A 115,343-nucleotide genomic window follows, 5' to 3' on the forward strand; every position below is an offset into this window, starting at 1 on the left:
AGGCCCCGTTTCCTACAACTGGGAGACCGGACTCATGGGCGAGCTGACGACCCCGGATATTATTCAAGCACTTGAAAAAGAGGGCTACATGGACGAAGCGAATGATGTCCGGGCCAAGATGCTCCGCAAATATAACAATTTCAAGAACAACAAATATCCTTACGGCTCGGAATACAGCTATGATAACACCGGGGAAGAAGCCGTCTATACCTTAGCCAAAATTCAAAGCACAAACGACGCGGAAAAGGCCAAAGCGCTGGAGATGATGGGTAAAATCAATTCCAAAACAAGGGCCTCCAGGGGGCATATGCCTGTATGGTACTACTACGCCGATCCGGTGACCATTACGGGAGAGAACTGGTGGAACTTCCAGTACAGCGTATCGCTAGCCGGCTATGCGATGGATGACTGGATTCAGAACGGGAACGCCACCGGCCGTGAGGAACAGCAGCGGTTGTCCTACGCGGCGAAGCTGGCAAATCTCAGTGCAATCAACTCCGGGCAGATCAGCGATGATCCCGCGAATTATGGGGCCGCAGCCTGGACGTACCAGTCGGAGAAGGGCAATAACGGGACCAATGGAACCGGCGGCGGCCGGAACGTTCCACTGCTGAACGGCTGGAAGGGCATGACCGGCGAAGCCGATTTGGGGCTGTTCGGTGCGCTGCAGATTCTCAGCGCAGACATTGCCGTGGACCCTATCTTCGGGGTAACAGGCTATGGAGCAGATGTCTCCGTAACGGATGCTGTATATTACGATATTACGCCTAAGGACGGCCTCTTCAAGCGGATCAATCTCATTACCGAGAAGCTCTACACGGAGTTGGATAAGGATCAGTTTACTGCGGCCAGATTGTCCAAGAGTAAGGATTATGCTAAATTTAGCCTGCGCAATTTGACGCCGGGCTACGCACATGAAACGACGCTTACCCTGAACGGCCTGGCCAAAGGAGCCTACCTCATCCGAATCGACGGTGCTCCTGTAGGCAAATTGAATGCGTTCGGCGGTGAAGCGAAGCTGACGGTTGAAGCCGGACCGGCTGTTGCCTACACGGTAGAGCTGAGCGCGACGGAGCCGGATGTCAATAAGGCCCCTGCTGTTAACGCGGGAGCGGATTTCACCTATACGCTGCAGGTAGATGATGCCATCCTGCGCGGCACAGCGAAGGACGATGGCCTGCCGCAGGGAACGCTGACCTCGGAATGGTCCCTCGTATCCGGGCCGGCAGGCGGCGAGGTTGTATTCGGCAGCAGTAAGTCGCTGCAAACCTCATTCAAGGCAACGAAGCCGGGAACTTATGTATTCAAGCTGACTGCAAGCGATTCGGAGCTTGAGAACAGCGATACGGTTACGGTGGTCGCTGTGGCTCCGCCGTCGCTGCCGGAGCTGCTTGTGCATTACAACTTCGATGAGACTTCAGGCAAGGTGGCGGCCGATCATTCGGGAAGCGGCAATGACGGCAATGTGCTTGGGGCAGCCTCCTGGCTTCCGGGCAAGCTCAACCATGCGCTTGAGCTGAGCGGCCAGGATGCCTATGTGAAAATGCCCGAAGGCCTGCTGAGCCGTGCGGATGAGATTACGGTGTCAGCCTGGGTGAAGATGGACAGCATCGGCACGTATTCGCGGATCTTCGATTTCGGCACCGGCACAAGCACCTATATGTTCTTGTCGCCGAAGGCAGGCTCCATCACCCGGTTTGGTATTTCAATAGGCGGAAATGCCCCTGGCCAGGAGCAGACCATCGACGCTCCGGCCCTTCCTGCCGGTGAGTGGAAGCATGTGGCTGTGACGTTGTCCGGCTCCCTCGGGATTTTGTACATTGACGGGGTGGAAGCAGGCAGAAACGATCATATGACCCTGAAGCCTTCCAGTCTCGGCAAGACCAAAAACAACTACATCGGCAAATCACAGTTTGCAGACCCGTATTTTGACGGATTGATCGACGATTTCCGCATTTACAGCAAAGCGCTTAGTCAAAGCGAAATCACGGCGCTTCTTGCACCTTCAGGCAACATTGTCTCTGTAGAGAAGCTGGAGCTTACGACACCGGCCCGCCAGGCGCCGAAGCTTCCTTCTACGGTTAGTGCAACCTTGGAGGATGGAACCCAGACGGTTGTGTCCGTGCAGTGGAGCACGGTTGATCCTGCACTGTACGACAAGGAAGGCTCCACGTTCACCGTGAACGGCGTGGTCACCGGAACGCAAACGGTGGTTCAGGCAAAAGTTACCGTGACCAAGCGGGTTATCGCCCCTTTCCCAGAGCTTGCGCTTCGCTATAACTTCGAAGAAGGACAGGGAACCACGGTTGCTGATGCTTCGGGAAGCGGACGTAACGGAACGATTCAAGGCGATCTGAAATGGGACATGGAAGGACACAAGAACGGATCGCTTACCTTTAGCGGAACAAGCGGTAATTATATATCCGCCGGTATTGATAAGGCTCTCCAGCCAGGCAGCATGACGTTGTCCTACTGGATCAAACGCACCGGAGCCATGAATGACAAGGAGAATGTGCTGCTCTGGTTCAAGCCGGAGGGCAACTATGCCGGCAACGGATTTTTTGTCACCTACAACGGGAACTCCAGCATCGTGTACGTGGACGGAGCGAACGGCTTCTATGTGAAGCAGTCGCCGGAGGACTTCCTGCCGCTGAATGAATGGACGAATGTCGTCTTTACGTTTGATGCGGCAACCAAGACCGGTGTGATCTACAGAAACGGTGTCGCCCAGCAGGTTGACATGGATGGCACTCCGGGGTCCATTACAGCTACGAATGATGTGAAGAGAATTGGGGTCTCCGGCTATGGCAACGGGGCGCAGCTCAATGCCGGCCTGGATGACTTCCGGATCTATAGCGGTGTAATGAGCGCTGCGCAGGTAAAAGCGTTGTATGAGGATAAGGATATCCAAAGTGTTCAGCCGGTCAGCGTGAAGACGGCTGCGAAAGTGGCCCCTGTCCTGCCGGACTCGGTACGGGTAGTGTACGAGAACGGAAGCGAAGGAACAGCCGAAGTGAGCTGGAACAGCATACCGGCGGATGCCTACGCACAGCCTGGAGAGTTTACGGTACACGGGCAAGTAGAGGGTACAGATTTGCCTGCCACAGCATCGGTAACCGTAACCAAAGCCGGGGAACGGACGATCGTGGCGCTGCAGGAGGTGCACGTCAGCACCCCTGCGGGAACTCCTCCTGATCTTCCTACGGTAGTGCAGGCAACGTACTCCGACAATACGCTTGGCGAGACCTCTGTTATCTGGCAAGAGATCGACCCTAAGCTGTACGCAGTGCCGGGAGCATTCACCGTAACCGGCGCGGCTGGCGGTACGGAGCTGCCCGCAGTAGCGAAGGTATCCGTATTTGATTCAGAGGCGCCTGTAATTGTCAGCCTTCAGGAAGTGAAGGTTACAACAACTGCCGGTAAAGCGCCGCTCTTGCCGTCGGTGGTAACGGCGGTGTACAGTGACGCGTCAACGCTCGCAGTTCCGGTCGTCTGGCAGACGATTGCACCGCAGCAGTATGTGAACGCCGGAAGCTTCACCGTGACCGGCATGGCGGAAGGTACGGATTTGCCGGCCAAGGCAATTGTGACCGTAACCGGCACAACGCCGACACCGACACCGACGCCAGTACCGACACCAACGCCGGTGCCTACAGCAGTATCAACACCAACAGCCACTCCCGTTACCGGGTTGAAGGCGGTTGGCGCAGATGCCTTCACTGCACAGCCGCAGGCAACATCCGTAGAGATTACGCTGGGTGAAGGGCAGACCGGGGCCTCGCTGCCGGTGAACGCCGGAGCGCTGCTGGGAACAAGAACGCTTGTGATCCGGGATAAAGGGGCTTCCCTGACGATTCCGGCATCCGTTCTGGGCGAGCTTGGACTTAAACTGACAGAGGCAGAGCGCAGCGGAGCAGCCCTTATCGTTAAGCTGGCTCCTGCCGCAAGCGGGACGATTCCGGCCGGGAATAGCGGCGGTATCTACCGGCAACAAGGCACGGCCTATGAATTCGGGCTGGTGATGCGCAAAGCAGACGGGACGGAAATAGCCCTGTCCGCCTTTACGCAGGCGGTCCGCGCTGAGCTTCCATACTCCGGTTCGGTGGTTAATGAAGAACTGCTCGGCGTATATCTGAAGAACGAGATGACCTCACAGTGGAGCTATGTGGGAGGCAAGCTGGATAAGGCGGGCAAGAAGGCTGTCATTATGCTGAATCATTTCAGCACCTATGGCGTGTTGTCCTATGAGAAGACATTTACGGATATCCCTGCGGGCCACTGGGCATTTGCCGCACTGCAATCACTGAGCGCAAAACATGTGGTAACAGGCAAGACGGACAGCTTGTTTGCCCCTGCCGAAACCACAACGCGGGCGGAATTTACCGCTATGCTGGTCAGAGCGCTTGATCTGAAGAGCACAGGCGCCAAGCTCCCGTTCCAGGATGTAAAGGACGGAAGCTGGTACGCCGAATCCGTGGCAGCGGCCTACAATGCCGGGCTGATTCAAGGGGTAACAGAAACATCGTTCGCCCCAAGCGCCAAGATCACCCGCGAGCAGATGGCGGTGCTGCTCGTCAAGGCATACCAATACAAGCAGGGGCACAGTGCCGTTGCTGGTGACTTACAGGGCATAAGCGATGCGGGCCAAATCTCTGCCTGGGCTAAAGTGCAGGTGGAGCAAGCACTGGCTTCCGGCATTATGCAAGGACTGGGCAACGGGCGGTTCGATCCGCAGGGACTGGTGTCCCGGGCCCAGACCACTCAGGCCATTTATAATTTTTTACATGCTGTAGACTAGATCAGTTGAACTAAAAAACATAAAACGGGTAAAGTGACGGAGGGGAAGTTTGGAACCGGAGGAGCGGTAGCGTCCGCCTGAGAGCTTTCCGTAGGAAAGCTGCATCGTAAGCATAGGCTGTCAGCGGATTTCAACCGCGAACAGCGGTACAATTGAAGAAATCTGCAGACAACAGCGGCCGGAAGTCCAAACATTCCCCGCAGTGACGACCAGACCCTAATATGAAAAACTAAAGTTCAACTTATATAGACTCAGGATTGTAGATTTAACGTAATGAAGGAAGATGCGGGTCTTTAGGATCGGGCATCTTCCTTTTTTCTTAAGATCAAGAAGACAGGAATTATTAAGATGACGCCACAGAGCAATAAAATTACTGAAAGCTTGTTGCTAGAGGCATCCTCAGATTTAGTGAAATCAACTTGACCCGACCCCATTTGCAGGAGGCCATCTTTAGTGGGTGAAGCAGCCCGGTTTTCCTTAATGCTTTTTATTTTTTCATCAAAAACTGATTTAGATATTGTATTCTCTGCGCGGAGGCTGCTTGATTTAGCGTTGCTGCTGTTCAGATCTAGTATTCGTTCCCCTGTTATCCCACTAATGTACAAAGCATTTATACCATATCTAATATCACTAACTAGTTTCACATCTTCTCCGTCTTTAAGGGATGATTGTGCGGCTAACAATGGCTGCTCATAATTCACATTATTCGAAATATTGAATATCTCCCACGAACCTGAATCATTGTTTGAAAAAATTGTTCCAACAGCTACGTTATTCAGTTTTATTGAAAAAATATAACCTGCAAAAACTAACTCGCTGCTATTAGCAGCATCAGATATTTTGTAATAAGCCGTTCCTGAACTTATTTGGGCATTCTCAAAATTTTCTGTGTCTCCGAGCCCGTATTCTGATTTCAGAACATTCAGCGAACCCATATACTTTAATTTGAATTCATTTTGTATATTTGACTTAATCTGCTCACCTGGAGCCGGCGCAAACGAATCAGCAAAGATGAAGCTGCTAGAGGTAAATAATAACAAACTAAATATGAGGAAAAAAGAAAAATAACATTTCTTTTTCATTTAAGGAAGCCTCCTTGCTTTAATTTCAACATAAAATAAGTTCCCCATCTTCAAGTGTAACCCTTTATTTATATACAATAAAATAATCCACCATTATTAAAAATTTGGAATTTATGTTTGTAAGCGCATTCCCTATGATGAAAGCAGGAACCGAATACTACAAACCTTTTAGGGAGGGTTATGATGAAGCGCAAAGCAAAAGGGCAGGGAAAAGCACGATATTGGCTGTTAACAGGCATTTTGCTGGTGGGAACCCTGTTGGCGGGGTGTTCAAGCTCCGGCGGCAATAAAGAGGCTGATCCGGCAAAAACGGGAAACGATCAAGGAAACGCAGAGCAGTCACAGGAGCCTGTAACGCTGAAATTTACGTTCTGGGGCAGTCCGCAGGAAAAAGCGGCCATTGAAAAGGCAACCCAGGCTTTTACAGACAAATACCCGAATATTAAAGTGGATGCCATCCATATCCCTGAAGCGGATTATGATGCGAAGATTACAGCAATGGTGGCTGGCAATGAAGCGCCGGATCTGGGATATATGCATGGCGAGCTAGCAGACCCTTGGCAGAAGGACGGCAAATTCGTCAATATGTTCGAGCTGCTGGATAACGACAAAGAGCTGAAGCGCAGTGATTTTCTGGATTATATCTGGTTCAAGTCCTCGGAGGATTTTGCCTATGGAATCAGTACGGCGGGTGAGACGTTCGGATTGTTCTATAATAAGGACCTCTTCGATGCGGCTAAGGTGGATTATCCCCCCGCCAAACCGGAACAGGCCTGGAGCTGGGATGAATTTGTTGAAGTGGCGAAGAAGCTGACCCTCGACAAAAATGGGAAAAACGCCAGCGATCCCGATTTTGACCCGAATAATATCAAGCAGTTTGGAGTTTCCTTCGAGACCTGGCATGGACCTGTCCATGCGACAGTCATTAACAATGAAGGCGAATGGGTGACCAAGGACGGCAAATTCGGATTCAGCCAGCCGGAAGCAGCGGAAGCGATCCAGCGCCTGGCGGATTTAATCAATGTGCATCATGTTGCGCCATCGCCGGTGCAAATGAAATCCATCCCTTCCCAGGCGGTTGCGCTGCAATCGAAGCTGGCAGCTATGTCGATGCACGGGCAGTGGATCAATCTCGATCTCGGTGCGGCAAAAGTCAACTATGACATAGGTGTGCTTCCCAAGATGAAACGCAGCGTTCCTATGGGCATCAGCGGGGCTTCCGTCATTTATAAATCAAGCAAACATCTGAAGGAAGCCTGGCTGCTGACGAAATTTCTGGAGAACCCGGAAGGTGCCATTGATCTGTATAAAGACGGATTGTGGATGCCTACAATGACCAAATGGTACACCGATCCTGCGCTTGTGGCGAAGTGGGCAGAGAATAATCCGGCTCACCCCTCCGGCTTCAAGGATGCGATGATGAACAATCTGCTGAAGAACGGAGTTCCAAATGGCTCTTACTACATTAAAAACTTCTCCAAAGTCAATGCGATTACTTTTTCAGGCATGGATGAGGTGTGGCTCGGCCGGAAAACCGCCCTGGAAGCGATGAAGGAGCTGGAGCCGAAGATCCAGCCGGAAATCAAAGGACGTTATGATGTCACTCCTTGATCCAATAACAAATGCGGCGCAAACCCGCAAGCCTCTTAAGAGCTCCGGCAGCAGGCAGCGTGCTGTCAAGGAGCTGCGTTACGGCCTGTTGTTTGCTTCGCCGGTACTGGCGGGATACCTGCTGTTCGTGCTTGTTCCGATTGCTGCAAGCATATATCTCAGCTTTACCAACTATAGTGTAGGGATGGTGCCGAAATGGATTGGCATCGACAATTATAAGACACTCTTTACCGGTGCTGATCCTTTCTTTTATCCTGCGGTCAAAGCCACCTTCTACTATGTTTTTGTCAGTGTGCCGCTGGGCATTGTGATCTCCTTTTTTGCTGCGGTGCTGCTGAATCAGAAAATTGTGGGCAGAGCCTTTTTCCGCGGAGTGTTCTATTTGCCGGTCATTATCCCGCTAGCCGCTTCATCAATGGTGTGGATGTGGCTGCTGCAGCCGGATTTTGGCATCGTCAATTACTTGCTGGAGCGGCTGCACCTGCCCACTTCACAATGGCTGGGAGATACAGGCTCAGTTGTTCCGACCTTGATCCTGTTCAGCTTCTGGACACTGGGCAATACCATCGTGATTTTTCTGGCCGGGCTGCAGGGAATCCCTTCCCAGTTGTATGAAGCGATCGAGATCGACGGCGGAAACCGTCTGCATAAGCTGATTTATATTACTATTCCAATGACTTCTTCGATTATCTTTTTTAACACGGTTATTGCGTTTATCAACGGGTTTCAGGCTTTCGTCCAGCCTTCGGTAATGACTCAGGGCGGGCCGAATAATAAAAGCCTTTTCTATGTGCTGTACCTGTTCAATGAAGGGTTCAAGTCCTCCCGGATGGGCAGTGCCAGTGCGATTTCCGTGCTGCTGTTTGTCGTGATTGCGCTGTTTACAGCTTTGATCTTCTTCTTCTCCAAATCGTTGGTTTATTACGAAGGGAAGGGGGAACGGCAGTGAAACGGCAATCGTTGATTAGCAAAATCGTCATATATCTGCTGCTTGTTTTGGGAAGCTTGTTTTGTCTGTTTCCTATCTTTTGGATGGTTCGTACGTCACTGATTGACATGGGGGAGCTGTATCAGATTCCGCCGGGACTGATTCCGAAGGTATTCAATTGGGATAATTTCCGCACGGCGCTGGACGCCTATCCGTTTGGCCGCTTCTTTGTCAACAGCGTAGTGATTACTTCATTAGCTATCGTGGGTGTGCTGCTCTCCAGCTCATTATGTGCCTACAGCTTTTCACGTATCGACTGGAAAGGGCGAGACAAGGTGTTCGGGGTTATTTTAACCGGACTAATGATTCCCTTCTTCGTGGTCATGATTCCGCAATATGTGTTCTGGAACGCGCTCCACTTGACGGATACCTTCGTTCCGCTGGTGGCTCCCGCATGGTTCGGTGGAGGGGTGTTCAATATTTTTCTGCTGCGGCAGTTCTTCCTGGGCATTCCGCGTGAGCTTGACGAAGCAGCCAAGGTGGACGGAGCGGGACATATTCGGATTTATTGGAGGATTATAGTTCCACTTGCAAAACAGGCGATGATTGTGATCGGCCTGCTGACTTTTTTGGCCAATTGGAATGATTATCTGGGTCCGCTGGCGTTTATTACTTCCGAGAAAAATTACACGTTAATGCAGGGACTGACGTTATTCCAAGGCTCCTATTCGGCCCAGTGGAATCTGATGATGGCGGCAACGACGGTAATTGTTATCCCTTCGCTGGTAATTTTTCTGATCGCGCAGCGGCATTTCATTGAAGGCATTGCGATGACCGGGATCAAAGGCTGATAAGGGGTGAGTAGCTTGTACGATATTTTGCTGGTAGATGATGAACCGGCGCACCTGTCCGGGCTGTCCGGTATGCTGCGCCGCTTGCGCCCGGAATACGGCATTGTCACAGCAAGGAATGGCCGGGAGGCTGCCGATAAATGCAGCGCCCGCAGCTTCCAGATCATCATCACCGACATCAGGATGCCGCTTATGGACGGACTGCATTTCCTGGAGCAGCTTGCTCCCCAGTCCTCTCCGCGCAGGATCATTTATTTAAGCGGATACAGTCATTTTGAATATGCGCAAAAAGCGATGAGTCTCGGGTCCTTCGAATATATGCTGAAGCCGCTTGATCCGCTCAAGTTCATTTCGGTGCTGGAGAAGACGGAAAAAAGTCTGGAGCAAGAGTACGCCACCCTGCACAAATATGAGCGGCTTGCAGTCAGGCTGGATGCTGCGGAACCGGCATACCGCGATCGGCTGCTGAACAGATGGCTTGAAGGAGATCAGCTTGCGGCAGAAGACAAAGAGGAAATCCAGAGCATGCTTGGATTCAGCGGCAGCGGCAGCCTGCTAGTGGTCTGTACGGAAGGGGGAATTTCACCCGATGAGGTTGTGGAATTATTGCGCCCGTATGGTCCGCCTGCGGGCCTTGCCTCCCGTCTTGAACCGGGCCTGCTGGTTATGGCGAGCGGCGTACAGCCTGACGGAGCTATGCTTCAGAGGCTTGTGCAACTCGGGCTGACCGTGGGGATCAGCACCCCTTCAGAGCATTTGATTGATGATGCCGCGAGAGCTTATGCCGAAGCCAGGTATGCGGCCAAGCGCCGCTTCTATGCACAGCCGGGGGAGCAGCGGGTATATTGGGCTGCGGAAGGCGGGCTGGATACCGGGCGGCGGCTGGCCTCCGACTCGCGGCTTGCAAGCATGTTATGCGAGGCGGTCACTTGCTGGGATGGGACTGCCCGGCTTGAATCCGCAGCAGAGGGAGCGGTCTCCCGAATGCTTGGAGAAACAGCCCCGCCAATGCCGGAGGAGCTGCTGCGGGAAGTTAGGCAGCTACTGTTCCAGGTGATCTATGACCTGGAAGGCTTACGGGAGGATGTGAGGGGAAGTCTGCTGCAGCAGGCTTCCTGCTTCACGGATGACATTAGCAGCTACCCGGAGCTGATTGCGTCCGCAGCCGGGCTTATGGAGAAGATCGCCCGCAGTTTGGCGGATGCGAAGCGGGAACGGAAGGATGGAGTCATGTCCCGGTGTCTTGATTATATCGACAGCCATTACATGGAAGACCTGTCCCAGGAAACGGTCGCGGCCATGTTTCATTTTAGCTCCAGCTATTTCTGCCAGTATTTCAAAAGCCGGCTCCATATGACCTTCAATCAATATGTGACCAGACTCAGGCTGCTGAAAGCCAAAGAATTGCTGAAAGGTTCAAATGTGAAGGTGTACCGGGTCGCTGAACAGCTTGGGTATCACGATGTGAAGTATTTCAACCGTGTATTCAAGAAGGAAACAGGCCTCACGCCGGAAGAATACCGCTCCTTGACCCGCAGGCCGGATACCGATTTATGAACAGTGCAGTGCGTAATTCATGGAAAAACATGAAGCTGAGAACAAAGCTGATTCTCTGTTTTGTCCTGCTGATTTCGATTCCTTCGGTGACTAACGCCGTTATCAACTATAAGACAAGCTTAAATATCATTGTCAGCAACGCCAAAGACAGCATCCTGGAGATCGTAAGGAAGAAAGCCGAGATCAGCGACCTGATGCTGAACAATATCGAATCCAGAACCATCGACCTTATCTCCGACCCGGATTTGTTCACTCTGTTTAACCGGCAGCGGCCGCAAAGTGATTATGATTTGTTGAAAATGGACCGCAAGGCCACGGAAATTCTGAACAAGTATTTCCGCAACGAGCAGGATTTCTATACGGTACAGCTCGTTACCAGCTACTATAGCTTCGGAGGAGGGGCTCCGGCGTACACTACCAATTCTCTCTTTGTATCTGTCCCCCCGCTCGGGTTCGCACATTCTTATATTTACCAAAAGATTGTGGAGGCAAATGGAAGCCTGCTGTGGTTCCCCACATATGACTGGACAAGAATATTCGGCCAGCCGGAGCTTGGCGGAATGGACGCCAGATTCCGTATGGTCTTTTCTACAGGACGGCTGCTCAATATCTCTCCGATCATAGACGGCATGAGCCGAAGCTGGCCTCAGGAGGTGGAGCGGCCTGTATTGCTGATTAATTTTAACGAGGAATATTACCGGCAATTTATGGCCCCAACGGCTGCGGTGCAGGGGTCCTATTTCTATGTCGTATCCAGGGATGGGCAGATCGTGACCCACCCGGACAACTCACTGCTTGGCATGACGGATGAGAACATGTGGCATCAGCATCAATTTAAGTCTGCTTCCGGCACTTCACTCGTCAAGGCGGGCAAGGAGGACGTATTGATTGGTTATGCTTCTTCCGCCATTACCGGCTGGGTAACCGTATACGTTGTCCCATACCGCCAGTTGCTCCGCAACCTGCCCACCGTCAGCTATACGGATCTGTTGGTTACGCTGGTGCTGCTTCTGTTGTCGGTCGCCATTTCTTATGTGATTTCCAGCCACCTGACGAGGCCGATCAAAAAGATCATGGCGGCGATTCAATTAACCGGGGCCGGAGACTTTTCCACCAAGCTTCCCGACCAGTCGCAATTGGAATTTCGCATTCTCGTCAAGCGGTACAATCAGATGAATGAGCGGATTCTTGAGCTGATAGAGGAAAATTATAAAAGCACCAGACGTGAGAAAGAAGCAGAGATGCTCGCGCTCAACCTCCAGCTAAATCCCCACTTCCTCTACAATACGCTTAATATCATCAATTGGATGGCTCTGGAGCGGGACGATAATGAAATCAGTCAAATGATTGTCAGCCTCTCCACCATGCTCCAGTACACCGTCAACAACGAACAGGAGGATGTGCTGCTGGAGGATGATCTGAACTGGCTGAAGAGCTACACTCATATTATGGAGAAACGTTATGTTGGAGTTTTGCAGATTCAATATGATGTGGAGGATATGCCTCCCGGGACCGTTGTTCCAAAGCTGTTCCTGCAGCCTATTGTTGAGAATGCAATTATCCATAGCATGGAGGCGGTTGAGAGTGACGGACAGATTATGATTTCCGGGCGAAAAGCCGGGGAGCGGCTATATTTCTCGGTCTCGGATAACGGAGGCGGGATGTCCAAAGCCCACATCGAAGCTCTGCTGATCCATGACGCCGGAGGCATTGGGCTGAGAAATGTCAAAAAACGCCTGAAATTGATGTACGGCGAGATGGCGGAGCTGCAGATTCAATCGGAGATCGGGGCGGGAACGGTCGTGACTGTTGTGATTCCTTTTTAAGCCCGTATGACCTGGAGCTACCCCCTCCTCAAGATCATCGTCGTATGCTTCAGCATCCGGTTCAGGTGAATTTGCCGCCCAGATTTTCTATCAGAGCCGCTCTTCTTTAGCGCATCATGGATGGGGATGATCTCTGTAACTCCGCGGCCGTTTGCCATTCTTCGCTCTACGCAGGTCGGGATGTAGTCGATGTTGGTTATACTGGTGTTTCCCTTTTGATCCTTTTTAATTTTCAGAGTCAGGATGATTCCGTTTTGTGTATGGGGATTATTCTTAAGTTTCGTCGAAACAAAATTACCGAGCGAGTAAATAACGAATTGTTTTTTTCCCCGAACCTCTAGCGGCTGAAGAACATGCGGGTGAGAGCCCAGGATGATGTTGGCGCCATTTTTAAAAAAGAGGTTAACCAGCTGCTTTTGCCACTTGTTAGGAGTGTACTGGTATTCGTTTCCGAAATGCGCATATACCAGCACCAGATCGACTTTCTTTTTCAAAGCCTGAATCTCCCGAAGGATTTTGCCGGTTTGTATCCGGTTGACCAGCCATGGCCGGTTCGCCGGTACGGGAATCCTGTTGGTTCCTGACGTATAGGAGAGAATTCCGAGCGTAATCCCTTTTACGGTTTTGATCAGCGCCTTCTGGGCTTCCTGTAAAGTTCTGGATGTACCGGTGTGGCTGATTCCATTACGGTCCAGTACTTGCAGCGTCCGAATCAGACCTGGGGCACCATAATCCATACAGTGGTTGTTCGCAGTGACCAATACGTCGAATCCGGCTTCCTTCAGCGCAGGGGCCAGTTCGTCCGGGCACTTGAAGATCGGGCCGCCAGACCGTGGACTTTTCCTGCTTTCCCGCCCGTTTCCGGCAAATGTGGTTTCGAGATTTCCAATCGTCAGATCCGCCTGTCGCAGATAAGGAGCCACTTTGGCGAACAGGGGATGGAACGAATAGGTTCCGCCGGATTGTTTGGCATCCGAAATAATATACCGCTTGACCATAAGGTCTCCCACAGCAGCTAGTTGTATTTCCGTCATCGTTATCCACCTTTTTTGTTATTTAGGAGACCACTGCAGGGCGGTAATCCGGCCACCGATGAGGACATTTACCGGCAACTTCTCCCTGATATCGGCAATCCATAGCTGACTTGCGTTTTCTGCACCTGCGCATCCTGATAAATACGCAATTTTGCCACCGTCCGGTGACCAGGAGACGGGGGTGGAGAAACAGTCGGAGACTGCGTGCGTCCTTTCATTCTGAGCGGTACGGCTGGCGGTTTGAATGAGTGAATAATAATTTGGTGTTTTATAGTCGGTTGCGCTGTAGGCGATGCTCTGGGAGTCCGGGGACCATGCCGGAAAATAGTTTTTCGCGAGCGGTCCGCCTTCCAGCGTATAGAGGGTGCCCGTCGCCAGATCCACCGCTCTTATGATGGAGATGCTGGCACCGGGGAACGTATAAAGCGCGAAGGTGCCGTCCGGGGAAAGGCGAACGTTGTGGAGGGGTCCGTCTGTATTGTGTGTGATTTGTCTCCGGTCTGTACCATCGGTCTTGATGCGGAAGAGCTGGGTGTTACCGGTGGAATCCGCAGCCGCGAACAGAAGCTCTGTGCCCGAAGGGAACCATTGGACGTCGCTGGCGCCCGGTTCGGGGATGACATAGCTGATATGCGAGAAAGTATTATAAATGACAATTCGTCCGTTTTTGACATACGTGAGAAACCGGCTGTCCGGGGACCAGTCCAGCAGCGTGTACGATTCGATTTGGTCAATCCGGGCAACGGTGAACGTGACGGTATCCATCAGGTAGACCACATTGCGGGTGCCGATAAAAGCAATTCTCCTGTTGTCCGGGGACCAGTAGGGAACGGAAAACTCCAAGCCAAGTCCCTGTGTAAGTTGAAAATTATAACCGTCCCGCGGCCGGTACAGCCAGATGTCGAACGTTCCACCACAGTCCGACGTGTAGGCGATCCATCCTTGAACGTGATCATGAGGAACAGCTTGCACAGCCAACATCCTCTCCTGAAGCATCTTATATTTCAAATGTATTCAGCGGGAGGCGATTAGGCGACAGACTATGTCATTTTTTTGAAAATTATGGACGGCGAAGCTATTTCTACTTAGTAGGTTGAAATGATTAAAAATAAGGTTGGAATTTATGATTTTCTTTTACGGCATAGCATGTATTATTGTAGATGAATTGCTATATTTTTGAAATATCGCAATTTGGGGCAAAAATACCAGGGGAGGAGGATTAGCAGCTAGATTCATAGAAGGCTTCGAGCAAAGTAGAGGAAGAGGAAACGTACTGTACATTCCGATTTCCAAGGAGGTTCAATCTATGCTGGAGAAGATTCAAGTCCCATTCGTAAAAAGGACATCTTTGAGTGTAGTCTTCATTGCTGCAGCCTTAAGTTTTCTATGGTTTGCCCAACCTGCTTTTGCATATGATTTGTCAAACAGCACCTTCCAGGTCAGCACCGGATCAAATGGCGACATATCCAGCCTGAAGCTGACCGGAGACAATTTCCCCACCAACTATGTTATGAATGCAAGCAATGCCCCCAACCAGAATACAGCGGATCATCAATGGCTTGGCGAGCTGATGTTCACCTACCGGCTGAATAACGGCGCCTGGACCAAAGCCTGGACCAGCAAGTCGGCCGATGCCCGCACGCAAAGCCAATCAGGCAACTCAGTCAACATCGTCTATCAGAACTCCAGCAATGCCGAAGGCATCCGCAATTTCCGGGTGAATGAAAGCTATTCTCTTGTAAACGATTATTTGCTCTGGCAGATTCAAGTGACCAACACCAGCTCGCAGACACTTGAAATCGGCGATTTTGGCCTGCCGCTTCCTTTCAATGAATTCTGGACCGGAGGAAGCAATGAGCAGATTTATGAAACAAGGGTCGTTACGCAATCTTTCATCGGCAATAACAGCTCTTATGTCACTGCACAGCGGCCAAGCGGCATCGGTCCGTCCCTGCTGCTAGTCCCGGATGCCACAACCGGAGCCGGCTTTGAGTATATGGACAACTGGCGTATTGAGGATCATCCCGGCAGCAAATGGGCGGGCGATCAGGGAGGCTGGGTGGAAGGCCTCTCGGTCTATTACATCCACTCCAATGTAATCAAAAGCACCGGCAGAGGCTACCTGCCAAACAGCAGCCTGACACTGGCGCCGGGAGCAAGCAAGACCTATGCCTTCAAATTTTTCAAATCGGCCAGTGAGCAGGCCACCAAGGACCGACTGTATTCCGAAGGGCTGATTGACACCACCGTAGTTCCCGGTATGATTGTGCCAACTAACCAGACCGCCAAATTCGATCTCCGCACTTCCAAGACGATCACTTCCGTTACCGCGCAATATCCGTCTGAAACAACCGTGACCTCGCTTGGCACAACATCCGGCGACCACAAGCTGTATTCACTGCAGATGAATCACCTGGGCCAGAATAACATCACTGTCAATTACGGCAGCGGGGAAAAGACGACCCTGCAGTTCTACGCCATTGAAGCGGTGGATGCGGCACTCCAGCGTCATGCGACCTTCATGGTGAACAATCAGCAGTGGAATGTGCCGGGAGATATCAGGGACAAGGTATTTGACGACTGGATGATGCAGACGAACTCGAAACGCAACAACTTTGCAGGATACTGGGGCTGGGGCGACGATTGGGGCTACACCCATGCACAGTTCCTTGCCGAGAAAAATGTCCAGAAGCCAATCGCCTCCGAAATCACCGCTCTGGATCAGTATCTGGATACAGCGATTTGGAAGAATCTGATGGCTGACCATCATACCGATTATCTGGTGCCCGACTTCCTCATGGCGCCGCCGAATACTACCCCAACCTACCGGGGGTATGCTTACCCGCATATTTACAACACCTATTTCAGCATGTATAAGATTTCCAAGCTTTATCCCAGCCTGATCACCTACAAAGAGCCGAGAACCACTTATCTGCTGCGGGCCTACAACATTATGAAAGCGCTCTATGACGGGCCTGTCGCCTACAACTGGAACACCGGTCTGATGGGAGAGGTAACCACGCCGGAGATAATTAAAGCCTTGCAGGATGAAGGCTATAACACCCAGGCCAATGACATCATCGCGAAAATGAACACCAAATACAATAATTTTGCGGGTACAACCTATCCGTACGGCTCGGAATACAACTATGATAATACGGGCGAAGAAGCCGTTTATATGCTTGCCAAGATGAAGAACAACACTAGCATCAAGAGTAAAATCAATACCAAAACCCGCGCCGTCCGTGGAAAAATGCCTGTCTGGTATTTCTATACCGATCCGGTGACCATCAACGGGGAGCCCTGGTGGCAATTCCAGTACACGGCATCTCTGGCCGGTACAGCAATGGATGATTGGGTGCGCAACAATTCCTTGACTCCAGAGGTTGAGCAGCGGCTCAGCTACGCAGCCAAGCTTGCCAATCTGAATGCCATTAACTCTGGCCAGATCAGCAGCGATCCGGCGGATATCGGGGCTGTATCCTGGACGTATCAAGCCATGAAAGGCAATACTGGTGCGCTCGGCCTTGACGGCGGCCCATTGTTCAACGGCTGGCGGGGAATGTCCGGTGAAGCGGACCTCGGCTTGTTCGGCGCAATCAAGCTTCTAAGCTCCGATGTGGCTGTTGACCCGATTTTCGGCCTCTACGGATATGGCTGCGAAGTAACCGAAAGCGGCGGCAATTATATTGTGATTCCTAAAGACGGAGTGTTTCAGCGTCTGAATCTGATTTCGGAAAAATGGGGCATGACCCTGGAACGCGACAGATACAGCCTGGCGACGGTCGCCAAAGCGAAGAATGCCGTCAGCTTCACGCTCAGCAATGTAACGCCGGGGACAGCCCACACCACAAAGGTGGCATTTAACGGGCTTGTCGCGGGAACCTATAATGTAACCATCAACAATGTAGCCTCCGGCAGCTTCACGGCGGCAGCCGGCCAAACGGCAACAGCCAGCCTGAATATTGGTACGGCTGCAAGCTATGATGTGAAGATTGAGCAGGGAACGGTTACTCCGGTGTCAAACATCATCGTCAAATACAACATGAATCAGTCTTCGGGAACAACGGTTACGGATTCCTCGTATGGCGGAAACCATGCAACGCTGACGGGAACGACTTCCTGGGTTGCCGGCCGCACCGGAGCAGGCAATGCGCTGAGTCTTAGCGGCACTAGTGGTTACGCCACTCTGCCTGCCGGAGTCGTCAGCCAGCTTGGTGACTTTACGATCTCGGCCTGGGTACGGATTACGGCCAATAGCGACTGGGCGAGAATCTTTGATTTCGGCAGCGATACGACGACTAACATGTTCCTGGCTCCCCAGACCGGGGGAGGAGGCCTGCGCTTTGCCATTACAACCGGAGGCAATGGTGCCGAAGAGCAGCTCACGGCATCCGCTCCGCTTGCTGTAGGGCAATGGAAGCATGTGGCTGTGACACTGTCGGGTACGACGGGCCGCCTGTATGTTGATGGCGTGCAGGTTGCCGTCAATACCAGCATGACGCTGAAGCCCGCAAGTCTCGGCAATACGACTCAGAACTATATTGGCAAATCCCAATATGGCGATCCCAACCTGAACGGCGCAGTCGATGATTTCATCATCTACAGCCGTGCGCTCAGCGCATCCGAAATCGCCTCCTTGTTCAGCGGAGCGGTGATTCAGAACGCTACCTCCGAGAGCGCTGATGTGCTGCCATCCCAACCGCCTGTTGAAGAAACGAACGGAGCGCAGCCTGCAGACCATTAAGTCGTCTACAAACAGACAGAGCCCTTCTGCAGTGTGAAAAACTGTAAAAGTCAGCAAAGCAGCGGTTCTCCCGTTATTGGAGGGTCGCTGCTTTTCATATTTTTATAGATTGCCTAGCTGTCCCCGCTCAATCCAGCATTACAGAAATGAACGCTGATCTTAACCAATTTGCAACTTGTTTCAGTTTTCAGATACTTATAATTAACTAGACAGACTGATAGTTTGAATTCAGACAAGGGCAGGTAAGAGCAGCATGGAAGAGCCAAGGGCATCAAGGGCCGTACGGATACATAACCGGAAAACAGCAGACGGTAGAGCATATATATCAGGTTTGGATGGAATTAGAGCGCTAGCGGTATCTGCAGTTATTCTATATCATCTTAATTCCGACTGGTTGCCTGGAGGGCTTCTCGGGGTCGGTATTTTTTTTGTGCTGTCAGGCTATCTCATTACTAATATTCTATTGAACGGCTGGGAGCGCAGTGGAAGACTGAATCTTAAGGATTTCTGGATAAGGCGCGTAAGACGTCTTGTTCCTGCGATGCTGGTTATGGTTGCCGGGACCGGGGCCTGGATTGTGCTGGCTGCGCCTAGATTCTGGTCTCCCTACAGCAAGGATTTGCCCGGGGCTTTACTATACTTAAGCAACTGGGAGTTCATTATGCGTAAAGTATCCTATTTCGACAGCTTCGGGCCGCAATCACCGCTTGGGCATCTCTGGTCGCTGGCGGTGGAGGAGCAGTTCTATCTGCTGTGGCCGCTGCTGCTTGCTGCCGGACTCCGGTATATGCGCAAGCTGAACTCTCTGGCTCTATTTGTTATTATTCTTGCGTCTATATCAGCTTTGGAGATGCTGCTTTTGTATGATCCGGGCGCAGATCCAAGCCGCATCTATTATGGAACGGATACCCGATTATTCTCACTGCTGACCGGTTCAGCACTGGCGCTGGTATGGCCTTATCAAAAGCTGAAAAAAAAGGTATCGAATCAAGCGACCCTGATTCTGGATTATGCAGGGGGAGGCGGCCTGCTGCTGCTGGGCTTGGCTTGCTGGTATACGAACCAGTATCAGCCTTTTTTGTACAAGGGAGGTCTGTTCCTCCTGTCGTTTATCTCCGCAGTGATGATTGCCGCCGTCGCCCATCCGGCCAGCCGGATTGGATATCTTCTGGAATATAAGCCTCTGAAGTGGATCGGAGTGCGCTCCTATGGAATGTATCTGTGGCACTATCCTGTCATTATATTGACAACCCCGGCTGCGGCATCAGGGGAGACCAGTGTCCTGCGTGTGCTGTTTCAGGTATCGCTTACCGTGCTGCTTGCCGCTTTATCGTGGCGGTATGTGGAAGAACCCGTCCGGCGCATGGGAATGAGAAGATCCTTGCTCAAGCTGTGGAGACTTCTGACAGAGAGAAGGTTCAAGGGGGATGGCGCGGTCAAGGCTAGTCTGATCCTGCTTGCAGCTGTTATTATCGTAATCAATTTCAGAACCTTGGATGCGAGAAAAGAAAGCAGTCTGGCAGCGTCTGCCGGGCAGCCAGCACTCCAGCAGTCGGCTCCCCAGCTCCCTGCGAAGGTTCCCGCCAATAGCGGCGGCAGCGCCGATAACGCCCCCTCCATCACCGCGATTGGAGATTCTGTCCTGCTGGATATCCAGCCTTATCTCGAAGATGAGCTCAAGGATCGTTTCTCGAATGTGGTCATTGACGGTAAAATCGGGCGCCAATTATGGGATGCTGCTGATCTGGTAAACCAATTGCGCAAGGACGGAAAATTAGGCAGCTATGTGATTATCGAAATGGGAACCAACGGGGCATTTACGAAGAAGCAAATGCATTCCCTGCTCGCTGCTCTTGAGGACAGCAAGCAAATTCTGCTGGTGAATACACGTGTACCCAAGCCTTGGGAGCATGTTGTCAATGAAGCGCTGGCAGATGCCGCAGCCGAAAATCCGAAAATCACATTGGTTGACTGGTATGCTGCCAGCAAAGGGAAAACATCATATTTTATCGAGGATGGCGTTCATTTGAACAAGCAGGGAGCCCAGGCGCTTGCTTCACTTATCGAGAAAAGCATCAAATTATAATCTGACCGCATAAACCGTTCAATTTGTCCGCTATATCTCACTGATCGTTGTCGAATAACAACTTATTTTGTTGTATTATGATCTTAACGAGTTGCAGGAACCAGGGAGGGTTATAGTGTGCTGACATTGAGAAGGGCAGGGCCGCGCCGGAGTAAAAAGCTTAGCTTCACTTCGCTGCTTACAGGCCTAGTAACGCTCGTGGTTCTGCTAACCTCAAGTATTCTTCTGATCGGCTCTTACGAGTCCAAGAAACAATCATTGATGGAGACGACGCTCCATCTGAACTACGCCAGTGCTAACCGCATGTCTAAGACGATGGATTCCTTGTTTAAGTCTATGCGCGCCAGCCTGGAGTATAATGCTGCTGAACTCTCCGGTATTGATGCCATGACGCCGAAGCAAGTGGATAATAGCTTAGAATTGATGCGCAAAAGCAGCAATTTCTTCAACTCCATCTCAGTAGTCGGCAGCAGCGGGTTCGTCCGCAACGTAGAACCGGGCTCAATCGGAACGGCAGGCAAGTATATCACTTCCAAAGCTGCTGAGGAAGCATTGACGCTGAAGCAGCCTTACCTTTCCGCTCCCTACACGACACATAACACTAAGAGGCTGATTGTGTTCATGAGTCAGCCAATTTTCAGCAAGACAGGTACATATCTTGGTATTTTGAGCGGTACGCTGTATCTGCAGGAGAATAATGTTCTGTCGCAAATTTTTGGCAACAACAGCCTGGACAATTCCGGTTCTTATTACTATATAGTGGACTCCTCCGGACATGTGGTATATCACCCGGACAAGCAGTTTATTGGAAGGGATGTCAGCAGCAATAAGGTTGTCCAGAAGCTGATGAAGAGGGAGAGCGGGGAGCAGCAAGTGCGCAACCTCCGTGGTATTGAGGTACTCGCAGGGTATTCCAGTGTCCCGGCCAACGGCTGGGGAATTGTGGTTGTCTCGCCGATTAGCATTATCCATAACCAGTTAATTGGGCATATTCGGACCATTCTTGCCTATTCGATATTACCGTTTGTTATCCTGCTGATGGGCGTTATTCTTGTAGCGCGCAGACTGGCCCGGCCTTTTGTCTCTCTGGCCGATCTGGTAAGCAAGGTGGGCAAGGAGAAGGTAGTACTGCCGGAAGCAAAGCCGCATTGGAGCCGGGAGGCCGATTTGCTGACCAAGGCTGTCTATCTTGCCGTGGCGGATATTCAGAAGCAGACGGATACATTAACTCAGGAAGCCGCGACGGATGCTCTGACCGGCTTGAAGAACCGGAGATCGCTTGAGTATACGATGAATCAATGGATAGCGGCCGGGAAGCCGTTTTCGCTCATTGTGCTCGATGTGGACAAATTCAAATTCGTTAACGACACCTATGGCCATCTCACCGGCGACGAAGTGCTGAAGCATGTGGCCGGAGTTATTGTCTCCTCATTGCGGCCGGACGATGTCTGTCACCGCTACGGCGGCGAAGAGTTCGTCATTCTGCTGGCCCGCACCAAACCGGAAGAAGCCTTCAATGTAGCTGAGCGGGTCCGCCGGGCACTGGAGCAAAGCAAGATGCCCATTCCGACACGGGTTACAGTCTCTCAAGGCATCGCCCATTATCCGCAGCATGCGTCAGATCCGGGGCTGCTGCTGGAGAAAGCGGACCGGGCGTTGTATTCGGCTAAAAGCAACGGCAGAAACAAGACGATGGTTGCTGAGGATGCAACAATTAGCCGAAATGCATAACTGGCTACCTGAAAATTGAAACTATTCCCATTCCATGAAGCCCCTCACTAATGCTTATCCAACCATAGGCACTGGTGAGGGGCTTTTTTATGCTGTTCACCTGAGGTGTTAATTAGAGTATTGACAGTTAGAGTTCTATCTATTATCATAAACTTTGTTACTTAGAGTTCTAACTAAATGACGAAAGTGAAGACAAATCAACGAGCGATTGGAGGATTTAACGTGGCAAAACAATTTTCGAACGAGTATTATCTGGAATCTGCGCCTATGAAGAAGGCCATTGCCCACTTATCCATTCCGATGATGATCGGGATGTCTGTCGGTACGGTCTACAATGTCATCAATGCTTATTTCATCGGTCTGCTGCACAATACAAGCATGCTGACAGCTATTACGCTGGGGCTGCCGATCTTCACAGTGCTGATGGCCTTCGGGAATGTGCTGGGGGTTGGCGGAGGAACCTTTGTCACCAGGCTTGCAGGTCAGAAGGAGACGGAGAAGGGCAAGCGGATTGCCGGATACACCTTTTATGCCAGCATTATTGCCGGGATAGTGATTGCGCTGCTTGCGTTTCTGGCGATCAATCCGATTACAAGGCTGCTGGGTGCGGATGCAGGGACATTTGATTTTACCAAAACCTATACCCTGACCCTGTTTGCGGGCGGTTTTACCATTGTGCTTAATTTTGCGCTGGAGCAGCTGGTGCGCTCTGAAGGGGCCTCGAAGGAATCAATGTACGGCATATTTGTCAGCACGGCGCTCAGCCTGATTTTTGATCCGCTGTTTATCCTGATTCTGAACTGGCATGTGGCGGGAGCGGCGCTGGCGATGTGCTTGGCTAATCTGGGCTCTGCGGTTTATTACATCTACTATCTGGACAAGAAAAGCGAGAATCTGAGAGGTTTCTTGAAGTACTGGAGAATCTCCCTGAAGGATTGGCTTGAAATCTATAAAATCGGAATCTCCGAGCTGCTGCTCGCCGCATTTATGATTGTGACTACGCTGCTGCTGAATAACTACTCCATCCAATATGGAGACAGCGTAGTGGCCGGCTTCGGGGTGGCGCTCAGAATTGTGCAGGTTCCCGAATTTTTGGCGATGGGCTTGTTTCTGGGGCTGATTCCGCTATTCGCCTATACCTATTCCAGTAAAAATATCTCCAGACTCAAATCGGGCATCCGGCATGCTTTTGTCTACATCGGCAGTATGGCTGCTCTGTTCGTGGGCTTGGTCTATCTTTTCAGAGATTCGGTTATCGGCTGGTTCTCAAGCGATCCTTCAGTGCTGGAAATAGGCGCTTATATCATTGGCGCTATGCTGGTTTCAGCCTTGTTCAATGGCTTCACCGGTTTGTTCACAAGCATCTTTCAGGCTGCCGGCCAGGGCGTTCCGACTGCGATTATGTCCATCACCCAAGGTGTGCTGTTTATTCCAATGATCATCGTATTGCACAGGTTCTTCGGGCTGCATGGCGTAATCTGGTCGATGACCGTGACAGAAGTGACCACCAGCGTCATAGGGCTAATCTTGTTTGTGATTTTTAACCGGAAGCTGAAAAATACGGATCAGAGAAACTTTAGTTGAGTGTTCTGGTCATTATAAAATCTGTTTGTTCTTCATCACCCATATAGAAAGAGTGGGCTCCTGTTTGAACAAACTCCATTTTGTTATAAAAGGCAATTGCGCGCTCATTTTTTTCCCATACACCGAGCCAGATTTTCTCTTTATTCCGTGTTACCGCTATTTCTATAGCTTTATTGATTAGATAGCTGCCAAGCCCCTGTTTATGAAATTGTTTCCTGATGTAAATCCGCTCAATCTCAAGTGAATTGTTGCCCATCATTTCAGATTGAGCATCATCAGTGTTTACTTTTAAATACCCCGCAATCTCCCCGCTAGAATAAATAAAATAGAATTCCGAAGAGCTATTTGATAATTCTTTTTCTAATTGGCTTAAGTTATATGCCCTTTCCAAGTAGGCTTTCATATTTTCGGGTGAATTTTGATTCTTAAATGTCTCGTTAAATGTTTCGATACTAATTGTTTGAAGTAATCCCAGATCGTCATAGGTGCACTTTTTTATATTTATAGTCTCGATATTTTTAGTCATCTAACTTGCCTCCGTTAACTAAATCAATAATTTCTCTTGTTTCCCTTTTTTACAAACTCCCAGTCTTTTTCTACATTTTTTCTGACTCTTTGCAGCAGGTTAAAAACCGTTTCTATTTCACTTTCAGAGAATCCGGATAGTGCAACCCTATTGGAATAATCGTTCTCTCTTTTTATAAAAGGGTAAACAGTTTTCCCTTTCTCTGTAGGAAATAGCTTTTTGATTTTTTGATTATTGGGATCATCTTTTTTTTCGATAAATCCATTAATCTCCAGTTTCTTGATAGCACGAGCAGCTGTTGTTCGGTCTACCTTTATCATTTCAGCTAACTTTTCTTGAATAATTCCTGGATGTTCACATATTCGCACGAGGTACAAGTACTGTCCTTTGGTAAGGTCATATTCTTTAAATTCTATATTGCTTACAGAATCCAATGCCCTGGCAATCATCCCAACCTCACGCAAAATCTCCTTCATACACTGCAACTCCATTAGTTTTGTATTTTTCAAACATGGTAAAAAAATAGTACATTATTTTTGTTGTATTTACAACATAATTCATTAATGGCTTTAGCCAGGTGAGTACGCGAAGCGTGCGAAACAAAAAACCACCTGCTATGCGGGTGGTGTAGTGATTTCAGCGGTGCATAATCAGCTCCGTACCTCAATCAGCAGCTTTTGGAGCCAGGCAATATCATTTTGGAGGGTTTGATAGCTGTGCTCTGCGATTAGCTGAACAGCTTTTTTCCGGGCATCTGGAACATCAGAAAGCTTAAAATCAGCCTTTTCAATTAGCTGCAGCTTTTTGTTCAAGCGGTTGATGCTTTCTTCTATGATAAATCCAAGCTTTTGGCGGTCCACCTTATCAAGAAACAGGAGTGAGGAATACAAGGAAGTGATGTGAGTGAAGTTTTGGAAAATCGCGTAGATCTCCTCAGCCAGTGCCTCTCGCCCCTTATCCGTTATCCCGTAGGTTGTTTTTTCCGGGCGGTTGTCAGTCTGAATCACCTTGATTTTTTGGATAAGCCCTTTTTTCGTGAGCACTTCGAAATTATAATACAACGTTCCGTCGTTTATGGAAATGTAGTGTTCCAGCGGTTTGAACACCTGCTTCTTCAAATCGTAAGGGTGGTGCTCCCCCTCGCTCAAAATCCCCAGAATAAATATCTGCAGCGTCATGTAAATCCTCCTTCAATGTATATCAAGAAGCCGGCAGGCCTTATTGCGGATGCCGGCTCTTTCTATTTTACATGAATAGAGGTTGGGGTGCAGCATCCCTGCTCACTGCCGTATAAGCTTTAAAATAATGGATTACTGCGTTTACCAGAAGTGCTGAGAGGGTGATCAAGCCAAGTCCGAGCAGCAGTCCAGCCGTTTGGCCCCCTCCGAACAGCGTATTATAGTCCAGTTGGACGGTATAGTACATCAGCGAAGCATGGCTGACGGCTCTGAAGAATCCCGGCATCATGACCTGTGGCAGGACTGCGCCGCTGGCGATGGTCTGAACCAGCATGAGCGGGAGATTCAGCAGCATGCCTCCTTGACCCAGCAGCAGGCAGGGAATACTTGTGAATTGAATCGCGGTGAACAATTCCAGAGCGTGCAACAGCCACATGTGCGTGAATGTTCCGGCACTATAGCTGTGAATGGAGAAATAGATGCCAAGTCCGAACAGCGGAGCTGTCAGGGAGAGAATCACATTGACTCCTTGGAGAGAGAGGAAGGCCTTCCATTTGCCGAGCTTGCCTTTAAGCTGGTTCAATGCGCCGATGGACATCATCGAGTAGATCATCGCCCCCACGTAGCTGGCCATCGTCAAGAACATTGGAGCCATTTGATTATGCATGCCGGCAGGCTGCGGATTTGTGATCACCACGTTCGAGCTAACTTTGTCTACAATGCCTGCGGCAACCTCCTTGGATTGCGCCGCGGGCATTTTCATATTTTGCAGTACGCCCTCAATGCTGCTGGTTTGCAGCTCAGCACTGATTTTGGCGGTAAGCTGTGACGCTACATTTTGCACAGTACTGTTAGTAGCGGCCGGATTGGACTGGTTGATGTAATAATCCAACTTTACTTGCTGGCCCTGCGCGGAAAGCTTCTGTGTGAAATCCTGAGGGATGTGCATAATCAGGTAAATATCCCGGTCTTCAAGCTTCTTCTGGGCGGTCTCCAAATTATTATACGTCAGCACATGAAAAGGAAGCTCCTGTCCAAGCTGTTGTACAAATTTCTCCCCGTACTGCTGATCCTCGTTCACAATAGCTACGGAAAGCTTATCAATGTTCTTTGGAACCGCACTATACCCTGACATGAAAATTCCAATCATCATGATCTGGTAAAAAACCATCATGAAGAGTCCGCTTGCGATCGCTTTATTCTTGAAAAAAGACTTCATTCTCCAACACCACCTCATTACTTTATTTATATTACTTTAATTAAAGTATTACTTTTCATGAAAACTGTCAACTGCTTCGAAAATAATCACAAATAGACAGTCAAAAAGCTCATTGACAGAACTATATCATCTTGATAATGTGAATCTATATCATCATGATACACTTATCGGTTGATTTGGCATTTTAAATTTATGCAGAATGGAATGTGATAAGCATGAGACGACAAACCCTTAGAAAGACGGTTATGCTATTTTCGATGCTGCTATTTCCAATTACCTTGAACTACTTTTCCCCGTATCTGATTGTTCAAGGAAGCTTTGCCGGCATTGCCACCGGAAGCTTCCTGCTCTTTGCCGCGTTGTTCGGTTTCTCGCTATTTTTCGGCAGAGCTTTTTGCAGCTATGTATGTCCCGCCGGGGCTTTGCAGGATACTTGCAGCCAGGTGGAGAACAAACCGGCAAGCCCCAAACAGAATAAAATCAAATATATGATTTGGCTGCCGTGGCTGCTCTCGATTGGGGCCGGATTCGTGAGCGCCGGCGGCGTAAAGGAGCTTAATCCGCTTTATTTTACAGAGAACGGAATTTCGGTTTCGAGACCTGCGGCTTTCATTACGTACTTTACCGTCGTATTATTAATAGTGAGTGTGTCGCTGCTGTTCGGAAGACGTTCTTTCTGCCATTCGCTCTGCTGGATGGCCCCATTCATGGTCTTGGGCAATGCCCTGAAGAACAAATTAGGCTACCCTTCACTGCGTCTTATGGCCAGAACCGAGGATTGCATCAGCTGCAAGAAGTGCGACAAGGTCTGCCCGATGAGCCTGAAGGTTAATGAGATGGTGCAAAGCAGAAATATGGACAGCCCGGAATGCATTCTGTGCGGCAGCTGCGAAAGCGCATGTCCGAAGCAGGTGCTGCGGGTGGGCTTCGGCACTCCGAACGAACCTGTTGCACAACGCAGCTTTACGGAGGGAGTATAAGCAAAGAGATGCCCAAGGAAAATACGACGGTCTACATCATATTGGGACTGCTCAACCATGAGGACCTTAGCGGATATGATATCAAGAAGAGGATAGATGTGATGATCAGCGGCTTCTGGGAGGTGGGGTACGGGCAAATTTACCCTACCTTGGCGAAGCTTGTCACGGAAGAGCTGGTTGTGAAGCAGAAGGGCTCCGGCTCCAAAGGACCTGATAAATACATCTATGCCATTACTGATAAGGGGCGGGAGGTGCTGCGGGAATGGGTGCAGCTGCCCGGGCAGAAGGAGTATACCAAATATGAGATCATGCTCAAGCTGTTCTTCGGAAGTCTGGTCCCGGATGAGAGCAATCTGGCGCGGATTGATGAATTCAAAGAACGGCATACGCAGAGCTTGCAGATGATTCAGAGGTTCAAAAGCAACCTTGAGCCTATCCTCTATACGGAGAAGGATCATTTGTACTATTACCTGACGGTTCTCTTCGGGGAACATGTTTACAAGGCCTATCTGGACTGGGCAGACGAGGCCAAGAAATTGCTGGCCGGCAAACCCGACGAGGAACTGAAAAAAATGAATTTGAAAAGATAAATGAAAAGGGCAGAAGTGACGGAGGGGAAGTTTGGAACTGGAGGAGCGGAGCGTCCGCCTTTATGTTTGGATTTCTACCGCAGCTAGTGGTTTAAATCAGAACCAGTCCGGGATTACAGGCTGGATGATCAGCTTCATCACCAAGAAGTGCAAGGACCCGGCCAAAGCGATACAGCTCTTCACCTACCTGCTCAGTGACGAAGGCCAGAAGCTGATGAACTACGGTATTGAAGGTGAAACCTATCAGATCAATGCGGACGGCAAGGTGGAGCTGCTGCCTGCAGTGAAGGACATGCAATTAAATAACGCCGACAAATTCAAAAAGGATTACCGGATGGGTGAATTCATGTTCTTCGGGCATGACCGTGATAAAGCCTTGAGTGGAGATGCATTCCCGGAATCCATCAAGCAGATGCAGGAATGGGGCAAAGGCAAGCTTAAGCCGCACTTCATTCTGGAGAATATCAACCCGGACCAGGGGACGCCGGAAGCACGGGCGCTGACCGCTATCAATACCCAGTGGAACACAAGCCTGGTCAGCATGCTTCGCTCCAAGGACGATGCAGCCTTTGACAGTATCCTGGCTGACTACAAAGCCTTCCTGGATAAAAACAACTGGGAAAAGATCGTAGAGATCCGTACCGAAAAGATGAAGAAAAACAAGGAGAAGCTGGGACTGAAGTAGTTTATTTTATTCATTTGGAGGAAAGCCACATTGCAGCAGCTAATTATTTACAGGTCTACAGGTGAAGACGAGTTATTCATAGAGCAGCCGCCAGAGCTGCTGAACCCGGTGGCTTCAGGGCAAACGGGCGTCACCGTTTCCATTGATCAGAGTCAGACCTATCAGGAGATAGATGGCTTCGGGGCTTCCTTTACCGATTCGGCGGCTTATCTGATCAACCAGGTGCTTAGCCCTGAGCAAAGAACGGAGCTGATGGCGAAGCTGTTCGATCCTGAGGTCGGGATTGGCCTATCCGTGTTGCGGAATCCAATGGGCGCTTCGGATTATGCCAGAACGGTATACAGCTATAATGATGTGCCTGAAGGTCAGACCGACACAGAGCTGAGCCGGTTCTCCATCGCCCATGATGAAGAGGATATCATTCCGCTGCTTCAGCAGGCTGTGGCTCTTAATCCGCAAGTCAGGCTAATGGCTTCTCCATGGAGTGCGCCGGGCTGGATGAAGAGCAGCGGCTCAATGATCTCCGGAGAGCTGAAGCCGGAATATTACGGAGTGTATGCCGACTATTTTGTGCAGTTCATTCAGGCTTACGCGAAGCATGGGCTTCCTATTTATGCGATCACCCCGCAGAATGAGCCGCTGTTTGAGCCCCATCATTATCCCAGCATGCTTATGCTGCCGGAGGCGCAGGCCGTTTTTGTGCGGGATTATTTGAAGCCTGCGCTTGTGAAGCATAAGCTTCCCGTCAAAATTCTCTGCTATGACCACAACTGGGACCGGCCGGATTATCCGCTGTCTGTGCTGGAGGCTGCCGGAGATGCAGTCGATGGGGTGGCCTGGCATTGGTATGGCGGAGAAGCCGCAGCGCAGTCGCAGGTGAAGATGGCTTTTGACAGCAAAGAAGTGCACTTCACCGAAGGCTCGGGTGGAGAATGGATTCCGCCTTTTGAGCAGGCCTTCTCTAATGTGATCCGCACAGGGATTGAGATTCTGCGCAACCACAGCAAGTCGTTCGTGCTCTGGAATATGGCGCTGGATGAAAATAACGGGCCTACGGTGCCGGGCTTCGGCAGAAGCACCTGCCGCGGCATTGTCCGGATCGACCAGCAAACTGGAGAGCTTGCCTACACCCTGGACTACTATGCGCTGGCGCATTTCAGCAAAGTGATCCGGCCCGGAGCGCTGCGGATTGATTCCGCCCCAAGTCATGAGTCCATCCGTTCTGTCGCTTTTCTCAATCTGGACGGATCGATTGCGGTAGTCCTGTTCAACGATGGGGAAGCGGAAGCGGCTGTGGCTGTGAAGTTACCGGAGACCGGTGAGGTCAGTCTGCACATGCCGCCAAAAAGTGCCGTTTCGATAAAACTCAATGGATAACAGATATCCGTGAATTACACGTACAGCCCATGCCATCCGGCATGGGCTGTATGCATAGTCATCAACCATCGTAAAATGGTAAACTAGGAAGTATAGTATTTTACGGGGAGTGAATGTCATATGAAAAAGCTTGCTGCCGGATTCCTGGCCGGGGCGGTACTTATGGTAAGCACACAGGCAATTGGTGCCTCAGTGAGTCTAGTAGGCAAGAAAATTCAGGCGGAATACACCGTAAAGGTATACGGCAAAAATTTGGCCGTTCCGGCTATTGTGATCGACGGGAAAAGCTATGCGCCGGTACGGGCGATTGGAGAGCTTGCAGGTTTTAAAGTTACGCTCTCAGACAAGACTATCAGTTTCGATGAGAAAACGGGCAAGTCCTCATCTTTGCTAGCCGACAGGAACAGGGGCATCACTATAGGCCCGGTGCCGACGCCGACACCAGATTCTGAAGCAGCGGCGGTCAAAAGTGCGATCAGGGAGATTGACAGCAAGATTGATATTGTAGTGGATAACATCCTGACCACGAGCAGCAAGCTGAAGCTGGATTCCGGCAACGCTGACTTGAAGGACAAGCTGGAGCAATTCAAGGCGGAATATGCCGACCTGCTGAAGCAGAAGGCTCAGGAGCTGGAGAAGTAACAGGCGAAAATGACAAGCAAAGGGCATTTCTTCAGCGGCAGCAGACGGTGAAAGCCCCTTGTTTGCTTTTCACCTGATTAAGAGTTATTATAGATAAATAAAGTCTGTAATAGAGGTGGCATATGAAATACTCAAAGGCAACCGATTATGCGCTGCATACGATGCTTTTTTTGGTGGCTGCCGCACCTGACAAGCCAATAGGGGTTCAGACATTGGCGGAACGGCAGGGGGTATCGCCCACCTATCTGTCCAAGATATTAACCAAGCTGGTCAAGGCAGGATTAATTGAATCCGCATCCGGAGCTAACGGCGGGTACCGGCTGGGGCGCAAGCGGGAAGAGATTTCTTTTCTGGACATTATTCATGCCATTGAAGGCACGGCGTCACTGTTTGATTGCACGCTTAACCACTCCAGTGAATGTCTGATCCAGAGGGAAATGGTTGAAGCAGAACAGCAGATGGAGCGGTATTTGCAGAACAGGAAGATATCCGAGCTTGCCGGGAAAATAACGGTGGACTGACCCTCCACTTTTATTTTGGAACAATTATAGATATAGATAGTCTTTAAAGTCTTTGAATCTGAGGGACATATGACCAGGAAAGGGATGAGCCGAAATGACAAACGGATTATTTAATGCAGCCGTATGGGAAAAGGCCTGGAAGGAGGACCCGGCAGCGATGGGCAACGTCTTTAAGAAGTCCGGGATGGACCCGACGCATGGGTTTGACCACAAGGCGAAAGCTTTTAACGAAGAGGTGTTCAGTGAAGAGGGAAGACGCAGAAGCGAGCGGATCATCGGCTGGCTTGAGGGCCAGGGGGTGGATTTTGCCGGGTTGTCTGTCCTTGATGTGGGCGCGGCCTCGGGCGGATTCACGGTTCCTTTTGCCGAGCGGGGAGCGCGGGTTACAGCCGTTGAGCCTAACATCCCGTTATCCGAGCTGTTTCTGGAGAATACATCCAGGTTCAGGCAGGGCCAGGTGGAGCTGGTGCGTGAAGCGTTCGAGCATGTGGATATTGCCGCCAGAGGCTGGAAGGGAGCCTTCGACCTCGTCTTTGTGTCCATGTGTCCGGTAATTGTCGATTGGGAGAGTGTCGAGAGGGTGCTCAGCTGTGCGCGTCAATATTGCTATATTAGTCTGATGGCGGGGCGCAGGGAGCATAGTCTGATGAATGAGGTTGTTCCTTTGCTGACAGGAGATAAGCTGGCTATAGACAGCTCAGATATGGCTTACCTGAACCATCTGCTGTATCTGAAGGGCTATTCCTTCGAGTCGCTGACGACCCGTGAGATGAAGACCGGCGAAGCTGCCCATGAAGAAGCCATAGAGGAAGCGGTGCAAATGTTGAAGCATCACGGGCTGCCCGCAGATGATAACTCCCGCAAAATTGTTACAGAGTATGTTCACAGCACTTATCCTGACGGCAAGGTCGCCATCCGCCAGGGAGGACGCTTTGGCAAAGTGCTGATCCGGCTGCAGGATCTGAATATGTACAGCAGGGAGGAGGGCGGCAAGCGCCTTTAACTCGGCCCGACCTTGTATTTCTGACAAAAGATGATATGTTATAGATAGATCCCCATCGCGGGATCTATTTTACTATTTAGGAAGGAATGATGGAAATGAGAGGGCAAGTGCAGATTTTCGAGCAGGACCGGATGAAGAAGGCAGGTGAAATATACTATGAGCCATAGTCTGATTACGCATCCCATGCGTGAGGAGCTTGTGCGCCAGCTGGTATATTTCGATGAGCATATGTTCGCCATACTTGACCGGATGGCGCTGGAATCGGCTGCGGAAAGAGCGGAAACCCGGGCAATGATTAAGACCTATCAAGAGCGTGTGCAGCGGATTCTGTCCGGCGCCGGCGATGATCTGGAGCGCTCTGTAGTGCTAATCGGCTCCCGGATTTCTCTGAAGATTGGCCCGGAGACGCTGAAGGAATCTTACACCATCGTAATTCCGGAGGACACCGGACTGGATGAGCACTGCATTTCACTGTGGTCTCCGATGGGCAGGGCGCTGCTCCTCGCTGAACCTGGTGAGACGGTAACGGTTCATACGCCCTTTGGCAGTGATCAGGTGCTAGTGCTGAATAATGTGTACGTGTAGGAAAAAAATAGGTTTACGCTAAAACGGCTGCGCCGTCCATTCAGGGACGGCGCAGCCGTTGCTGCATGTTATAGAAGAACCTCCGGCTGCCTGCTGCCAAGCCGCTTGCTTACAAATCCTCCACTTCGCGCAGCCAGAGGGCGGCGGAGGCGTCGCTTGGCATACGCCAGTCACCGCGCGGCGAGAGGCTGACGGTCCCGACCTTAGGACCGTCCGGCAGACATGAACGCTTGAACTGCTGGGTGAAGAAGCGTTTGATGAATACCCGCAGCCAGTCTGCCAGCTGCTCTTTGGAATAGGTGTCGCCAAAGGCGTGACGCGCTAGATAGAATATCTTCGCAGGCGAAGCGCCGGTCCGCAGCATGTAATACAGGAAGAAATCGTGTACAACATAAGGTCCGAGTATATCCTCTGTGAGCTGAACGATCTCTCCAGTGGCCGAAGGCGGTAGAAGCTCCGGGCTGATTCCCGTGTCGATGATGCTGTACAGCAGCTTGTTCACTGTATCGTCCGCTTCGTTGTCAGCGTACCAGGCGACGACATATTGAATCAGCGTCTTCGGAATCCCCGAATTGACAGCGTACATGGACATATGGTCTCCGTTATAGGTGCACCATCCGAGCGCAAGCTCCGACAGATCGCCGGTGCCAACGACGATGCCGCCATTCTTGTTGGCCAGATCCATCAGAATCTGTGTGCGTTCCCGGGCCTGGACATTCTCATAGGTCAGGTCGTGAACGTCCTTGTCATGGCCGATGTCCTCGAAATGCTGCAGACAGGCAGATTTGATGTCCACAACCTTGAGCGAGGCCCCGAGTGTGTTGATGAGCCCTACGGCATTGTCGTAGGTGCGGTTCGTCGTGCCGAAGCCGGGCATGGTCACGGCCAGCACATCGCTGGCCGGACGGCCCAGCAGCTCCATTGCCCGTACGGCGACGAGCAGCGCAAGCGTTGAATCCAGACCGCCGGAGATGCCGATCACGGCCTGCTTGGTGCCGATGTGGCGGATACGCTTCATTAGGCCGGAGGTCTGAATCGAGAGAATCTCCCGGCAGCGCTCGTCGCGCTGCTGCGGGTTCCCGGGAACGAACGGGTTCACCGCCATGCTGCGGATCAGTTCCCGGTCTTTGTGCTTGCCGGCGGGAGGGGCATACAGCACCTCACGGTAATTCCGGCCGCCCTTGCCGGCCCGGAATGTGCCCATCACTGTGCGGGAATACTGGATTCTCGGCACATCAATGTCGGCGATGATGATCCGGCTCTCATGGGTGAAGCGCTCGGATTCGGCGAGCATCTGCCCGTTCTCGGCGATCAGCGAGTGGCCGCCGAACACGACATCCGTCGTTGATTCGCCGGTATTGCAGCCGGCGTAGACATAGCCGGCCACGCAGGAAGCGGATTGGCTGGAGACGAGCTGGCGGCGGTAATCCGCTTTTCCTACCAGCTCATTGCTGGCAGAGGGATTGAACAGCAGCGTGGCTCCGGCCTGGGCCAGCAGGCTGCTCGGAGGAACCGGCACCCAGAGATCCTCGCAGATTTCCACGCCGAAGGACAAATTGCCGTCTCCTTCACTGGTGAAGATCAGATCATTGCCGATAGGAACGGCAGCTCCGTCAATACGCAGCTCCGTTACTTCCAGCTCCTCAGCTCCGGCAAACCAGCGGGGCTCATAGAATTCGCTGTAGCCAGGGATGCAGGTCTTCACCACAAGGCCCAGGATATTTCCGTGCTGCATCACGGCCGCGCAGTTGAATAGCCGGCTCTTGATCGAGACCGGCAGCCCGGCGATGACGATCAGGTCCCGCCCTTTTGTCGCTGCGGAGATTTTCAGGAGAGCCTCCATTGCAGCAGCCTGCAGCGCTGGCTGAAGGAATAAATCGGCGCACGTATAGCCGGTTATGCAGAGCTCAGGCAGGACCAGATATTCGACCTGCTGCTTGTCCGCTTGTGTGATGACCTCAATGATTTGTTCTGCATTAAATGCGCAGTCGGCAACCCGCAGTTCAGGGGAAGCGGCGGCAACTCTCGCAAATCCGAAATTTTGCATTTGTTTCACCTATCCTTTGTATGAATGACACGTACTATTAATTGTACCCATGATCTGGTACCCGTAACAAGTACATATCAGCCAAAACTCCAAGGAGATTGCTTACGGATTGAACTGAAAAAAAGGAGAGCACTACCGAACGCCGCCAGGATTAAGTGGAAAAAGGAAACCTAAATCGTTGATTTTGCTGATTATTTGGTCATTAGGTGGAAATAGGAGACTTAATCCTCCCCATATCCATCCATATAGAGATTTTGGGAGGGAATAGCTGGAGTTTTTCCCACTAACGATCCTCAGAGGAGGTCGCTCAGCAGTTTGAAGTGGAGAAATTCCATCTCAGCATCTCAGTTACCTGACAAATAGAGCAATCGCTTTAACCCTCTTCAGGATTGCATCAATCGGAATACAGATAGCTGAAGTTACACTATACACATGAAATAACACGTGTTATACTCTTGCCGAGGTGCTGATATGAGCAAAAAAAGAGTAACCAGCCACGATGTAGCCAGGCTTGCGGGCGTGTCCCGCAGCGTGGTATCTGCCGTGCTGAATGATACGCCGGGTATCGGTGTAAGCGCGGAGACCCGCGAGAACGTGCTGGCGGCGATCCGGGAGCTGAACTATCATGTGGATGCCCAGGCGCGCAGCATGAAGACCGGCCGCAGCATGAGCCTGGCGGCGTTCGGGGATACCTGGCATCCGCTGTTCATGCGGCTGCTGGAGGGCATGCAGAGCGAATGTGAGGCGCATGGCTATCACATTCTGCTCTGCTCGCCGGGCCACAGGCCGGACGGCGAGGCCAGAGAGGAGCTGGTGGATCTGTACCACCAGCGGAAGATCGACGGAATCGTGACGCTGGACAGCACCAGCTATCACGATGAAGCATGGGCCGCCAAGGTCAGCGAGGCGGGCGTTCCTTATGTCTCCGTCGAAGGTTATGCCGAGACGGAGGGGGTCTGCTCGGTGCTGGCCGATTACAAAGGCAGCGTGCAGCTTGCACTTGATTATTTGATGCGCGATAGCGCTCTGCAACTGCAGGCTCCTCTGTATGCCGAGGTGTATCATGACGGCGTCCGCAGCTGGGCGGAGCGGACGCGCCGGGATGCCTACACCGGCTGGTGCAGCGAACGGGGCATGAGCCCGTTCTCATTCCGTCTTCCCGAACGGGAAGGGCGGGTGAGATGGGAGGAGTGGCTCATGAAGCTGATGGATATCAGCAAGCCCGCGCCGCCGCTCTTGGTGAACTGGTCCAGCGGCATCCCCGATTTGTACCGGGCCGCACACAAACTGGGCCTGCGCATCGGAGAAGACCTGCGGGTGATGACGGCTGACAATACGATTCAGGGCCACCGGCTGAGCCTGCCGTCGCTAAGCTGTGTAGAGATCCCCTATGTGGGCATGGGAGAAGAGGCGGTCCGCCGCGTATTGAAGCAGATAGACGGCAGCAAGGCGGAAGAGGCTGCCGGGAAAATCTGGCTGCCCGCCGTCCTAAGAGCGGGAGAAAGCGCGTAAGCGCATTCTGAGGACGGCAGCCTACATAGGCGGGAATATGTTTTACGCCTGATATCATATATTTCTGACAGAAGCGGCTCCGTCTATAGAATGGACGGAAGAGCCCTTTTGCCAGTGTATATAACACGTGTTATATAAGGAGGACGAAGGAATGTTCTGGACTGAGGAGAAGCTGGCTGCAAGGCTTCGTGAGCTGGAAGGATACCGTTACCGCGAGCTGACCAAGCTGAATGATTGGCTGATGGCGGAGGACAAGGAGGGAGCGAACGGGATGTATCCGCCGCCTCTCGCCGGAGACAACAGGCTGCGGCTGGGGGATTACTGGACCGGAAGGGATGTCTACCTCTGGTTCCAGAGAACTGTTGAAGTGCCTGCTGAATGGAAGGGAAAACGCGTGGTGGGGCTTTTTGATTTTGGCCGGACCGGCGGGGGCAACAACAGCGGGTTCGAGTCGCTGCTGTTTGTGGATGGCAAGCCTTATCAGGGGGTGGATTCCAACCACCAGGAGGTTTTTCTGGAGGAGGATGCGGCTGGCCGGGTGCTGGATTTCACCTTCCGCTTATGGTCGGGGCTGGAGGGCGGCGGCCTGCCTGTCCCCCAGGAGCACCGGATAATCCGGGCGGAGCTGGCCTGGCTGGATGAGGCGGCGGATAATTTGTATTTTACGGGCGGTGCTGCACTGGGTACTTATAAGCAGCTTGCAGACAATCAGCCGGAGAAGCAGGAGCTGCTGCTAGCGCTCAACCGGGCGTTTAACAGGCTGGACTGGTCGAAGCCGGGCAGCGGGGATTTTTACATCTCGGTTCAAGAGGCGGAGACGCTGCTGCTTGAGCAGCTTGCCCTGCTGGAGTCTAAGCATCCTGTAACTGTAACCGCTATCGGTCACACGCATATCGACGTTGCCTGGCTGTGGCGCCTTGCCCATACCCGGGAAAAAGCGGCGCGTTCCTTCTCCACAGTGCTCCGGCTGATGAAGCAGTTCCCGGAGTACGTCTTTTTGCAAACCCAGCCGCAGCTATATGCCTACATCAAGGAAGATTACCCGGACATCTATGACGAAATCCGCAAGCGGGTCCAGGAAGGGCGCTGGGAAGCCGGTGGTGCGATGTGGCTGGAGGCGGACTGCAATCTGACGAGCGGGGAGTCGCTGGTGCGTCAGATTCTGTACGGGACGAAGTTTTTCCGGGAGGAGTTCGGCGTGGAGTGCAGCTATTTGTGGCTGCCGGATGTGTTCGGATACAGCTGGGCGCTGCCGCAGATTTTGCGCAAATCGGGAATTGATACGTTTATGACGACAAAGATCAGCTGGAACCAGTACAACCGCATGCCTCATGATACGTTCCGCTGGAGAGGCATTGACGGCAGCGAAGTGCTCACCCACTTCATCACCACGCCTGATGCGCCTGACTACACTGCCTGGTGTTATACCTACAACGGACTGATTGAACCCTTCTCTGTAAAGGGTATCTGGGATCAGTATCGGGACAAAAATTTGAACCGCGAGCTGCTGCTCTCTTATGGATATGGCGACGGAGGCGGCGGGGTCAACCGGGAAATGCTTGAAATGCGCCGCAGGCTGGACCGGATGCCAGGAATTCCGGCTGTGCAGACAGGGCGGGCAGATGAATATTTCGATCGTCTGAAGGAAACCGTCAGAACTACTGACCAGTATGTCCATACTTGGGACGGGGAGCTGTACCTGGAATACCACCGTGGTACCTATACCAGCCAGGCTTACAATAAACGGATGAACCGGAAGCTGGAGCTGCTGTACCGTGAAGCGGAATGGCTGCAGGTGCTGTTGGCAGTGGAAACGGGCAGCTTCGGCAATTATCCTGTGAAATCGCTGCAGGAGGGCTGGCAAATCATTCTGCGCAATCAGTTCCACGATATTATCCCCGGCTCCTCGATCCGTGAGGTGTATGAGGATTCGCGGCTGGAGTATGCGGAAGCGGAGCAGTTCGGCAGAGCGGCGCTGGATGCGGCTGCGGCGGGGCTGGCGGAGAAGGTCGAGCAGGCGAAAAAGGTGGAGCAGTCAGCTTCGCCGCTGGGCACGGAATACACCGTATTTAACAGTGCCTTCTTTGACCGGACAGAACTGGCGGTATTTCCTTATGATGCTGCAGATGGAGATATCGTGTGGACTGCTGCGGACGGCAGAGGGCTTCCGGCCCAGCGTGTCGGCGATGAATGGCTGATTGAGGTTCCTGCTGTTCCGATGCTGGGCAGCACGGTAATTACTTCCCGGCCTGCCGCTGGAGCGGCAGAAAACACAACCAAGACTGCAGCCGGTCCGGTTCCGTTCGAGTGGCAGGATTCCCGGCTTACGACGCCTTTTTATGTGCTGGAATGGAACGAGGTGGGGCAGCTCAGCCGAATCTATGACCGTCTGGAACAGTGTGAGGTGCTGGCAACGGGCGAGCACGGGAATGTGCTGCAGGTATTTGAGGATAAGCCGAAGATGTTCGATGCCTGGGACATTGATCTGTATTATCAGGAGAAAAAGCGGGAAATTACCGACCTCCGTTCGGTGGAGCTGACAGCTTGCGGCGAGCATGTGGCGGTGCTGAGATTCACCTGGAACTATATGGACTCCTCTCTGGTTCAGCAGGTCAAGGTATATGCCGCAAGCCGCCGGATCGACTTCGAGACGCTGGTCGATTGGCATGAGCAGCATCAGCTGCTGAAGGTTGCTTTTCCAGTGGTGGTGCGGGCTACGGAGGCTACCTACGACATCCAATTCGGCAACGTCAGACGCCCGACACACTGGAATACGAGCTGGGATTATGCCCGGTTCGAGAGTGTGGGCCATCAGTGGGCCGATTTATCGGAGCGGGGCTACGGCGTGAGTCTGCTGAACGACTGCAAATACGGCTATGATATTAAGGATCATGTGATGAGGCTGTCGCTGATCAAGTCGGCCACCGAGCCGGACTGGCAGGCGGATCAAGGGGAGCACCGGTTCACCTATGCCCTGCTGCCGCATAAGGGAGATTGGGCGGCGGCAGGCACGGTGCATGAAGCCTGGTCGCTGAATAATCCGCTGCATGCGGTCAAGGGCAGCTATCACGCCGGAGCCGGTAAATCGCTCGTCAAGACGGATGCCGAAGGCATCGCGATTGATGCGGTCAAAATGGCGGAGAATGGCGATGGCTGCATTGTCCGCCTGCATGAATACACGGGAGCCCGCAGCACCGTAACGCTCGGCAGCGACTATCCGGTGCATTCCTGGCAGGAATGCGACCTGCTGGAGCGGCCGGTTGACGAAGTCAAACCGGGCCAGACAGTCACGCATGAAATGAAGCCTTATGAAATTAGCACCTTTATAGTTCGATTCTCCGGTTAAGCCGGGGAGAATGAAGCAGTTTTTGCAGAGCAGGCATCCCCTTTCCACTGTGGAAGGGGATGCCTGTTTGTTGATATAGCTATGCTGCCGGAAGTGTCTGCTTCCAGCTTTCTGTGATCTATTAGACTTCCTCATACAGCCGCCGCAGAAAGTCTGCGCTGTCCTGCACATGCTCCTCAGGCGTACACTCCAGTATGCCCTGAATATGCGGGCGCTTATATTTCATGTAATGGAGCAGCGGCGCAAAGTGCAACTGCCCCTGGCCGACAGGAACAATCATGATCTGGCCGTCCCTGACGGTGAAATCCTTCAGGTGCAAGACGGCAATCCGGTCGCCAAGCAGCTCCAGCGCTTCCATAATAATAGCATCCTGCTGCAGATAATTGTCGGCGGTCATAAGGTTTGCACAGTCGAGAATGATCTGCAGATTATTGGAGGGCACCAGCGAGAGCAGCCGATGTGCTAACTTCGCAGTATAGAGCGGGTGATTCGTACCCGCTTCTATGCCTACCGTTACTCCGAAGCGTTCGGCTTCTGCCACCAAATCTTTTACCGAAATGACAACCTGCTGGAAGGCTTCCTCCGTGAAATTATCCGGTGTGTAGCCCTGCCCTACACTGCCCGTTTCAGTCCCGACCAGGCTGGCGCCGAAGTCGCGGGCCAGGCGGAGGTGGGTGCTGAATACGTTCAGTGCCAGCTCTCTTTTGCCGGGATCGGGGTCGATGATATTGACGTAGCAGCCCAGGACAGCAATGCGGATTCCGGCCTCGCGGAAGGCTTCGCCGAAGTGGGCGGCCGTTCCGGGACTCAGCGCAGATAGCGCAGGAACACTCCCGGGAAAGGACTTTTGTACAGCGAGCTGAATATGCGGAAAATGATACCGTCTAAGCTTGACGATTAGCTCCTGCAGGGGCAGCTGGCCAAAGTCATGGGCGCGGATGCCCAGATGAAGCGGAGCGGCCATGACTATTCCTCCTTTTTGTGCAAATCATGGCTATCGCAAATGTGCACTCAAGCCGCGCAGCTCCGCAGTCTGACGAATTGCATCTACTACTAAAGCGGCTACGCGGGCAGCCCCTTCCTTGCTGAAGTGGGTATCATCCGTGATGCCCTGCGGATAATTGGGATGCCCGTTCACGGGCAGATGCATGAACAGCATCCGCGAGCCTTCTTCTCCCAGCAAGCGGTATAGCTGCTGGGAGGAGGCGAAGATATCCAGCAGCGGCGTACCGGTGTCCGCAGCGACTTCGCGCATCACCTCCGGGTACGTTCCGACCGCGAGCGGGTCGGGCTCACCGCCGGGAGTGAAGCGGCGGCGGCTGACGGAGGTCAGCAGTACAGGGAAGCCGCCGCCGCTGCGGGCGAAATTGACGAACGTCAGCAGATTGCGGCGGTAATCTGTCCCCGGCTCAGTATAGCGTGCCGGATCTTCCTTTTTCTGATCGTTATGTCCAAACTGGATCAGCAGGAAGTCGCCGGGCCGGAAGTCCTTCCCGATATCGTCCAGGCGGCCTTCCGCCAGATAGGACCGCGTGCTGCGCCCGTTAATGGCGCGGTTGTCCACGGTAATCGAAGAGCTGAAATGCTGCTGGAGATATTCCCCCCAGCCGGTCATCGGCTTCTCGCCCGCCCCTTTCTGGGCAGCGGTCGAGTCACCGGCGATGAACAGCGTCGGCATCATCTGCCTCCTTCCTGCTTACCTGAATATGTGCAGCCTTTATTTGCCTGGAAAATGCCAGCTTCCTTGCAATTATGCTCATCTGCCGGATACGAAGCCGAAGTAGCCAGCGGCATTGTTGTAGGCGACATCCTCCACTAGTTGCCCCAGCAACGCCAGGTCACCCGGCGCTTCGCCGCGCCTTGCCAGCTCGCCGACCCACTCACAGAGCACGCGGCGGAAATATTCGTGGCGCGTGTAGGACAGGAAGCTGCGCGAGTCGGTCAGCATGCCGACAAAGTTGCCCAGCAGACTGTTGTCGGCCAGTAGAGTCAACTGTCGGCGCATGCCGTCGCGGGTATCGTTGTACCACCAGCCGGATCCGAGCTGCAGCTTGCCTGCGGTGTCCTTTTGATAGCAGCCCATTAAGGCGAGTAGGGCGGGATAATCGCCCGGATTGAGCGAGTAGAGGATGGTCTTAGGCAAGCCCTTGCCGCATTCGGCCCGGTCCAGCAGCTTCGAGAGCGCTTCGGCCAGCGGCAGGTCGTTTATGCCGTCATATCCGGTATCCGGCCCCAGCCGCCGGAACATCGGCGTGTTATTGTTGCGGAAGGCGTGCAGGTGAAGCTGCATGGTCCAGTTCTTGTCATGGTACATTCCAATCAGCGCCGACAGCAGCTCTGTGCGGTAGACGGTAATCTGCTCATGTGTCAGCACAGCGCCCTGCAGGCGTATGGCGAAGATGTGCTCCACCTCGACGGCGTCAGCCGCAGCCTGATACCGCAGCACGTCCAGCGCATGGTCGGAGAGGCGGCAGCCATTGTCGTGGAAAAATTCCACACGGCTGCGCAAAGCCTCAACCAACTCAGCATAAGTGGTGACTGGCTGTCCAGCTGCTGCCGCAAGACGTTCCAGGTAGGCGCTGAAGCCTTCGGTGTCGATATTAAGCGCCTTGTCAGGCCGGAAGGTAGGGAAGACCTGAAAAGCCTGTTCCGACTCCTTCAGCAGCCGGTGATATTCCAGTGAATCCGCCGGATCATCGGTGGTGCAGATGATTTTAACATTGGAATTCCGGATAAGACTCCGCCGGGTGTAGGCCGGTTCAGCGAGCTTGCGGTTAACCTCCTCCCAGATGGCCGGTGCGGAAGCTTCGTTCAGCGGCACGGAAATGCCGAAGAAACGGCGCAGCTCAAGGTGGGTCCAGCTGTAGAGAGGGTTGCCGACAGCCTTGGGAAGCGTACGCGCCCACGCCAGGAATTTGTCGTAATCGGAGACATCTCCCGTAATATGGGATTCAGGCACTCCGTTCGCACGCATGAGCCGCCACTTGTAATGGTCTCCGGCGAGCCAGGCTTCGGTCAGGTTGCGGAACGACTTGTCTTCATAAATTTCCTTCGGGTCCAGGTGGCAGTGGTAATCAATAATCGGCATGGCTTTGGCATGGTCATGGTAGAGAAGCTGCGCCGTCTGGCTGGTCAACAGAAAATGATCATCTAAAAACATTTTAAGTCTCCCTTTACTTATATTTATATAGAATTAGAGCGTAACTCCGGTCTTGAAAATAGCCAGCTCACGAACCTCGTTTTGCTCATTGCGCGTTTTTTGGCCGCTGGCCACATTGATGATGTAAGTGATAAATTCCTCAAGCACATCGGCCATTGGGCGCTCCAGCAGCGGTCCGGCGTTGAAATCCATCCAGTGGCCCTTTTTGGCAAAAAGATCATTGTTGGTCGCTATCTTCACCGTAGGCACAAAGCTCCCGAACGGCGTTCCCCGTCCAGTGGTGAAGAGTACGAGCTGGCAGTCCGAAGCGGCGAGGGCGGAGGCCGCCACCAGATCGTTGCCCGGAGCCTGTAGAAGACTGAGGCCTTTGCGGCGCAGCTTCACCCCGTATTGGAGCACATCCACGACAGGAGAGCTGCCGGCCTTCTGCGTGCAGCCCAGTGACTTGTCTTCCAGAGTGCTGATCCCGCCGGCCTTGTTGCCGGGGGAAGGATTCTCGTACACCGGCTCGCCGTAGGAGAGGAAGTACTGCTTGAAATTATTGATCAGAGAGACGATGTCCTCATAGACCTCGCGGCTCTCGGCACGGGCCATCAGCATCTTTTCTGCGCCGAACATTTCAGGGACCTCGGTCAATACGGAGGTTCCGCCCTGTGAGATAATAAAATCGGAGAAAGCGCCCAGCAGCGGATTGGCCGTAATGCCGGAGAAGCCGTCGGAGCCGCCGCATTTCAGGCCGATGTTGAGCTCGCTGAGCGGAACAGGCTCACGGACATCGTTCTTCGCCGCTTCGTACAGCTCCTCGAGCAGCGCGAGGCCTGCCTCCAGCTCATTGCCCACCTCCTGGGCGACGAGGAATTTGACACGGCTCTTGTCATAGTCACCCAGCATGCTGCGGAATTCGGAGACGATATTGTTCTCGCAGCCGAGGCCGAAGACCAGCACGCCCCCGGCGTTGGGATGATTCACGGCATCCAGCAGAATGCTGCGGGTCATGCGGTGATCATCACCGAGCTGTGAGCAGCCGTAAGGATGCTTCAGCACGGTGAGGTTGTCGAAGCCGCCAAGGTCCGGGTGCCCGGCCTTGAATTCCTGCAGCATTTGCTCGGCGATGCCGTTCACGCAGCCCACCGTGGGGATGATGAACAGATCGTTGCGGATGCCCGCCTTGCCATTTGCCCTGCGGTAGCCTTGAAAGGTCAAATCGCGATGCGGATAAGTAACGGGATGAAGCTCGGGAAGGTACTCATACTCCTCTTCACCCGACAGATTCGTCTTGATGTTGTGCGTATGCACCCAGTCACCGGTCTGAATCGCAGCAGTGGCATGGCCGATGGGATATCCGTATTTTGTAATGACATCTCCTTCGGCAAAAGCAGTCAAGGCGATTTTATGGCCCTGCGGAATATCCTGTACGGCTTCAAGACTCAGCCCTTCGAAAACAATCTGCTCACCGGAGGAAATGGGGCGCAGTGCAACGGCTACCGTATCCCGGGGATTCATTTTCATTAATCGTTTCATGCTGTTCCTCCTACAAGTAAATTAACTTTAGATTTTCATATGGGTCTGGCCGTAACTACGGGGAATGTTTGGACTTCCGGCCGCTGTTGTCGTAAGAATTTCTTGAATTTTTCCGCTGTTCGCGGATGAAATCCGGAGACAAAGGCGGACGCGTTCGCTCCTCCAGTTCCAAACTTCCCCTCCGTCACTTCTGCCCTTTTTTTCACCTATCAAGTTATATTTAAATTCCGGCATACCTTAACTCACAAACTGCTCCAGCGCGGCCCGGCTGTCAGAGCCTTCGAGCTGCTGCAGCTTGCTGTTCACCGCTTCTGTAAGTCCAGGCACCTGTGTCAGATCCTGTCCCCACAGGCTGTCTTCCTTCAGAATCGCTGCTGCGAAGGTGGACGGATCGCTCCAGGCCTGATCAAAAAGAGCCAGCACCTCCGGGCTGTCCTGCCGCTTAACGCGGTCACCACGGTAGTTGAGCAGCAGAGCGGCGAACGACAAGGTGATTAGCGGCGGCAGTTGTCCGCGCTCCTGCTGGTACCGGAGGAGGACAGGGAGCAGCCGGGTTTTGAATTTGGAGATGCTGTTCAGGGAGATGGAGGCCAGCTCATGGCGGATAAAAGGATTCTTGAACCGCTCCAGCACGGCGCTTGAATAGGACAGCAGCTCTTCCTTGGGTAGATCCAGCATCGGCAGCAGTTCCTCTTCCATCAGTTCGCGCACAAAACGGTAAAATGTTTCGTCATTCATCACATCCTCAACTGTTTCCAGACCCGCCATCATCGCCAGCGGAACCATAGCCGTATGCGGGCCGTTCAGCAGATGCACCTTCCGCTCGCGGTAAGGCGTCATATCGTCCGTAACAACCACGTTTAACCCCGCCTTCGCAAGCGGCAGCCGCTCTGATATCCACGAAGGCCCTTCGATAACCCAGAAAAGAAACGGTTCGGCGGTCACCATCAGCTTGTCGAGGTATCCCAGCTCGGATTCCAGCCCGGCAGCCTTGTCACGCGGGTATCCGGGAACAATGCGGTCAACCAGACTGCAGCAGAAGGTGTTCTCCGCATCCAGCCACTGCAGGAAATCTTCACCTAGATTCCAGTCTGTGGCGTATTGCCGCACAATCTCCTTCAGCTTCTCACCATTGCGGTCAATCAGCTCGCAGGGAATGATCACGAAGCCTTTTTTGCCCAGCTCAAAGCGCCGGTGGAGTAGGGCGGTCAGCTTGGCGGGGAAGCTTTTTGGCGGCGTGTCCTGAAGCCGGTCTCCGGGGTGATAGGCAATTCCGGCTTCTGTGGTATTGGAGGTGATGAACTCCAGCTCGTCATTTTCGGCCAGTGCCAGGTATTCTTTATATTCACTGTAAGGGTTGATCACCCGGCTGACACTTGTGATAATCTCCCGGGAATTGACCTGCTGCTGCTGCATAATGCCGCTCAGCAGTACTGTATACAGATTGTCCTGCTCGGCCATCAGACCGCTAAGTCCTTCTCCGATGGGCACCACCACAACCGCGCTTCCGTTAAACAGTCCTTGCTTGTTCATTTGCTGGAGCTGCCAGTCAACAAAGGCGCGCATGAAATTCCCTTCGCCGAATTGGATCATCCGTGCGGGATGCTGCGGCAGTTCGGGCATTGCGCTTCTGGATAAACGTTGTGTCATAGGCGTTCATTAATCTCCTTTATAATGGTTTTGATGAATGCACACGTGAACATTTTATGCAAAAAAAGAGAGCACCTGTGGTTGAACCGGATGAAGGATGATTTCATGCAGAAGTTTCGTACTCGCTAGGGTGCTTAAGTGGAAAAAGTAAACCTAGAATTGGCGATTCGGCCTCCAGAAAATCCATCTGAACACCGCTGTGGCACGAAATTCAGCTAATTAGTTGTCCTAATTCCACTTCGTTCGGTGTGAGCTTACAAATCCGGTTATGAGGTGCAATCCGCCAGGTAGACAAAGCTCACCTGGCCTGCCGTCTCATGTTCTCCGCTAAGCTCAGCTCAGCCTCTGCACCTATGCACTCAGCGCCGCCGCCTATATTTCTGCCACAGTCTGACGAGCGACAAGCGCGGTCTTGACGAATAGCTGCTGCGGTGTGCTCTCCGGGTGCAGGAGCAACTGAATCAGCATTTTGGTGCCAAGCTCGCTGATCTCAGCAATTGGCTTACGGACCGTTGTCAGCGCGGGGTTCGTGTAACGCGCAAACATGATATCGTCAAAGCCGATCAGAGAAATCTGCTGCGGAACATCAATTTTATGGGCATAGCAGGCGTTCATCGCGCCAATCGCCATGTCGTCATTGGAGCAGAACACCACAGTTGGCGGCTCATCCAGAGCAAGTAGTGCGGCCATCGCGGCATATCCGCTCTCAATACTGTAATCCCCGGGCACAAAATAGTCGGAATTCAGCGGAAGCCGCTGGGCGATCAGACTGTCCATAAAACCTTGCTTGCGTTCACTTGACGACTTGAAGCCGGGCTTGCCTTCAATAATCGCAAATTTCTGGTGTCCCTGACTGATGGCATAATCAATCACTTCCTTCACACCTTCGCGGTCATTCGCCACCACGTTCATAATACCCGGGTCTTCCAGCTGACGGTTCAGTACCACGAGCGGGATGCCCATCTTCTTAACATGATAGATGAAGGCGTTGTCCTCGTCGCTCTGGCTCATGACCAGAATGCCGTCAAAGCGCTGCGGCTGAATATTGCCGAAATTGTGGACGCCGTCGATCCCGTTAACAGTGAGGTTGTAGTTCTCATCCAGGACATGGCTGATGCCCTTGATCGCATCGACCAGGAAGCTGGACGAGGTCCCCTGCTCAATGCTGGAGAAGAACAGTCCGATGGTGAAGGAACGTTTGGTAACCAGACTTTTGGCGCTGTAATTCGGCACATAGTTCATTTCTGCGGCGATTTTCTCAATTTTATCCCGGGTGACCTTCTTGATCAGCGGGCTGCCGTTCAGCGCTCTGGACACCGTTGTATGGGAGACGCCGGCGACGCGGGCAATATCTTTGATGGTGATCATAGCATCTCTCCGGAAAAATGGAATTGTTAACGATTTCAGTGTACGTCCTCCACACAGTCAAGTCAAGAAATTATTGAAATGCACACGTTAAAATTTTTCGGTGAAATTCTATCTGCGGGCTATAACTTATATGCTTGCTGAAGTTCCATCAGGCTGTCGTTTGTGCTGGAAACGCAGAAAGGCCTGCTGAATTTGAACAAAACCTGTCAGGTGGCCGGCCTCGGTGAAGCGGACCGCCGTGACGGAAGTTTTGCCAACTATTATCAGCGGGCCTATCGTCTGCAATGAACAGAAGGATCTGGATGCGTTATTGCTGGCCTGCGGGGAATATGAGCATTTGCAGCGCAGATGCACCCGTCTTTTCAAGTTCCAGAAGCAGGAAATGGGGAAGTTAGGCGGAATATACTTCTAGTAGAGCTAAGCTCTGTTATGCTGGAACTTCGTGATTTCCCGGTCATAGTGGGAGACACTGCCGTCAAATCTTTTGAGCCGCACATAGTCCTCGGCAAATTTCTCAACAATTCCGATTCCAACCTGGGAGTACATACCATCGGGGTCAAGCTGCAGCGCGGACACATAGGTTTGCGAAAGGGCAGCGACAAAAAAATCAACATTTTTGACAAGAGTCTGCGGCATAGCTGGATTCCTCCGTTCTGTTAGCTTTAGTGCTTCAACGTGACCTGAGTCCAAAGCTTTTTACCTATTTTACGACAGCCTTTGCATTTTGAAAACAAGAATAATTTGCAGAATGTGTGAAAATAACGCTTGAATTTGCAAACGAAGGAGTGGTGGCCTCATTTGAGACCTGCAAAGAGAACACTTGCCATCATACTGGCAATTCTGGCTGTATTGATTGTGCTTACTCCCATAGTGTACGTGCAGGCTGGAAAAATCGTCTACGCTCACAGGGTGACCGCTTATCTGAAGCACTTTGTTCCCCTTGATTCCTACTGATGTGAATGCCGAATATGACATAAGGCTGTCCGGTTACTCGTGTTATGATTTCCTGGCTACACTTGAGATTAGAAGACGGCAAATCATCACAGCATTGGCCAGGAGGAGAATGGCATGGCGGAACCACTAAAAGCAATATACAATGAAGAATTTTTGCGCAGCTTCGGCAGCAAGCTGAAATCCGCATACAAGGCGTTTGATCTTGAGGACTTTGTCGCTGCGGCGCTGAAGGACCCTTGGGAGGAGCTGGAGCTTAAAGGCCGGATGCGGCGGGTTACGGAGACGATGGGCGCTTTTTTGCCTCAGCGTTATGAGGATGCTGTGAAAATTCTATTTGCAATAGATGAGGAATGTGTTGGCTTTCCTTACCTGATCTTTCCTGATTTCGTTGAGGTATTCGGGGGCAGTGAAGAGCACTGGGATCTGTCGATGGCAGCGCTGGAGAGGTTCACGTCCAAATCGTCGGCGGAATTCGCCGTCCGGCCGTTTCTGCTGCGTGATCCTCAGCGGATGATGGAACAGATGCTGATCTGGTCGCAGCATTCAAATGAGCATGTGCGGCGGCTCTCCAGTGAAGGCTGCCGTCCCCGCCTGCCCTGGGCCCAGGCACTGCCGGCGTTCAAGCGCGATCCGTCGCCGGTATTGCCGGTGCTGGAGCAGCTTAAGGCTGACCCGTCGCTGTACGTCCGCAAAAGCGTGGCCAACAACCTGAACGACATCGCCAAGGATCATCCTGATCTCGTAATTGCGACTGCCCGGCGCTGGCAGGGTCAGAGTGCGCATACCGACTGGATCATCCGGCATGGCTGCCGCACGCTGATCCGTAAAGCGGACCCTGATGTAATGGCTCTGTTTGGTTACGCTGAACAGGCGGATGATACCCCGCTGGCGGTTAGTGCAGCCCTCTTCGTAGAGCCTTCCGTGCTGCGGATCGGCGACAGCAGTGAGCTGGCATATGCTCTTACCATCCGTGAGGGGGAAGCGGTTCGTATCCGCATCGAATACGGAATTGATTTTGTGAAGGCTGGGGGCAAGACCTCCCGCAAGCTGTTTCTGCTGTCCGACAAAACCGTTCCCGGAGGGACCCGCCTGACCGGGAAACGCATCCACAGTTGGGCTGACCTGACCACCCGCCGCCATTATGCGGGCAGTCATACGATCTCGCTGCTGGTGAATGGACGCGAAACGGCAACAGCGACACTTGAACTTGAGCCGCCTGATGATCAGGCTGAAAGAAAGCAGCTCTGAGAGCATTGCTGATATCAAAGAGAGGCTGCTATGAATCCTGGAGGTAGAAAAATGTTTCCAATACTTGAGACTGACCGTCTTACATTGAGAGAGCTTACCGCAGCAGATTCCGAAGGTATCTTCGCCTGCTTTTCCAATATGGAGGTCATGCGCTATTACGGGCAGGAGCCTTTGAAGACGCTGGATGAGGCAGCGGAGTTCATTGATTTCTTCGCGGGAAGCTACCGTGACCGCAGAGGCATACGCTGGGGCATCGAAAGAAAAGACAGCCAGGAGCTAATTGGCACAATCGGATTCAATGCCTGGTCGCCGAAGCATAAGCGTGCGGAAATCGGCTACGAGCTGAATCTGCAGCATTGGCGGAAGGGATACATGGCGGAAGCGGCAGCGAGAGTTGTAGCCTATGGCTTTGAAGCGCTGGAGCTGACCCGCATCGGTGCGGTGGTCTTTACCGGGAACGAAGCTTCAGCAGCGCTGCTGACGAAGCTTGGCTTTGAGCATGAAGGACTCTTGAGAAGTTATATGGTACAGGATGGCGTATCCCATGATACGAATGTGTACTCGATTGTGAAGGGTTAATTCCCGGGCACTGCAAGGAGGGAGAGGCTTGAACAAAACTTTAATCTTGCTGTCGCTGCTGGTGATTCTGCTTGTGGGCTGCGAAGGAGAAGGGCCTAAGGAGCCAAGCCCTGTTTCCACGACAGTCACGCCTGGTGCGCCTGCAGTTGTTATGCCGGAGCAAAAACCGGAGGATTTCGCCTTTTCCGTCCGCTATGGCGTTACCGCTAAGAATGAGATCAATACCTATAGCGGCACGGTAACCAAGGATCTGATCACTAATGGAACGGCAACGGCAAATTTGAAGCTGACGGATGCTGAAATGACCGATATTTACAAGCGGATGCGTGACCTGGATGTATTGGGAGACCTGAAGCTGGAGGTTGAGGACAAAGCTTGCGCTCAGGTCCCCTATGAGGAAGAGCACTGGCTGATTCAAATCAACGGGGGGCAGAGAGCGCTCGATTGGAGCGAAGAGCACTGTCAGATCACTTCAGATGCCCGGAAGCTGAAAGAGCTGCGTAATGTTGTTGTTGAACTGGTCAAAAGCAGATCAGAGTACCAAGCGCTGCCCGAAGCGGAGGGCGGATATGAGTGAACAGGTAAAAGCGGATCTCCACTAACTCAAGGAGGTCCGCTTTTATTTTTTTAACTGGGTTTCTATTTCTTCACTTCAGTCACACCGGTCACTTTTCCCTGGTCAGATGCACTGTAGGTGGCCTGGTATTTTGCATCCGAAAAATAGACGTTGCCATTAATCGTTGCATTCACGACTTTGAAGCCGTTCGCTTCAACGTATACGTCGCCGACGAAGGTGCCGCCCTGAATCTGGGTATTTTCGCTTCTGATGGTGATTTTGGGAGCGGTCAGAGTGAAAGAGTTGGTGATATTGTGAGCCGCATCCTGGGTGTACAGGGCGATTTTGCGTGCCGGCTTATCCTTATGGATGAATTGGCCGTCTACGACAAGATCCTCCGTGAAGGTCAGATCCTTAAGGGTCGCGGCAATCCAGGTGCCATCCTTGCTGATCGCCTTCTTGAAGTCCTCTCCGTTATCGACTACGGAAGCCGATGTAACCGCATCGGGAACAGCAGTAGCGTTTCCTGCGGCTCCATTGTTCACGGCTGCATTGTTTTTGGCTGCGTTTCCGCATCCAACGAGCAGAGTCAGAATGAATACTGCAGCCAGCGCTGCAAGCTTTTTCATGTGAATAACCTCCTTAGGTGGGATTACTTATTTCGCCTGTCAAATTTACCAGCCGTTCTATAAATGATAAAATAGGCCCGGGCAAAGCTATGGGGATATTATGAGCCTGTAACCGCCTAATTATCCGCAAAATTTCTGCACACCGCGCTCAGGCTATTATTATTACTTCTATATAGGCGCAGTTTGGATTACAATATTCTTTTGAATAGTCCACCTTAGGATGAAAGGAGCTGTACCCTTGGCTAAGCAGAAATATTATGTGGTGTGGGAAGGCAAAACGCCGGGAGTTTACGGCACATGGGCGGAATGCCAGGCGCAGACAGACCACTATACCGGGGCAAAATATAAATCTTACGAATCCAAAGCCGCAGCGGAGGCCGCCTATAAGGCTGGCTGGAAGGGCAACTGGGGAACCGGAGCGGCAGCTTCAGGCGCGGCGAAGAGCAAGCCGGCGGGCGGAACGTACAAGCGCAGCGCGTCCGTGGAAACCTCGGCGGAAATTGACTATGACAGCATTTCGGTAGATGTGGGAACACGGGGGAATCCTGGACCGGTAGAGTATAAGGGCGTGGATACACAGACCGGAGATATCATTTTCTCCTGCGGACCTATTAAGAAAGGCACCAACAATCTCGGGGAGTTTCTGGCTATCGTCCATGCTCTGGCCCATCTTAAGAAAGAGGGCAGCAGCCGAACGGTTTACAGCGATTCTGTGAATGCGCTCAAATGGGTCAAGCAGAAGAAGGTGGCCACAACCTTGCCGCGCGATGCTTCGACAGAGGAAATATGGACGCTGATCGACCGTGCGGAGAAGTGGCTGCAGAGTAATACATATGACAACAAGCTGCTGAAATGGCAGACCAAAGAGTGGGGAGAGATCAAGGCTGACTACGGCCGGAAATAAACGGCAAGGCGCAAGATAATATCGCTCTCATCAGGCAATGATGAATATGTCGCAGTAATCGGGAGGAGAACGGGGATGTTTGGCAACGATTGGAATGAAGTATTGCAGGAGGAGACGCAAAAGCCCTATTTTCAGGAGCTTCGTTATGCATTAGCCAGGGAGTATAAGCAGTATAAGGTGTATCCGCCCAAAGAAGATCTTTTCTCGGCGCTGAAGCTGACACCTTACCATAAGACGCGGGTGGTTATTCTGGGCCAGGACCCTTATCATGGAGCAGGCCAGGCGCATGGCCTCAGCTTCTCGGTCAAACCGGGGGTGCGCATTCCGCCTTCTCTACGCAACATCTACACTGAGCTGCAGGAAGATATGGGTGTGTCTGTTCCGAACCACGGCTCGCTGCTGCATTGGGCGGAGGAAGGTATCCTGATGCTGAATGCAGTGCTGACGGTGCGTGAAGGGCAGCCCAATTCCCACAAAGGGCTCGGCTGGGAGACCTTCACGGATGCTGTCATGGAGAAGCTGAATGAACGGCAGGAGCCGATGGTGTTCATCCTCTGGGGCAGCCACGCCCAGCAAAAAGGGGCCTACATCGACCGCAGACGCCATTTGGTTATCCAGTCGCCACATCCAAGCCCCTTCTCGGCGCATCGGGGATTTCTCGGCAGCCGTCCGTTTTCACGGGCTAACGGATACCTGGAATCGAAAGGCTTACAGGGAATAGACTGGTTCATACCGAATATATAGTTAGCTTGGACAAAGCGGAGGGGGTGGGGCAATGAAGCATTGGGTAGGCAGACCAGTCATAATGTATTGCGGAGAAGAGCCCTACACAATCATGAAGGGCGTATTACGCAAATGGGACCCTGCAGCTTCAGTGGCCGTAATCGGCCACCAGGAAATTACTGTGCCTTTTCGTGACATTGTATTCATCAAGGCGCTTACTCCCAAGGAGAGAGCTTTCCCTCCGGTTCTGCATTCTGTCGGATACGTCATGAGTGAACGCCAGCAGTTCGATAATGCGGTCTATTTCAAATCGGCTGTGACAGTATGGAAGGGCGACCAGCTGATTGCCTTCAATACGACGATCCTTTCGCATACCAAAGGCTCGGTTACGCTTCAGGACGGGCAGAGCCTGCTGAAAGGCAGCCATATCTTTGTGGTACGCTCCCTGCGGGGCTGACAGCATCAGCACAACAAGAGACGGAGATTCTCCCGGGGAGAATACTCCGTCTTTTTTTGTATTATGTATCACGGGGCTTTTCATGAAGAAGGTCAACGCGGGCTTGTCCATAGCGGTGGAGGACATGGTGCAGAGCTTGTCAGATTCCTGATATTAGTTCGGCGGGAAGTAAGCTCCCGGCTGAACAGCATTAAGCAATTCCACTGGCTTCTTCCTGCCTGAATATAGTCAATTAACGCGGTGGACGGGTTTTGCGTCTTACCGCTTTTTTTCTGGATCTAATGAATAAAACCGGCTCAATGTCGGTCTGGCCTCCGGTTTCCTTGGTGACCTGCTTGGCTTTGACCAGAGATAGAAAGGCAAAGAAATCCCCAAGAGCGGTTAGCCCGGCTCCAATGATAGCATAATCTTCAGCATCCAGCTCATTTAATTCGAGGGGATCGCCGCTATCACTTTTTTTAGGGGTATTATTGCTGTTGTTCCTGTGTCCAGAATTGTTGTTATTTTTGGCCATCTCAAGTATCACCCGCTTTTCCACGTATGTAATATAAAATATGTAAAACCGTGCCGGGATGAAATAGGCGATTGAGAGGATATTTCTAAGCCTCATTTGAAAAACTAATTAATGAAGCAAATGAGCACAAATGAGCATTGTCGGTCATTGAAGCACACTTGCAGATTATGTGGGGAAAAACGGGTGTATTTTTGCTTCCTCAAGAGAAAAATAACCAAAAAAAAGCGCTTTACACGGAATGTAAACGCTGTTACAATCATAAATGAGCAGAAGTGATCACGAATAGTCAATAACGATCAATTTACCGCTCACGTTTCTGATCATTTATGATGCAAAGCAACCCATAGATTAACGCAGGAAATCAATGCTGATAACTTGCGCTGTGTAGAGAGGAGTGAGCCCACCCTTGTTTGAAGAGGAACGTAAGGCCAGTATCGTACATTTTGTCGAGAGGCATACAAGAGCTTCGGTTCAGGAGCTGAGCCAGGAGCTTGGCGTTTCTGAATCTACAGTCCGCCGGGACCTTAAGGAGCTTGAGGAAGCGCGGCTGCTGAAGCGCACACATGGGGGAGCGGTCTCTCTGCAGAGCGTGAATTTTGAAGCGGCGTTTCCGGATAAAGAGGACCGGTTCCTCGATGAGAAGCTGCGGATTGCCGGCAAGGCAGTGGAGATGATTCAGGAAGGCGACGCCATACTCCTGGATGGTGGAACCACCACGCTGCAGATTGCCAGAGCGCTGAAGACATTTTCGAATCTAAAGGTCATCACCAACTCCATGATCGCTCTGAACGAGCTGAAGGATTGCCGTAATATTGAAGTTTCAATTACAGGCGGGCTGCTGCGGCCGGATACTTTGGCTTTTGTAGGGCCGATGACGGAGCGGTCGCTGGAAATGGTCCGGGTGGATAAAGCATTTCTCGGCACGAACGGGCTGGATTTGCATGATGGCATCACCACTCCGAATATGCTGGAGGCTGCGACCAAGCGCAAGATGATCTCAGTGGCGAAGCAGGCTATTCTGCTGGCCGACCACAGCAAGATTGGCCAGGTGTCCTTTTGCAAGGTGGCTGATCTGCGGGAAATTGATCACTGCATTCTGGATACGCAAGCACCGGAAGGCTTCATTCGCGGGCTGGAAGGACTCGATGTCGGCTTTACCTTGGCGTAAGGACGAGAAAACATAAATAATGAGGGATAACAATGATCTATACAGTAACGCTTAATCCTTCCATTGACTATATCGTGGAAGTTGATGACTTGACACTCGGCGGCCTTAACCGCATGACACGGGATCTGAAGCTGCCTGGAGGCAAAGGGATCAACGTGTCCCGTGTGCTGAACCAGCTTGAGGTGGAGAATACGGCAATTGGCTTTCTTGGAGGTTTTACCGGGCGGTATATCGAGGATTGGCTGCACGAAGAAAAGATATCCAGCGATTTCGTATCCGTTGCGGATGATACCCGGATCAATATCAAGCTCAAAGCCGCAGAAGAGACTGAGATTAACGGAACTGGTCCGGTGATCCGGGATGCGGAAGCAGAAGAATTATTGCTTAAGCTGGAGGCGCTGCAAGCCGGGGATACGCTCGTTCTGTCCGGGAGTGCTCCGCCTTCGCTTGGGGGAGACTTCTACAGCAAGCTGATTGCAGTATGCAAACGCAAAAAGGCTGAATTCGTGATTGATACAACAGGTCAAGCATTGAAGGATGCGCTGGCTCTGGAACCGCTGCTTGTTAAGCCGAATCATCATGAGCTGGCAGAGCTGTTCGGCGTCACCATCAAGACAAGGGAAGAGATCATCACTTACGGACGCAGGCTGATGGAGTCAGGCGCACGGTATGTGCTGGTATCTATGGCAGGCGAAGGAGCGTTGTTCATTTCGGATCAAGGCGTGTATTATGCGAGTGCACCCTCTGGCACAGTGAGGAATTCAGTAGGCGCAGGCGATTCCATGATCGCCGGATTTGTGGGCACACTGTCTCTAACCGGAGATGTGCTGGAGGCATTCCGCACCGGAGTAGCTTCAGGAAGCGCTACGGCATTCTCCGACGACCTGGCGGACAGAACGCTCATTGAGCAGCTTAAGCCTCAGATTGAAATTTCTCAGATATAAACAAGCAGCACACATGTGATATAAGGAGTTGATTGTAATGAAAATTACAGATTTGCTGATAAAAGAAACCATGATCATGAACCTCAAGGCCGTGACCAAGGAGGCAGCGATTGATGAGCTGATTGCCAGTCTTGCGGCCAGCGGCCGGATCAATGATCCCGTGCTGTTCAAAGAGAAGATTCTGGCGCGCGAAGCCGAGTCCAGCACCGGAATCGGCGGCGGGATTGCTATGCCGCATGCCAAGACCAAGGCCGTTAATGAAGCCACCGTTGTCTTCGCCAAAAGCGCAGCGGGGGTGGACTTCGCTTCCCTCGATGATGAGCCGGCAAAAGTGTTCTTTATGATTGCCGCCCCGGAAGGCGCTGGAAATATGCACATGCGGACACTTGCGGCATTGTCCAGGCTGCTCATTGAAAGCGAATTCATCGAAGCGCTGATGAAAGCCCGGACTCCTGATGAAGTGGTCGCATTGTTCGATGCCAAACAGGCCGAAGCTGAGGCAAAAGCACAAGAAGAAGGACAAGGAAGCGGAGCCAAGCAGCCGGAGGCAGCACGTGTAATTATCGGCAACCCGAATACAGAGAAGTTCGTTGTTGCTGTGACAGCTTGTCCTACGGGTATTGCCCATACGTTTATGGCCGAAGATGCTTTGAAGAAAAAAGCCAAGGAAATGGGTGTCAACATCCGTGTGGAAACTAACGGTTCAGAAGGCGCAGCGAATGTGCTGACCCCTGATGAAATCGCCCGGGCCAGCGGTGTTATTGTTGCCGCCGACAAAAAAGTGGAAATGGACCGCTTTGCCGGCAAACCGGTGCTGCAAAGACCAGTGAGCGACGGCATACGGAAGCCCGAGGAGCTGATCACCAAGGCGATGAATGGCGATGCCCCGATCTACCGCAGTGAAGGCCGTGGCAGCGACGAAGCGCCGGCAGCGAAATCCGGCAGCATCGGCGGCAAAATATACAAGGATCTGATGAACGGCATCTCGCATATGCTGCCATTCGTAGTCGGCGGCGGTATCCTGATAGCAATCTCCTTCTTGTTCGAGCAGGTATATGGTGCGGACAATCCGATATTTAAGCTGCTCATGAGCCTAGGCGGCGGCGATGGCGCCTTCCATTTCCTGATTCCGATTCTGGCCGGATTTATTGCGCTCAGCATCGGCGACCGTCCGGCCCTGATGCCGGGTATGGTCGGGGGCTATATGGCCCTGAACTCCAATGCCGGGTTCCTTGGCGGTCTGGCTGCCGGTTTCCTTGCCGGTTACGTGGTGATTATGCTCCGCAAAGCCTTTGCCGGCCTGCCCAAAACGCTTGACGGTCTGAAGCCGATCCTGCTCTATCCGATATTCAGCCTGCTGATTACAGGCGGCATCATGTTCTACCTGTTCGATCCGGTGTTCAGTTGGCTTAATTCAGGATTGACTGGCGTACTTAACAACCTTGGAACGGGCAATGCCGTCCTGCTGGGTCTCGTGCTTGGCGGAATGATGGCGATTGATATGGGTGGACCCTTCAATAAAGCGGCTTACACCTTTGCGATTGGTGTATTCACCTCCAGCGGCAACACCAACGGTCTGATGATGGCTGCAGTTATGGCGGGCGGTATGGTACCTCCTTTGGCTATCGCTCTGGCTACTACCTTCTTCAAGAATAAATTTACCGAAACAGAACGCAAATCCGGTCTGACGAACTATGTGCTGGGCTTGTCGTTCATCACGGAAGGGGCCATTCCTTTTGCGGCAGCCGATCCGATGCGTGTTCTGACCTCCTGTATCTTAGGCTCCGCTGTTGCGGGCGGTCTGACACAACTGTGGAAAATCAATGTTCCTGCTCCGCATGGCGGCATTTTTGTAGCGGCGCTTTCCAGCAATGCCCTGCTGTTCATTCTTGCGGTTCTGATCGGCTCCGTAATTTCCGGGCTGATGCTGGGACTGTGGAAGAAGCCGCTGGCGGCGAAGTAATTTTTTGGTAAAATCCTTCTATAAAAGTTGAACTTAAAAAATTATAAAAAGGGTAGAAGTGACGGAGGGGAAGTTTGGATACTTACGGAGCGATACCGACCGCCTTTGTCTACGGATTTCAACCGCGAGCAGCGGTACAAATTGAAGAAATATGCAGACGGGCAGCGGCCGGAAGTCCAAACATTCCCCGCAGTTACGACCAGACCCTATCATGAAAATTTAAAGTTCAATTTTTATAGCAACAAGCCCTACATTCCACTCCAATGTGGTCTGTGGGGCTTTCATTTTAGGATGAGCTTTTTCTTTTTTTGTCTGCGTGCGCTCCATTTTTCAGTCGTATTTCTGTATAATTACCAATATACATAACGAGAAGCCGAAGGAGAGAGCGAGATGATTTTGCACAAAGGAGAGGTCCTGTTCCGTCAAGGAGACGGCGGCCAGAATCTGTACAAGGTGAAGAGCGGGCTGTTTAAGGTGACAAGGCTCCATGAGAACGGGAACGTAGTGCTGTTCAACCTCCTGTATCCCGGTGAGACGGTCCCCCATCATTCCCTCATTTCACCGAAGGAGGCGCATGGAACGGCAGTAGCGATGATGAAAAGCGAGGTGGAGGTTATTCCGGCAGCCGAATGGTACCGCGAGATTCGCGAAAAGCCGGATAAAATGTTGGAGATTGCCCTGCTGCTCCAGGAGAAGGTGCGCTTTATGCAGACACGCCTCGACCATCTTACCGTCGGAACGCCGGGCGAGCGGCTTGAGCTGTTAACCCGCTGGTTTAACGAATACACACATGGCGCACCGCTGACGGATTTATTGACACAGGAGGAGATCGGGCAACTGATCGGCGTACGGCGTGAGACGGTCAATCGTCTGCTGCGCAATCAGGGCTGACGTACATTTTACATTAAGCTTGATGTTTTTTAATGGAAAACGGTTTTTAGTAGCATCGCCGCGTGGTATAATTAAATAAGAATACATCAAATTAGAGAAAGGATCAGGATACCATGTGTCCCCGAAGGACGATTCCCCAAAGGACGATTTGGAAACGTTATGATCTGTCTTATACTTAGCTTCCCTGTAGAAGGTGCGCGTACCGTTGCTTTTTGACGAAACCGCCTCTGCGAGGGAAGGGAGTATTGTATATGCGAAGGAGCAACATCTCCTCCGGTCATACCCGTCGTAGAGGCTTAAGGGACGTCTAAGCCGCCATTTACGATAAGGGGAGACCTTGTATGAGGAAACAAGACAGTGGCATGAGCTTGCTGCTTCGATTAACTGTCATTTTGTCCGGAACATTTCTGCTTGCATTTACTTACTATCACATCAATTATCAGAACCATCTAACCGAGGGCGGATTCGTAGGTTTGTCTCTGCTCGGCAAATATGTGCTAGGCATTTCGCCTTCATTATCCATTCTATTCTTGGATATTCCAGTACTCATATTCGCTATGATCTTCAAAGGAAGAGCATTCGTATTGAACACCTTCATCTCCGTAGGAGCCTTCACGGTATTCTACAGCATGATGGAGCATTATTCCGGCTGGGTCATCAACCTGCAGGATAACCTGCCGATTGCGGCGCTGTTGTCCGGCGTACTGACAGGTCTGGGAGCGGGAATGGTCCTGCGCGGCGGCGGGGCGAGCGGCGGTGACGATATTTTGTCGCTGCTGATCAGTGAATGGAAAGGAATTAAGGTAGGAACCGTATTTATCCTGATGGATGTTATCGTTCTGGCGTTATCGCTTTTCTATATGCCTCTCAAGGAAACGCTGTACACTGTAATGGCAGTAGTCGTTGCCGGTTATGTCATTACATTTACAACCTCTCTTGGCAGACCAAAGCTGAGCCAAGCTCCGAAAATCCAACCCAAGCTAAACAAGCCGCATGATGGTACAGTAATGTGACAATTTCAGAACAGCCCTGTTTCGGGGATAATCGAAAGGTCAGTCAGAATACGTTCAGGCTGGTCTTTTTGGTATGCGGAAGTTTGAAACGATTTGAGCACAGGACGCGTATATATCTCAGCCGTACAGACATAGGATTACAGTATATAGCCGAAAAAGCCTAACGCCTTTAGGCATGGGATGAATTGGCTTAGGACAAGGGATGTCTTTAGGCAGCTTAATTGTCCTACAATGTTGCAGTTATATGTTTAAACTGATACAATCGGTGTATGAGACAAGAATATAGAAGAACCACAACAACCGTATCGCTCATCAATTATCATTTTGTGTTTTGCCCACGATACCGAAGAAAAGTATTGACAGGGCAAGTAGAAGTGCGATTTAAAGAACTTGTACAGGAGCTTTGCACGCAAAACGATTGGCTCATTGTTGCTATGGAAGTGATGCCTGACCATGTTCATCTATTCCTAAACGTACTGCCAACCGATGCTCCAGCAGACATTATGGGTAAATTGAAAGGAGCAACATCAAGGGATTTGCGTCAAGAGTTTAAACATTTAAATCATCTGCCAAGCCTTTGGACACGGTCCTATTTTGTCAGTACAGCAGGGAACGTATCGAGTGAAACGATCAAGCGCTATGTGGAAGAACAAAAGACAAGGGGGTGAACCCGCTGTCACAAATCATAACCATTCAAATCAAACTGCTTCCAACCAGAGAACAGGCTTCAATTTTGCGTGAGATGAGTCAAACGTACATCTCCACCATCAATACGCTCGTTTCTGAAATGGTTGCTGAAAAGAAAAGCACCAAAAAATCCAGTAAGGATCTTTCAGTATCTTTGCCAAGTGCGGTCAAAAATCAAGCCATCAAGGATGCAAAAAGTGTATTCAAGAAAGCAAAGAAAAGCCATTTCACGATCGTTCCTGTTCTGAAGAAACCGGTCTGCATTTGGAATAATCAAAACTATTCTTTTGATTTCACTCATATTTCAATGCCAATTATGATGAATGGAGAAGCGGCTAAAACACCTATTCGTGCGTTGTTAGTCGATAAAGACCATCGAAATTTTGATTTGCTGAAACACAAATTAGGTACACTTCGCATCACGCAAAAATCAGATAAATGGATTGCACAAATTTCCGTCACCGTTCCAACAAGCGAAAAAGCAGGAACAAAGATCATGGGTGTAGATTTAGGTTTGAAAGTTCCTGCAGTCGCTGTAACAGACGATGATCAAACTTGTTTTTTTGGCAATGGAAGACAAAATAAGTATATCAGACGCAAATTTCAATCCAAACGGAAGAAGCTGGGTCAACGAAAGAAATTGAACGCGATTCGCAAGCTCGATGATAAAGAACAGCGGTATATGAAAGACCAAGACCACAAGATGAGTCGTGCGATCGTGCAATTTGCGGTAGAACATAAGATTTCTGTGATACGCTTAGAACAATTAGCGAACATCAGACAGACGGCAAGAACAAGCCGTAAAAACGAAAAGAGTTTGCATACGTGGTCATTCTATCGACTGTCTCAATTCATTGAATATAAAGCGAAGTTAGCGGGTGTAAAAGTGGAGTATGTGAATCCTGCCTACACCAGTCAAACGTGTCCCAAGTGCTCAGAAAAGAACAAAGCCCAAGATCGAACATATACATGTTCCTGTGGATTTGCAACCCATCGGGATCGAGTAGGTGCGATGAATATTCGATATGCACCTGTGATTGATGGTAACAGTCAATCAGCCTAGATAGCTATAGGCTCTGATCTAGGACGAGCTAATGAGCTAGCTCTTGACTTAGCAGTCTGCACAAAACAGAAATGGCTTGCGTGCGTTAACTAGCTAGGAATCCCACGGCTTTAGCCGTGTTGGAGGCTCAAATAGCACACATTTAGGAGGAATTATTGATGAGCGCTCATGAAATTGATTACGTGATAATGGGTGAGGAAATACAGTGTGTCGAGGTGCAGCTTGATCCCGGGGAGAGCGTTATCGCCGAAGCCGGAAGCTTCATGATGATGGACCCGGAGATTTCGATGGAGACGATCTTCGGCGACGGTACCGGATCACGTGGAGGCGGGCTGATGGGCAAGCTGATGGGGGCGGGCAAACGCCTGCTGACCGGGGAAAGCCTGTTCATGACCATCTTCACACATGCCGGACCCTATGGCCGGAAAAATGTAACCTTTGCCGCCCCATATCCGGGCAAGATCATCCCGCTCGATCTGCAGCAATACGGCGGAAAAATTATCTGCCAGAAGGATGCCTTCCTCTGCGCAGCCAAAGGCGTCTCAATAGGTATTGAGTTTCAGCGCAAGCTGGGTGTCGGCTTCTTCGGCGGTGAAGGCTTTATTATGCAAAAGCTCGAAGGAGACGGACTCGCCTTCGTCCACTCCGGCGGCTATATCATGGAGCGGACGCTGCAGCCTGGAGAGACGCTCAAGCTCGATACCGGCTGTCTGGTCGCTATGACCGCTTCCGTGGATTATAATATCGAGTTCGTCAAAGGCGTAAAGACCGCCCTCTTCGGCGGTGAAGGCCTGTTCTTCGCCACCCTGCGCGGCCCGGGCAAGATTTGGGTGCAGTCTTTGCCGTTCAGCCGGATGGCGGACCGCATCCTATCGGCTGCCGGCAATTCCGGCCGCAAGGAAGAGGGCAGCATCTTAGGCGGTCTGGGCAATCTGCTGGACGGCAAATAGGCTCGCGGGAAGGCTGCGGGATGCCGCTGCCCTGGCGGTGGTGCTTACCAAAACTAGCTAAAGCTAATATCAATGAACCAGCCGCCCCTCCCAGGCTTGCTCTAGAGGGGCGGCTGGTTTGCGCTGTTGCACATTGGACCGGGGAGAATTCTATCGCATGAAGCTCAGTAACAGAGGCACCGCTGGTCCCGATAATTGTATTTGCTGCAGTTAAAAAGCCGTCAAACCGGCTATTTTCATCAATAGCTGCATTTCGCGAAGTTAAAATATAGAAATAGACCCTTTTTGCGGAATGGAGCGATATATAAGTGTACGAAGTACAATTAACTGTATTTTCGCGGCCTAAGCTTCTCTTTTAATTGTATAGAATACAGTTACGTCTTCGGTCAGACTTCGGTCCAGCTTAGACCCACCTTGTGTCCAACTTAGGTCCACATATTTGACTACACCCCAGGGACTGGTTATATTATGGGGCAAACCCCTTAGCAAGCTAAGGCTGCAGACCGGAGGCTTGAAATGTTCAAAATTTTTATTATCGAAGACGACCGTGGACTGGTGACGCTGCTCCAGGAGTATTTACATAAGTTTGGTTATGAGACACAGGCGGTGAACGATTTTGAAGCGGTGCGGAGCGAGTTCGGGCAGTTTGCACCGCATTTGGTGCTGCTGGACGTGAATCTGCCCAAATTTGACGGATACTACTGGTGCCGCCAAATCCGCGGGCTTTCCACCTGTCCGATCCTGTTCATCTCCGCCCGCGACGGCAAAATGGACCAGGTGATGGCGCTGGAAAACGGGGCCGATGATTATATCACGAAGCCGTTTGATTATGAGATTGCCCTCGCTAAAATCAAAAGCCATCTCCGCCGGGCCTACGGCTCGTACGCCGGAGGCGGCAACGAGCGCAGCTTAACGGTGGCTGGGTTGCTGCTCGATGTGGAGCGGCTGGTTCTGGCGCGGGGCAGCGCCAAGATTGACCTGAGCCACACCGAAGCCAAAATTCTGGATGAGCTGATGCAGAAAGCCGGCTCCGTGGTTACCCGCGACCGGCTGCTGGAAAAAATTTGGGATGACCAGGTTTTTGTGGATGACAATACGCTGAATGTGTACGTGACTCGGGTACGCAAGAAGCTTGCGGCACTGGACATCACGGACGGCCTGCAAACCGTACGCGGTCAAGGCTACAAACTATGCGAGAATTGGGGGGAGGCGTAACATGAAGCTGTTTTTGCGGGAACAGACGCCGCTCATTGTAATTTACCTGGCCCAGCTCCTGATAATTACCCTAGTATACCGTTTGGACGGCGGCAGCGGAGTGAACGTCAGCTTGTATGCGGGGCTGCTCAGCACCTGCCTGCTGCTGGCTTATCTGGCGTACCGATTCATCTCCAACCGTTCCTTCTACGAACGCCTGCTGAACCTTCCCTCCTCGCTGGAGGAATCCGGCGGTCCTGCCCAAAGCTCACCGCTGGCAGAGAGCCTGCGCAGGCTGCTGGCCCATCAGTTCCGTCTGTACCAGAATGATCTGCACAGCTACCGCCATAAGCTGGAGGAGCATATTCATTTTATCAACCAATGGGTGCATGGGATGAAGACTCCGCTGTCAGTTATTCATCTGATTATACAGGACAAGGATGGTCCGCCTTTTACGGCGATTGGCGATGAGCTTGACCGGCTCAAAAAAGGGCTGGATACCGTGCTTTACACCGCCCGTCTCGATACCTTTGAGCATGATTTCTATGTGGAACGGCTTGACCTGGCGGCTATCGTGCGGGGCGTAACTTCAGAACAGAAACGGCTGTTCATCCGCAAACGGGTATTTCCGGCGATTTCAGTGGACAGCGGCGTATTCATTACCTCGGATGAAAAATGGCTGTCGTTCGTGCTGACCCAGCTAATTACAAATGCGCTGCGCTATACGGTGGAGGAGGGGCGTTTTGTCCATTTTCATGGTTTTGCCGACGACCAGGGCAGACCTGTGCTGGAGGTGCGCGATGAGGGGGTAGGCATTCCTCCGGGAGATTTACCCCGGGTGTTCGATCCTTATTTTACCGGCGTCAACGGGCGCAGCTTCCAGGAATCCACCGGGATGGGGCTATATCTGGTGAAGCAGATCTGCGGCAAGCTGGGGCATAGGGTGGAAATATCCTCGGAGGTCGGGAAGGGGACGGCTGTGAGAGTTCTTTTCTAAAGGCTCATTATTTGCTTTGCGTAGGCAATCCAATCCTTGTTATCGGTGTTGATTTCGATGGTTGGCAGGACTGATAGATTAGATTGTCTGCGTAATTCTGCTTGGGTTCTTATAAATTCATCTGCTGAATGTCTGATTTCTTCTTCGGCCAAGTGTATCCATTCATGAGGTGCTCGACTTTTCATTCTTTGCTCTACTTGTTCAGAAGAGACCGTTAATAATACACATTTAGCCCCAAGGTCGAGCAGCTCATGTTCTAATGCTTCGATTTGATGTATCGGTTCTGCGGGAAATGCTGCTCTGTGATTTAAATGAAATCTTTCCAGGATAAAAAATAATCCTCTCGAAGACCTGGAGGCATCCGGACCCAGAAAAGCAGCCCACTCATTTAATTGCCGCAGCATGTTAACCCTTTTTTGCAATAGCTGAAGATGCTCGTTGCGGTCTAGCCGTTTGAATTCGCCATGAACATTGTTTAAGACTTGGGAGTAATGCTCACTCAGGACAACGATGCTGCGTTCTGATGCTTCCTCTTGTGCTTGAAGCAACTTTAGCGCTTTTAGAACAGACGTTTTTCCGGCATTTGAATACCCTTCCAGAATAACTCCTCGTATATGTCTCACTTGAAACCTCCAGCGAACAAGTATTAGAAATTAATTATATCAAATGCGGTAGCGGATGATCAGCAGAATGACTGCAGACACCACAGCTAAAGATAAGGTATTCGTAATCAAAAAAGCCAAGCCTGCCCCCATTAACGTCAGGTTAACCGCATAAGCCTCCATCAGGACGATCCCCAGCAGCATTAAGAGGTATGCTCTTAAGCTTAGATCGGCAACGGACTTCGTCCTGACAATCCGCACAATCTGTGGAATCCAGCCGAGCGACAGAATAACTCCGCCAATCAGTTGCATAACCGAAAACAGCATCATACACCCCCATGATATCCTTATATCCAGCTTATAACGCTCCATATTCAATACATATCCTAATATTAGGCTCACGAGCCGGTTTTCTTGGAGCCCGCCGGAACCTTCTCTTCTTTTATTGTTGTATTCGGAGCAGCCCATAAGGGTTCCCTCCCGGCTTACAATTCTGTAAGGTGACTGTAAGTTTCAGAAATAGCGGCTGCAGTTTACTGTTTGTATAATGAAAGCAATCCAGCGAACGAAGGAGCGAAAGTACTTGCCCATATTAGACGTCCACAATTTATCCAAAATATATGAGGGCAAGGTGTCGATCCACGCGCTGAACCATATCCGCTTTGCCGTGGAGAAGGGAGAGTTCGTGGGCATCATGGGTCCGTCAGGCAGCGGCAAAACCACACTGCTCAACGTGATCGCCACCATCGACGAACCCACCTCCGGGGAGGTTATGATCAACGGCCGGAACCCGCGGAGTCTGGACCGTAAGGATAAAGCCCTGTTCCGCCGCAAGGAGCTTGGATTTGTGTTCCAGCAATTCAATTTGCTTGATACGCTCACTGTAGAGGAGAACATAGTACTGCCGCTGACGCTTGCGGGAGCCTCCGTGCCGGAAATGGAAGCCAGACTGCGTGAGGTGGTTAACAGATTGGATATCGGCGGACTGCTGCATAAGCGGACCTATGAAATCTCCGGCGGACAAATGCAGCGGGTGGCGATCGCCCGGGCGATGATTCACCGGCCCGCGCTGATTCTGGCGGATGAGCCTACAGGCAGCCTGGACTCCAAAACTGCTGCAGAGGTCATGAGCCTCCTGGCGGAGGTAAATGGGGCGGAAGGAACAACGATGCTTATGGTCACACATGATGCGGTGGCGGCAAGCTTTTGCCATCGGGTAATCTTCATCAAAGACGGGCGCTTCCACAGTGAGATGTACTGGGGCAGCAGCAGAGCAGCCTTCTTCCAGAACATCATCGACATGCTGTCGCTGCTGGGAGGAGCGGGTCATGACCTTTCGGCAGTTCGCTTATAGGAATGTAACGCGGAGCAAGCGGAAATATGCGGCTTATTTTGTCAGCAGCGCGTTTTCGGTGATGGTCTTTTTTCTGTGTGCGTTGTTTATCTTTCACCCGGCAATTGCCCGGGACAGAATTCTAAGCACGGCGGCGAACACGATGCTGGTGGCCGAGGGGATCATTTATGTGTTTTGTTCCCTGTTCGTGCTTGTATCTGTCGGCTCCTTCCTGCAATCACGCAAGCTTGAGTTCGGCATCCTGCTGATGCACGGCATGACGAAGCGGCAGCTCTACCTGATGGTTTTCCTGGAAAATATGATGATTGGCGGTTCGGCCATTCTCACCGGTACAGTACTCGGACTGCTGCTTGGCAAGCTGTTCCTGATGATCGGCTCCGGTTTTCTCGGAATCCCGCCGTTGGAATTCCACCTGAGCTGGCAAGCCCCGGTGCTGACGGTCTGCAGCTTTGTTCTACTGTTCATGCTGATCTCGCTGTCCACCTTTGCCTTCATTGGCAACGAATCGCCACGCGGCCTGTTCCAAGGCGGAGGCAGAGGAGCCTCCGAACCCAAGAAATCGGGTTGGCTGGCGCTGGTGTCAGGCCTGCTGCTGCTTGCCGGGTATGGCTTGGCGTCTGCTACAACAGCGACTACTATAGAGACTATGATGTTTCCTGTTGTGCTGATTACGATTGCCGGGACTTATCTTTTTTACACACAGCTCAGCCTGTACATCGTGGGGCTGCTGCGGCAGCTCCGCCGCTTCTATTGGAAGCATACACATATTCTCACGTTCTCGGGGCTGTCGCACCGCTGGAAGGACAATGGCCGGATGTTTTTTATGGTCACTATCGTATCGGCGGTCTCCTTCACCTCCGTGGGCGTGTTCGCCTCGATCCATACGTTGTCTAGGGAGCTGAAGCTGGATTATCCGGCGGCGGTTGGTTATGTGGCCAAGGGAGGCGAACGGGCTTCCTCTGAGGAGCGGGACTTGCAGGGAATTGCCGCAGAGCTGGAGCAGCTCGGGCTTCCTTACGAAGTGCTTGAAATTCCGCTTAAATATGCGGCGGTAGAATCACAGACGGGTCCTGACCGGACTCAGCGGCTGCCGCTGATGGCTTACAGTGATTATAAGCTGGCGCTGCAGCATGCGGGCTTTATCTCGAAGGAGCCGCCGCTGCAGGGGAACGAAGGGCTGGTGATGATCGGCTCCCAGCGGGACCGCAGTCTGATCTCTGAACGGGTCAAAGCAACGTATAAGCTTAAGCAGGGAACGTACATTCAAGAAATTGGATACACCCAGCATGTGCCTGTTGCCGAATATTTGCTTCCGGAGCTGGACGGCAGGGATGGCGGGGACTTCAGTGGACTGGTGATCAGCGACAGCCTATACAGCCGGATTGTCCCGGTGCAGCAGGACCGGTATACCGGGTTCTATGTGGAGGATTTTATCCGGACGGCTGAAGTAGCCTCAGCGCTTGCCCCCAAAGGAAAAGTGGCCTACGAGGCGGACTCCTCTTATGCCGTGGTAGTCAGCGGGACGCTGTTCGAGGTTCAGCGTACGCTGTACAGCACGATGCTGTTCGCTTCGCTGCTGGTCGGGACGGTCTTCTTCATTGCGGCAGGGAGCTTCCTCTATTTCCGTCTCTATACGGATCTGGACCATGACCGTCTGCAGTACTCGACCCTGTCGAAGCTGGGCCTTACCGACAAGGAGTTGGACCGCGTTGTCACAATGCAGCTTGCTACTATGTTTTTCGTGCCTGTTCTGCTGGCGGTTCTGCACAGTTTATTTGCATTTATCGCGCTGCAGCGGCTGTTTTACCTCTCTATTGCAGCCGAGACCGGGGCGGTGCTTGCCGGATATCTGGCAGCCCAGGCGCTGTATTTCTTCTTCATCCGCAGCCGCTATTTACGCAATCTCAAGAAAAATCTCATCTGATGCGGAGGGTTACGAATGAAATTATGGATTACAGATGTTATGGAGCAGTTCGGATATCTTGGTATTTTTCTGATGCTGGCTTTGGAAAATATTTTTCCGCCGATTCCTTCGGAGGTCATTCTGCCGTTCGGCGGCTTCATGACGATCAGCTCCGGGCTGACGATTCCCGGTGTGCTAATCGCCTCAACAGCGGGCTCGCTGCTCGGAGCGGTGATTCTGTACTGGATCGGCCGGCTACTGGATGTCAGCAGAATGGAGCGGATTGTGGACCGCTGGGGCAAGTGGATACGGGTCAAGAAGAGCGATATCCGCAGGGCGGACGCCTGGTTTGACAAATACGGATATTGGACGGTGCTGTTCTGCCGGATGGTGCCGCTGGTGCGCAGCCTCATTTCAATTCCGGCAGGGATGTCGGGGATGAAGTTCGGACTGTTCATGCTGTTTACAATGATTGGTACACTGGGCTGGAATACATTGCTCATTCTGCTGGGTGCTGCGCTGGGCGAGTCCTGGGAAGAAATCGGCGTTTACATGAATGCCTATTCCAATGTTGTATATGTTCTGATCGCCGGAGGAATCGTCGTGCTTGGACTGCTGTATTTCCGCAAACGCCAGCTTGCGGGCAAAGCCCGGGGATAGACAAAACCTATAATAAGGAGGAATATGCATGGAGCTGCTGACCATTATTAAAGCTATCATATTAGGAATTGTAGAAGGCTTGACCGAGTTTGCTCCGGTATCCTCCACGGGTCATATGATTATTGTCGATGATATGTGGCTGAAATCGCAGGAATTTCTCGGAAAATATACGGCGAACACCTTCAAGGTAGTCATCCAGCTAGGCTCGATCCTGGCCGTGGTCGTGATCTTCCGCAACCGGTTCATTGATCTTCTGGGCCTGAAACGGTTCAGCTGCAAGGAGCTGACGGCAGTGCCGGAAGGGCAGCCTCCGGTTGAAGGTGCAGGGCGGCTGAAGCTTGCACAGGTGCTAGTCGGCCTCATTCCTGCCGGCGTGCTCGGATTTCTGTTCGAGGATTATATAGATGAGCATTTATTCTCCACCTCTACAGTGCTAATTGGTCTGGTTATCGGAGCGATTCTGATGATCTGTGCGGACCGTTTCGCCCCTAAAAAGATCAAGACAAAGAGTGTCGATCAAATTACATATAGGCAGGCGTTATCGGTCGGCTTGATCCAGTGCTTCTCACTCTGGCCGGGGTTCTCGCGCTCCGGCTCGACGATCTCCGGCGGCGTTCTGCTGGGGATGAGCCACCGCGCCGCCGCCGACTTCACTTTCATTATGGCGGTGCCGATTATGGCTGGAGCCAGCCTGATTTCGCTGCTGAAGAACTGGCAGTATTTCACGCTGGATGCCTTGCCGTTCTTCATTGCCGGGTTCATCAGCGCATTTCTGTTCGCGCTGCTGTCCATGCGTTTTTTCCTGAAGCTGATCAACCGGATCAAGCTGATGCCGTTTGCCATATACCGGATTATTCTCGCCGTAGTGGTATACCTGGTCTGGTTCTAAAGCTATCAAATTTATAGCTTAGCTATTTCGAAAATGGCGGTGTCTTCTTACTCAGAAGGCGCCGCTTTTTCTGTTTGCTATAGGGAATGTGTATAGCCGGATTCGCTGGAATCTGTTGCGGCTTCCTGAAGCGGTACAGTATGATGGCATCAGCTTTTCGGACGAAAGACAGATTGATCATAATCGGAACAAAACTATAAACCGTATAGAATGCGAGGAGAAAGAATATGACAAACAAGATCACAACCAGCAATCTCGGTTATCCGCGAATTGGCAAGAACCGTGAATGGAAAAAGACGCTTGAGGCCTACTGGTCCGGTAAAATCAACGAAGAGACCTTCCGCGCCGAAATGGCGGATATTCAGCTTCAGCATTTGCAGGCCCAGCAATCAGCTGGCATAGATCTGATCCCGGTCAATGATTTCACCTTCTATGATCATGTGCTGGATACCGCCGTGATGTTCGGCATTGTCCCGCCGCGTTATGCGTATGACGGCGGCAGCGTACCGCTTGACCTGTATTTTGCGATGGCGCGCGGCAATGCTGCCGCCCCGGCTTGCGAAATGACCAAATGGTTCAATACGAACTACCATTATATCGTACCGGAGATCGGCAGCCAGACTCCCCGGCTGACCGAGAACAAGCCGCTTGCCGCCTACCGCTTCGCCAAAGCGCAGGCAGGCATTGAGGGCAAGCTGGTTATAGTCGGACTCTATACCTTTCTCAAGCTGTCCAAAGGCTTCCCGGCCGCTGAAATTCAGGAGGTTGCCACCCGGTTTCTTCCGGTATATGTGCAGCTCCTGCAGGAGCTGCAGCAGGAGGGAGTTGCGTGGGTGCAGATTGACGAACCCGCTATTGTGACCGGACTAGCCGAATCAGACATCGCTCTGCTGGAGACGATCTATCAGGAACTATCCGCTGCGGTTCCCGGGCTGAAGCTGATTCTGCAGACGTATTTCGAAGCCGCCGAGCCGCTGGAAGCATTGCTGGCTTTGCCTGTGCAAGCCATAGGCCTCGACTTCGTCCATGATGGCGGGGCCAACCTGGAGGCCATCGGACGTCTTGGCTGGCCTGAGGACAAAACTTTAGGCGCGGGCATTATCGACGGACGCAGCATCTGGCGCGCCGATCCCGATGCCAAGCTCGGGTTAATTGCGAAGCTGGCTGTTCATGTGCCGCTGGACCGGCTGATCCTTCAGCCATCCTCCAGCCTGCTCCATGTGCCGGTAACGGTACAGAGCGAAGCCAAGCTGAAGCCGGCAGTGAAGCGGGCGCTGGCCTTCGCCGATGAGAAGCTGGCGGAGCTTGGGCTGCTTGCCGCGGCTGCCGGCGGCGATACGGGAAGCTGGGCCGCTCAGCTCGCGGAGAGCCGTGAAGCGCTGGCCGTCTTCCGCGCACTCCCGGAACGCGGGCGCCAGGATGTGGCGGAGCAGGTCCGCAGGCTGGACAGCCTGCCGGACAGCCGCAGCCTGCCCTTCGCCGAGCGCCTGAAGGTGCAGCAGGAGAAGTGGAAGCTGCCTCTGCTGCCGACAACAACCATCGGCAGCTTCCCGCAGACGGCCGAGGTGCGCCAGGCGCGGCTCAAATGGCGCAAAGGCGTATGGAACCAGGAGCGCTATGACGGGTTTGTCCGCCGCCAGATTGCTGAAGCCATCACACTGCAGGAGGAGCTTGGCCTCGATGTACTGGTGCACGGGGAGTTTGAGCGGACCGACATGGTCGAGTTCTTCGGCGAGAAGCTGGCCGGCTATCTGTTCACCCAGAACGGCTGGGTGCAGTCTTACGGCTCACGCTGCGTGAAGCCGCCGGTCATCTACGCGGATGTCGCTTTTATCGAGCCGATGACTGTCAAGGAAAGCGTCTATGCCCAGTCGCTGACGAGGCTGCCGGTGAAAGGCATGCTGACCGGTCCGGTAACGATTCTGAACTGGTCGTTCGTCCGCGATGACCTGAGCCGCGAAGAGGTCGCCAAGCAAATCGCTCTTGCGCTCCGTCATGAGGTGCAGGCGCTGGAGGATGCCGGAATTGAGATGATTCAGGTCGATGAGCCGGCGATCCGCGAAGGCTTGCCTCTGAAGGCGGAGGACCATGCGCATTATCTGGATTGGGCGGTACGTTCGTTCCGTGTTGCGACAAATCATGTGAAGGATACAACCCAGGTTCATACCCATATGTGCTACAGCGAATTTAATGATATGATCGGAGCCATCTCGGCAATGGACGCAGACGTTATTTCCATTGAGACCTCGCGCAGCCACGGGGAGCTGATCGCCGCTTTTGAAGAAGATGATTATGATAAAGGCATTGGCCTCGGCGTCTATGACATTCATAGTCCGCGTGTACCGCAGGTGGAGGAAATGACCCAGAATATTGAGCGGGCGCTGCGCGTGCTGGATGCCGGGCAATTCTGGATCAATCCGGACTGCGGGCTGAAGACACGCGGCTGGGAGGAGACGGAGGCTGCGCTGCGCAACATGGTGCAGGCGGCAGGATTGGTGCGGGAGAAAACACTTGATAATCATTCTCAATCTTGCTAAAATGGGAACAAGAAAGAAGGAACCGTGGAGGGTTCCTTCTCAGCTTTAATTTATTTGCTTTCAAAGGTTTTGCAGTCTGTTTCATCAGCTTGTGAAGGCTGCTTGGAGCTGTGGTAAGCAACAAAGATGGATTCAGCGTTGCATTTGTTGTCTTCAGCCCAGTGGGTGCAGGAATTTACTGCGCATTTTACGTCTTTTGCCATGAGGGTCTCACCTCCCCTTATCGTGGAATGGCGGCATCCTTACATGAACTTTTCTGACCGGCAAGGTGGAGCTTGTCCGAACAGAACCTAACCCTTATCCCGCGCGGATATAGGGTTTTTTGGTGTTTTCTGTCTTCGAGAGACACCATCATTGTAGCAGATAACCCTGGGCCCCCGCAAACAGGAAACGGCTTCCCGGCTGGAAAAATTTCCGTTTTTCTGCAACCTTCCAGCTTTTGGAACGTCAGAGAAATGAGGCGAAAGAGACTAATAGACAAAGAGCTCATTTTGCCGCGGCAGTCTGTTCAAAAGAAGCGGATTTTTCACTACACTTTTGGAGGAATGAGTATGCACAAACGGGGTCAGTATTATCTGCATTATGTACTCGGGTTATTGATGCTTGCAATGGTTTTGGCGGGATGCGGGGCGGGAGGCAACAGCGATTCGGCTGCGGGGGCAGATACCTCCATGCTGAAGCAAGACTTTGGCAGCGACTCGGCTGCAAATACCGCGTCAGAAGCTGCACCAATGGAGAATACTGTGAAGTCCGAAGCTGAAGCTTCCAGCACAACCCAGGCCGTAGCTGCCGGCGGTGGAAGCAAGGCGGTGGACAGCTCCGGCGCAGATCAGGCGGCAAAAGGGGCGGCGGGGTTTACCGGCAGCGATGTTGTGGCTGGACTGAACAAGAAGCTGATCTACCACGCCAATCTTACCATGGAAGTGGAGGATTATGGCACGGCACAGACGGATGTGCGGAATATGATTACCCTTGCGAACGGCTATATTATCGAATTTAAGGAAGACCTGTCCGAATATGAGCAGGGTGGAACCTTTATTTTCAAAGTCCCGGCCTCCGGCTTCTCTTCTTTTCTGAACAGTCTGGAAAAGGTGAAGCATGAGAAGCTTCAGCGCAGCATTCAGGGACAGGATGTTTCGGAGGAATACGTGGACCTCGAATCACGCCTCAAAGCCAAGGAACTGATGGAGAGCCAATATATCGAGTTTATGAAAAAAGCGACCAAATCCTCAGACCTTGTGGCCTTTGCCAATCAGCTTGGCACCATTCAGGAGGAAATCGAGCAGATCAAGGGCAGAATGCGTTACATTGACCAGAACGTCTCCTTTTCTACGGTGGAGCTTCGCCTGTATGAGACGGATAAGAGTGTAGATATTAAGAAGGAGAAGGAACAAGATCCGCTGCTGAGCCGTGCTTCTGATGCGCTCCTGAGCAGCATGAAGGCTATATCGGTGATGTTTCAGTGGCTGTTTGTGTTCCTGGCCGGCGCGCTCCCGGTGTTGATTATTGCTGCGGTAATCGTGGCGATTGTGCTCTGGTACTTTAGAAAAGCAAAGCGGAAGGATGCTGAATCCATCCAGCGTCTCAGAGAGCTGAACCGCGAGAAGCAACCAGCGCCAAACCCTGAGGAAAAAGAGGAAAAGGAAGATAAGAAGCCGGAGTGATTTTTTACTATCCGCTGCACATGATAAAAAAGCCTCGGGCCCGCAGTTGGCGGGTTCGAGGCTTTGCCTATCTATGGTGCCATTCGCTTAAGCATGCTGAAACAGCACGCGGTACTCGCCGTAGCCTTCCTGCTCCAAATCCTCCTTCGGTACAAACCGCAGCGCCGCCGAATTGATGCAATAGCGTAAGCCGCCTGGTCCGGGGCCGTCATTGAAGACATGTCCAAGATGGGAATCGGCTGCTTTGCTGCGCACCTCGGTACGGATCATCAGGTGGCTGAGATCGGTTTTCTCCTTGACTGAATAATCGCGGATCGGGCGGGTGAAGCTCGGCCAGCCGCAGCCGGAATCGAATTTATCCCGGGAGCTGAACAGCGGTTCGCCGGATACAATATCGACGTAAATTCCATCCCCGTGATGATCCCAGAATTCGTTGCGAAAAGGCGATTCGGTTGCATTGTTCTGGGTCACTTCATATTGCAGCGGGGTGAGCCTTGCCTTCAGGCTGCTTTCATCCTCTTTGTATTTCCAGTGCTCCTCGATAAAAGCATCCCGGCCTGAGCCCTTGCGGTACCGTTTGTAGTGCCCGGGATTCTTGTGATGATAGCCCTGGTGGTACTCTTCGGCAGGATAAAAAGGCCCCGCCGGAAGAATCGGCGTCACAATGGGAGCGGAGAAACGCCCGCTTGCCTGCAGCGCCGCCTTGGAGGCTTCAGCCTGCTGCCGCTGTTCTTCGGAATGGGTAAAAATCGCTGTGCCGTATGAGGTTCCGCGGTCATAAAACTGGCCTCCGGCATCGGTAGGGTCAATCTGCTGCCAGAACAGCTCCAGCAGCTTGCTGTATGGGAAGATATCTGGATTGAACGTAATCTGCACCGCTTCCACATGTCCAGTGGTTTCCGAGCAGACCTCCTCATAGGTTGGGTTGACAGTATGTCCACCCGTGTACCCTGAGACGACCTCAATAATGCCCGGAAGCTCTTCGAAAGGGGATACCATACACCAGAAGCACCCTCCGGCAAATGTTGCTTTTTCCGTCATTAATATCCCTCCATTCATAGAATGCAATTAAATATGTCACAATGTAATTATAAAGCAATTATTCGCCGCCTGCCAGCGCCGCCCGGCTGGACGCCTTAGTCTTTCTTTGGTATCAAGAAGCCGGGACGTAGGGATAAAGCCGCTAGTCCTATCACAGCAACGTACACCAGGATGGCAATAACAGCGCTTCGCGGATGCTGGAACATTTGGCCGCCAAGAAAAGCATATAAGGCGATACCGGGGATTTTGCCAAGCCCGGATGCGGCGAGATAGCTCCAGAACGGCAAGCTGGCCGCACCTGCATAAATGTTAACGGCAGCCTGCGGAATGAACGGGGCCAGCCGGGCCAGCACAACGGAAGCGAAGGGACGCCGCCGCACGGCCACGGTGAACTTGTCCAGGGCCGGCACAGAAGCCAAATATGCGCTGGCTTTATCCAAATATAGGGAAGTGCCTCTTTTGCGTCCTACTGCCTCTTTATTGTTCTCACCCTGCTTGTGGAACATATATTTCACGATGCCATACATGATAGCCGCCGCAAGGGTTGACGCGCTCCAGCAAATAGCTGCACCCGCCAGACTCCCGTAGGCATAGCCGTACAATCCGATAATCAGCTTATAGGGAACCGCAGGAAAAAGAGCCACTAAAGTAGCAGCAGTGATGCCCAGGAATAAATTATGATCCTCACGCAGCCAGGCGAGGATGTCCGATCTGTAAATAAACGCGAGGATAATCCCAAAAATATATAGCACTATAGTCAGCCATTTTCTCATTTAATTATGCCCTTTCTTCCGCTTGTTCATCTCATCATACTGAAAAAAAGAGAATTAATGAAGCAAAGATCATTGTCGCCGGGCCTTGTCACGGTATAATACATCTATAAACTAAAGGGAGATATACCTATGAACATCGCTGAACGCAAAAAAGTGGCTATCATCGGAATCGGCGACATCGCCCGTAAGGTCTATCTGCCGCTGCTCTCCCGTCATGATCAGGCGGAAGTGGCAGGTGTGCTCAGCCACTCCCCGGCAACCGTGCAGGGTGCGGTTCATTCTTACCGGTTCCCAAAAGGCACAACAGATCTGAATGAGCTGCTGTCCTGGGATCTGGATGCGGTATTTGTGCATAGCCCTACACCTACCCATTATGATATTGTTATGAAATGCCTGAACCACGGCGTATCGGTATATGTGGATAAGCCGCTGTCTTATCATCTGGAGGAATCCCGGCGGATGGCAGAGCTGGCCGCTGACAAGGGGCTGCTGCTGGGTGTAGGCTTTAACCGCCGCTACGCGCCGATGTACATGGCCGCCGCAGCCTGGCTGGAAAAAGCCGGCGGCATCAGTGCCTGCCATGCGTTCAAGCACCGGACGAAGCTGCAAGCCGGCAGCAGCCGTGAGACGGTCCATGATGATCTGATTCATATGCTGGATCTGCTGCTCTGGCTGTGCGGCGGAGATGCAGAGCTGCTGTACAGCAGCCTCAAATCTGACGATGCAGGACGATTGCTTCAGTCCTCCGGTGGGCTGGGCTGGAATAATGGTAAGACCGGCATGTACAGTATGGTCCGGGACGCAGGTGCAGATCTGGAGAAGCTGGAGCTGCACGGCCACGGCCGATCCGTGGAAGTTGTGGATATGGAGCGGGCAACACTCTATGAGAACGGAATGCTTCCGCGTACGCAGGGTTTTGGAAGCTGGGATACCATCCTTGAGCGCAGAGGGTTCAGCGGTGTGGTAAATGATTTTTTGAATAATTTGAACACACCGGAGAATAGCGGGGTTTCTGCTTCAGCCGTCCTGTCCAGCCATGAGCTGGCAGCGAAGCTTGCGGATTGACATAAGGAGCAGAAGGGAGGGAGCAGCATGGACGATTACAGCAAATCAATGGAAGAGAGAATTATCGAGAGCTACAAACGGGATGAGGAAATGATGATCCTGGTCTTTGCCCAGTGGTGCGTGAACAATAGCCTGGACCCGCACGTTTTGTATCTGCAAGCCTACCCGCAGCAGGAAGGAAATGTGGCGCTGAGCAACGCACTTGCATTGACGGTTCCCAAGGAGGAAGCCGGGGATATATCCGACGATACGGTTCTTGGGGTATTGTCTCTTTACAGCAATGACGATCTGGCCTTTGTAGTAACCGAGGCAATTGCCGGAAGAAAGCCGACACAGGGAACAAAGGATTGACAACCGGGATATAATAACTATGGCCGGGTGAACTTTTTTTTGGCAAACGATGTTCATTGTGTTATAAATGTGTTAAAATTATATATACTAACTTATTGTAAGTTTGACAAGTGAGAGGTGAGAATAATGGAAGAACATCAATTGACGATGTGCCCTCGATTCGAAACGGCCTTCTCCTTCTTAGGTAAGCGTTGGAATGGACTTATTATTCAGACATTGATGAGCGGACCGAAGCGTTTCAAGGATATTTCCGGTCTGATCCCATCCATGAGCGATAAGATGCTGTCCGAACGAATGAAGGACCTGGAATGTGAAGGGATTCTGGTACGCCATGTGTACCCGGAAACACCCGTACGCATCGAGTATGAGTTGACAACCAAAGGCCGGGCGCTTGAGCCGGTCATGCAGCAGATTCAGACTTGGGCCGAGAGCTGGGTTGAGTAGCACCTGCTTTAGAGTCCATTGACAGCCCCTTTTCACATCTTGTGAGAGGGGCTTTTTCAATAGAACGATTGATTTTATCAAAGAAAACTTGCACTTTTGACAGTAGAATATAATATAATAGAAAAAAACTTTCGCTCATCAAGGAGGCGAGGAAGATGACAACCACCTTGTTTTCCCGGGAAATAACCTATGGAAAAAAAGATGTTGCAATACTTGAGACCGCTTCGATCAAAGTGCAGCTCATTTACGACAAAGTGTTGTTCATGCTTCACAGCCATCTTCCAGCTTCCGTGTGGGACACGTGGATTGGCGTACCTTATGAGATCATCTCCTCCTTGTACAAGGGGGATAACGATAGCGGCAGCGTTTTTCAAAAATGGATTCAAAGCCCTTCAGGCTGGAAATGTATCGGCTGTGAGCGGCATTGCCTTGAGCCTTCTGCAGGTCCGGCAATGCCCTCTTCCGGTAAGCAGCGCTTATTCACCTTCCATAACGGAGTTCGGCAAAGCATGGTGCTTCAGGCCGTGATCTGGTCCATGTATGAGAATACGGTGCTTTTCCAGCCCTATTTGGGCGGTGAGGCTTTTTTGAATGAGGACGATTTGGATACGATCTCCACATACTTCGTACCCACCTATCTGAGCAAGCAGCGTCTGATTGAGAACGGCAAGCCGTGCAAAGAATATCAGGAAAAGAACATTAGAATATTCCAGGAATGGTTATCGGCTCCCGACCTGGTGCTTCAGTGGAACGGAGGCTTGACCGAAGGCCGCTGGATGACCGGCGTCTATGTGGATCATTCCCGTTTTGCCGGACTGGGACCTTATCTGAAGGATGCACAGGGCAAGCGGACTTATATGCGGGCTACGGTATCGGGTTAGGCTATATAAGTTGAACTAAAGATTTCATATTGGGGTCTGGTCGTAACTGCGGGGAATGTTTGGACTTCCGGCCGCTGTTGTCTGCAGATTTCTTGATTATTACCGCTCTTCGCGGTGGAAATCCGCAGACAAAGGCGGACGCGTTCGCTCCTCCAGTTCCAAACTTCCCCTCCGTCACTTCCGCCCTTTTTATATTTTCTTCAGTTCAACTGATATAATTCTGGAGTTCATTAAAATTTTTTATATTTAGTGCGTACAATCACAAGCTGGCACTCCCGCTGGCGTTAAGGTGAAGGGGTAAGAGAAACCTAAACCAACAACCTAAGGGAGGGGCCAACATGGCGGCCAAACAAATTAATAATACAACTACGGGAGTACAGGACGGATTTTCCGGTGAAGCAATGGTCAGAGATATCGTGCTGCAATTCCCCAAAGCTGCGGATTACTTCAAGGCACAGCGGATTGATTTCTGCTGCGGAGGAGCTAAGCCGCTTACGGAAGCGGCAGCAGAGAAAGGGCTTGATACGGAGTCAGTAATCCAGGATCTGAACAAGCTGCTGGAAGAACATCCGGTGCTGGAGGAGGACACCGCCTGGAACGATGCCTCTTCGGAAGATCTGGTTAATTATATCGTGAATAAGCACCACCGTTATTTGCGCGAGGAACTGCCGCTGATCGCTCAGAATGTAACTAAGGTCTTCCGTGTGCACGGTGAGGATTCTCCGCATTTGGCCGAGGTTTACCGCCTATTCCATACGCTGCGGGAGGACTTGCTTCAGCATACGGCTCAGGAAGAGGAGAGCGAATTCCCGAAAATGCTGGCCTACTCGAACAATCCGACTCCAGAAGGCTTGGCTGAGCTACGCGGCCTGCTGCATACACTGGAAGAGGAGCATGACGGGGCTGGCGAGATTTTACGCGAGCTGCGGAGAGTTACAAATGATTTCACACCACCGGAGCATGCCTGCACGACTTATCGTTTAACCTATGCGCGGCTTGAGGAGCTGGAAGGAATGACTTTCGAGCATGTGCATCTGGAGAACAATAATCTGTTCCTGCGCTTTCAATAATACATTTGTGTTGCGTCCAAAGTCCCTGCGGGGACTTTTTTTAAATAGTAAGAAAACAGCAAAATTTGAGAACCGGTCTCATTTGCGTTATTCTTAAAAAGACTATGTACATAATAATTGATTGCCTGAATAGCTGCTGGAGGCTGGGATCGGGCGGGAGAGGCGGTGCCAGAAATGCCCTCAAGATTTCTGTGGCGTATTTTGCTAGGAATTATCATCATTGCAACAGCAGGCGGCTGCTCTTCTGTTCTTGGCCCTACGGCTGACGGGAGCAATTCGGGAACTCGTAATGAAGGACCGGCGTTTTCGCTGCTGGTCGGAGACAGTGAGCTGGCCGGAAGCTCAGGCAGACAGCTCAGCGAAGCCTACAAGTCTGGAATCTCGCTGCTTGATTTGCTTAAGAACAGCGGAGTCGCCACTTTTGCCGCAGACGGCTTCAGCATTCTGAGCGTGAACAAGGTATCCCTGAGCCCGGAATGGGTCTGGGAGATTCAAGTGGACGGCAAAAAAATAACCGACTGGAACAGCAGTGTTGACCGCGAGGACAGCATAATTATTGCGGCGAAGCCGGCAGCGGGCGGGGCTGAGCTGCAGCCGGTCTTGCTCTCCATCAACGGCGGGAGCGAGCAGCCGGAGTTGACACATTCATATGTGCAGCCATACACGGAGGACTTGACTGTAAGAAGCATGATGAAAGGCAGCGAAATGGTGCAATTGGCTGAAGACAACAAAACTGTGACTACAGTTATGGATTATGCTCCGCTCAGCAATGAGGCATGGAAGCTGAAGGTGAATGGCAAGCCCTTGCTGGACAGCGGAATTGATATGAAGCTTAGACCTCAGGATACACTGGAAATATTGCTTGCGTTACGATGATTTATGATTATATAGCCAGCTTTCTTACTGCTTATGGCAAAGGAAGCTGGCTATTTTAGTCTTTATGCGCACATAAATATCGGTCCTGAAAAGATGTGAAATGTTTCACATTTATTGTGATTGGAATCACAAATACCCTTCAAATTTCAACAGTATAATTTCACTATACAGGAAGTTGTGAAGAAATCCAGAAGCTTGAAGGAGGGTCTTAAAAGTGACAGTGGAGAGAGAAAAACTAGTACTCATAGGCAACGGGATGGCAGGCGTAGGCACTATTGAACAAATATTGAAGCTGGGCGGCGCTTACGATATCACCATCTTCGGAAGTGAGCCGCATCCCAATTACAACCGGATTATGCTGTCCTACGTCCTTGAGGGCAGTAAAACAATCGAGGACATCATTCTCAACGACCGCAAGTGGTACGAGGATAACAACATTACCCTGCATACAGGAACTACCGTCACCCGGATTGATGAGGCGGCGCGCCGGATCATTACGGATAACGGAATGTCCGTTCCTTATGACAAGGTTATTATAGCAACGGGTTCGAATTCATTCATTCTTCCTATTCCCGGCAACAACAAAGAAGGAGTCGTAGGCTTCCGCGATATTGCGGATTGCGATGCTATGTTGGCTGCAGCTAAGCAGTACAGAACGGCAGCGGTTATCGGCGGAGGTCTGCTGGGACTGGAAGCGGCCAAAGGACTCGTGAATCTCGGGATGGATGTTACAGTCGTGCATCTGCTGGAGGATCTGATGGAGCGGCAACTAGACCGCAATGCTTCCTCGATGCTGCAGAGCGAGCTTGAGCGCCAGGGCGTGAAATTTGCCATGGGCAAGATGACCGTTGAACTGACCGGAGAAGAACGTGTGAACGGGCTGCGCTTCAGTGACGGAACGGAACTGGCCGCAGACTTTGTAGTAATGGCAGTCGGAATTAAGCCGAACACTCTGCTTGCTCAAGAGAGCGGCATCACCGTTAATCGCGGAATTGTGGTCAATGATTATCTGCAGACCTCGATGGCGGATGTATATTCTGTTGGCGAATGTACAGAACACCGCGGTATCTGCTACGGTCTGGTAGCTCCGCTGTTCGAACAGGGAATGGTGCTGGCCAAGCATCTGTCCGGTGCCCCTACCCAGCCGTATGAAGGCTCGGTTGTATCGACCAAGCTGAAAATTTCCGGAGTAGATGTCTTCTCTGCCGGTGAATTCATTGAAACTGCGGAGCACACAGTAATCTCTGCCAAAGATGAATGGAAGCGGACCTACAAGAAGATTTTGCTCAAAAATAACATCATCGTCGGCGCGGTTCTGTTCGGCGATGTTACTGAATCGGCTAATCTGCAAAAGCTGGTGAAGCTGGGTGCGGAAATGACCGACGAAATTTATGGCGAGATCATGGGCGGCGGCTGCTGCGGCGGAGGCGGAGCGAAGAAAGGCTTCTCCGTCGAAGCTATGGCTGATGAAGAGATTGTCTGCGGCTGTAACGGTGTGACCAAAAAAGCAATTGTCGATGCCGTTACCGAGAATGGTTTTACCACTGTAGATGAGATCAAAGCCTGCACCGGAGCTACCCGCTCCTGCGGTGGCTGCAAGCCGGTTGTCGAGCAGATTCTGCAGTTTGTGCTTGGCGACAGCTTCCAGCAGAGCGCGAAGCAGGGCATCTGCACCTGTACCTCGCTTAGCCGGGATGAGATCGTGGCAGAAATTACTGCCAAAGGCCTGAAAACAACTAAAGAGGTAATGAATGTGCTGGGCTGGAAACAAGCTGAGGGCTGCTCTAAATGCCGTCCGGCAGTGAACTATTATCTCGGAATGATCTATCCGGACACTCATGAGGATGAGAAGGAATCACGTTTCGTCAACGAACGGATGAGCGCCAACATCCAGAAGGATGGTACCTATACCATAATTCCACGTATGTACGGAGGGGTTACCACACCGGAAGATTTGAAGAAAATTGCCGATGTCTCTCTGAAATATGATGTGAAGGTTGTGAAGGTAACCGGCGGACAGCGTCTGGACCTCATCGGCGTCAAAAAAGAGGATGTGCCTAAGGTATGGGAAGAGCTGGATATGCCATCCGGCTATGGTTACGCGAAATCGCTGCGAACAGTGAAGACCTGTGTAGGCTCGCAGTTCTGCCGATTTGGCACACAGGATTCGATGGGAATGGGAGCTATTCTTGAGCGTAAGTATGAACGGCTTGATTTTCCGGCCAAGTTCAAAATGGCAGTTAACGGCTGCCCGCGCAACTGTGCGGAATCCTGCACGAAAGATATCGGCATCGTCGGCAATGACGGAGGCTGGGAAGTGTTCATCGGCGGAAATGGCGGAATTAAGCCGCGTATCGCTGACTCCTTCTGCAAAGTGAAAACCGATGAAGAGCTAATCGAGGTCTGCTCTGCTGTGATGCAATTCTACCGCGAAACCGGCAATTATCTCGAAAGAACCTCCGAGTGGGTAGAGCGTATGGGACTGGAACAGATTAAACAAGTGATTCTGGAGAATGATGACAACCGCAAGGAACTGGCTGCACGTATTGATTTTGCCCTGGCACAGGTTTCTGATCCTTGGAAAAAAATGCTCGACGACAAAGATACGCGTACTGCGCTTTTTGAGCAGTCAAGAGTCTGATTCACAGCGACAAGGAGAGAGGAGAGAAAACAATGCAATCCACCAAACAAGAATATGCTGTTGGAGCAGTGCAGGATTTCCTGCTGCAGATTGGCCGGGTAGTCAACGCCGGATCTGTGGAGCTGGCTATTTTCCGGACTTCGGATGGAGCGGTCTATGCCATAGAGAACCGCAGTCCTCATCCGAAGGGTGGCCCGCTCGCCGAGGGAATCGTTTCGGGCTACTATCTGTACGATCCGCTGTATGACTGGAAGATCGACCTGCGCACCGGCGAAGTCCAGGCCCCGGATCACGGCAAGGTAGCGACATATCCGGCCATACTGGACGGCGATATAGTGAAAGTCAGCTTGTAGAGAGAAGGTTCAGCATTCTATTTCAAATAAATAATGGTGGGGTGGAAGGATGTTTACACAAAGCGTGGAGAACATCGTAGAGACAGCGGTTGGCAAACGTGACAAAATGAATGAAAGTCTGCCGAAGTATTTTCTTGCAGCGCTTTTAGCCGGAGCGTATGTGGGAATTGGCATCATCCTGATTTTTTCATTGGGAGCGCCGCTTGCGGCGATTAAATCTCCTTTTCAGCCGCTGATCATGGGAACGTCCTTCGGGATTGCCTTGACCTTGGTCGTCTTCGCTGGCTCGGAGCTGTTCACCGGTAACAACATGTTTTTTACCGTCAGTACGCTAGCTGGTCGAACCAGTGTGTGGGATACCGTGAAGAACTGGATTATCGTCTTCATCGGTAATGTTGCCGGTGCGGTTATTCTGGCTCTGCTGATCCAAGGTACAGGATTATTCAAGGCAGCCCCTGTAGATCATCTGATCTTTACCGCAGCCGCCAAGAAAATGAGCCTTCCATTCTCCGAGCTGTTCTTCCGCGGCATTCTTTGTAACTGGCTCGTCTGTCTGGCGTTATGGATGTCCTCACGGGCTAAAAGCGAGACAGCCAAGCTGGTGCTGATCTGGTGGTGTTTGTTCGCCTTTATCGCCAGCGGCTATGAGCACAGTGTAGCCAACATGACGCTGCTGAGCGTAGCGGTGCTGCTGCCTAATCATCCAGAGACGATTTCGGTTGCCGGCTGGCTGCACAACATGATTCCGGTGACTTTAGGCAATATCATCGGCGGAGGCGTGTTTGTCGGCATGGCATACTGGCTGATTTCTCCTGTACGTGCAGCCCGTGCTGCCGTTATACCTGATAAGCAGCAACGGATCAGCTAACTTCTGCTGGCCCTGTGGTCTATTCGACCACAGGGCCTTTTTTTGTCACTGCAGCTGGAACAGATATGTGTTAAGCTTGGGGGGAATTGAACGAAGGAGTTGTCCGCGAGTGTTGAGCTTCAATCACTCTGGCGTTTATGGGATTTGTCAGCGTGAGGGCAAGATGCTGGTGATCCGCAAAGGAAAAGGCCCCTATACCTGGAGATACGACCTTCCTGGCGGAAGGCTCGAGGAGAATGAAGCACTGAGAGATGGACTGGTCCGGGAGTTTATGGAGGAGACTGGGCTCATGGTATGCGTGCAACGCAATGCGGGAACATTCGATTGTTTTGTGCGATTTCAAGAGGAAGCCTTCACTCATATGCACCATATGGCCGCTCTATATACAGTGGAAATTGCCGGAGAAGGAGCGCCTGCCAAGATTGTGGAGTTTGCGGAACAGGATTCTCTTGGTGCCGAGTGGGTGGACTTATCAGAGATTACACTCGACTCTTCTTCGCCTGTGGTGGTAGCAGCGGCAGAATGGCTGAGCAGTGGAAGCCTGCCAACTGAGACGAGGTATTATGATGATTGGGAAATAAGGACCCAACCAACCCCATAAAAAAAGACGCCGGACAGGGCGCCTTTGACCACTCTATTGGATAATACGAATTATAGGGTCATATATGATTCAGTGAGGTGAATAGAGGGTATTGTTGTTAGGAAATTAAATGCGGCAAATTTCATTCGGGCATAGTTCGCAATGGCAGATGTCTTGAAGCATAGCGAGATCTTTGATGACGATCATGCCGTTCTCATATTCTACAGCATCTTTTTTACGCAGGTCGCTCAGCATCCGGTTGACGCTCTCACGGGTAGCGCCGATCATGTTGGACAGATCCGTATGCGTAATCTTTTTGTTGATCAGAATGCTGTCGCCGTTCTTCTCGCCGTAGGTGTTGCCGAGTCGAATCAGTGTGGAGCAGAGTGCGCCAGGCTTGCCGTACATCATCAGATCACGGAATTTCGTCTGGGTGAGACGGTGATGGATACCCATCCATTTCATAAAGTCAATAGCGAAATCACAATGCTGGCAGATTAGAATCTCCAGATCCTTCTGCTCAATGATGCCAACTTCACTCTCTTCAATTACTTCGGCAGTGAAGCTGTGCTTGGTGCTGAAGAACGGGTCGGCCTGGCCTACCATGTCACCGGCTTGATACATATAAAGAATGAGTTCTTTACCTTCATCAGTTGATTTGGTCAGCTTCACACGTCCACGTTTGATATAAAACAATTTATCCGAATAGTCGCCTTCCCAGAACAAATGAGAGCCTTCTGGAACCATGCGTTCTTTCATTGTGACCAAAAGTCGGTTAAAGTTCTGTTCGGAGAAACAGTTTGTATTTCCGTGGGCTTCGATAACATTGTAATGTTCCTTGATCATAATCGACATCCCCTTTATTCCCTCAGTTTTTCAGTAAATTTTAAATTAATTATACCTTGAAATTCCTCTTTATGGGTAAAAATTTTCGCGAAAAAGTGTCGAATTTTTAACATTGTGATAATTTTCACTTCGAAAGTGTGAGATTTAATATGTTTTTGAGCTTGAATTAGGACGTTTGTGTAAAATAACCCATATTATAGCGGGTAATTGCCCGATTTGCTTTTCTCCACACTGAAGATGATTCAGCTTTTTTGATCATAGCGCAAACTGCAGGCCTCTTTCAACTCCTTTATCAAAGCATTCCGATTGCATGACCTGTAATACTTTGTTAGACTAAATGCCGGGAAAGAAAACCTTTTCTGCGAGTAATAATTCTATTTTATAGAAGGAAAGCTTGAGGGATGAAAATGGAGACATTATTGTTATGGCCGGAAGGTGCTCCGGGAGCACTTGGTAAGAGCGACGAGGATATCCCGGCTATTACACCTTATCTCGTGGAAGGAGAGCGGAACGCCGCTGTTATTGTCTGTCCGGGAGGCGGTTATGGCATGCGGGCGGACCACGAAGGCGCACCAATCGCTGAATGGCTAAATACGCTCGGAATATCGGCTTTTGTGCTGCGTTACCGTGTTGCGCCTTATGGATACCCCAATGCGCTGCTGGATGCTCAAAGGGCGCTGCGTACGATTCGGTTCCGTTCTGGAGAGTATAGAATTGACCCCGGCAGACTGGGGATTCTGGGATTTTCGGCAGGTGGACATTTAGCTTCTGCCGCCGGTGTTTTGTTTGATTATGGAGATAGTGAAGACTCTGATCCTGCTCAGCGGCAGTCCAGCCGTCCCGATTTGCTGATCTTGTGCTACCCGGTGATTTCAATGGCTGATGGGGTGACGCATCAAGGCACAAAAGTAAATCTACTTGGGGAGAACCCAGACAAAGACCTGGTGGATCACTTAAGCAGTGAGCTTCAGGTAACGGCGGCTACACCCCCTACATTTCTTTGGCATACCTCAGATGATGAAGCTGTGCCAGTGGAGAATAGCCTGCAGTTCGCCGCAGCGCTCAGTCGGCATCACATTCCTTTTGACCTTCATGTATATGCGCATGGCAGACACGGGCTTGGTCTGGGTGACGAGGAGCCTCACACGAGAAGCTGGACTGGGGCCTGCGCATCCTGGCTGGCTTTGAATGGCTATACCAAATAGTTCAAAAGGCAAGGCCTCTCTTGAGTTTCTCGACTCAACGGAAGGTCTTTTTTTATTGGATAAAAAGTGTTATTATTTGCTAAAATTTTGCTATACTACTTGAGTGGACATGTAATATAATGTAATTATTAACCATAAAAATGTCAGGCGGTGAGGCCATTTGTCATGGGAACCGGCGGGATTTATGTTTTTCTCAACCATTGAGGGGGTGGGGATATTCGCCATGATGATGTCGTTCTTCAGGCTGAAGGCGACGGACTATATTTGGCCTGCGTTGTTTATTATTCTGCTGATGAACCTGCAGAGCTTTGTGCTGCGGACTGATCTCGACCTGTCTTTCCTGGTTCCGGTTATTAACATTATGCTTTTTATATTTCTGCTGACAGTTGTCATTAGAATTCCAATTATATGGTCTTCTATTATAGCCATTTTTGGTTATCTGGCATTTAGCATCATACAAGTAGCGCTCGTCTTATTGTTCTTTGGCTCCATTTCCGATTCACAGACCTCGGTGATTAACGAATACGGAGGTCAGTTCATATCCGGCTCGGCCAGCATTTTGTTGGCGTGGGTTTTGTTCAAGCTTGGCATTGGCTTTACTTTTGATTTCGAAAGGCTGCGGCTGCGCTGGGAAGGAACGCTGGTGGTGGGATTGATTGTGCTTTTCTTTCTGCTGTTCTCTTTGATCATGTACAAGAATGAGATAGGCTGGTGCATTCTTTTCTTCATAAGCGCCTTTACCTTTTTAATGTACTATTCAATTAGAAAGGAGAAAATGAATGATTGAGCTGCTCGCTGCAAAGATGGCATTTTCGCTAAAACGCTCTGTACCGGATCATCCTTCCTCGGTTGAAGTTTTTAAATTTGCGATTGCGATGCTCCTTAATGTGATATTTATCGTTCTGGCGACTCTGGGCATCTCACTATTTACCGGTCATACGGGGGAGGCCGCAGCAGTCCTCATCTCGTTCGCGCTGCTCCGCCAGTTAACAGGAGGCATTCATCTCAAATCCAATCTGCAGTGCACCGTTGTCTCCACATTGAGTTTTACTGGTATCTCACTGCTTGCTGTGCCTGAATTATGGACCGTTATGACGACAACTGCGGCAATGCTTGCAATTCTGTTACTGGCTCCGGTAGGCATAGATCAGCAATCGAGGATTCCCCCAAAGTATTTTCCTTATATGAAGCTTGCAGCCATGCTGCTTGTTGCTTCCAATTACTTCATTCTATCATCGGCGCTTGCGCTCAGCTTTCTCGCTCAGAGCGTTACGCTGGTGCTTGGAAAGGTGGTGAGATCATGAATCTGGTGGCTAACATTCTGACCAAGGTTGCAAAGGCAACGGTAGGAACGAATTGTTTCTTATTTTGGTACAAAGGCGACATTCCAGCCGAACTTTTAAAAAAATAGGCGAGAAAGCAGGTTGATTCCATGAATGCTATATCCGTTACCGAAACCGCTGACGGATCTGCCGGGATCATTACTGTTGACTTAGAGTGCATCTTGTTTCTTAAGTGCAATACCTTCGAATCACAGTCTATCCTGGTACATACGAGGGACGGCGTATATTACATCATGGGACCCTTGCGTTACTGGGTGAACGCGCTTAACAGCACCGGATGCCACTTCAGCATCGTAGATCGGGGAACGGCGGTCAATATTGATAACGTGGCGCGTCTGGAGAGAACATATAAGGTTGCTTATTTTGACGATATGAGCTGCCAGAGTTCTATTAGCTGTACGATTGCCTATCATCGTTATAGACTTGTTGAACAAGAATTAACCCGAATGAATCCAAACATCATTGTTTGTTAGGTGCTAACACGAGGGGACTGTCCGATGACAGTTCCTTTTTTCTTGAAATGCTCAGGTACATACCCGAGGAATGCAGAGATAGGTAACTGGAATGATAAATTTTACAAATTAAAACCCATATAATATGGAAATACCCCCTTAATTTCATCAAATGAAAGCGCTTTGAAAACAAATCAAAAAAAACTTTATACTTTGTGAAAGATTTCACTATGCAAGACGAAGAGAATGTGATAAGATAAATGTGTAGAGAAAAACAACCTAAAAATTGACAGGAGGACGAGGGAGATGGCAGTTAAGAACGAAGTCGCCGCCCAAGTGAAACAAACCACCGCTGAAGAGTATGTTCAGACTTTGGTGGATAAAGCAAAGAAAGCTCAAGAAGCTTACATGGCGCTGGATCAAGAGCAAGTCAACACAATCGTTCATGCAATGGCGCTCGCAGGACTCGACAAGCACATGTACCTGGCTAAGCTGGCTGTAGAAGAAACTGGCCGCGGAGTATACGAAGACAAAATTACGAAGAACATCTTCTCAACTGAATATATCTGGCACGGAATTAAATACGACAAAACAGTAGGCGTTGTTGAAGACAATCAATATGACAGCTTCCAAAAGATTGCTGAACCAGTCGGAATCATTATGGGGATCACACCTGTAACGAATCCAACATCCACCACGATGTTTAAAGCACTGATTGCAGCGAAGACACGTAATCCTATTATATTCGGTTTCCATCCATCTGCGCAAGAGTGCAGTGCCGCAGCAGCAAAAATTCTTCATGATGCAGCCGTTAAAGCCGGCGCTCCTGAGAACTGTATCCAATGGATTGAGCTGCCAACGATGGACAAAACAAACGCACTCATGAACAATCCGGACGTTGCGCTTATCCTGGCAACAGGCGGTTCGGCAATGGTAAAAGCAGCTTATAGCTGCGGTAAACCGGCTCTTGGCGTAGGTCCTGGTAACGTGCCTGCCTTCATTGAAAAGAGTGCCGATATTGATCAAGCGGTAACCGACATTATTCTGTCGAAGACTTTTGACAATGGTATGATCTGTGCTTCCGAGCAAGCTGTTATCATTGAAGAAGCCATCTTTGATCAAGTGAAGAAGAAAATGATCGCCAATGGCTGCTACTTTGTAAATAAAGAAGAAGCTGCCAAGCTGACAAGCGGCGCAATGAACGTTGAAAAATGCGCAGTTAATCCGGCAATCGTAGGTCAATCCGCAGTGAAGATCGCCGAAATGTGCGGCATTCAAGTTCCTGCAGGTACTAAGATCCTGGTAGCTGAGCTTGAAGGCGTAGGTACTAAATATCCGCTGTCCGCTGAGAAATTGAGCCCGGTTCTTGCTTGCTACAAGGTTAAGAATGCTGATCAAGGTATCGAACGTGCAGCACAAATTGTTGAATTTGGCGGTATGGGCCACAGCTCGGCCATCCACTCCAACAACGAAGAAGTAATCATGAAGTTCTCTAACCGTCTGCAGACCGGACGTATTCTCGTCAACTCGCCATCGACTCACGGCGCTATCGGCGATATCTACAATACGAATATCCCTTCATTGACTCTGGGCTGCGGATCTTACGGCCGCAACTCGGTATCGCAGAACGTTACTGCCATCAATCTGATCAACGTGAAAAGGGTGAACCGTCGTACCGTGAATATGCAATGGTTTAAAGTACCTGACAAAATTTACTTCGAAAAAGGCGCTACTCAATACCTGGCTAAAATGCCTGACATCACTCGGGTTGCTATCATCACTGACCCTATGATGGTTAAACTGGGCTATGTAGAAAGAGTTGAACACTATCTGCGTCAACGTCAAACACCTGTAGCCATTGAAGTGTTCTCGGAAGTTGAACCAGATCCATCGACAACTACCGTAGAAAAAGGTACTGCCATGATGAACAGATTCCAACCGGACTGCATCATCGCGCTTGGCGGCGGTTCCCCAATGGATGCTGCAAAAGGCATGTGGTTATTCTATGAACATCCAGACGCTGATTTCAACGGCCTGAAACAAAAATTCATGGATATCCGCAAACGCGTATACAAATTCCCTAAGCTTGGAAACAAAGCGAAATTCGTAGCGATTCCAACTACTTCGGGTACAGGTTCTGAAGTAACTTCTTTCGCGGTTATTACTGACAAAACAACAGCTAACAATACTAAATACCCATTGGCTGATTATGAGCTGACTCCAGACGTTGCAATCATCGACCCTGAGTTTGTATACAGCCTGCCAAAAACTGCTGTTGCTGACACAGGTATGGACGTATTGACACATGCCATCGAAGCTTATGTTTCCGTAATGGCTAGTGACTACACTGACGGTCTGGCTATCAAAGCTATCCAATTGGTATTCCAATACCTTGAAAAATCAGCACTCGAAGGCGACAAACTGGCCCGTGAAAAAATGCATAATGCATCTACACTTGCTGGTATGGCTTTTGCCAACGCATTCCTGGGCATCAACCACAGCTTGGCGCACAAATGGGGCGGTCAATATCACACAGCTCATGGACGCACCAATGCCATCCTAATGCCGCACGTTATCCGTTACAACGCTAAGAAACCTACGAAGTTCGCTTCGTTCCCTAAATATTCGCACTTTGTAGCTGACGAGCGTTATGCGGAAATCGCACGCATTCTGGGATTGCCTGCACGCACAACCGAAGAAGGCGTAACAAGCCTGATCAATGCAATCCGCGATATGAACAAAAAACTCGGCATCGAAGAGTCGTTCCAAGCGCTGGGCTTTGATCCTAAGGACTTCGAATCCCGCGTAGACTATCTGGCTGACCGTGCATTTGAAGACCAATGTACAACTGCCAACCCTAAGCTGCCGCTGGTTTCCGAGCTTGCTGACGTATACCGTAACGCATTCTACGGCAAATTCGAGAACTAATTAGCAATCACTAGATAAACAAATAGTTTATAGGGTAATATGGGACTGGATGTAAGTGACAAATATCACCGAAAGAGTGATATTTGTCACAGTCCATTTCCAGAAAATAAACTAAAATGTTTATATAAACAACGATCCCGGTTATGTAGAAGCTATTGTGAATTTTATTACAACCAACCATATCTTTGGGATCACGAGACACGGGATTAACCTTCAAGCCCGCGATCTCTACAAATATAATAAATATAAATGGAGGGATTTAGCATGTCGGTGATTGAAAAAGATGTACAAGAAGTAAAATCGGGTTGGAGAAGTTTCGTAAAAGGCAAATGGGCTAAGAAAGTCGATGTTAACGAATTTATTTCCAAGAACATCAAGCCTTATGAAGGAAACGAAGATTTCCTCGTAGGTCCTACCAGCAACACAACTGAACTGTGGAAGATTATCTCCCAGCTGAGTAAAGAAGAAAGAGAAAGAGGCGGCGTATGGGATGTTTCCCTGGATACTGTCTCCACTATTACTTCCCACAAACCAGGCTACATCAACAAGGACTTAGAACAAATTGTTGGTGTACAGACTGATGCTCCTTTCAGACGTTCCATTCAACCGTTCGGCGGTATCAAAATGATGATCGATGCCACCAAAGCGTACGGCTTTGAGCTTCCGAACAACATTGTTGAAATGTTCACGAATATCCGCAAAACGCATAACCAAGGCGTATTTGATGCATATACACCAGAAATGAGAGCCGTCCGTAAATCGGGAGTTATCACAGGTCTTCCTGATGCCTATGGCCGCGGACGCATCATCGGCGACTACCGCCGCATTGCTCTGTACGGTATCGATTTCCTGATCAAAGACAAGAAACAACAACAAGCCGAGCTTGAAGTTGATTCCATGACTGAAGAAGTAATCCGTCTGCGTGAAGAGCTGTCCGAGCAAATCCGCGCTCTGGGCGAACTGAAAGAAATGGCAGCGGCACACGGTATGGATATCTCCAAACCGGCTAACAACTTCAAAGAAGCTGCCCAATGGGTGTACTTCGGTTATCTGGCAGCCGTTAAAGAACAAAACGGTGCAGCAATGTCCCTGGGACGTGTATCCTCCTTCCTGGATATCTATGCACAACGTGATTTCGAAGAAGGTACTCTTACTGAAGAACAAGCACAAGAAATCGTTGACCATTTCGTAATGAAACTGCGTATCGTTAAATTCCTGCGTACGCCTGACTATAACGAACTGTTCTCTGGTGACCCTACTTGGGTAACTGAGTCCATCGGCGGTATGTCTGAAGACGGAACAACCCGCGTAACTAAGAACAGCTTCCGCTTCCTGCATACCCTGTACAACCTGGGACCAGCTCCAGAACCAAACTTGACTGTTCTGTGGTCTGAAAGACTTCCTGAAGCGTTCAAGAAATACTGTGCTAAGGTTTCCATCGAGACCAGCGCTATCCAATATGAGAATGACGATGTAATGCGTCCATACTGGGGTGAAGATTACGCGATTGCTTGCTGCGTATCCCCAATGCGTATCGGTAAACAAATGCAGTTCTTCGGCGCCCGCGCCAACCTTGCAAAAGCTCTGCTGTATGCAATTAACGGCGGTGTAGATGAGAAATCCGGCGTACAGGTTGGTCCTGAATTCCCGGCAATCACTTCGGAATATCTCGATTACAACGAAGTAATGAAACGCTTCAAACCAATGATGGAGTGGCTGGCTAAGACATATGTTAACACGCTGAACATCATCCACTACATGCATGACAAATATTCCTACGAACGTATCGAAATGGCGCTGCATGACCGCGACATTCTGCGTACGATGGCTTGCGGTATTGCTGGTCTGTCTGTTGCTACTGACTCCCTGAGCGCAATTAAATACGCTAAGGTTAAACCGATCCGCAACGAACAAGGTATCGCAATCGACTTCGAAACCGAAGGTGAATTCCCTTGCTACGGCAACAACGACGATGCTGTTGACAGCATTGCAGTCGAATTGGTTGAAACCTTCATGTCCATGATCCGCAAACACAAAACTTACCGTGATGCTACGCCTACACAATCGGTATTGACCATCACTTCGAACGTTGTATACGGTAAGAAGACAGGTACTACTCCTGATGGACGTAAGAAAGGTGAACCGTTCGCTCCAGGTGCTAACCCAATGCACGGACGCGACAAGAAAGGCGCGCTGGCTTCCCTGAACTCTGTTGCCAAGCTGCCTTACTCTGACGCACAAGACGGTATTTCCAATACGTTCTCTATCGTTCCTAAGGCATTGGGTAAAGATGAAGAATCCCGCAAGTCCAACCTGGTATTCATGATGGACGGATACTTCCACAATAACGCTCAGCACTTGAACGTTAACGTATTTAACCGTGAACAACTGATCGACGCTATGGATCACCCAGAAAACTATCCACAATTGACAATCCGTGTATCCGGCTATGCTGTTAACTTCATCAAGCTGACTCGCGAACAACAAATGGACGTTATCAACCGTACATTCCACGGTACAATGTAATACCTAAGCTTACTGCTTAAGCAACAGGTATACAGTGAAATAGCTGCAAGGTGATACCGCCCTTGTCTCAAGGGCGGTACTCTCTTGTTTGAGATTACTTAAAATTTTAAATTTCGGAAGGATGACATCATATGGCTAATGGACATATACATTCTTTAGAAACCTTTGGAACTGTTGACGGACCAGGTATTCGTTTTGTTCTATTCATGCAGGGCTGCCTGTTGAAATGTCAGTATTGCCATAACCCGGACACCTGGGGGCTCAATGAGGGTAGAGAAATGAGTATCGAAGAGGTACTCGCTGAAATTGAGCCTTATCTAAATTACTATCGCAGTTCCGGTGGTGGTCTGACCGTTTCGGGCGGCGAACCTACCCTACAGGCGCATTTTGTAAAGCAATTGTTCACTGAAGTGAAGAAGCGCTGGAATTTGCATACTACTCTTGATACGAACGGCTATAATGAAGGCGATAAAATCAACGATTTACTTGATGTGACTGATTTGGTGCTGCTTGATCTGAAGCATATTGATGATGAGGCGCATATCAAGCTGACGGGTAAATCTAACGAACGTACGCTGAAGCTGGCCCGCTGGCTGTCTGACCATGGCCGTAAGATGTGGGTCCGTCATGTGTATGTACCAGGAATCCATGACCGTGAAGAGGACTTGCTCAATTTAGGACGTTTCATTGGAACCTTGAACGGTGTAGAGAAATTCGAAATCCTCCCGTATCATCAGATGGGTATCTATAAATGGGAAGTGCTCGGCAGACCTTATGAGCTTGAAGGAGTGCCTTCGCCAACTGAAGAAGAAGTAGCGCGCGCCTACCGGTTGATCGAAGAAGGACGCAAGCAGACAGCGCTGGTATAATGACCAGGAACAATAAAGAGCCGTTTCAACAGTAGATTTAGTGCTGTGGGAACGGCTTTTGAACATACTAATGACCTGAAAATGAAATCGTGTTTAGGTTTTGTGACATATCATACCCTATAAACTGTTTTTTTAATCGTGGTATTTCGAGTGTATGTTATATAATATCACTCTACCTGTAATAAAATAAATGTGTATCCGCTTACATTAGAGGTTTTTATCCCTGTTGTAGATGAATCTTAACCTTACCGTTGTTGAACCTGTTTTTTATAATAAGAGTTGTAAGGGAAATCAATATATAGGGAGGGTCACCCATAATGAAAAAAAGCGTAACATTGCTATTATCTCTGCTGTTCGTAAGCTCTGCGGTAATGGCTGGCTGTGGCAATAATAATTCTGCTAACAACAACGGCGGCGCTGCCGCGACAAGTACGGCTGATGCTACGAATGCGGTGGCGACAGAAGAGCCTGCAAGCAGCGAGCCCTTCGAAATGACAATCCGCCATACTCAAGTGGGTGCAGACAAACAGAAACGTCTGGCCATTCTGGAGGATGTTGTTGGAAAGGTGCAGGCTGAAGTGCCAGGATTGACCTTTAAGCTTGATGGTGTGGACTCTGATGTAAACCGTAAGGAAAAGCTGCGCGGCGAAATGGCAGCGGGAAATCCGCCGGAAATTTTCGATCTGTTCGGTAGCCCAGACTCCAAAATATATGCTAAGGAAGGCAAATTGCTTGATCTGACACCGATCCTTGAAGAGCTGGGCATCAAAGACAAGTTCTCGAATCTGGACCCGTTCACGTATGAAGGTAAAATCTACGGATTGCCGATTGGCGGCTCGGGTGAAGGGTTCTTCTATAATAAAGAATACTATACCAGCAAAGGCTGGAAGGCTCCGACAACTTTTGCCGAATTGGAGAAGCAACTGGCGGATATCAAAGCCGACGGCAAGGTGCCAATGGCGGGCGCATCCAAGGCCGGATGGGTGCCATTGATGCTGGCGAACCACCTCTGGTCGCGTTATGCCGGACCGGATGTAACTGCTAAATTTGCTACCGGTGAAGCCAAATGGAGCGATCCGAATGTGGTAAAAGGTTTTGCGAAATACAAGGAATGGGAAGATAAAGGCTATTTCAAAAAAGGCGAGCTTGGCTTCGAGTATGCTGAATACACGACCCAGTTCACCAGCGGTGAAGCGATCCTGATGTATGATGGCACTTGGAAGTCCTCTGTCTTCAAGACAGGCCAATCCGGCGAAGGTCTGATCGGCAAGGTTGGTTTCTTCAACATTCCACCTGTAGACGGCGGAGTTGGCGACCAGACAGCGCTGATGCGTGATGTGAACAACGGCTACGGCTTCTCTGCCTCTGCAAGTAAGGATGAACGCCAACTGGCTGCAGTGAAGTCGTTCATCAAAAATATGTACAATGAAGAAATGCAGTTGCGCGGACTGGTTGAGGATGGCGTGCTGCCGGCCATGAAGATTGATCAGGCTGTGTTAAATAAGAATATCACTGACGATCTGATGAGTGAAATTGTAGCTGTGCTGAATAACTCCGAATCTTCGTTCCCGGCCTTCGACTCACTGGTACAGGCGGATGTAACTACCGAAATCAGTAATATCCAGATTCAAAAGCTGATCGGCGGACAGACGACACCTGAGAAGATGGGCGAGGCCCTGCAGAAGGTTCAGGAAGAAGCGAACGCAGCAGTGGAATAAGGAACGGTAATCGGAATGTGCCCTGGTGCTTGCTCCAGGGTGCATTTTTACAATCTCTCTACAGTTTCCTGATTCTCAAGCAATCGGAGGTAGTCATGAATAAATCACTCAGAAATCCCCTGGTGTTCACTCTATTCGTCGTCCCTGCGTTAATCCTGTTTTTGCTGTTTTTTATTTATCCGATTTTTAGTTCGATCTACTATAGCTTGACCAGTTGGAACGGTGTTTCAGACACTGTTGCATATACGGGGCTGAGCAATTTTAAAAAGGCCACTCTCGATGACCGCTTTTGGGTTTCCGTTAGGAATAACGGCTGGTTTATATTATTCTCTGTATTCATTCAGGTCCCCCTCATTGTTCTTTTTTCCTTGTTAATTGCCAATGTCAAAAAGCTGAAGGGACTCTATAAGACTGCGGTTTTTATGCCATCCATCATGTCTACGGCGGTTATCGGCATTCTGTGGGGCTTTATTTATGAGCCGAATATTGGTCTTTTTAATAAGGTGCTGGGAGTCTTCGGCATTGACCCGGTATACTGGCTGTCGGATGAACGGTTCGCCATGCTGTCGATTCTAATCACCAATGCCTGGCAGTGGACCGGATTCTACATTGTAATGGTGTTGGCGGCGATATTATCCATTCCTGGTGAACTGGATGAGGCCGCTGCCATTGACGGCGCTACTGGCTTCCAAAGAGCTACACGGATTACTTTGCCGCTGATCGTGCCGATCATTTCCGTTGTTATTATGCTGTCCATCGCGGGAGCTATGAAGGCGGCGGATATTGTCATCGTCATGACGAAGGGCGGACCGGCAGGTTCGACCGAGGTGATGGCTACCTATATGATCAAATATGCAATTACCAACTTTAAATATGGGTACGGGAACGCCATTGCTGTTCTGATCTTTATTTTCACCCTGGTGGTCACGGCGCTTTATCAGCTGCTATTCGCCCGGTGTAATGAAAGGATTGAATACTAATGGCGCGCACTTTGAAAAAAAGCATACCTCATGCTGCATTGCTCGGCTATCTCGTAGTCGTGCTGTTTCCGTTCCTGTTCGTGCTGTTCTCTTCGGTGAAGAAGGATAATAATGCGATTGCGCTGAATCCGTTCGGCATTCCGAAGGAATTTGTATTTAACAATTATGTCGAGGCATGGGTGAATGCCAAGATTAGTACGTACTTTTTGAACAGCTTGTATATTTCCGTGCTTTCTTCAGTTGTGTCGATTCTGCTGGCCTCGATGTTTGCCTTTGCGGTTACGCGGATGCGGCAGGGCAAGTGGAACCAGATCCTGTTCTCGCTTGTGGTTATCGGAATGCTGATCCCGAATAATGCGCTGATGCTGCCGATCTATACGATTGTGCGCAAGCTGCACATTCTGAATACGCACTGGGCGCTGATCATTCCTTATATTGCCAATGCGATCCCGTTCACGATTATTATTTTGGCGGCATTTATGCGTTCGCTGCCCGGTGAAATTGAAGAAGCTGCGGTTGTGGATGGCTTGAAGGCCCCTGGTATCTTTGCTAGAATTATTGTACCTTTGACAGTTCCCGCCATGGTTACAGTATTCATTGTTAATTTCCTGGGAAATTGGAATGAGTTTTTGCTGGCCAATTATTTTCTTTCGAATGACGAGCTGCGCACGCTTCCGGTGGGGATGGTCCAATTCCGTGATCAGTATCAGATGAATTATGCGCAGATGTCCGCAGGCATTGTCTACAGTGTGCTGCCGGTCGTGATTATTTACGCCATTTTGCAGGAGAAGATTATTGAAGGGGTTACAGCGGGCAGCGTAAAAGGATAATCCTATTCAAGTCAGGGGCACTAGCCGATGAATCTGCGCTACAAGTTGTTTACGGCATTTTTGGGCCTGATTATTATTCCTCTGTTTATTCTTGGCATGATTATGTTTTTCGTAACCTATAATTCAATTGAGAAGAAGTACAGCCAGCAATCTGAGTATTCGCTCAAGGCAATCAGCTACAGTATCTCAAATGTTTTTAAGGACATGGATAATGTGACCGACAATGGAATCGCTACTTCGGTGTTTCATATGGCGCTTAGTGCGGAGGACCCGTCCAAGCAGGATTTGACCGCTGCCGAGCAGCTTAATTTGAATGCCAGTCAGCGCAATTTCCGCAGCTTGTTATACAACCATCCGTCGATCAGCTATGCTTTTCTTTACAATTTTAATGGCAAAGGCAGTTCGGAGATCGTTTCGGTGTTCAATAAGGAGAATTTTCAGACCCTCCCCTATGACAAATTCAAGGGAAGTGAGCTGTACCAGGAAGTCATGAAGCTGAATGGTGTGCCCAAATGGGTCGCGCCGCACGAATACCCGGAGCTTACTGGAACGGAAGCGGTGTTTACGCAAATTCGGCTGGTGAAGGAGCTGAGTTTTTTTCAGAATATCGGCATTCTGGTGGTGCAGATCAAGAACTGGGAGTTCGAGTCGATCTTCCGCAATCTTAAAATCGGGGACAGCGACCAGAAGGTTTCTTTTATGCTGGTGAATGATGACGGTATGATTCTGTTCGATCCGGACCGCAAGCTGGACGGCCAGGATTTCCATTCTTTTACGACGAAAAATGTTACTTTTCATAAAGGCTTCCAAAGCTTCAAAACGGAATTCGACGGGGAGAACAGCATTCTCTCGGTCTACCATCTCAAGGACTATCCCTGGAGTCTCGTCTCCATAACCTCTTGGGACTCGCTGTCTCGTGAAGTCACTGTTTTTGCCCGTTGGTTCGTGGTTGTCATCTTTCTGTGCCTGCTCGGCGCAGTGATCTTCAATCTGTTCTTCATGAACCGGATTACGGGCGGCATAGCCGTGATTGTCCGCTTTATGCGGAGGGTCGAGGATGGCGATCTCACTACACGGGTAGAAGAGAAGGGCGATGACGAAATGACTCTGCTCGCCAAGGGCTTCAATGATCTGATGGACAAAATCAATGGTCTGTTCAATCGAGTACAGTTGGAGCAGCGGCGGAAAAATCAGGCTGAAATGCGTGTTCTGCAGGCACAGATCAAGCCGCATTTTCTGTTCAATACACTGGAGTCCATCAATGTGCTTGCCGTGCAGAATGAAGGGCGGAAGGTGAGCGAGATGGTCTACAGGCTGGCCAGCATTCTGCGGATCAGCATTCAGGGCAGGGATGAAATTACGCTGGAAGAGGAAATTACACACCTGCGTAATTATTTGGATATCCAGAAATTCCGCTTCGAGGATGTATTCGATTATGAGATTGATGTTCCTCAGGAGCTGCTTGGCTGCGGGATTCTCAAGCTTACACTCCAGCCGCTGGTGGAGAACAGCATACAGCACGGGTTCGAGGGGATTGACTACAAAGGCCTGGTCCGTGTAAAAGTCTGGGAAGAGCGGGGCAACCTGATCCTGCGCATACAGGACAATGGAATTGGGATGAACTCAGACCAGTTGTCCATGTTCCAGTATATGCTGGGCGAGTCAGGCGACTCAGCAGAACAGATTACTACAGAAAAGCCGGAGCATGGCATTCATCTGGAGCGGCGGGGCCTTGGTGTGAGGAGTGTGGCGGACCGCATCCGTATTGAATATGGAGACAGGTATGGGATTTTCATCTGCGCAAGTCCCTGGGAAGGCACAATCATCCAATGCGTCATACCTAAATACGGGCAGGGGGAAGATCATTATGCTAAAAGTATTATTGGTTGACGATGAAGCCCCTATTCTGGGCAACTTGAGGCGGGTGCTGCCGTGGCAGGAAATGGGGATGGAGATCGCAGGCATGGCCCGCAGCGGGATGGAGGCTCTTCGTATTGCTGAGGAGCAGGCCCCGGATATTGTGCTCTGTGACATCCGTATGCCCGTCATGGACGGCCTGACGTTCATCGGCAAGCTGCGGGAAATGGGCCTCGAGAGCGAAGTTCTGCTGCTCAGCGGCTATCAGGAATTCGACTATGCACTTGAAGCGATCCGGCTGGGTGTGAAGGAATATATCTGCAAGCCGATTCATTATGAGGAGCTTGGCAACAAGGTGCGGGAAATGGGCGTACGAATTCGGAACAAACAGTATAAGGATAAGCTGTACAACAGCATTCCATTGTTTCAGGAGCTGCCGCCGGAAGAGGATTCCGTGAAAAAAACACCGGACCAGCTGATGAACCATGCAGCCCGGTATATTTCGCAGCGCCTGAGCTGTGATCTTGGCATTGAAGAGGTGGCGAATAAAATTGGCATCAGCAGCAGCTACTTCTGCTTGCTGTTCAAGAACCGCTTTGCCATGACCTTTGTGGAATATGTGACGCTTCAGCGGATAGAGGCAGCGAAGTTCATGCTGGCAAGCAGCGACAAAAGCATCACGGCGATCAGCTCGGGGGTGGGCTATCAGGAGCGCCGGTATTTTACGAAGGTATTCCAGAAGCAGACGGGGATGACTCCCAAAGAATACCGGGACCAGAATAAGAAACCGGATACGCGTTAAACCGACTTAAGAGGCGATTACCTTGCTCTACAGGCTAATCGTTTCTTTTTTTTGCGGACAAATTGATTTCATTGATGAATTATTTTTAATCTTTTCTTTACAGTTAATGAAACTTTTTATGCTGTCATGCGTCTAATACTATGTTTTGTAAAAATGTACGTGACAAAAACTCATCTGCCGTCCACATGGGCGGCTGCGTTTTTGCGGGTAATATAAGGAATGCAGAGAGACTTACTTTCCTTGTATACAACAAATGGGAGCAGAAGGAGTCATACCATGAATTTTAAAAAATTATCGTTAGCAGCAGTCCTGGCTATATCGCAGGTTGCAGCAGCAGTGCCGGCTTTTGCCGCCCCTGTTAGTACAACATCAACATCCGCTGCGGTTCAAGCAGCCGAGGCTACCTCTACGCCTGCGACGGTGTCAGAGCCTGCGGCTACAGATCCGCTGCCTAGTGAAATTCCGGCAGGCTCTGTGACACCAACACCTACGCCAACACCTGCACCGGCAGCAACAGCAGTTCCAACCGCGACTGCACTGCCTAACGCTACACCTCAGCCAGCAGCATCAGCGGCTCCAAGCATGACGCCAGGAATTACTGCGCCGGCTAACAACAATGCTGGGCAGAGCATTCCTTCTGCAGGCGCCAATCAGTTGATTCTCATGATGAACAGTAACAAAATGTACAAGAATGGTGTTCAGTATACAGCTAATCAGCCTATGGCGGTGAAGTACGGGGTTTCCTACGTTTCAATCCGCGCAATGGTGGAAATGGTGGGCGTCAAGTATACCTATGACACCAAGACGAAGGAAGTTATTGTGACCAAAGGCACCAGCATCATGCGCTTCAAGACGGACAGCAAAATTTATACCGTCAATGGCAGCAAGGTGACTATGAAGGGACCGGCTTACCAGTTCAAGGGTACGTTCATGATTCCTTTGACTTCTATTACCGGAGCGCTTGGCATTCCTTATACGGTGGATAATGTGCAGAAGCGTGTTATTCTAACGCTGAACACAAAGCCGACAGCCTCCTTTACCGTACAGCCGACAGAAATTTATGCCGGTCAAACTACGGTTAATTATGTGACTTCCAGCTCTTCGCCCAATGGCACAGCTATTGTTGACGAGCGGTGGGAAGGCAACAAGATGGATATTTACGATCAGCCCGGAGATTACACAGTAACCTATTCGGTTATGGATGCAACTGGGCAGTGGAGTGATCCTTATTCGGTGACCATCAGGGTTATACAGCCGAATCAGCCTCCTGTGGCCAATTTCACCACAGACAAAGAAGAGTACAAAATGGGTGAACCGGTAACTCTAACCGATCAGAGCTACGACCCTGAAGGAGAAGCGCTGACGGCTGAATGGACAAATCGGGCGCTGGCATTTTTTAACCCGGGACCTGTCTCGATTCAGTTGAAGGTAACCGATAAGCATGGCCTGAGCAGCACCTTTGAGAAGACGATCAACATCACAAGTGAGCAGTTGTACACCCAGGATGAGGTTGCGAAGCTGTTCACTGAACCGGGGGATATTATCTCTATGGACGGGGGAATGATTCCTAGTCTGCCTAATCTTCAATACAATCTATCTTCCGAGCCTTATCTGCTGATTCGCAGCAACAGTCCCGAGACAGTCAATTCCGAGGGTGTGCTGTACCGCGAAACTTCAGTTGGAGCAACACGTTTTCTGATCCATCATATGAATAATATGTCTTCAAGACAGAAGCTGTATGTTATTGCAACGAACAACAACTTGCTTCCAACGACCATTACAACTCAATTTCTGGGAATTGCAGGTCCGGCCACATCGCCGGAATATACCGGTAAAATTTCGATCCAGAAATATTATAATTCCTTAATAAACAACTCGGGTTATGGAACGGTTACTCTTCAGCCAGGGCAAAGTGTACCTATCATGACCGATATCAGCAAAATCGCCATGAAACCGGGAGAGGTGCTCTCGCTGAGCGCTGACCTGTTCAGTGATTTGGCCGTGCAATATAATGTCGTGATGGTAGAACAGTCCAAGGACCCGGTAGCCCTTCTACCGACACTGCCTCTTCTGGACCGGGATGGAGTGCATAACCGGGGAACTTATCCGGATTCTACCCGTGTAATGAATGTGTTCGATCTGGTTGGAGCTACGCAATCCAGACTGGTGCTTGGAGACAACAACAAGGACCTTAATCTGCTCGGTATTGATCCGATGAATGGAACACAGGCGTCCAACGCCGGCAACTTCGGTGTTCTGTACAAGATCAGACTGGAGCGTGTCGCGAAGAATACGCTGATTACCTTCAATCCGCGCGGAGGCAACTATCTGGGCTCCGTGATGGTTAACGGAACGATTGTCAATTTGCCAAACAAAGGGAGTTTATCCAGCAGTGATATGAATGCTGTTGTCTATCGTTCCGGGGATTATGAAGGTCCGGTAGATATCGTGTTCTCGGTTGCATCCGGCAGCAATCTTCCGGTGAACTTTGTCTTTACACCACTTCCGGCCAAAAAGTAAAGCCTTATATTTGAACAAAGGCCTGTCAGCTCTCCCAAACGGGATGGCTGGCGGGCCTTTTGCTGCTGGTGAGTCCGGCTTCATTGACGGGGCTTTTGTTTTGGGGCATTATAAAGAGAGTGTAATTCAAATGACCATGTTATGGGAGATGAGCGAATGCTGTCGACAGATCAAATACTGGAAGCCATGTCGGGGCAGGGGCTGCGAATCACCGATCAGCGCAAGACGCTTGCCAAGCTATTCGGCGAGAATACGGGGTATTTATCCGCAAAGGATGTTTATGAGCATATGGGCCGCAAATACAGCGGGCTCAGCTTCGATACAGTGTACCGCAATCTGCGGGTGATGGAGGAGCTTGGTGTGCTGGAGCAGGTGGTGTTCGAGGATGGTGTCAAATTCAAAGGAAGCTGCAATCAGGATCATCACCATCATCATATGATCTGTCTTCAATGCATGAAGACCTACCCGATTAATTTCTGTCCGATGAATCTAACGGATGCTCCCGACCAGTTCCGGGTGGTTAAGCATAAATTTGAGGTGTTCGGCTACTGCAAGGATTGTGAGCAGAATAAGGAAGAAGATGCCACTGTTGCCGCTCACGGCAAAGAAGGTCATTAGTCATGAGCATTGGACGCAGAACGATCCAGGCGCCAATCCGTGTGTACCGCAAGTTTATTTCACCGATTAAACCGGCAACCTGCCGCTTCTATCCGACCTGCTCGGCTTACGCGCTGGAGGCGGTCGAGGTTCACGGTCCGCTGAAGGGTTCGTGGCTTGCGGCGAAGCGGATTGCCAGATGCCATCCCTTTCATCCCGGAGGACTTGATCCGGTTCCGCCGCGCGAAGAGAAGACTTCAAGGAGCAAGTCAGCCCGCACAACTTGACATGGCGGCTGCACATGGGTATATTTTGGATAATAGATTGTATTCCGAGGAACGGATGAGTAGATCGGGACAACCATTACAGAGAGCCGGGAAATGCTGAAAGCCGGTATGGTGCGAGGATTGAATATGGTCCGGGAGGAACTGTGTTCGAGCGGAAGCTGTGAAAGATGGCTTGCGTAAGATAACAGCGTGTTCCAGCGTTAATGGACAGTTCCCCTGCGGGAACTGGCGAAGCCTGTGCTCTGCGAGGAGCCGGGGAATTTTGGGTGGTATCGCGTGAGTTTACTCTCGCCCCATATCGGGGCGGGAGTTTTTTGTGTTTGCCAAGACGAAAGGATGACAAGGAATGAGCGACAAGAAAACATTTTATCTGACAACCCCAATTTACTATCCGAGCGACAAGCTGCATATCGGGCATGCCTACTCTACGGTTGCGGGTGATGCGATGGCCCGTTATAAACGGCTGCGCGGCTATGCGGTCCGTTATCTGACCGGTACGGATGAGCATGGACAGAAGATTGAGGAAAAGGCTGCCAAGGCCGGCAAGACGCCTCAGGAGTTCGTGGACGGGATTGTCGCGGGCATCAAGGACCTGTGGCGCAAGCTGGATATCTCCAATGACGATTTCATCCGCACGACCGAGGAGCGCCATAAAAAAGTGGTGGCGGATATTTTTGACCGGCTGCTGAAGCAGGGCGATATTTACAAAGGGGAATACGAGGGCTGGTACTGCATCTCGGACGAAACCTTTTACACTGAGACACAGCTGGTGGATATCGAACGTGACGCGGAAGGCAATATCACCGGAGGCAAAAGCCCGGACAGCGGACATCCCGTGGAGCTGGTCAAGGAGGAAAGCTATTTCTTCCGTATGAGTAAATATGCTGATCGTCTGCTTAAGTTCTATGACGAGAATCCGGAGTTTATTTTGCCGGAATCACGCAAGAACGAGATGATCAACAACTTCATCAAGCCTGGACTGGAGGATCTGGCCGTCTCCCGCACAACGTTCGATTGGGGCGTAAAGGTTAAAGGCGATGACAAGCATGTAGTCTATGTGTGGATTGATGCGCTGACGAACTATATTACAGCTCTTGGTTATGGCTCGGAGGACCGCAGCTTGTATGATCAATTCTGGCCTGCGGATGTGCACATTGTCGGGAAGGAGATTGTGCGGTTCCATACGATCTATTGGCCGATCATTCTGATGGCTCTTGGCGAGCCGCTGCCGAAGAAGGTGTTCGCGCATGGCTGGCTGCTGATGAAGGACGGCAAAATGTCCAAATCCAAGGGCAATGTGGTGGACCCTGTAACGCTGATCGACCGGTACGGTCTGGATGCGCTGCGTTATTACCTGCTGCGTGAAGTGCCGTTCGGCTCGGATGGCACATTTACACCGGAGAGCTTCGTGGACCGGATCAACTATGACCTCGCTAATGACCTTGGCAACCTGCTGAACCGTACCGGGGCAATGGTGGAAAAGTATTTTGCAGGCGATCTTCCGGCTTATGAGGGCAATGTGACAGCGTTTGACGGTGAGCTTGCGGCTGCGGCTCAGAGCACCTATGCTAAAGTGGAAGAAGCTATGGAAAAAATGGAGTTCTCTGTGGCGCTCACCGCCATTGGCGCGTTCATCAGCCGGACGAATAAATATATTGACGAGACCCAGCCTTGGGTGCTCGCGAAGGATGAGAGCAGAACCGGCGAGCTGGCTTCGGTGATGAGACATCTTGTTGAAGGCCTGCGCACGGCTTCAATTCTCCTGCAGCCTTTCCTGACAGAAGCTCCGGCGAAGATCTGGCAGCAGCTTGGCATTGAGCCGGGCGAGCTGACGGCTTGGGACAGCGGCAAATCCTTCGGCCTGATTCCAGCCGGGACGAAGCTGGCCAAGGGCGATCCGATTTTTCCGCGCCTGGATGTGGCGCAGGAAGTGTCTTACATCGCCGAAGCGATGGGCGCCGGCAAACCGGCGGCAGCGGAAGCTGCGCCAGCTCCTGAAGCCGGGGCCGCTCCAGCCGCCGCTGCGGAGCCGGAGGAGGAGCACAAGGAAGAAATCGGCATCGACGATTTCGCCAAAGCCGAGCTGCGCGTGGCCCAGGTCATCGCCGCCGAGCCGGTGAAGAAGGCCGACAAGCTGCTGAAGCTGCAGCTTGACCTCGGCTATGAGCAGCGCCAGGTGGTCTCCGGCATTGCGAAGTTCTACACACCTGAGGAGCTGGTGGGACGCAAGGTGATCTGCATCGTTAACCTGAAGCCGGTGAAGCTGCGCGGCGAGCTGTCACAAGGCATGATCCTGGCCGCCTCCAAGGGCGAGCAGTTGACGATTGCCACCGTACCGGACAGCATGCCGAACGGAGCGATTGTGAAGTAGGCTGATCTGATCCAGCCTGAACAAATGCGATATATAGCGGGAATGCCTTCTGCTGCTAAGGCGGCAAGGCATTCCTTTTTTTGATAGATTGCCCCCTTTTCTTAGTAATATAGCATTGTGGTGTTGACTTATCGTAACGATTACTATTATAATTCCAATAGTAAAATTTACGATTTAAGGAGTCGATTCATAAGATGTTAACCAAGAGCCTGCACAGGGGCGTGCTGCTTACGCTGACTTTGCTGGTATTTTTGCTGCTTGTGGCATGTGGACCGAAGAGCAGCGGGAGTATCGTAGAGGGTAAGGTAAACGTAGTTACTACTTTTTATCCAATATATGAATTTGCAAGTGAGATCGGCGGGGAAGATGTCAATGCTATCAATCTGCTGCCGGTCGGTGTGGAGCCGCATGATTGGACGCCGCGCAGTCAGGATATTATCAGCACCTCCAAAGCGCAGTTGTTCCTGTACAACGGGGCGGGCCTTGAAGGCTGGGTGCCGAATTTCCTGAAAAGCCTGGACAGTGACAGTAAGGTCAAATCCGTTGAGGTCAGCAAGGGTGTAGATTTAATTATGACGAATGAAGAAGATGGGCATGATCATGGTGGGGAAGCAAATACGGAACACGCAGATGAACACACGGACAGCCTGCATACTGACCCCCATACTTGGGTAAGCCCGAAGTCGGCGCTTATCATGGCAAAAAATATAAAAGATAGTCTACAGTCTGTAGACCCTGCCCATAAAGACGGTTACGAGGAGCGTTACAACAAGCTTGCCGAGCGTTTAGAGGCGCTTGATAGCAAATTTGCGGCAGAGCTTTCCAAGCTGCCAAACCATGAGATTGTCGTTTCTCATCAGGCTTTTGCTTATCTGGCCCGGGACTACGGGCTGAAGCAGCATGCGATTATGGGATTATCGGCCGATGCGGAGCCGCGCAGCCAGGACCTGCTGGAGCTTGCCGATCTGGTGAAGAAAGAGGGCATCCGGTATATCTTTTTCGAGGAGCTGGTGTCCGACAAGCTGGCGAAGACGCTGGCAGGTGAAGCCGGGGTATCGACGATGGTGCTGAATCCGGTAGAAGGGCTTACAGAAGCGCAGGAGAAGAACGGAGACAACTACTTCACACTGATGGAGAAAAATTTGCAAAATCTGATTCTGGCTTTACAATAAAAAGGAAAGATTAAGTGAAAGGCGGTACTTTACATGCAATCGGTATCCCTGGACTGCCATCAGCATATGATCGAAATACAGGACCTTTCCTTCTCATACGGTGATCAGAAGGTGATTTCGGGCCTTAACTATACCGTGAAGGAACGGGATTTCCTGGGGATTATTGGCTCCAACGGCGCAGGCAAAACTACGCTGCTCAAAATGATTGTTGGCCTGCTCCCCGCGACCAGCGGCGAGATTAAGCTATTCGGACAGTCCGTCAAAAGGTTCAAGGATTGGGAGCGGATTGGCTATGTGCCGCAGAAAAACGCGTTCAACCCCCTGTTCCCCGCCACCGTGCGCGAGGTCGTTATGTCGGGTCTGTATAACAATAAGAATCTGATCCGCAGAGTGTCCAAAGCGCAGCAGCAAAAGTGCGAGGATGCGCTGGAGGTTATGCGGATTCAGGATATCGCAGAGAAAAGAGTCGGCCAGTTGTCCGGCGGCCAGCAGCAGCGTGTGTTCCTGGCCCGGGCTCTGATCAATCATCCCGATCTGCTGATTCTGGACGAACCTACCGTTGGCATTGACGCCGAGACGCAGGCCGGATTCTTCGAGCTGATTATGCATATGCATGCCCACCATCACATGACATTTCTGATGGTCTCGCATGATATCGACATGATCAAGAACTATCTGGGCGAGGAGCCGGTGCAAAAGAACGGCAAGATCAACTTCTACTGCCGCCATTCTCATGACGCCCAGGATTGCGTAGAAGATAATTTGCAGCATACGCTCTCGTAAGCGGGCTGAACGGAATTGTTCGGGTGAGCAGTGCGGCCGGGTGTGGCTGCTGCCCATTGGAGTGTGGAGGTAAGCCAATTTGGCCGCAAAAGGTAACTTAGTTGCATTTTGTGCAATTAAAAACTAACTTTTGTGCGCTGCAGCTGGTATAATTGCACTTTGTACACTTATTTTCGCGGAAATAGGCTAAATTGCTGTTTTTCAATTGTTTTAATTGTATGGAATACATTTAAAACCGAAATGCAGTCAGAACAGCGACAAATAGCTGTATGGAATACAGTTACGTAACGGTGTTACGAGGTCGTCCATAGAACGACCTTCCCTTGTCATAAAGGTTCAAGGGTTTTGGTCGTCCATAGTACAACATAGGACGGCCTGCCCTTGTCTTTAGGGTTCAAGGGTTTTGGTCGTCCATAGTACAACATAGGACGGCCTGCCCTTGTCTTTAGGGTTTAAGGTTTTTGGTCGTCCATAGTACAACATAGGACGACCCTGCCTTTGCCTTTAGGGTTTTGGTTGTCCATAGTACAACATAGGCGACCCTGCCTTTGCTTTACGCTTTTACGGCTCATGAAATTACGCATTTACGCTATTTCATATTACTTCTTTGCGTGTTCCATCATTTTTAATTCGTACCTAGATCCCGTAATCGTCAAGCGTGTCCCGATAGGGACGAAAAGCGTTCTCTACTCATAGCGCGACTAAACACCATCAAACCTCACTCCTACGCTAGTTGCTCTTAGCGGGTGTCCAGAGGGCAGAGCCCTTGGGGCCCTCCCTTGGAAGGGAGGGTTTGGGAGGGATCGAAAAGTTGTTATAAAAAGTTTCGCTAAGTATTTGATACTCAGGGGAGATTATAATCTTGGATATTCTATTCAGTGATTTTTTTCAGCGGGCGCTTGCGGGCGGGCTGATGATTGGTATTACCGCGCCGCTGATCGGCGTTTTTCTTGTATTGCGCCGCCTGTCCATGATCGGCGATACGCTGGCGCATGTCACAATTGCCGGTGTGGCGCTCGGTTTCTTAACTGGCTTTTATCCGCTGGGGGTGGGGCTGGTCTTTGCGGTGGTTGCTTCCTTCGCGATTGAGAAGCTGCGCAAGGCCTACAAAAGCTATGCCGAGCTGTCCATCGCCATCATTATGTCGGGTGGGGTCGCGCTGGCTTCACTTTTTTTCACCCTGGGCAAGGGCTATAATGCAGATGTGATGAGCTATTTGTTCGGGAGCATTTATACGCTCGATAATACCGATCTTGTAGTAGTCGGCATAGTGACGCTTGCTGTGGTGATCGTGGTTACGCTGTTTTTCAAGGAGTTCTTCCTGCTTAGCTTTGAGGAGGATGCTGCGAGTGTAAGCGGTCTGCCGGTGAAAATGCTCAATATGCTGATTACTGTGCTTACGGCGCTTGTGATTAGCACGGCGATCAAAATCGTCGGCTCACTGCTGGTGTCAGCGCTGCTGACCATTCCGGTAGCCATCAGCCTGCTGCTGTCGCGCAGCTTCAAATCGTCGGTGATGTTATCCGTAATCATTGCTGAAATCGCAGTTGTAGGCGGCCTGGTGGTTGCAGGGGTGTGGAACCTGGCTCCCGGTGCGACGATTGTTCTGCTGCTGATCGCTCTGCTGGCCCTGACCCTGATCGGCAAAAAAGGGCTGCCAGCTTAAGTTTCTCAGGCCGATGTATCCCGTTTTGCGAAGTGACCCCGAACCGGGAAGGAGAGAAGCCACTTTGTCCAATCTGAATGCAGGAATTGCTTTTGCCGCCGGAGTGGCGTCCTTTATATCGCCTTGCTGTCTGCCGCTGTATCCTTCTTATTTATCGTATATCACCGGCTTGTCCGTCCAGGAGCTGAAGAGCGGCGGGGGCAGGAAAGAGGTCCGGTTCCGCACGCTCACGCATACATTGGCTTTTATCCTGGGTTTCTCTGCGGTTTTCTATACACTCGGCTTTGGGGCCGGTCTGTTCGGGCAATTCTTCAACGGGCAGCGTGACTTGATCCGCCAGCTATCGGCGATTCTGATCATTGCGATGGGACTGTTTCTGCTCGGGATTTTCCAGCCGCAGTTTCTGCTGCGCGAGCGCAAGCTTGACCTCAAATGGAGACCCGCAGGTTATGTCGGCTCATTTGTATTTGGAATTGGCTTTTCCGCAGGGTGGTCGCCTTGCATTGGGCCGATTCTGACCGCCATTATTGCTCTTTCCGCAAGTGATCCGGGCACCTGGTTTGCTATGATTACGGCTTACAGCGCCGGATTTGCTATCCCGTTCTTCGCTTTGGCCTTTTTCCTTGGCGGAGCCAGACGTATTCTGAAATATTCCAATCTGCTGATGAAGCTGGGCGGCGGACTTATGGTTTTCATGGGCCTGCTGCTGTTCACGGATCAGATGTTCCGCATTACGATATGGCTGCAGGGGATCACGCCGGAGTGGCTGAAGTTTTGACGATGGAACCGAAATTAGGTGAAAAAGGATGCAGTTACCGAAAGACTTGCCAAGGAGCGGCAGAAACATGTATCATTGTTAGAGCAAGGCACGGCCCCCGCGCCACGCTCATTATAGAAAAGAGGTAAAGTTGAATGCCAACACCCAGCATGGAGGATTATTTGGAGCGCATATACAAGCTCATTGACGAGAAAGGTTATGCGCGGGTCTCGGATATTGCCGAGGGACTGGAAGTACACCCCTCCTCTGTGACCAAGATGATCCAAAAACTGGATAAGGACGAATATCTCATCTATGAGAAATATCGTGGGCTTGTCCTAACAAGCAAAGGGAAAAAAGTAGGAAAACGTCTCGTTGACCGCCACCAGTTGCTTGAGGAATTCCTCGGCCTGATCGGAGTGCAGCAGGAGCATATTTATAAGGATGTCGAAGGAATTGAACATCATTTGAGCTGGGACTCCATTACGCGTATTGAGACGCTGGTGGAGTATTTTCGGCGTGACGAAGCCCGGCTTCAGACCTTATACGATATTCATCTTGAACTGCTCAGCGACTCATAAATGAAATTGTTTTTGTATGCTTTACCGCAACCTTTCCAGTTTTTTTACGTCAAAACGGATAGCGTTCTTTTATGTTCAGGACTCCGTTTGAGAAGAGAAACGGCCGTCTCCCTTTAATAAGGACGAGAGGGCCGTTTTTTTTGTAAAAAATCATATCTGGGGAGGAACTATGAATTACCGAAAATGGATGTTAGGATTGCTAGTGTTTCTGTTATGCCTGTCAGTAGCGTCACCCAGCGTGCGGGCGGCGGCCGCACAAATTACGATTGAGCTGGATGGCGAAAGTCTGAGCAGCGATGTGCCGCCGTACATAACATCTTCAGGTGTAACCATGGTACCGGTAGGGGTGGTCAGCAAGGGGCTTGGTGCCAAGGTCGAATGGAGTCAGAGCAGCAAGACAGCGACGATCAGCAAAGATGACAACGTGCTTAAGCTGACCAGCGGACGGAACACAGCGCTTGTCAACGAGAATTCAGTGGGGCTGGATACCTCCGTGCAGATCACCCAGGGGCGGGTGATGGTTCCGATTCGTTTTGTGAGCGAGCAGCTTGGGCTGCAGGTGGTATGGAATCAGGCTACCCGGCATATTGCACTATATTCTAATACGGAGATTACTGGACCCGCAAGTCCGGCGACCCCGGCAGTGCCTACCGTGCCGACAGTACCTGTACCCACACCTAGTGTGCCAAAACCAACCGTACCGGCACCAACTGTGCCATCCGTTCCGGGAGTGAAGGCGTCCAAGGAAATGAGGGGTGCCTGGATCTCCACTGTGTTCAATTTGGATTGGCCATCGACTTCTACATCCGGCAATGCGGATAAACAGAAAAAAGAGTTCGACAACCTTCTGGACAAGCTGCAGGCCACCGGCTTCAATGCTGTATTCGTGCAGGTCAGACCCTCAGGGGACAGCCTGTATCCTTCCACTCTTGTTCCCTGGTCCAAGGTGTTGACCGGAACGCAGGGAAAAAACCCGGGGTATGATCCTCTGGAATATATGGTCAGCGCGACCCATGCGCGCGGCATGCAGTTCCACGCCTGGTTCAACCCGTTCCGCGCGACTACGGATGCCAGCACGACGAACCTTGCGAGTAATCATGTGGCGAAAGCCCACCCGGAATGGATCGTCAAAGCAGACAATAAGCTATACATCAATCCAGGCATTCCCGAGGCGCGCCAGCATATTATTGATGTAGTTATGGAAGTGGTGAAGGGCTACAATATTGACGGTGTGCATCTGGATGACTACTTTTATCCATCCGGTGTATCTTTTGCCGATGATGAAGCATTTAAAAACTACAACCCCAAGGGAATCAGTTCTATAGGGGATTGGCGGCGGGATAACATCAATGATTTTATCAGCAAGCTGGGTCAGACCATTCATGGAGTGAAGTCTAATGTTTCTTTTGGCGTAAGCCCGTTTGGCGTGTGGCGCAATAAGAAGGCCGACAGCACCGGTTCGGATACAACAGCAGGTGTTTCTGCTTACGATGATATGTATGCCGATACGCGGACCTGGATACGCAGCGGCTGGATCGACTATATCGCACCGCAGATTTACTGGAGCCTCTCCTTTAACACAGCCCGTTACGACAAGCTGGTTGACTGGTGGGTGAACGAGGTAGCAAATACCGGCGTGAAGCTATACATCGGGCAAGCCACGTATAAGGTTGGAACTGACAAAAGCGCAGAATGGCAGAGCGGCGATCAGATTATCAACCAGCTAAAATATAATGAAAAATACGACGCAGTGGCCGGCAGCATCATGTTCAGAGCGAATGATATTGTAAACCGTGACCCGTTCGGGCTCAACAGCTTATTGACCTTTTATTTCAAGTCATGAAAAATCCCCCGTGCTCATAGATAAGCTATAGGATCTATGGAACGGGGGATGGCTGTCTATGGAGATCAATGCCGTATTTGAAGGCGGAGGCGTGAAGGGAATATCGCTTGCTGGAGCGGTGGACGCCACGGAGCAGGCGGGGGTGACGTTTAAAAGAGTTGCCGGAACCTCCTCAGGTTCCATTATCGCTTCGCTGCTGGCAGCGGGGTATAGCGGTGAGGCGATGAGCCGGATCATTAAGACGACTTCTTTTACCTCTTTTCTGAAACGGGGCGCCATTTATAATACTGCCTATATCGGACCAGCCCTGCGTGTATTGATCAAAAAAGGGCTTTACTCGGGAGAGGCGCTGGAGTCGTGGATACGCGGGGTTTTGCGGGAAAAGGGGATTGTCACATTCAGCGATCTGCCGCAAGGCAAGCTGTCGATTATCGCTTCCGACATTACGAACGGGCGGATTGTTGTGCTGCCGGATGGACTGGAGCAGTACGGCATCTCCCCGGGAGCGTTTGAAGTTGCCAAGGCGGTGCGGATGAGCTGCAGTATTCCGTATTTTTTTGATCCGGTGATGCTGCGGATGAACGGCCGGGCTGCCAAGGGAAAGTCATTTTCCGAGCAATTTGTCTATATGGTGGACGGAGGCATGCTCAGCAATTTCCCGCTGTGGCTCTTCGATGAG

The 115,343-nt window shown here is 51.0% G+C and carries 101 protein-coding genes and 2 pseudogenes (2 of these 103 cut by a window edge); 80 read left to right on the forward strand and 23 right to left on the reverse strand.

Annotated elements, in window-relative coordinates; all coding sequences use genetic code 11:
* From ACX1DY_RS09600 to ACX1DY_RS09610, 3 genes and pseudogenes are all read left to right on the forward strand, one after another.
* Positions 1 to 2,233: pseudogene (locus ACX1DY_RS09600) on the forward strand (DUF5695 domain-containing protein) (its annotated part extends 1,682 nt beyond the left edge of the window); the annotation flags it as partial.
* A gap of 186 nt (positions 2,234 to 2,419) precedes the next feature.
* Positions 2,420 to 3,553 (forward strand): annotated as a pseudogene (locus tag ACX1DY_RS09605) (Ig-like domain-containing protein); the annotation flags it as partial.
* Between the two features lie 654 nt (positions 3,554 to 4,207).
* On the forward strand, positions 4,208 to 4,798 hold the full coding sequence (locus tag ACX1DY_RS09610; RefSeq protein ID WP_458964305.1) for an S-layer homology domain-containing protein: 591 nt from the start codon (positions 4,208 to 4,210) through the stop codon (positions 4,796 to 4,798).
* A gap of 293 nt (positions 4,799 to 5,091) precedes the next feature.
* Here the strand turns inward: ACX1DY_RS09610 and ACX1DY_RS09615 are convergent, their stop codons facing one another.
* Complete coding sequence (locus ACX1DY_RS09615; RefSeq protein ID WP_458963974.1) at positions 5,092 to 5,880, reverse strand: hypothetical protein; 789 nt, start codon at positions 5,878 to 5,880, stop codon at positions 5,092 to 5,094.
* A gap of 183 nt (positions 5,881 to 6,063) precedes the next feature.
* Between ACX1DY_RS09615 and ACX1DY_RS09620 the strand changes: the two genes are divergently transcribed.
* From ACX1DY_RS09620 to ACX1DY_RS09640, 5 genes are read left to right on the forward strand one after another with little or no spacing between them, the layout of a single operon-like run.
* Entirely contained in the window at positions 6,064 to 7,491 is a 1,428-nt protein-coding gene (locus ACX1DY_RS09620) for an ABC transporter substrate-binding protein (protein WP_458963975.1), read from the forward strand.
* A complete protein-coding gene (locus ACX1DY_RS09625; RefSeq protein WP_458963976.1) occupies positions 7,478 to 8,440 on the forward strand; it encodes a carbohydrate ABC transporter permease in 963 nt (320 codons plus the stop codon). The genes ACX1DY_RS09620 and ACX1DY_RS09625 overlap by 14 nt, the downstream gene beginning before the upstream one ends.
* Positions 8,437 to 9,270, forward strand: coding sequence for a carbohydrate ABC transporter permease (locus ACX1DY_RS09630; protein ID WP_458963977.1), 834 nt, complete (start codon positions 8,437 to 8,439; stop codon positions 9,268 to 9,270). Before ACX1DY_RS09625 ends, ACX1DY_RS09630 begins: the two co-directional genes overlap by 4 nt.
* 15 nt (positions 9,271 to 9,285) lie before the next feature.
* Positions 9,286 to 10,827, forward strand: coding sequence for a helix-turn-helix domain-containing protein (locus ACX1DY_RS09635; RefSeq protein WP_458963978.1), 1,542 nt, complete (start codon positions 9,286 to 9,288; stop codon positions 10,825 to 10,827).
* On the forward strand, positions 10,824 to 12,653 hold the full coding sequence (locus ACX1DY_RS09640; protein WP_458963979.1) for a histidine kinase: 1,830 nt from the start codon (positions 10,824 to 10,826) through the stop codon (positions 12,651 to 12,653). Before ACX1DY_RS09635 ends, ACX1DY_RS09640 begins: the two co-directional genes overlap by 4 nt.
* A gap of 17 nt (positions 12,654 to 12,670) precedes the next feature.
* On the opposite strand, the gene ACX1DY_RS09645 is transcribed toward ACX1DY_RS09640, so the two are convergent.
* Positions 12,671 to 13,687 (reverse strand): CapA family protein, encoded by a 1,017-nt coding sequence (locus ACX1DY_RS09645; RefSeq protein WP_458963980.1) that lies wholly within the window; start codon positions 13,685 to 13,687, stop codon positions 12,671 to 12,673.
* Between the two features lie 18 nt (positions 13,688 to 13,705).
* Positions 13,706 to 14,668, reverse strand: a complete 963-nt coding sequence (locus ACX1DY_RS09650) for a hypothetical protein (RefSeq protein ID WP_458963981.1) — start codon at positions 14,666 to 14,668, stop codon at positions 13,706 to 13,708.
* 325 nt (positions 14,669 to 14,993) lie between these two features.
* Between ACX1DY_RS09650 and ACX1DY_RS09655 the strand changes: the two genes are divergently transcribed.
* From ACX1DY_RS09655 to ACX1DY_RS09670, 4 genes are all read left to right on the forward strand, one after another.
* Entirely contained in the window at positions 14,994 to 18,434 is a 3,441-nt protein-coding gene (locus ACX1DY_RS09655) for a DUF5695 domain-containing protein (protein ID WP_458963982.1), read from the forward strand.
* A gap of 253 nt (positions 18,435 to 18,687) precedes the next feature.
* Positions 18,688 to 20,520 (forward strand): acyltransferase family protein, encoded by a 1,833-nt coding sequence (locus ACX1DY_RS09660; RefSeq protein WP_458963983.1) that lies wholly within the window; start codon positions 18,688 to 18,690, stop codon positions 20,518 to 20,520.
* Between the two features lie 117 nt (positions 20,521 to 20,637).
* Positions 20,638 to 22,251 (forward strand): sensor domain-containing diguanylate cyclase, encoded by a 1,614-nt coding sequence (locus tag ACX1DY_RS09665; RefSeq protein WP_458963984.1) that lies wholly within the window; start codon positions 20,638 to 20,640, stop codon positions 22,249 to 22,251.
* 267 nt (positions 22,252 to 22,518) lie between these two features.
* Positions 22,519 to 23,835, forward strand: a complete 1,317-nt coding sequence (locus tag ACX1DY_RS09670; RefSeq protein WP_458964306.1) for an MATE family efflux transporter — start codon at positions 22,519 to 22,521, stop codon at positions 23,833 to 23,835.
* On the opposite strand, the gene ACX1DY_RS09675 is transcribed toward ACX1DY_RS09670, so the two are convergent.
* From ACX1DY_RS09675 to ACX1DY_RS09690, 4 genes are all read right to left on the reverse strand, one after another.
* Positions 23,828 to 24,361: a GNAT family N-acetyltransferase gene (locus ACX1DY_RS09675; protein ID WP_458963985.1), complete on the reverse strand. Its 534-nt coding sequence runs from the start codon at positions 24,359 to 24,361 to the stop codon at positions 23,828 to 23,830. The genes ACX1DY_RS09670 and ACX1DY_RS09675 overlap by 8 nt on opposite strands.
* 23 nt (positions 24,362 to 24,384) lie before the next feature.
* Positions 24,385 to 24,837: a MarR family winged helix-turn-helix transcriptional regulator gene (locus ACX1DY_RS09680; RefSeq protein WP_458963986.1), complete on the reverse strand. Its 453-nt coding sequence runs from the start codon at positions 24,835 to 24,837 to the stop codon at positions 24,385 to 24,387.
* A gap of 174 nt (positions 24,838 to 25,011) precedes the next feature.
* A complete protein-coding gene (locus ACX1DY_RS09685; RefSeq protein ID WP_458963987.1) occupies positions 25,012 to 25,539 on the reverse strand; it encodes a PadR family transcriptional regulator in 528 nt (175 codons plus the stop codon).
* 67 nt (positions 25,540 to 25,606) lie between these two features.
* Positions 25,607 to 26,758: a YhgE/Pip domain-containing protein gene (locus ACX1DY_RS09690; protein ID WP_458963988.1), complete on the reverse strand. Its 1,152-nt coding sequence runs from the start codon at positions 26,756 to 26,758 to the stop codon at positions 25,607 to 25,609.
* Positions 26,759 to 26,973: 215 nt separating this feature from the next.
* Between ACX1DY_RS09690 and ACX1DY_RS09695 the strand changes: the two genes are divergently transcribed.
* The 8 genes from ACX1DY_RS09695 (at position 26,974) to ACX1DY_RS09730 (ending at position 33,141) form a co-directional block, all read left to right on the forward strand.
* On the forward strand, positions 26,974 to 27,738 hold the full coding sequence (locus tag ACX1DY_RS09695; protein WP_458963989.1) for a 4Fe-4S binding protein: 765 nt from the start codon (positions 26,974 to 26,976) through the stop codon (positions 27,736 to 27,738).
* An 8-nt stretch (positions 27,739 to 27,746) separates the two neighbouring features.
* Positions 27,747 to 28,328, forward strand: coding sequence for a PadR family transcriptional regulator (locus tag ACX1DY_RS09700; RefSeq protein ID WP_458963990.1), 582 nt, complete (start codon positions 27,747 to 27,749; stop codon positions 28,326 to 28,328).
* Between the two features lie 31 nt (positions 28,329 to 28,359).
* Positions 28,360 to 29,013 carry a type 2 periplasmic-binding domain-containing protein gene (locus ACX1DY_RS09705; protein ID WP_458963991.1) on the forward strand — a complete coding sequence of 218 codons (654 nt, stop codon included), beginning with the start codon at positions 28,360 to 28,362 and terminating at the stop codon, positions 29,011 to 29,013.
* Between the two features lie 30 nt (positions 29,014 to 29,043).
* Positions 29,044 to 30,390 carry a glycoside hydrolase family 30 protein gene (locus ACX1DY_RS09710; protein WP_458963992.1) on the forward strand — a complete coding sequence of 449 codons (1,347 nt, stop codon included), beginning with the start codon at positions 29,044 to 29,046 and terminating at the stop codon, positions 30,388 to 30,390.
* A 120-nt stretch (positions 30,391 to 30,510) separates the two neighbouring features.
* A complete protein-coding gene (locus ACX1DY_RS09715; protein WP_458963993.1) occupies positions 30,511 to 31,032 on the forward strand; it encodes a hypothetical protein in 522 nt (173 codons plus the stop codon).
* A 122-nt stretch (positions 31,033 to 31,154) separates the two neighbouring features.
* Positions 31,155 to 31,553: an Rrf2 family transcriptional regulator gene (locus tag ACX1DY_RS09720; protein WP_458963994.1), complete on the forward strand. Its 399-nt coding sequence runs from the start codon at positions 31,155 to 31,157 to the stop codon at positions 31,551 to 31,553.
* 94 nt (positions 31,554 to 31,647) lie between these two features.
* Positions 31,648 to 32,556: a class I SAM-dependent methyltransferase gene (locus ACX1DY_RS09725; RefSeq protein ID WP_458963995.1), complete on the forward strand. Its 909-nt coding sequence runs from the start codon at positions 31,648 to 31,650 to the stop codon at positions 32,554 to 32,556.
* A gap of 156 nt (positions 32,557 to 32,712) precedes the next feature.
* Positions 32,713 to 33,141, forward strand: coding sequence for a GreA/GreB family elongation factor (locus ACX1DY_RS09730; protein ID WP_458963996.1), 429 nt, complete (start codon positions 32,713 to 32,715; stop codon positions 33,139 to 33,141).
* Between the two features lie 109 nt (positions 33,142 to 33,250).
* Here ACX1DY_RS09730 and ACX1DY_RS09735 read toward each other — a convergent pair whose 3' ends face one another.
* Positions 33,251 to 35,188 carry an NAD(+) synthase gene (locus ACX1DY_RS09735; RefSeq protein WP_458963997.1) on the reverse strand — a complete coding sequence of 646 codons (1,938 nt, stop codon included), beginning with the start codon at positions 35,186 to 35,188 and terminating at the stop codon, positions 33,251 to 33,253.
* A gap of 471 nt (positions 35,189 to 35,659) precedes the next feature.
* Here ACX1DY_RS09735 and ACX1DY_RS09740 point away from each other — a divergent pair, with 471 nt between their 5' ends.
* Positions 35,660 to 36,700, forward strand: a complete 1,041-nt coding sequence (locus tag ACX1DY_RS09740; RefSeq protein ID WP_458963998.1) for a LacI family DNA-binding transcriptional regulator — start codon at positions 35,660 to 35,662, stop codon at positions 36,698 to 36,700.
* Positions 36,701 to 36,851: 151 nt separating this feature from the next.
* Positions 36,852 to 40,046: an alpha-mannosidase gene (locus tag ACX1DY_RS09745; protein ID WP_458963999.1), complete on the forward strand. Its 3,195-nt coding sequence runs from the start codon at positions 36,852 to 36,854 to the stop codon at positions 40,044 to 40,046.
* A gap of 121 nt (positions 40,047 to 40,167) precedes the next feature.
* On the opposite strand, the gene ACX1DY_RS09750 is transcribed toward ACX1DY_RS09745, so the two are convergent.
* From ACX1DY_RS09750 to ACX1DY_RS09775, 6 genes are all read right to left on the reverse strand, one after another.
* Positions 40,168 to 41,010: a sugar phosphate isomerase/epimerase family protein gene (locus ACX1DY_RS09750; RefSeq protein ID WP_458964000.1), complete on the reverse strand. Its 843-nt coding sequence runs from the start codon at positions 41,008 to 41,010 to the stop codon at positions 40,168 to 40,170.
* Positions 41,011 to 41,040: 30 nt separating this feature from the next.
* A complete protein-coding gene (locus ACX1DY_RS09755; protein WP_458964001.1) occupies positions 41,041 to 41,724 on the reverse strand; it encodes a rhamnogalacturonan acetylesterase in 684 nt (227 codons plus the stop codon).
* 78 nt (positions 41,725 to 41,802) lie between these two features.
* On the reverse strand, positions 41,803 to 43,206 hold the full coding sequence (gene uxaC, locus ACX1DY_RS09760) for a glucuronate isomerase (RefSeq protein WP_458964002.1): 1,404 nt from the start codon (positions 43,204 to 43,206) through the stop codon (positions 41,803 to 41,805).
* Between the two features lie 33 nt (positions 43,207 to 43,239).
* Complete coding sequence (locus tag ACX1DY_RS09765; RefSeq protein WP_458964003.1) at positions 43,240 to 44,727, reverse strand: UxaA family hydrolase; 1,488 nt, start codon at positions 44,725 to 44,727, stop codon at positions 43,240 to 43,242.
* A gap of 237 nt (positions 44,728 to 44,964) precedes the next feature.
* Positions 44,965 to 46,377 carry a tagaturonate reductase gene (locus ACX1DY_RS09770; RefSeq protein ID WP_458964004.1) on the reverse strand — a complete coding sequence of 471 codons (1,413 nt, stop codon included), beginning with the start codon at positions 46,375 to 46,377 and terminating at the stop codon, positions 44,965 to 44,967.
* A 372-nt stretch (positions 46,378 to 46,749) separates the two neighbouring features.
* Positions 46,750 to 47,745, reverse strand: a complete 996-nt coding sequence (locus tag ACX1DY_RS09775) for a LacI family DNA-binding transcriptional regulator (protein ID WP_458964005.1) — start codon at positions 47,743 to 47,745, stop codon at positions 46,750 to 46,752.
* Positions 47,746 to 47,968: 223 nt separating this feature from the next.
* On the opposite strand from ACX1DY_RS09775, the gene ACX1DY_RS09780 reads away from it, so the two are divergent.
* Positions 47,969 to 48,157 carry a hypothetical protein gene (locus ACX1DY_RS09780; protein ID WP_458964006.1) on the forward strand — a complete coding sequence of 63 codons (189 nt, stop codon included), beginning with the start codon at positions 47,969 to 47,971 and terminating at the stop codon, positions 48,155 to 48,157.
* Between the two features lie 5 nt (positions 48,158 to 48,162).
* Here the strand turns inward: ACX1DY_RS09780 and ACX1DY_RS09785 are convergent, their stop codons facing one another.
* Positions 48,163 to 48,381, reverse strand: a complete 219-nt coding sequence (locus ACX1DY_RS09785; protein WP_458964007.1) for a hypothetical protein — start codon at positions 48,379 to 48,381, stop codon at positions 48,163 to 48,165.
* Positions 48,382 to 48,543: 162 nt separating this feature from the next.
* On the opposite strand from ACX1DY_RS09785, the gene ACX1DY_RS09790 reads away from it, so the two are divergent.
* From ACX1DY_RS09790 to ACX1DY_RS09805, 4 genes are all read left to right on the forward strand, one after another.
* Positions 48,544 to 48,699 (forward strand): hypothetical protein, encoded by a 156-nt coding sequence (locus tag ACX1DY_RS09790; protein WP_458964008.1) that lies wholly within the window; start codon positions 48,544 to 48,546, stop codon positions 48,697 to 48,699.
* Positions 48,700 to 48,813: 114 nt separating this feature from the next.
* Entirely contained in the window at positions 48,814 to 49,947 is a 1,134-nt protein-coding gene (locus ACX1DY_RS09795; RefSeq protein WP_458964009.1) for a DNA alkylation repair protein, read from the forward strand.
* Between the two features lie 51 nt (positions 49,948 to 49,998).
* On the forward strand, positions 49,999 to 50,526 hold the full coding sequence (locus tag ACX1DY_RS09800) for a GNAT family N-acetyltransferase (protein ID WP_458964010.1): 528 nt from the start codon (positions 49,999 to 50,001) through the stop codon (positions 50,524 to 50,526).
* Positions 50,527 to 50,554: 28 nt separating this feature from the next.
* Positions 50,555 to 51,103: a hypothetical protein gene (locus tag ACX1DY_RS09805; RefSeq protein ID WP_458964011.1), complete on the forward strand. Its 549-nt coding sequence runs from the start codon at positions 50,555 to 50,557 to the stop codon at positions 51,101 to 51,103.
* A 62-nt stretch (positions 51,104 to 51,165) separates the two neighbouring features.
* On the opposite strand, the gene ACX1DY_RS09810 is transcribed toward ACX1DY_RS09805, so the two are convergent.
* Complete coding sequence (locus ACX1DY_RS09810; protein ID WP_458964012.1) at positions 51,166 to 51,711, reverse strand: hypothetical protein; 546 nt, start codon at positions 51,709 to 51,711, stop codon at positions 51,166 to 51,168.
* Between the two features lie 238 nt (positions 51,712 to 51,949).
* On the opposite strand from ACX1DY_RS09810, the gene rnhA reads away from it, so the two are divergent.
* The 3 genes from rnhA to ACX1DY_RS09825 all read left to right on the forward strand — a co-directional run bounded on the left by rnhA (position 51,950) and on the right by ACX1DY_RS09825 (position 53,795).
* On the forward strand, positions 51,950 to 52,615 hold the full coding sequence (gene rnhA / locus ACX1DY_RS09815; RefSeq protein WP_458964013.1) for a ribonuclease H: 666 nt from the start codon (positions 51,950 to 51,952) through the stop codon (positions 52,613 to 52,615).
* Positions 52,616 to 52,690: 75 nt separating this feature from the next.
* Positions 52,691 to 53,359, forward strand: a complete 669-nt coding sequence (ung, locus tag ACX1DY_RS09820) for a uracil-DNA glycosylase (protein WP_458964014.1) — start codon at positions 52,691 to 52,693, stop codon at positions 53,357 to 53,359.
* A gap of 31 nt (positions 53,360 to 53,390) precedes the next feature.
* Positions 53,391 to 53,795, forward strand: a complete 405-nt coding sequence (locus tag ACX1DY_RS09825; RefSeq protein ID WP_458964015.1) for a hypothetical protein — start codon at positions 53,391 to 53,393, stop codon at positions 53,793 to 53,795.
* 232 nt (positions 53,796 to 54,027) lie between these two features.
* Here the strand turns inward: ACX1DY_RS09825 and ACX1DY_RS09830 are convergent, their stop codons facing one another.
* The gene (locus tag ACX1DY_RS09830; protein ID WP_458964016.1) at positions 54,028 to 54,309 is read right to left on the reverse strand and encodes a hypothetical protein; all 282 of its coding nucleotides are present in this window, start codon (positions 54,307 to 54,309) and stop codon (positions 54,028 to 54,030) included.
* Between the two features lie 406 nt (positions 54,310 to 54,715).
* Between ACX1DY_RS09830 and ACX1DY_RS09835 the strand changes: the two genes are divergently transcribed.
* The 10 genes from ACX1DY_RS09835 to ACX1DY_RS09880 all read left to right on the forward strand — a co-directional run bounded on the left by ACX1DY_RS09835 (position 54,716) and on the right by ACX1DY_RS09880 (position 65,179).
* On the forward strand, positions 54,716 to 55,477 hold the full coding sequence (locus ACX1DY_RS09835; protein WP_458964017.1) for a DeoR/GlpR family DNA-binding transcription regulator: 762 nt from the start codon (positions 54,716 to 54,718) through the stop codon (positions 55,475 to 55,477).
* 32 nt (positions 55,478 to 55,509) lie between these two features.
* Positions 55,510 to 56,421, forward strand: a complete 912-nt coding sequence (pfkB, locus tag ACX1DY_RS09840; RefSeq protein ID WP_458964018.1) for a 1-phosphofructokinase — start codon at positions 55,510 to 55,512, stop codon at positions 56,419 to 56,421.
* 37 nt (positions 56,422 to 56,458) lie between these two features.
* Positions 56,459 to 58,384, forward strand: coding sequence for a PTS fructose transporter subunit IIABC (locus tag ACX1DY_RS09845; protein ID WP_458964019.1), 1,926 nt, complete (start codon positions 56,459 to 56,461; stop codon positions 58,382 to 58,384).
* A 390-nt stretch (positions 58,385 to 58,774) separates the two neighbouring features.
* Positions 58,775 to 59,275 (forward strand): Crp/Fnr family transcriptional regulator, encoded by a 501-nt coding sequence (locus ACX1DY_RS09850; protein WP_458964020.1) that lies wholly within the window; start codon positions 58,775 to 58,777, stop codon positions 59,273 to 59,275.
* A 341-nt stretch (positions 59,276 to 59,616) separates the two neighbouring features.
* Positions 59,617 to 60,288: a YitT family protein gene (locus ACX1DY_RS09855; protein ID WP_458964021.1), complete on the forward strand. Its 672-nt coding sequence runs from the start codon at positions 59,617 to 59,619 to the stop codon at positions 60,286 to 60,288.
* Between the two features lie 269 nt (positions 60,289 to 60,557).
* The gene (tnpA, locus tag ACX1DY_RS09860; protein WP_458964022.1) at positions 60,558 to 60,956 is read left to right on the forward strand and encodes an IS200/IS605 family transposase; all 399 of its coding nucleotides are present in this window, start codon (positions 60,558 to 60,560) and stop codon (positions 60,954 to 60,956) included.
* A 5-nt stretch (positions 60,957 to 60,961) separates the two neighbouring features.
* Entirely contained in the window at positions 60,962 to 62,038 is a 1,077-nt protein-coding gene (locus ACX1DY_RS09865) for an RNA-guided endonuclease TnpB family protein (protein ID WP_458964307.1), read from the forward strand.
* 158 nt (positions 62,039 to 62,196) lie between these two features.
* Positions 62,197 to 62,988, forward strand: coding sequence for a TIGR00266 family protein (locus tag ACX1DY_RS09870; protein WP_458964023.1), 792 nt, complete (start codon positions 62,197 to 62,199; stop codon positions 62,986 to 62,988).
* 516 nt (positions 62,989 to 63,504) lie between these two features.
* On the forward strand, positions 63,505 to 64,203 hold the full coding sequence (locus ACX1DY_RS09875) for a response regulator transcription factor (protein ID WP_458964024.1): 699 nt from the start codon (positions 63,505 to 63,507) through the stop codon (positions 64,201 to 64,203).
* 1 nt (position 64,204) lies between these two features.
* Positions 64,205 to 65,179, forward strand: a complete 975-nt coding sequence (locus ACX1DY_RS09880; RefSeq protein WP_458964025.1) for a sensor histidine kinase — start codon at positions 64,205 to 64,207, stop codon at positions 65,177 to 65,179.
* Here the strand turns inward: ACX1DY_RS09880 and ACX1DY_RS09885 are convergent.
* On the reverse strand, positions 65,176 to 65,802 hold the full coding sequence (locus ACX1DY_RS09885) for a hypothetical protein (protein WP_458964026.1): 627 nt from the start codon (positions 65,800 to 65,802) through the stop codon (positions 65,176 to 65,178). The genes ACX1DY_RS09880 and ACX1DY_RS09885 overlap by 4 nt on opposite strands.
* Before the next feature lie 39 nt (positions 65,803 to 65,841).
* Positions 65,842 to 66,108 carry a PQ-loop domain-containing transporter gene (locus ACX1DY_RS09890; RefSeq protein ID WP_458964027.1) on the reverse strand — a complete coding sequence of 89 codons (267 nt, stop codon included), beginning with the start codon at positions 66,106 to 66,108 and terminating at the stop codon, positions 65,842 to 65,844.
* 256 nt (positions 66,109 to 66,364) lie between these two features.
* Here ACX1DY_RS09890 and ACX1DY_RS09895 point away from each other — a divergent pair, with 256 nt between their 5' ends.
* From ACX1DY_RS09895 to metE, 5 genes are all read left to right on the forward strand, one after another.
* Positions 66,365 to 67,135, forward strand: a complete 771-nt coding sequence (locus tag ACX1DY_RS09895; RefSeq protein WP_458964028.1) for an ABC transporter ATP-binding protein — start codon at positions 66,365 to 66,367, stop codon at positions 67,133 to 67,135.
* Positions 67,110 to 69,059, forward strand: a complete 1,950-nt coding sequence (locus ACX1DY_RS09900) for an ABC transporter permease (RefSeq protein WP_458964029.1) — start codon at positions 67,110 to 67,112, stop codon at positions 69,057 to 69,059. Before ACX1DY_RS09895 ends, ACX1DY_RS09900 begins: the two co-directional genes overlap by 26 nt.
* Before the next feature lie 15 nt (positions 69,060 to 69,074).
* Entirely contained in the window at positions 69,075 to 69,698 is a 624-nt protein-coding gene (locus tag ACX1DY_RS09905) for a DedA family protein (RefSeq protein ID WP_458964030.1), read from the forward strand.
* Between the two features lie 28 nt (positions 69,699 to 69,726).
* Positions 69,727 to 70,587, forward strand: a complete 861-nt coding sequence (locus ACX1DY_RS09910; RefSeq protein WP_458964031.1) for an undecaprenyl-diphosphate phosphatase — start codon at positions 69,727 to 69,729, stop codon at positions 70,585 to 70,587.
* Positions 70,588 to 70,814: 227 nt separating this feature from the next.
* Positions 70,815 to 73,124: a 5-methyltetrahydropteroyltriglutamate--homocysteine S-methyltransferase gene (metE, locus tag ACX1DY_RS09915; RefSeq protein ID WP_458964032.1), complete on the forward strand. Its 2,310-nt coding sequence runs from the start codon at positions 70,815 to 70,817 to the stop codon at positions 73,122 to 73,124.
* A 50-nt stretch (positions 73,125 to 73,174) separates the two neighbouring features.
* Here the strand turns inward: metE and ACX1DY_RS09920 are convergent, their stop codons facing one another.
* Positions 73,175 to 73,327 carry a DUF1540 domain-containing protein gene (locus tag ACX1DY_RS09920; RefSeq protein ID WP_458964033.1) on the reverse strand — a complete coding sequence of 51 codons (153 nt, stop codon included), beginning with the start codon at positions 73,325 to 73,327 and terminating at the stop codon, positions 73,175 to 73,177.
* 348 nt (positions 73,328 to 73,675) lie between these two features.
* Between ACX1DY_RS09920 and ACX1DY_RS09925 the strand changes: the two genes are divergently transcribed.
* The gene (locus ACX1DY_RS09925) at positions 73,676 to 74,788 is read left to right on the forward strand and encodes a DUF4349 domain-containing protein (protein WP_458964034.1); all 1,113 of its coding nucleotides are present in this window, start codon (positions 73,676 to 73,678) and stop codon (positions 74,786 to 74,788) included.
* Positions 74,789 to 74,875: 87 nt separating this feature from the next.
* Here the strand turns inward: ACX1DY_RS09925 and msrB are convergent, their stop codons facing one another.
* Together msrB and ACX1DY_RS09935 are read right to left on the reverse strand one after the other, a co-directional pair.
* Positions 74,876 to 75,829 carry a peptide-methionine (R)-S-oxide reductase MsrB gene (msrB, locus tag ACX1DY_RS09930; protein WP_458964035.1) on the reverse strand — a complete coding sequence of 318 codons (954 nt, stop codon included), beginning with the start codon at positions 75,827 to 75,829 and terminating at the stop codon, positions 74,876 to 74,878.
* A gap of 95 nt (positions 75,830 to 75,924) precedes the next feature.
* Positions 75,925 to 76,602: a TVP38/TMEM64 family protein gene (locus tag ACX1DY_RS09935; protein WP_458964036.1), complete on the reverse strand. Its 678-nt coding sequence runs from the start codon at positions 76,600 to 76,602 to the stop codon at positions 75,925 to 75,927.
* A 129-nt stretch (positions 76,603 to 76,731) separates the two neighbouring features.
* On the opposite strand from ACX1DY_RS09935, the gene ACX1DY_RS09940 reads away from it, so the two are divergent.
* From ACX1DY_RS09940 to ACX1DY_RS09985, 10 genes are all read left to right on the forward strand, one after another.
* Positions 76,732 to 77,667: a Gfo/Idh/MocA family protein gene (locus tag ACX1DY_RS09940; protein ID WP_458964037.1), complete on the forward strand. Its 936-nt coding sequence runs from the start codon at positions 76,732 to 76,734 to the stop codon at positions 77,665 to 77,667.
* Between the two features lie 27 nt (positions 77,668 to 77,694).
* Positions 77,695 to 78,018: a hypothetical protein gene (locus ACX1DY_RS09945; protein ID WP_458964038.1), complete on the forward strand. Its 324-nt coding sequence runs from the start codon at positions 77,695 to 77,697 to the stop codon at positions 78,016 to 78,018.
* A gap of 126 nt (positions 78,019 to 78,144) precedes the next feature.
* On the forward strand, positions 78,145 to 78,462 hold the full coding sequence (locus ACX1DY_RS09950) for a winged helix-turn-helix transcriptional regulator (protein WP_019909599.1): 318 nt from the start codon (positions 78,145 to 78,147) through the stop codon (positions 78,460 to 78,462).
* Positions 78,463 to 78,617: 155 nt separating this feature from the next.
* Positions 78,618 to 79,343 carry a hypothetical protein gene (locus tag ACX1DY_RS09955; RefSeq protein WP_458964039.1) on the forward strand — a complete coding sequence of 242 codons (726 nt, stop codon included), beginning with the start codon at positions 78,618 to 78,620 and terminating at the stop codon, positions 79,341 to 79,343.
* 338 nt (positions 79,344 to 79,681) lie between these two features.
* On the forward strand, positions 79,682 to 80,413 hold the full coding sequence (gene ric, locus ACX1DY_RS09960; RefSeq protein ID WP_458964040.1) for an iron-sulfur cluster repair di-iron protein: 732 nt from the start codon (positions 79,682 to 79,684) through the stop codon (positions 80,411 to 80,413).
* Between the two features lie 174 nt (positions 80,414 to 80,587).
* On the forward strand, positions 80,588 to 81,289 hold the full coding sequence (locus tag ACX1DY_RS09965) for a hypothetical protein (protein WP_458964041.1): 702 nt from the start codon (positions 80,588 to 80,590) through the stop codon (positions 81,287 to 81,289).
* A gap of 214 nt (positions 81,290 to 81,503) precedes the next feature.
* Positions 81,504 to 83,930: a nitrite reductase large subunit NirB gene (gene nirB / locus ACX1DY_RS09970; RefSeq protein WP_458964042.1), complete on the forward strand. Its 2,427-nt coding sequence runs from the start codon at positions 81,504 to 81,506 to the stop codon at positions 83,928 to 83,930.
* 32 nt (positions 83,931 to 83,962) lie between these two features.
* Positions 83,963 to 84,283, forward strand: coding sequence for a nitrite reductase small subunit NirD (gene nirD / locus ACX1DY_RS09975; protein WP_458964043.1), 321 nt, complete (start codon positions 83,963 to 83,965; stop codon positions 84,281 to 84,283).
* Between the two features lie 49 nt (positions 84,284 to 84,332).
* Positions 84,333 to 85,151: a formate/nitrite transporter family protein gene (locus ACX1DY_RS09980; RefSeq protein ID WP_458964044.1), complete on the forward strand. Its 819-nt coding sequence runs from the start codon at positions 84,333 to 84,335 to the stop codon at positions 85,149 to 85,151.
* A gap of 109 nt (positions 85,152 to 85,260) precedes the next feature.
* Positions 85,261 to 85,752, forward strand: coding sequence for an NUDIX hydrolase (locus tag ACX1DY_RS09985; RefSeq protein WP_458964045.1), 492 nt, complete (start codon positions 85,261 to 85,263; stop codon positions 85,750 to 85,752).
* Between the two features lie 105 nt (positions 85,753 to 85,857).
* On the opposite strand, the gene ACX1DY_RS09990 is transcribed toward ACX1DY_RS09985, so the two are convergent.
* Positions 85,858 to 86,577 carry a Crp/Fnr family transcriptional regulator gene (locus ACX1DY_RS09990; RefSeq protein WP_458964046.1) on the reverse strand — a complete coding sequence of 240 codons (720 nt, stop codon included), beginning with the start codon at positions 86,575 to 86,577 and terminating at the stop codon, positions 85,858 to 85,860.
* Between the two features lie 407 nt (positions 86,578 to 86,984).
* On the opposite strand from ACX1DY_RS09990, the gene ACX1DY_RS09995 reads away from it, so the two are divergent.
* From ACX1DY_RS09995 to ACX1DY_RS10110, 24 genes are all read left to right on the forward strand, one after another.
* Complete coding sequence (locus ACX1DY_RS09995; RefSeq protein ID WP_458964047.1) at positions 86,985 to 87,782, forward strand: alpha/beta hydrolase; 798 nt, start codon at positions 86,985 to 86,987, stop codon at positions 87,780 to 87,782.
* Positions 87,783 to 87,942: 160 nt separating this feature from the next.
* The gene (locus tag ACX1DY_RS10000) at positions 87,943 to 88,569 is read left to right on the forward strand and encodes a hypothetical protein (protein ID WP_458964048.1); all 627 of its coding nucleotides are present in this window, start codon (positions 87,943 to 87,945) and stop codon (positions 88,567 to 88,569) included.
* The gene (locus tag ACX1DY_RS10005; protein WP_458964049.1) at positions 88,562 to 89,086 is read left to right on the forward strand and encodes an accessory gene regulator ArgB-like protein; all 525 of its coding nucleotides are present in this window, start codon (positions 88,562 to 88,564) and stop codon (positions 89,084 to 89,086) included. Before ACX1DY_RS10000 ends, ACX1DY_RS10005 begins: the two co-directional genes overlap by 8 nt.
* The gene (locus ACX1DY_RS10010; RefSeq protein ID WP_458964050.1) at positions 89,083 to 89,193 is read left to right on the forward strand and encodes a cyclic lactone autoinducer peptide; all 111 of its coding nucleotides are present in this window, start codon (positions 89,083 to 89,085) and stop codon (positions 89,191 to 89,193) included. Before ACX1DY_RS10005 ends, ACX1DY_RS10010 begins: the two co-directional genes overlap by 4 nt.
* A gap of 21 nt (positions 89,194 to 89,214) precedes the next feature.
* The gene (locus ACX1DY_RS10015) at positions 89,215 to 89,598 is read left to right on the forward strand and encodes a LytTR family transcriptional regulator DNA-binding domain-containing protein (RefSeq protein WP_458964051.1); all 384 of its coding nucleotides are present in this window, start codon (positions 89,215 to 89,217) and stop codon (positions 89,596 to 89,598) included.
* 285 nt (positions 89,599 to 89,883) lie between these two features.
* Positions 89,884 to 92,505: a bifunctional acetaldehyde-CoA/alcohol dehydrogenase gene (adhE, locus tag ACX1DY_RS10020; protein WP_458964052.1), complete on the forward strand. Its 2,622-nt coding sequence runs from the start codon at positions 89,884 to 89,886 to the stop codon at positions 92,503 to 92,505.
* A 264-nt stretch (positions 92,506 to 92,769) separates the two neighbouring features.
* Positions 92,770 to 95,031: a formate C-acetyltransferase gene (gene pflB, locus ACX1DY_RS10025; RefSeq protein ID WP_458964053.1), complete on the forward strand. Its 2,262-nt coding sequence runs from the start codon at positions 92,770 to 92,772 to the stop codon at positions 95,029 to 95,031.
* Positions 95,032 to 95,162: 131 nt separating this feature from the next.
* Positions 95,163 to 95,900: a pyruvate formate-lyase-activating protein gene (pflA, locus tag ACX1DY_RS10030; protein WP_458964054.1), complete on the forward strand. Its 738-nt coding sequence runs from the start codon at positions 95,163 to 95,165 to the stop codon at positions 95,898 to 95,900.
* A 317-nt stretch (positions 95,901 to 96,217) separates the two neighbouring features.
* On the forward strand, positions 96,218 to 97,618 hold the full coding sequence (locus ACX1DY_RS10035; RefSeq protein WP_458964055.1) for an extracellular solute-binding protein: 1,401 nt from the start codon (positions 96,218 to 96,220) through the stop codon (positions 97,616 to 97,618).
* 95 nt (positions 97,619 to 97,713) lie between these two features.
* Entirely contained in the window at positions 97,714 to 98,598 is an 885-nt protein-coding gene (locus ACX1DY_RS10040) for a carbohydrate ABC transporter permease (protein WP_458964056.1), read from the forward strand.
* Complete coding sequence (locus ACX1DY_RS10045; RefSeq protein ID WP_458964057.1) at positions 98,598 to 99,428, forward strand: carbohydrate ABC transporter permease; 831 nt, start codon at positions 98,598 to 98,600, stop codon at positions 99,426 to 99,428. Before ACX1DY_RS10040 ends, ACX1DY_RS10045 begins: the two co-directional genes overlap by 1 nt.
* A gap of 27 nt (positions 99,429 to 99,455) precedes the next feature.
* Positions 99,456 to 101,318 carry a cache domain-containing sensor histidine kinase gene (locus ACX1DY_RS10050; protein WP_458964058.1) on the forward strand — a complete coding sequence of 621 codons (1,863 nt, stop codon included), beginning with the start codon at positions 99,456 to 99,458 and terminating at the stop codon, positions 101,316 to 101,318.
* Entirely contained in the window at positions 101,296 to 102,087 is a 792-nt protein-coding gene (locus tag ACX1DY_RS10055) for a response regulator transcription factor (protein ID WP_458964059.1), read from the forward strand. Before ACX1DY_RS10050 ends, ACX1DY_RS10055 begins: the two co-directional genes overlap by 23 nt.
* Before the next feature lie 276 nt (positions 102,088 to 102,363).
* Entirely contained in the window at positions 102,364 to 104,607 is a 2,244-nt protein-coding gene (locus tag ACX1DY_RS10060; protein ID WP_458964060.1) for a stalk domain-containing protein, read from the forward strand.
* 156 nt (positions 104,608 to 104,763) lie between these two features.
* Positions 104,764 to 105,225 (forward strand): Fur family transcriptional regulator, encoded by a 462-nt coding sequence (locus ACX1DY_RS10065; protein WP_458964061.1) that lies wholly within the window; start codon positions 104,764 to 104,766, stop codon positions 105,223 to 105,225.
* 2 nt (positions 105,226 to 105,227) lie between these two features.
* Positions 105,228 to 105,491 (forward strand): membrane protein insertion efficiency factor YidD, encoded by a 264-nt coding sequence (gene yidD / locus ACX1DY_RS10070; RefSeq protein WP_458964062.1) that lies wholly within the window; start codon positions 105,228 to 105,230, stop codon positions 105,489 to 105,491.
* 346 nt (positions 105,492 to 105,837) lie between these two features.
* The gene (gene metG / locus ACX1DY_RS10075; protein ID WP_458964063.1) at positions 105,838 to 107,862 is read left to right on the forward strand and encodes a methionine--tRNA ligase; all 2,025 of its coding nucleotides are present in this window, start codon (positions 105,838 to 105,840) and stop codon (positions 107,860 to 107,862) included.
* A 194-nt stretch (positions 107,863 to 108,056) separates the two neighbouring features.
* Entirely contained in the window at positions 108,057 to 109,034 is a 978-nt protein-coding gene (locus tag ACX1DY_RS10080; RefSeq protein WP_458964064.1) for a metal ABC transporter solute-binding protein, Zn/Mn family, read from the forward strand.
* Positions 109,035 to 109,067: 33 nt separating this feature from the next.
* The gene (locus ACX1DY_RS10085; RefSeq protein ID WP_458964065.1) at positions 109,068 to 109,817 is read left to right on the forward strand and encodes a metal ABC transporter ATP-binding protein; all 750 of its coding nucleotides are present in this window, start codon (positions 109,068 to 109,070) and stop codon (positions 109,815 to 109,817) included.
* A gap of 862 nt (positions 109,818 to 110,679) precedes the next feature.
* Complete coding sequence (locus ACX1DY_RS10090; RefSeq protein WP_458964066.1) at positions 110,680 to 111,483, forward strand: metal ABC transporter permease; 804 nt, start codon at positions 110,680 to 110,682, stop codon at positions 111,481 to 111,483.
* A gap of 64 nt (positions 111,484 to 111,547) precedes the next feature.
* Positions 111,548 to 112,261, forward strand: coding sequence for a cytochrome c biogenesis CcdA family protein (locus ACX1DY_RS10095; protein WP_458964067.1), 714 nt, complete (start codon positions 111,548 to 111,550; stop codon positions 112,259 to 112,261).
* 134 nt (positions 112,262 to 112,395) lie between these two features.
* Positions 112,396 to 112,821, forward strand: coding sequence for a transcriptional regulator MntR (gene mntR / locus ACX1DY_RS10100; RefSeq protein WP_458964068.1), 426 nt, complete (start codon positions 112,396 to 112,398; stop codon positions 112,819 to 112,821).
* A gap of 169 nt (positions 112,822 to 112,990) precedes the next feature.
* Positions 112,991 to 114,664 (forward strand): family 10 glycosylhydrolase, encoded by a 1,674-nt coding sequence (locus tag ACX1DY_RS10105; RefSeq protein ID WP_458964069.1) that lies wholly within the window; start codon positions 112,991 to 112,993, stop codon positions 114,662 to 114,664.
* A gap of 58 nt (positions 114,665 to 114,722) precedes the next feature.
* Positions 114,723 to 115,343 carry the 5' portion of a patatin-like phospholipase family protein gene (locus ACX1DY_RS10110; RefSeq protein WP_458964070.1) on the forward strand. Its footprint extends 327 nt past the window's final position, so 621 of the gene's 948 nt are visible here — the first part of the coding sequence; it begins with the start codon at positions 114,723 to 114,725; its stop codon lies beyond the right edge, outside the window.

The organism is Paenibacillus sp. BAC0078 (assembly GCF_054483875.1).

What these genes read in the sequence shown, in the direction of transcription:
- ACX1DY_RS09745 (WP_458963999.1), top strand. Translation starts at nt 36,852, where the DNA reads ATGTTCTGGACTGAGGAGAAGCTGGCTGCAAGGCTTCGTGAGCTGGAA.
- mntR (WP_458964068.1), top strand. Translation starts at nt 112,396, where the DNA reads ATGCCAACACCCAGCATGGAGGATTATTTGGAGCGCATATACAAGCTC.
- ACX1DY_RS09770 (WP_458964004.1), bottom strand. Translation starts at nt 46,377, where the DNA reads ATGACACAACGTTTATCCAGAAGCGCAATGCCCGAACTGCCGCAGCAT.
- ACX1DY_RS09740 (WP_458963998.1), top strand. Translation starts at nt 35,660, where the DNA reads ATGAGCAAAAAAAGAGTAACCAGCCACGATGTAGCCAGGCTTGCGGGC.
- ACX1DY_RS09900 (WP_458964029.1), top strand. Translation starts at nt 67,110, where the DNA reads ATGACCTTTCGGCAGTTCGCTTATAGGAATGTAACGCGGAGCAAGCGG.
- ACX1DY_RS09620 (WP_458963975.1), top strand. Translation starts at nt 6,064, where the DNA reads ATGAAGCGCAAAGCAAAAGGGCAGGGAAAAGCACGATATTGGCTGTTA.
- metG (WP_458964063.1), top strand. Translation starts at nt 105,838, where the DNA reads ATGAGCGACAAGAAAACATTTTATCTGACAACCCCAATTTACTATCCG.
- ung (WP_458964014.1), top strand. Translation starts at nt 52,691, where the DNA reads ATGTTTGGCAACGATTGGAATGAAGTATTGCAGGAGGAGACGCAAAAG.
- ACX1DY_RS09825 (WP_458964015.1), top strand. Translation starts at nt 53,391, where the DNA reads ATGAAGCATTGGGTAGGCAGACCAGTCATAATGTATTGCGGAGAAGAG.
- ACX1DY_RS09965 (WP_458964041.1), top strand. Translation starts at nt 80,588, where the DNA reads ATGCCCTCAAGATTTCTGTGGCGTATTTTGCTAGGAATTATCATCATT.
- ACX1DY_RS09795 (WP_458964009.1), top strand. Translation starts at nt 48,814, where the DNA reads ATGGCGGAACCACTAAAAGCAATATACAATGAAGAATTTTTGCGCAGC.
- ACX1DY_RS09855 (WP_458964021.1), top strand. Translation starts at nt 59,617, where the DNA reads ATGAGGAAACAAGACAGTGGCATGAGCTTGCTGCTTCGATTAACTGTC.
- uxaC (WP_458964002.1), bottom strand. Translation starts at nt 43,206, where the DNA reads ATGTTTTTAGATGATCATTTTCTGTTGACCAGCCAGACGGCGCAGCTT.
- ACX1DY_RS09910 (WP_458964031.1), top strand. Translation starts at nt 69,727, where the DNA reads ATGGAGCTGCTGACCATTATTAAAGCTATCATATTAGGAATTGTAGAA.
- ACX1DY_RS10080 (WP_458964064.1), top strand. Translation starts at nt 108,057, where the DNA reads ATGTTAACCAAGAGCCTGCACAGGGGCGTGCTGCTTACGCTGACTTTG.
- ACX1DY_RS09640 (WP_458963979.1), top strand. Translation starts at nt 10,824, where the DNA reads ATGAACAGTGCAGTGCGTAATTCATGGAAAAACATGAAGCTGAGAACA.
- ACX1DY_RS09730 (WP_458963996.1), top strand. Translation starts at nt 32,713, where the DNA reads ATGAGCCATAGTCTGATTACGCATCCCATGCGTGAGGAGCTTGTGCGC.
- ACX1DY_RS09845 (WP_458964019.1), top strand. Translation starts at nt 56,459, where the DNA reads ATGAAAATTACAGATTTGCTGATAAAAGAAACCATGATCATGAACCTC.
- ACX1DY_RS09610 (WP_458964305.1), top strand. Translation starts at nt 4,208, where the DNA reads ATGCTGAATCATTTCAGCACCTATGGCGTGTTGTCCTATGAGAAGACA.
- ACX1DY_RS09870 (WP_458964023.1), top strand. Translation starts at nt 62,197, where the DNA reads ATGAGCGCTCATGAAATTGATTACGTGATAATGGGTGAGGAAATACAG.
- ACX1DY_RS09655 (WP_458963982.1), top strand. Translation starts at nt 14,994, where the DNA reads ATGCTGGAGAAGATTCAAGTCCCATTCGTAAAAAGGACATCTTTGAGT.
- ACX1DY_RS10040 (WP_458964056.1), top strand. Translation starts at nt 97,714, where the DNA reads ATGAATAAATCACTCAGAAATCCCCTGGTGTTCACTCTATTCGTCGTC.
- ACX1DY_RS09905 (WP_458964030.1), top strand. Translation starts at nt 69,075, where the DNA reads ATGAAATTATGGATTACAGATGTTATGGAGCAGTTCGGATATCTTGGT.
- ACX1DY_RS09695 (WP_458963989.1), top strand. Translation starts at nt 26,974, where the DNA reads ATGAGACGACAAACCCTTAGAAAGACGGTTATGCTATTTTCGATGCTG.
- ACX1DY_RS10050 (WP_458964058.1), top strand. Translation starts at nt 99,456, where the DNA reads ATGAATCTGCGCTACAAGTTGTTTACGGCATTTTTGGGCCTGATTATT.
- ACX1DY_RS09920 (WP_458964033.1), bottom strand. Translation starts at nt 73,327, where the DNA reads ATGGCAAAAGACGTAAAATGCGCAGTAAATTCCTGCACCCACTGGGCT.
- ACX1DY_RS09890 (WP_458964027.1), bottom strand. Translation starts at nt 66,108, where the DNA reads ATGCTGTTTTCGGTTATGCAACTGATTGGCGGAGTTATTCTGTCGCTC.
- ACX1DY_RS10010 (WP_458964050.1), top strand. Translation starts at nt 89,083, where the DNA reads ATGAATCTGGTGGCTAACATTCTGACCAAGGTTGCAAAGGCAACGGTA.
- ACX1DY_RS10060 (WP_458964060.1), top strand. Translation starts at nt 102,364, where the DNA reads ATGAATTTTAAAAAATTATCGTTAGCAGCAGTCCTGGCTATATCGCAG.
- ACX1DY_RS09955 (WP_458964039.1), top strand. Translation starts at nt 78,618, where the DNA reads ATGACAACCACCTTGTTTTCCCGGGAAATAACCTATGGAAAAAAAGAT.
- pflA (WP_458964054.1), top strand. Translation starts at nt 95,163, where the DNA reads ATGGCTAATGGACATATACATTCTTTAGAAACCTTTGGAACTGTTGAC.
- ACX1DY_RS10065 (WP_458964061.1), top strand. Translation starts at nt 104,764, where the DNA reads ATGCTGTCGACAGATCAAATACTGGAAGCCATGTCGGGGCAGGGGCTG.
- ACX1DY_RS09685 (WP_458963987.1), bottom strand. Translation starts at nt 25,539, where the DNA reads ATGACGCTGCAGATATTTATTCTGGGGATTTTGAGCGAGGGGGAGCAC.
- pfkB (WP_458964018.1), top strand. Translation starts at nt 55,510, where the DNA reads ATGATCTATACAGTAACGCTTAATCCTTCCATTGACTATATCGTGGAA.
- ACX1DY_RS09725 (WP_458963995.1), top strand. Translation starts at nt 31,648, where the DNA reads ATGACAAACGGATTATTTAATGCAGCCGTATGGGAAAAGGCCTGGAAG.
- ACX1DY_RS10085 (WP_458964065.1), top strand. Translation starts at nt 109,068, where the DNA reads ATGCAATCGGTATCCCTGGACTGCCATCAGCATATGATCGAAATACAG.
- ACX1DY_RS09625 (WP_458963976.1), top strand. Translation starts at nt 7,478, where the DNA reads ATGTCACTCCTTGATCCAATAACAAATGCGGCGCAAACCCGCAAGCCT.
- ACX1DY_RS09615 (WP_458963974.1), bottom strand. Translation starts at nt 5,880, where the DNA reads ATGAAAAAGAAATGTTATTTTTCTTTTTTCCTCATATTTAGTTTGTTA.
- ACX1DY_RS09750 (WP_458964000.1), bottom strand. Translation starts at nt 41,010, where the DNA reads ATGGCCGCTCCGCTTCATCTGGGCATCCGCGCCCATGACTTTGGCCAG.
- ACX1DY_RS09800 (WP_458964010.1), top strand. Translation starts at nt 49,999, where the DNA reads ATGTTTCCAATACTTGAGACTGACCGTCTTACATTGAGAGAGCTTACC.
- ACX1DY_RS09945 (WP_458964038.1), top strand. Translation starts at nt 77,695, where the DNA reads ATGGACGATTACAGCAAATCAATGGAAGAGAGAATTATCGAGAGCTAC.
- ACX1DY_RS09680 (WP_458963986.1), bottom strand. Translation starts at nt 24,837, where the DNA reads ATGAAGGAGATTTTGCGTGAGGTTGGGATGATTGCCAGGGCATTGGAT.
- ACX1DY_RS09830 (WP_458964016.1), bottom strand. Translation starts at nt 54,309, where the DNA reads ATGGCCAAAAATAACAACAATTCTGGACACAGGAACAACAGCAATAAT.
- ACX1DY_RS09645 (WP_458963980.1), bottom strand. Translation starts at nt 13,687, where the DNA reads ATGACGGAAATACAACTAGCTGCTGTGGGAGACCTTATGGTCAAGCGG.
- ACX1DY_RS10105 (WP_458964069.1), top strand. Translation starts at nt 112,991, where the DNA reads ATGAATTACCGAAAATGGATGTTAGGATTGCTAGTGTTTCTGTTATGC.
- yidD (WP_458964062.1), top strand. Translation starts at nt 105,228, where the DNA reads ATGAGCATTGGACGCAGAACGATCCAGGCGCCAATCCGTGTGTACCGC.
- pflB (WP_458964053.1), top strand. Translation starts at nt 92,770, where the DNA reads ATGTCGGTGATTGAAAAAGATGTACAAGAAGTAAAATCGGGTTGGAGA.
- ACX1DY_RS09785 (WP_458964007.1), bottom strand. Translation starts at nt 48,381, where the DNA reads ATGCCGCAGACTCTTGTCAAAAATGTTGATTTTTTTGTCGCTGCCCTT.
- tnpA (WP_458964022.1), top strand. Translation starts at nt 60,558, where the DNA reads ATGAGACAAGAATATAGAAGAACCACAACAACCGTATCGCTCATCAAT.
- ACX1DY_RS09660 (WP_458963983.1), top strand. Translation starts at nt 18,688, where the DNA reads ATGGAAGAGCCAAGGGCATCAAGGGCCGTACGGATACATAACCGGAAA.
- nirD (WP_458964043.1), top strand. Translation starts at nt 83,963, where the DNA reads ATGCAATCCACCAAACAAGAATATGCTGTTGGAGCAGTGCAGGATTTC.
- ric (WP_458964040.1), top strand. Translation starts at nt 79,682, where the DNA reads ATGGCGGCCAAACAAATTAATAATACAACTACGGGAGTACAGGACGGA.
- ACX1DY_RS09755 (WP_458964001.1), bottom strand. Translation starts at nt 41,724, where the DNA reads ATGCCGACGCTGTTCATCGCCGGTGACTCGACCGCTGCCCAGAAAGGG.
- msrB (WP_458964035.1), bottom strand. Translation starts at nt 75,829, where the DNA reads ATGACGGAAAAAGCAACATTTGCCGGAGGGTGCTTCTGGTGTATGGTA.
- ACX1DY_RS09810 (WP_458964012.1), bottom strand. Translation starts at nt 51,711, where the DNA reads ATGAAAAAGCTTGCAGCGCTGGCTGCAGTATTCATTCTGACTCTGCTC.
- metE (WP_458964032.1), top strand. Translation starts at nt 70,815, where the DNA reads ATGACAAACAAGATCACAACCAGCAATCTCGGTTATCCGCGAATTGGC.
- ACX1DY_RS09690 (WP_458963988.1), bottom strand. Translation starts at nt 26,758, where the DNA reads ATGAAGTCTTTTTTCAAGAATAAAGCGATCGCAAGCGGACTCTTCATG.
- ACX1DY_RS09980 (WP_458964044.1), top strand. Translation starts at nt 84,333, where the DNA reads ATGTTTACACAAAGCGTGGAGAACATCGTAGAGACAGCGGTTGGCAAA.
- ACX1DY_RS09875 (WP_458964024.1), top strand. Translation starts at nt 63,505, where the DNA reads ATGTTCAAAATTTTTATTATCGAAGACGACCGTGGACTGGTGACGCTG.
- ACX1DY_RS09735 (WP_458963997.1), bottom strand. Translation starts at nt 35,188, where the DNA reads ATGCAAAATTTCGGATTTGCGAGAGTTGCCGCCGCTTCCCCTGAACTG.
- ACX1DY_RS09940 (WP_458964037.1), top strand. Translation starts at nt 76,732, where the DNA reads ATGAACATCGCTGAACGCAAAAAAGTGGCTATCATCGGAATCGGCGAC.
- ACX1DY_RS09850 (WP_458964020.1), top strand. Translation starts at nt 58,775, where the DNA reads ATGATTTTGCACAAAGGAGAGGTCCTGTTCCGTCAAGGAGACGGCGGC.
- ACX1DY_RS10045 (WP_458964057.1), top strand. Translation starts at nt 98,598, where the DNA reads ATGGCGCGCACTTTGAAAAAAAGCATACCTCATGCTGCATTGCTCGGC.
- ACX1DY_RS09700 (WP_458963990.1), top strand. Translation starts at nt 27,747, where the DNA reads ATGCCCAAGGAAAATACGACGGTCTACATCATATTGGGACTGCTCAAC.
- ACX1DY_RS09880 (WP_458964025.1), top strand. Translation starts at nt 64,205, where the DNA reads ATGAAGCTGTTTTTGCGGGAACAGACGCCGCTCATTGTAATTTACCTG.
- ACX1DY_RS09715 (WP_458963993.1), top strand. Translation starts at nt 30,511, where the DNA reads ATGAAAAAGCTTGCTGCCGGATTCCTGGCCGGGGCGGTACTTATGGTA.
- ACX1DY_RS10035 (WP_458964055.1), top strand. Translation starts at nt 96,218, where the DNA reads ATGAAAAAAAGCGTAACATTGCTATTATCTCTGCTGTTCGTAAGCTCT.
- ACX1DY_RS09995 (WP_458964047.1), top strand. Translation starts at nt 86,985, where the DNA reads ATGGAGACATTATTGTTATGGCCGGAAGGTGCTCCGGGAGCACTTGGT.
- ACX1DY_RS09670 (WP_458964306.1), top strand. Translation starts at nt 22,519, where the DNA reads ATGAAGAAGGCCATTGCCCACTTATCCATTCCGATGATGATCGGGATG.
- adhE (WP_458964052.1), top strand. Translation starts at nt 89,884, where the DNA reads ATGGCAGTTAAGAACGAAGTCGCCGCCCAAGTGAAACAAACCACCGCT.
- ACX1DY_RS10015 (WP_458964051.1), top strand. Translation starts at nt 89,215, where the DNA reads ATGAATGCTATATCCGTTACCGAAACCGCTGACGGATCTGCCGGGATC.
- ACX1DY_RS09990 (WP_458964046.1), bottom strand. Translation starts at nt 86,577, where the DNA reads ATGATCAAGGAACATTACAATGTTATCGAAGCCCACGGAAATACAAAC.
- ACX1DY_RS09935 (WP_458964036.1), bottom strand. Translation starts at nt 76,602, where the DNA reads ATGAGAAAATGGCTGACTATAGTGCTATATATTTTTGGGATTATCCTC.
- ACX1DY_RS09675 (WP_458963985.1), bottom strand. Translation starts at nt 24,361, where the DNA reads ATGACTAAAAATATCGAGACTATAAATATAAAAAAGTGCACCTATGAC.
- ACX1DY_RS09720 (WP_458963994.1), top strand. Translation starts at nt 31,155, where the DNA reads ATGAAATACTCAAAGGCAACCGATTATGCGCTGCATACGATGCTTTTT.
- ACX1DY_RS10055 (WP_458964059.1), top strand. Translation starts at nt 101,296, where the DNA reads ATGCTAAAAGTATTATTGGTTGACGATGAAGCCCCTATTCTGGGCAAC.
- ACX1DY_RS09775 (WP_458964005.1), bottom strand. Translation starts at nt 47,745, where the DNA reads ATGATCACCATCAAAGATATTGCCCGCGTCGCCGGCGTCTCCCATACA.
- ACX1DY_RS09950 (WP_019909599.1), top strand. Translation starts at nt 78,145, where the DNA reads ATGGAAGAACATCAATTGACGATGTGCCCTCGATTCGAAACGGCCTTC.
- ACX1DY_RS09765 (WP_458964003.1), bottom strand. Translation starts at nt 44,727, where the DNA reads ATGAAACGATTAATGAAAATGAATCCCCGGGATACGGTAGCCGTTGCA.
- ACX1DY_RS09650 (WP_458963981.1), bottom strand. Translation starts at nt 14,668, where the DNA reads ATGTTGGCTGTGCAAGCTGTTCCTCATGATCACGTTCAAGGATGGATC.
- ACX1DY_RS10005 (WP_458964049.1), top strand. Translation starts at nt 88,562, where the DNA reads ATGATTGAGCTGCTCGCTGCAAAGATGGCATTTTCGCTAAAACGCTCT.
- ACX1DY_RS09925 (WP_458964034.1), top strand. Translation starts at nt 73,676, where the DNA reads ATGCACAAACGGGGTCAGTATTATCTGCATTATGTACTCGGGTTATTG.